The 115343-nt window shown below is 39.5% G+C and carries 93 protein-coding genes, 4 tRNA genes and 1 other RNA gene (1 of these 98 running past the window's edge); 47 read left to right on the top strand and 51 right to left on the bottom strand.

All coding sequences use genetic code 11. The features are described from left to right. Nucleotides 1-55: 55 nt before the first annotated feature. Together EAH57_RS08245 and EAH57_RS08240 are read left to right on the top strand one after the other, a co-directional pair. Nucleotides 56-1081, top strand: a complete 1026-nt coding sequence (locus EAH57_RS08245; protein ID WP_004670582.1) for a methionine ABC transporter ATP-binding protein — start codon at nucleotides 56-58, stop codon at nucleotides 1079-1081. Beyond that, on the top strand, nucleotides 1078-1773 hold the full coding sequence (locus EAH57_RS08240; protein ID WP_005197600.1) for a methionine ABC transporter permease: 696 nt from the start codon (nucleotides 1078-1080) through the stop codon (nucleotides 1771-1773). The genes EAH57_RS08245 and EAH57_RS08240 overlap by 4 nt, the downstream gene beginning before the upstream one ends. Nucleotides 1774-1831: 58 nt before the next feature. Here the strand turns inward: EAH57_RS08240 and EAH57_RS08235 are convergent, their stop codons facing one another. Together EAH57_RS08235 and EAH57_RS08230 are read right to left on the bottom strand one after the other, a co-directional pair. Beyond that, nucleotides 1832-2698 carry a histone deacetylase gene (locus tag EAH57_RS08235; protein WP_121929636.1) on the bottom strand — a complete coding sequence of 289 codons (867 nt, stop codon included), beginning with the start codon at nucleotides 2696-2698 and terminating at the stop codon, nucleotides 1832-1834. Continuing rightward, nucleotides 2692-3675, bottom strand: coding sequence for a hypothetical protein (locus EAH57_RS08230; RefSeq protein WP_121929635.1), 984 nt, complete (start codon nucleotides 3673-3675; stop codon nucleotides 2692-2694). Before EAH57_RS08230 ends, EAH57_RS08235 begins: the two co-directional genes overlap by 7 nt. A gap of 522 nt (nucleotides 3676-4197) precedes the next feature. On the opposite strand from EAH57_RS08230, the gene gloB reads away from it, so the two are divergent. From gloB to EAH57_RS08190, 8 genes are all read left to right on the top strand, one after another. After that, a complete protein-coding gene (gene gloB, locus EAH57_RS08225; RefSeq protein ID WP_121929634.1) occupies nucleotides 4198-4929 on the top strand; it encodes a hydroxyacylglutathione hydrolase in 732 nt (243 codons plus the stop codon). Between the two features lie 293 nt (nucleotides 4930-5222). Further along, on the top strand, nucleotides 5223-5429 hold the full coding sequence (locus EAH57_RS08220) for a hypothetical protein (RefSeq protein WP_004670577.1): 207 nt from the start codon (nucleotides 5223-5225) through the stop codon (nucleotides 5427-5429). 293 nt (nucleotides 5430-5722) lie between these two features. Then, a complete protein-coding gene (gene ahcY / locus EAH57_RS08215; RefSeq protein ID WP_121929633.1) occupies nucleotides 5723-7105 on the top strand; it encodes an adenosylhomocysteinase in 1383 nt (460 codons plus the stop codon). A gap of 151 nt (nucleotides 7106-7256) precedes the next feature. Further along, nucleotides 7257-8093: a methylenetetrahydrofolate reductase [NAD(P)H] gene (metF, locus tag EAH57_RS08210; RefSeq protein ID WP_121929632.1), complete on the top strand. Its 837-nt coding sequence runs from the start codon at nucleotides 7257-7259 to the stop codon at nucleotides 8091-8093. A gap of 22 nt (nucleotides 8094-8115) precedes the next feature. Beyond that, nucleotides 8116-8838, top strand: coding sequence for a 16S rRNA (uracil(1498)-N(3))-methyltransferase (locus tag EAH57_RS08205; RefSeq protein ID WP_121929631.1), 723 nt, complete (start codon nucleotides 8116-8118; stop codon nucleotides 8836-8838). 108 nt (nucleotides 8839-8946) lie between these two features. Further along, nucleotides 8947-11796, top strand: a complete 2850-nt coding sequence (locus EAH57_RS08200) for an EAL domain-containing protein (protein WP_121929630.1) — start codon at nucleotides 8947-8949, stop codon at nucleotides 11794-11796. A 219-nt stretch (nucleotides 11797-12015) separates the two neighbouring features. Continuing rightward, entirely contained in the window at nucleotides 12016-14286 is a 2271-nt protein-coding gene (locus EAH57_RS08195; RefSeq protein ID WP_005197614.1) for an NADP-dependent malic enzyme, read from the top strand. Between the two features lie 95 nt (nucleotides 14287-14381). Beyond that, nucleotides 14382-15608 carry a multifunctional CCA addition/repair protein gene (locus EAH57_RS08190; protein WP_121929629.1) on the top strand — a complete coding sequence of 409 codons (1227 nt, stop codon included), beginning with the start codon at nucleotides 14382-14384 and terminating at the stop codon, nucleotides 15606-15608. Between the two features lie 137 nt (nucleotides 15609-15745). Here the strand turns inward: EAH57_RS08190 and EAH57_RS08185 are convergent, their stop codons facing one another. The 3 genes from EAH57_RS08185 to rpsB form a co-directional block, all read right to left on the bottom strand. Next, nucleotides 15746-16372 carry an aminotransferase gene (locus EAH57_RS08185; RefSeq protein ID WP_121929628.1) on the bottom strand — a complete coding sequence of 209 codons (627 nt, stop codon included), beginning with the start codon at nucleotides 16370-16372 and terminating at the stop codon, nucleotides 15746-15748. 221 nt (nucleotides 16373-16593) lie between these two features. Further along, nucleotides 16594-17472, bottom strand: coding sequence for a translation elongation factor Ts (gene tsf / locus EAH57_RS08180; protein ID WP_121929627.1), 879 nt, complete (start codon nucleotides 17470-17472; stop codon nucleotides 16594-16596). Between the two features lie 138 nt (nucleotides 17473-17610). Next, complete coding sequence (gene rpsB, locus EAH57_RS08175) at nucleotides 17611-18363, bottom strand: 30S ribosomal protein S2 (protein ID WP_004670561.1); 753 nt, start codon at nucleotides 18361-18363, stop codon at nucleotides 17611-17613. A 227-nt stretch (nucleotides 18364-18590) separates the two neighbouring features. Between rpsB and map the strand changes: the two genes are divergently transcribed. From map to EAH57_RS08155, 4 genes are all read left to right on the top strand, one after another. Next, nucleotides 18591-19415, top strand: a complete 825-nt coding sequence (map, locus tag EAH57_RS08170; protein ID WP_121929626.1) for a type I methionyl aminopeptidase — start codon at nucleotides 18591-18593, stop codon at nucleotides 19413-19415. 207 nt (nucleotides 19416-19622) lie between these two features. Continuing rightward, on the top strand, nucleotides 19623-20717 hold the full coding sequence (locus tag EAH57_RS08165; protein WP_121929625.1) for an OmpW/AlkL family protein: 1095 nt from the start codon (nucleotides 19623-19625) through the stop codon (nucleotides 20715-20717). Between the two features lie 391 nt (nucleotides 20718-21108). Further along, on the top strand, nucleotides 21109-22455 hold the full coding sequence (locus tag EAH57_RS08160) for an MFS transporter (protein ID WP_121929624.1): 1347 nt from the start codon (nucleotides 21109-21111) through the stop codon (nucleotides 22453-22455). Nucleotides 22456-22542: 87 nt separating this feature from the next. Continuing rightward, nucleotides 22543-23754 carry an alginate export family protein gene (locus EAH57_RS08155; RefSeq protein WP_171407412.1) on the top strand — a complete coding sequence of 404 codons (1212 nt, stop codon included), beginning with the start codon at nucleotides 22543-22545 and terminating at the stop codon, nucleotides 23752-23754. A 223-nt stretch (nucleotides 23755-23977) separates the two neighbouring features. On the opposite strand, the gene EAH57_RS08150 is transcribed toward EAH57_RS08155, so the two are convergent. After that, a complete protein-coding gene (locus tag EAH57_RS08150; protein ID WP_121929622.1) occupies nucleotides 23978-25162 on the bottom strand; it encodes a trypsin-like peptidase domain-containing protein in 1185 nt (394 codons plus the stop codon). 189 nt (nucleotides 25163-25351) lie between these two features. On the opposite strand from EAH57_RS08150, the gene EAH57_RS08145 reads away from it, so the two are divergent. The 6 genes from EAH57_RS08145 to EAH57_RS08120 all read left to right on the top strand — a co-directional run bounded on the left by EAH57_RS08145 (nucleotide 25352) and on the right by EAH57_RS08120 (nucleotide 27825). Continuing rightward, the gene (locus tag EAH57_RS08145; RefSeq protein ID WP_121929621.1) at nucleotides 25352-26110 is read left to right on the top strand and encodes a Nif3-like dinuclear metal center hexameric protein; all 759 of its coding nucleotides are present in this window, start codon (nucleotides 25352-25354) and stop codon (nucleotides 26108-26110) included. A gap of 144 nt (nucleotides 26111-26254) precedes the next feature. Further along, nucleotides 26255-26881 (top strand): superoxide dismutase, encoded by a 627-nt coding sequence (locus EAH57_RS08140; protein ID WP_121929620.1) that lies wholly within the window; start codon nucleotides 26255-26257, stop codon nucleotides 26879-26881. Between the two features lie 148 nt (nucleotides 26882-27029). Continuing rightward, a tRNA-Asn gene (locus EAH57_RS08135) sits at nucleotides 27030-27105 on the top strand. A gap of 6 nt (nucleotides 27106-27111) precedes the next feature. After that, nucleotides 27112-27187, top strand: a tRNA-Asn gene (locus tag EAH57_RS08130). Nucleotides 27188-27245: 58 nt separating this feature from the next. Further along, a tRNA-Asn gene (locus EAH57_RS08125) sits at nucleotides 27246-27321 on the top strand. Nucleotides 27322-27384: 63 nt separating this feature from the next. Continuing rightward, the gene (locus EAH57_RS08120; RefSeq protein ID WP_121929619.1) at nucleotides 27385-27825 is read left to right on the top strand and encodes a DUF2726 domain-containing protein; all 441 of its coding nucleotides are present in this window, start codon (nucleotides 27385-27387) and stop codon (nucleotides 27823-27825) included. Nucleotides 27826-27845: 20 nt separating this feature from the next. On the opposite strand, the gene EAH57_RS08115 is transcribed toward EAH57_RS08120, so the two are convergent. The 5 genes from EAH57_RS08115 to glnA all read right to left on the bottom strand — a co-directional run bounded on the left by EAH57_RS08115 (nucleotide 27846) and on the right by glnA (nucleotide 32461). Further along, nucleotides 27846-28055 (bottom strand): hypothetical protein, encoded by a 210-nt coding sequence (locus tag EAH57_RS08115; RefSeq protein ID WP_121929618.1) that lies wholly within the window; start codon nucleotides 28053-28055, stop codon nucleotides 27846-27848. 96 nt (nucleotides 28056-28151) lie between these two features. Beyond that, entirely contained in the window at nucleotides 28152-29456 is a 1305-nt protein-coding gene (locus EAH57_RS08110) for an alpha/beta hydrolase family protein (protein ID WP_121929617.1), read from the bottom strand. A gap of 113 nt (nucleotides 29457-29569) precedes the next feature. After that, nucleotides 29570-30451 carry a 4-hydroxybenzoate octaprenyltransferase gene (ubiA, locus tag EAH57_RS08105; RefSeq protein WP_121929616.1) on the bottom strand — a complete coding sequence of 294 codons (882 nt, stop codon included), beginning with the start codon at nucleotides 30449-30451 and terminating at the stop codon, nucleotides 29570-29572. 14 nt (nucleotides 30452-30465) lie between these two features. After that, the gene (locus tag EAH57_RS08100) at nucleotides 30466-30957 is read right to left on the bottom strand and encodes a chorismate--pyruvate lyase family protein (protein ID WP_121929615.1); all 492 of its coding nucleotides are present in this window, start codon (nucleotides 30955-30957) and stop codon (nucleotides 30466-30468) included. 88 nt (nucleotides 30958-31045) lie between these two features. Continuing rightward, nucleotides 31046-32461 carry a type I glutamate--ammonia ligase gene (gene glnA / locus EAH57_RS08095; RefSeq protein WP_171063427.1) on the bottom strand — a complete coding sequence of 472 codons (1416 nt, stop codon included), beginning with the start codon at nucleotides 32459-32461 and terminating at the stop codon, nucleotides 31046-31048. Between the two features lie 1394 nt (nucleotides 32462-33855). Between glnA and EAH57_RS08085 the strand changes: the two genes are divergently transcribed. Then, complete coding sequence (locus EAH57_RS08085) at nucleotides 33856-34440, top strand: anthranilate synthase component II (RefSeq protein ID WP_121929613.1); 585 nt, start codon at nucleotides 33856-33858, stop codon at nucleotides 34438-34440. A 356-nt stretch (nucleotides 34441-34796) separates the two neighbouring features. After that, nucleotides 34797-36167 carry an L-cystine transporter gene (locus EAH57_RS08080; RefSeq protein ID WP_121929612.1) on the top strand — a complete coding sequence of 457 codons (1371 nt, stop codon included), beginning with the start codon at nucleotides 34797-34799 and terminating at the stop codon, nucleotides 36165-36167. Nucleotides 36168-36235: 68 nt separating this feature from the next. Here the strand turns inward: EAH57_RS08080 and EAH57_RS08075 are convergent, their stop codons facing one another. Next, nucleotides 36236-37036: an MOSC domain-containing protein gene (locus EAH57_RS08075; RefSeq protein WP_121929611.1), complete on the bottom strand. Its 801-nt coding sequence runs from the start codon at nucleotides 37034-37036 to the stop codon at nucleotides 36236-36238. A 271-nt stretch (nucleotides 37037-37307) separates the two neighbouring features. Here EAH57_RS08075 and trpD point away from each other — a divergent pair, with 271 nt between their 5' ends. The 6 genes from trpD to EAH57_RS08045 all read left to right on the top strand — a co-directional run bounded on the left by trpD (nucleotide 37308) and on the right by EAH57_RS08045 (nucleotide 41718). Continuing rightward, on the top strand, nucleotides 37308-38357 hold the full coding sequence (gene trpD, locus EAH57_RS08070; RefSeq protein WP_121929700.1) for an anthranilate phosphoribosyltransferase: 1050 nt from the start codon (nucleotides 37308-37310) through the stop codon (nucleotides 38355-38357). A 9-nt stretch (nucleotides 38358-38366) separates the two neighbouring features. Next, nucleotides 38367-39173, top strand: coding sequence for an indole-3-glycerol phosphate synthase TrpC (gene trpC / locus EAH57_RS08065; RefSeq protein WP_121929610.1), 807 nt, complete (start codon nucleotides 38367-38369; stop codon nucleotides 39171-39173). A 195-nt stretch (nucleotides 39174-39368) separates the two neighbouring features. Beyond that, a complete protein-coding gene (locus EAH57_RS08060; protein WP_121929609.1) occupies nucleotides 39369-39842 on the top strand; it encodes a GNAT family N-acetyltransferase in 474 nt (157 codons plus the stop codon). A gap of 161 nt (nucleotides 39843-40003) precedes the next feature. Continuing rightward, nucleotides 40004-40693, top strand: coding sequence for a Smr/MutS family protein (locus EAH57_RS08055; protein WP_121929608.1), 690 nt, complete (start codon nucleotides 40004-40006; stop codon nucleotides 40691-40693). A 90-nt stretch (nucleotides 40694-40783) separates the two neighbouring features. Further along, on the top strand, nucleotides 40784-41332 hold the full coding sequence (folE, locus tag EAH57_RS08050) for a GTP cyclohydrolase I FolE (RefSeq protein ID WP_171407423.1): 549 nt from the start codon (nucleotides 40784-40786) through the stop codon (nucleotides 41330-41332). 23 nt (nucleotides 41333-41355) lie between these two features. Further along, nucleotides 41356-41718 (top strand): cupin domain-containing protein, encoded by a 363-nt coding sequence (locus EAH57_RS08045; protein ID WP_121929606.1) that lies wholly within the window; start codon nucleotides 41356-41358, stop codon nucleotides 41716-41718. Between the two features lie 32 nt (nucleotides 41719-41750). Here the strand turns inward: EAH57_RS08045 and EAH57_RS08040 are convergent, their stop codons facing one another. The 4 genes from EAH57_RS08040 to hemE form a co-directional block, all read right to left on the bottom strand. Further along, entirely contained in the window at nucleotides 41751-43631 is a 1881-nt protein-coding gene (locus EAH57_RS08040; protein ID WP_121929605.1) for a DUF4105 domain-containing protein, read from the bottom strand. Between the two features lie 80 nt (nucleotides 43632-43711). After that, complete coding sequence (locus EAH57_RS08035) at nucleotides 43712-44182, bottom strand: DUF3015 family protein (protein ID WP_121929604.1); 471 nt, start codon at nucleotides 44180-44182, stop codon at nucleotides 43712-43714. 181 nt (nucleotides 44183-44363) lie between these two features. Next, nucleotides 44364-45158 carry a DUF817 family protein gene (locus EAH57_RS08030; protein ID WP_121929603.1) on the bottom strand — a complete coding sequence of 265 codons (795 nt, stop codon included), beginning with the start codon at nucleotides 45156-45158 and terminating at the stop codon, nucleotides 44364-44366. Between the two features lie 31 nt (nucleotides 45159-45189). After that, on the bottom strand, nucleotides 45190-46263 hold the full coding sequence (gene hemE, locus EAH57_RS08025; protein WP_121929602.1) for a uroporphyrinogen decarboxylase: 1074 nt from the start codon (nucleotides 46261-46263) through the stop codon (nucleotides 45190-45192). 195 nt (nucleotides 46264-46458) lie between these two features. Between hemE and EAH57_RS08020 the strand changes: the two genes are divergently transcribed. Next, the gene (locus EAH57_RS08020) at nucleotides 46459-47697 is read left to right on the top strand and encodes a L,D-transpeptidase family protein (protein WP_121929601.1); all 1239 of its coding nucleotides are present in this window, start codon (nucleotides 46459-46461) and stop codon (nucleotides 47695-47697) included. A gap of 63 nt (nucleotides 47698-47760) precedes the next feature. Here EAH57_RS08020 and EAH57_RS08015 read toward each other — a convergent pair whose 3' ends face one another. Beyond that, a complete protein-coding gene (locus EAH57_RS08015) occupies nucleotides 47761-49032 on the bottom strand; it encodes a GGDEF domain-containing protein (protein WP_121929600.1) in 1272 nt (423 codons plus the stop codon). Nucleotides 49033-49194: 162 nt separating this feature from the next. Between EAH57_RS08015 and pyrC the strand changes: the two genes are divergently transcribed. The 3 genes from pyrC (at nucleotide 49195) to EAH57_RS08000 (ending at nucleotide 50971) form a co-directional block, all read left to right on the top strand. Then, nucleotides 49195-50229, top strand: coding sequence for a dihydroorotase (gene pyrC / locus EAH57_RS08010; RefSeq protein ID WP_121929599.1), 1035 nt, complete (start codon nucleotides 49195-49197; stop codon nucleotides 50227-50229). After that, on the top strand, nucleotides 50214-50876 hold the full coding sequence (gene rnt / locus EAH57_RS08005) for a ribonuclease T (RefSeq protein ID WP_004670511.1): 663 nt from the start codon (nucleotides 50214-50216) through the stop codon (nucleotides 50874-50876). The genes pyrC and rnt overlap by 16 nt, the downstream gene beginning before the upstream one ends. 19 nt (nucleotides 50877-50895) lie before the next feature. Continuing rightward, nucleotides 50896-50971 (top strand) — tRNA-Glu (locus tag EAH57_RS08000). A 55-nt stretch (nucleotides 50972-51026) separates the two neighbouring features. Here the strand turns inward: EAH57_RS08000 and EAH57_RS07995 are convergent. The 7 genes from EAH57_RS07995 to EAH57_RS07965 all read right to left on the bottom strand — a co-directional run bounded on the left by EAH57_RS07995 (nucleotide 51027) and on the right by EAH57_RS07965 (nucleotide 61602). Then, nucleotides 51027-51572 (bottom strand): DUF2726 domain-containing protein, encoded by a 546-nt coding sequence (locus tag EAH57_RS07995; protein ID WP_121929598.1) that lies wholly within the window; start codon nucleotides 51570-51572, stop codon nucleotides 51027-51029. 91 nt (nucleotides 51573-51663) lie between these two features. After that, nucleotides 51664-52908, bottom strand: a complete 1245-nt coding sequence (locus EAH57_RS07990) for an NADH:flavin oxidoreductase/NADH oxidase family protein (RefSeq protein ID WP_121929699.1) — start codon at nucleotides 52906-52908, stop codon at nucleotides 51664-51666. Between the two features lie 113 nt (nucleotides 52909-53021). Further along, the gene (locus EAH57_RS07985) at nucleotides 53022-54614 is read right to left on the bottom strand and encodes an ABC transporter ATP-binding protein (protein ID WP_121929597.1); all 1593 of its coding nucleotides are present in this window, start codon (nucleotides 54612-54614) and stop codon (nucleotides 53022-53024) included. After that, on the bottom strand, nucleotides 54592-55602 hold the full coding sequence (locus tag EAH57_RS07980) for an ABC transporter permease (protein WP_121929596.1): 1011 nt from the start codon (nucleotides 55600-55602) through the stop codon (nucleotides 54592-54594). The genes EAH57_RS07985 and EAH57_RS07980 overlap by 23 nt, the downstream gene beginning before the upstream one ends. After that, a complete protein-coding gene (locus EAH57_RS07975; protein WP_121929595.1) occupies nucleotides 55602-56672 on the bottom strand; it encodes a microcin C ABC transporter permease YejB in 1071 nt (356 codons plus the stop codon). The genes EAH57_RS07980 and EAH57_RS07975 overlap by 1 nt, the downstream gene beginning before the upstream one ends. 53 nt (nucleotides 56673-56725) lie before the next feature. Further along, entirely contained in the window at nucleotides 56726-58546 is a 1821-nt protein-coding gene (locus EAH57_RS07970) for an extracellular solute-binding protein (RefSeq protein WP_121929594.1), read from the bottom strand. An 8-nt stretch (nucleotides 58547-58554) separates the two neighbouring features. Further along, complete coding sequence (locus tag EAH57_RS07965) at nucleotides 58555-61602, bottom strand: lytic transglycosylase (protein ID WP_121929593.1); 3048 nt, start codon at nucleotides 61600-61602, stop codon at nucleotides 58555-58557. Nucleotides 61603-61881: 279 nt separating this feature from the next. On the opposite strand from EAH57_RS07965, the gene dnaQ reads away from it, so the two are divergent. The 3 genes from dnaQ (at nucleotide 61882) to nudC (ending at nucleotide 65765) form a co-directional block, all read left to right on the top strand. Continuing rightward, the gene (gene dnaQ, locus EAH57_RS07960) at nucleotides 61882-63240 is read left to right on the top strand and encodes a DNA polymerase III subunit epsilon (RefSeq protein ID WP_121929698.1); all 1359 of its coding nucleotides are present in this window, start codon (nucleotides 61882-61884) and stop codon (nucleotides 63238-63240) included. A gap of 126 nt (nucleotides 63241-63366) precedes the next feature. Then, the gene (locus EAH57_RS07955; protein ID WP_121929592.1) at nucleotides 63367-65013 is read left to right on the top strand and encodes a chemotaxis protein; all 1647 of its coding nucleotides are present in this window, start codon (nucleotides 63367-63369) and stop codon (nucleotides 65011-65013) included. Continuing rightward, nucleotides 65013-65765: an NAD(+) diphosphatase gene (nudC, locus tag EAH57_RS07950; protein WP_121929591.1), complete on the top strand. Its 753-nt coding sequence runs from the start codon at nucleotides 65013-65015 to the stop codon at nucleotides 65763-65765. The genes EAH57_RS07955 and nudC overlap by 1 nt, the downstream gene beginning before the upstream one ends. A 16-nt stretch (nucleotides 65766-65781) precedes the next feature. Here the strand turns inward: nudC and EAH57_RS07945 are convergent, their stop codons facing one another. The 4 genes from EAH57_RS07945 to EAH57_RS07930 form a co-directional block, all read right to left on the bottom strand. Continuing rightward, nucleotides 65782-66654 (bottom strand): alpha/beta hydrolase, encoded by an 873-nt coding sequence (locus tag EAH57_RS07945; RefSeq protein ID WP_121929590.1) that lies wholly within the window; start codon nucleotides 66652-66654, stop codon nucleotides 65782-65784. A 3-nt stretch (nucleotides 66655-66657) separates the two neighbouring features. Further along, the gene (locus EAH57_RS07940) at nucleotides 66658-67347 is read right to left on the bottom strand and encodes a BON domain-containing protein (RefSeq protein ID WP_121929589.1); all 690 of its coding nucleotides are present in this window, start codon (nucleotides 67345-67347) and stop codon (nucleotides 66658-66660) included. Nucleotides 67348-67416: 69 nt separating this feature from the next. Further along, on the bottom strand, nucleotides 67417-67821 hold the full coding sequence (locus EAH57_RS07935) for a YraN family protein (protein ID WP_004670499.1): 405 nt from the start codon (nucleotides 67819-67821) through the stop codon (nucleotides 67417-67419). Nucleotides 67822-67833: 12 nt separating this feature from the next. Then, entirely contained in the window at nucleotides 67834-68766 is a 933-nt protein-coding gene (locus EAH57_RS07930) for a penicillin-binding protein activator (RefSeq protein WP_121929588.1), read from the bottom strand. Between the two features lie 16 nt (nucleotides 68767-68782). Here EAH57_RS07930 and rsmI point away from each other — a divergent pair, with 16 nt between their 5' ends. Next, nucleotides 68783-69619, top strand: coding sequence for a 16S rRNA (cytidine(1402)-2'-O)-methyltransferase (rsmI, locus tag EAH57_RS07925; RefSeq protein ID WP_121929587.1), 837 nt, complete (start codon nucleotides 68783-68785; stop codon nucleotides 69617-69619). Between the two features lie 92 nt (nucleotides 69620-69711). Here rsmI and EAH57_RS07920 read toward each other — a convergent pair whose 3' ends face one another. Continuing rightward, entirely contained in the window at nucleotides 69712-70602 is an 891-nt protein-coding gene (locus tag EAH57_RS07920) for a LysR family transcriptional regulator ArgP (protein WP_121929586.1), read from the bottom strand. A gap of 106 nt (nucleotides 70603-70708) precedes the next feature. Between EAH57_RS07920 and EAH57_RS07915 the strand changes: the two genes are divergently transcribed. Then, nucleotides 70709-71311, top strand: a complete 603-nt coding sequence (locus EAH57_RS07915) for a LysE/ArgO family amino acid transporter (protein ID WP_121929585.1) — start codon at nucleotides 70709-70711, stop codon at nucleotides 71309-71311. A 60-nt stretch (nucleotides 71312-71371) separates the two neighbouring features. Here EAH57_RS07915 and EAH57_RS07910 read toward each other — a convergent pair whose 3' ends face one another. Beyond that, entirely contained in the window at nucleotides 71372-72010 is a 639-nt protein-coding gene (locus tag EAH57_RS07910; protein WP_121929584.1) for a cation transporter, read from the bottom strand. Nucleotides 72011-72071: 61 nt separating this feature from the next. On the opposite strand from EAH57_RS07910, the gene EAH57_RS07905 reads away from it, so the two are divergent. Further along, nucleotides 72072-72512, top strand: coding sequence for a MerR family transcriptional regulator (locus EAH57_RS07905; RefSeq protein ID WP_121929583.1), 441 nt, complete (start codon nucleotides 72072-72074; stop codon nucleotides 72510-72512). A 104-nt stretch (nucleotides 72513-72616) separates the two neighbouring features. On the opposite strand, the gene EAH57_RS07900 is transcribed toward EAH57_RS07905, so the two are convergent. The 5 genes from EAH57_RS07900 to EAH57_RS07880 form a co-directional block, all read right to left on the bottom strand. Continuing rightward, nucleotides 72617-72868, bottom strand: a complete 252-nt coding sequence (locus EAH57_RS07900; protein WP_121929582.1) for a hypothetical protein — start codon at nucleotides 72866-72868, stop codon at nucleotides 72617-72619. Between the two features lie 173 nt (nucleotides 72869-73041). Beyond that, the gene (locus EAH57_RS07895; RefSeq protein WP_121929581.1) at nucleotides 73042-74274 is read right to left on the bottom strand and encodes an FAD-dependent monooxygenase; all 1233 of its coding nucleotides are present in this window, start codon (nucleotides 74272-74274) and stop codon (nucleotides 73042-73044) included. Next, nucleotides 74271-75482, bottom strand: a complete 1212-nt coding sequence (locus tag EAH57_RS07890) for an FAD-dependent oxidoreductase (protein WP_121929580.1) — start codon at nucleotides 75480-75482, stop codon at nucleotides 74271-74273. The genes EAH57_RS07895 and EAH57_RS07890 overlap by 4 nt, the downstream gene beginning before the upstream one ends. 186 nt (nucleotides 75483-75668) lie before the next feature. Beyond that, complete coding sequence (pepP, locus tag EAH57_RS07885) at nucleotides 75669-76988, bottom strand: Xaa-Pro aminopeptidase (protein ID WP_121929579.1); 1320 nt, start codon at nucleotides 76986-76988, stop codon at nucleotides 75669-75671. 69 nt (nucleotides 76989-77057) lie between these two features. Beyond that, nucleotides 77058-77690 carry a UPF0149 family protein gene (locus EAH57_RS07880; protein ID WP_121929578.1) on the bottom strand — a complete coding sequence of 211 codons (633 nt, stop codon included), beginning with the start codon at nucleotides 77688-77690 and terminating at the stop codon, nucleotides 77058-77060. A gap of 66 nt (nucleotides 77691-77756) precedes the next feature. Here EAH57_RS07880 and EAH57_RS07875 point away from each other — a divergent pair, with 66 nt between their 5' ends. The 3 genes from EAH57_RS07875 (at nucleotide 77757) to ssrS (ending at nucleotide 78873) form a co-directional block, all read left to right on the top strand. Then, nucleotides 77757-78311, top strand: coding sequence for a hypothetical protein (locus EAH57_RS07875; RefSeq protein ID WP_004670487.1), 555 nt, complete (start codon nucleotides 77757-77759; stop codon nucleotides 78309-78311). A 2-nt stretch (nucleotides 78312-78313) separates the two neighbouring features. Continuing rightward, nucleotides 78314-78601 (top strand): cell division protein ZapA, encoded by a 288-nt coding sequence (locus tag EAH57_RS07870; RefSeq protein ID WP_004670486.1) that lies wholly within the window; start codon nucleotides 78314-78316, stop codon nucleotides 78599-78601. Nucleotides 78602-78687: 86 nt separating this feature from the next. Next, nucleotides 78688-78873, top strand: a non-coding RNA gene (gene ssrS / locus EAH57_RS07865) — 6S RNA. A 43-nt stretch (nucleotides 78874-78916) separates the two neighbouring features. On the opposite strand, the gene EAH57_RS07860 is transcribed toward ssrS, so the two are convergent. From EAH57_RS07860 to EAH57_RS07845, 4 genes are all read right to left on the bottom strand, one after another. Continuing rightward, on the bottom strand, nucleotides 78917-79354 hold the full coding sequence (locus EAH57_RS07860; RefSeq protein WP_121929577.1) for an SMI1/KNR4 family protein: 438 nt from the start codon (nucleotides 79352-79354) through the stop codon (nucleotides 78917-78919). Between the two features lie 141 nt (nucleotides 79355-79495). Next, nucleotides 79496-80530: a DUF6670 family protein gene (locus tag EAH57_RS07855; RefSeq protein WP_121929576.1), complete on the bottom strand. Its 1035-nt coding sequence runs from the start codon at nucleotides 80528-80530 to the stop codon at nucleotides 79496-79498. Nucleotides 80531-81037: 507 nt separating this feature from the next. Continuing rightward, nucleotides 81038-82291 (bottom strand): putative solute-binding protein, encoded by a 1254-nt coding sequence (locus EAH57_RS07850; protein WP_121929575.1) that lies wholly within the window; start codon nucleotides 82289-82291, stop codon nucleotides 81038-81040. Nucleotides 82292-82451: 160 nt separating this feature from the next. Beyond that, entirely contained in the window at nucleotides 82452-84971 is a 2520-nt protein-coding gene (locus EAH57_RS07845) for a heavy metal translocating P-type ATPase (RefSeq protein ID WP_121929574.1), read from the bottom strand. A gap of 111 nt (nucleotides 84972-85082) precedes the next feature. On the opposite strand from EAH57_RS07845, the gene EAH57_RS07840 reads away from it, so the two are divergent. Next, nucleotides 85083-85469, top strand: coding sequence for a MerR family transcriptional regulator (locus EAH57_RS07840; RefSeq protein WP_005197715.1), 387 nt, complete (start codon nucleotides 85083-85085; stop codon nucleotides 85467-85469). A gap of 55 nt (nucleotides 85470-85524) precedes the next feature. Here EAH57_RS07840 and EAH57_RS07835 read toward each other — a convergent pair whose 3' ends face one another. From EAH57_RS07835 to EAH57_RS07800, 8 genes are all read right to left on the bottom strand, one after another. Then, a complete protein-coding gene (locus EAH57_RS07835; protein ID WP_005197717.1) occupies nucleotides 85525-85725 on the bottom strand; it encodes a hypothetical protein in 201 nt (66 codons plus the stop codon). Nucleotides 85726-85980: 255 nt separating this feature from the next. Further along, the gene (locus EAH57_RS07830; RefSeq protein WP_121929573.1) at nucleotides 85981-88113 is read right to left on the bottom strand and encodes a hypothetical protein; all 2133 of its coding nucleotides are present in this window, start codon (nucleotides 88111-88113) and stop codon (nucleotides 85981-85983) included. Then, a complete protein-coding gene (locus tag EAH57_RS07825) occupies nucleotides 88110-89249 on the bottom strand; it encodes a VWA domain-containing protein (protein WP_121929572.1) in 1140 nt (379 codons plus the stop codon). Before EAH57_RS07825 ends, EAH57_RS07830 begins: the two co-directional genes overlap by 4 nt. A gap of 299 nt (nucleotides 89250-89548) precedes the next feature. After that, the gene (locus EAH57_RS07820) at nucleotides 89549-92077 is read right to left on the bottom strand and encodes a DUF5682 family protein (RefSeq protein WP_121929571.1); all 2529 of its coding nucleotides are present in this window, start codon (nucleotides 92075-92077) and stop codon (nucleotides 89549-89551) included. A gap of 5 nt (nucleotides 92078-92082) precedes the next feature. After that, a complete protein-coding gene (locus tag EAH57_RS07815) occupies nucleotides 92083-93174 on the bottom strand; it encodes an ATP-binding protein (protein ID WP_121929570.1) in 1092 nt (363 codons plus the stop codon). A 264-nt stretch (nucleotides 93175-93438) separates the two neighbouring features. Beyond that, a complete protein-coding gene (locus EAH57_RS07810; RefSeq protein WP_121929569.1) occupies nucleotides 93439-97203 on the bottom strand; it encodes a DUF4132 domain-containing protein in 3765 nt (1254 codons plus the stop codon). 263 nt (nucleotides 97204-97466) lie between these two features. After that, entirely contained in the window at nucleotides 97467-98255 is a 789-nt protein-coding gene (gene tpgA, locus EAH57_RS07805) for a trimeric autotransporter adhesin/peptidogylcan-associated protein TpgA (RefSeq protein ID WP_121929568.1), read from the bottom strand. Nucleotides 98256-98325: 70 nt separating this feature from the next. Further along, nucleotides 98326-103428 (bottom strand): ESPR-type extended signal peptide-containing protein, encoded by a 5103-nt coding sequence (locus EAH57_RS07800; RefSeq protein ID WP_121929567.1) that lies wholly within the window; start codon nucleotides 103426-103428, stop codon nucleotides 98326-98328. A gap of 696 nt (nucleotides 103429-104124) precedes the next feature. Here EAH57_RS07800 and EAH57_RS07795 point away from each other — a divergent pair. From EAH57_RS07795 to EAH57_RS07775, 5 genes are all read left to right on the top strand, one after another. Then, nucleotides 104125-104712 (top strand): 5-formyltetrahydrofolate cyclo-ligase, encoded by a 588-nt coding sequence (locus EAH57_RS07795; RefSeq protein WP_121929566.1) that lies wholly within the window; start codon nucleotides 104125-104127, stop codon nucleotides 104710-104712. Between the two features lie 145 nt (nucleotides 104713-104857). Next, on the top strand, nucleotides 104858-107287 hold the full coding sequence (gene lon / locus EAH57_RS07790; RefSeq protein ID WP_121929565.1) for an endopeptidase La: 2430 nt from the start codon (nucleotides 104858-104860) through the stop codon (nucleotides 107285-107287). Between the two features lie 336 nt (nucleotides 107288-107623). Next, nucleotides 107624-108103, top strand: a complete 480-nt coding sequence (gene rlmH, locus EAH57_RS07785) for a 23S rRNA (pseudouridine(1915)-N(3))-methyltransferase RlmH (protein ID WP_005197738.1) — start codon at nucleotides 107624-107626, stop codon at nucleotides 108101-108103. 107 nt (nucleotides 108104-108210) lie between these two features. Beyond that, a complete protein-coding gene (locus tag EAH57_RS07780) occupies nucleotides 108211-108984 on the top strand; it encodes a DODA-type extradiol aromatic ring-opening family dioxygenase (RefSeq protein WP_121929564.1) in 774 nt (257 codons plus the stop codon). A 181-nt stretch (nucleotides 108985-109165) separates the two neighbouring features. Continuing rightward, nucleotides 109166-110272, top strand: a complete 1107-nt coding sequence (locus EAH57_RS07775; RefSeq protein ID WP_121929563.1) for an META and DUF4377 domain-containing protein — start codon at nucleotides 109166-109168, stop codon at nucleotides 110270-110272. Nucleotides 110273-110334: 62 nt separating this feature from the next. On the opposite strand, the gene gdhA is transcribed toward EAH57_RS07775, so the two are convergent. The 4 genes from gdhA to EAH57_RS07760 all read right to left on the bottom strand — a co-directional run. Next, on the bottom strand, nucleotides 110335-111681 hold the full coding sequence (gene gdhA, locus EAH57_RS07770) for an NADP-specific glutamate dehydrogenase (protein WP_121929562.1): 1347 nt from the start codon (nucleotides 111679-111681) through the stop codon (nucleotides 110335-110337). A gap of 610 nt (nucleotides 111682-112291) precedes the next feature. Next, nucleotides 112292-112453 (bottom strand): hypothetical protein, encoded by a 162-nt coding sequence (locus tag EAH57_RS15950; RefSeq protein ID WP_005197745.1) that lies wholly within the window; start codon nucleotides 112451-112453, stop codon nucleotides 112292-112294. Nucleotides 112454-112695: 242 nt separating this feature from the next. After that, nucleotides 112696-113466: a putative type VI secretion system effector gene (locus EAH57_RS07765; RefSeq protein WP_121929561.1), complete on the bottom strand. Its 771-nt coding sequence runs from the start codon at nucleotides 113464-113466 to the stop codon at nucleotides 112696-112698. Nucleotide 113467: 1 nt separating this feature from the next. Then, nucleotides 113468-115343: the 3' portion of a T6SS effector BTH_I2691 family protein gene (locus EAH57_RS07760; RefSeq protein WP_121929560.1), read on the bottom strand. The gene runs 878 nt beyond the window's last position; only the last 1876 of its 2754 coding nucleotides appear in the window; its start codon lies off the right edge, out of view; the stop codon is at nucleotides 113468-113470.

Below are 115343 nucleotides of genomic sequence, written 5' to 3'. Positions count from 1 at the left end.
CTACAAAACAGGCAAATGATTTTGCCTGTTTTCTTTTTAATTTAGTATTGACGATATGATCGAATTTAAAAATATTTCCAAACACTATCAGCTAAATGGTCAAACCATTAATGCGCTGGATCAAATCGATTTAGAGATCCCAGAAGGCAGTATCTTTGGCATTATTGGTTATAGTGGCGCAGGTAAAAGTACATTAATTCGTTTGATTAATTTGCTGGAACGCCCTTCTAAAGGGCAAGTGATTATTCATCAAAAAGATTTTACTGCGATGGATGCACGCACGCTTCGTAACGAACGTGCGAATATCGGCATGATTTTTCAGCACTTTAATTTATTACAGACTAAAACGGTGTCTGAAAATATTGAAATGCCGCTTAAATTGCTCGGTCATCGTAAAGCTGAACGAGAAAAGCGTTTAGCTGAACTGTTAGATTTCATTGATCTCAAACATAAAAAAGATGCCTACCCCGACGAACTTTCAGGTGGTCAAAAACAACGTGTGGGTATTGCTCGGGCCCTTGCTAATCATCCCAAAATTTTACTTTGTGATGAAGCAACCTCTGCTTTAGATCCGCAAACCACCAAATCTGTTTTAGCGTTGTTGAAGAAAATTAACCAAGAACAAAATATTACCATCGTGATGGTGACCCATGAGATGGATGTGATCGAATCAGTTTGCGATTACGTTGCTGTCATGGAAGCGGGTAAAGTAATTGAAACAGGTTCGACCTTAGAGATTTTCAGTCAACCACAGCATCCCACAACCAAAACCTTTATCCAAACTGTATTACAGCAACAACTGCCGATCAATATTCTCAATAATCTCGAACACAAGCACCATAACAGTATCTATAACCTACAATTCTTAGGTACATCAGCACAAGAAACCGTGATTCAGTCTGTGATTAAACAGTTTGATATTAGTTTAAATATTCTGTTTGCCAACATGACCGAGATTAACGGTACGGTGATTGGACAAATGTTTATACAACTGCTCGGTGACCCACGCATCATCCAAGAAGCAATCCAATTTCTAGAGCAACAAGGTGTCAAAGTTGAACCGTCTGGAGTAAGCCAATGAGAGACTTTATCGTACACTGGCTGACTGAAATCACTGCGCCTTTTTGGCAAAGTTCTTTGTCGATGGATCAATTTGTGACAGCCTTACAAGAAACCTTACAAATGGTATTCTTCTCACTGCTTTTTGGCTGTATTTGGGGCTTCATCCAAGGCATCACCTTAGTAGTGACACGTACAGGTGGTATCCTACAAAATCGAGCGATTTATTATTTCCTCAACCCAATCGTCAATGCGTTACGCTCAATTCCTTTCATTATCTTGCTAATCGCAGTTATTCCATTTACTAAATTCCTCGTTGGAACATCAATCGGAACGTGGGCAGCGATTGTTCCCCTCACCATTTATGTTGGTCCATATTTAGGTCGATTAATCGAAACCTCATTACTTGAAGTCAATGAAGGAATCATTGAATCTGCTCAAGCAATGGGCGCAACACCTTGGCAAATCGTTTTCAAATTTATTATTCCTGAAGCACGGAGTTCAGTTATTCTAAACTTAACCACGGGAACGATTAGCTTGATTGGTGCAACGGCAATGGCAGGTGCGGTCGGTGCAGGCGGAATTGGTGACTTGGCAATTTCTTATGGCTATCAACGTTTTGATAGTAGTGTTGTGATTCTGACCGTGATCGTGCTTTTATTGTTGGTTCAATTTGTGCAAACCTTTGGTGATTGGTTAGCAAAAATGCGTTAATCATTGAGTAACCAGCTTAAGGCTCTCAATATGAGGGCTTTTTTTACCTCAAGTATTTTTATGGAAAATAGATTTCAGTCGCAGCCTTAAATGTATTGACATGTAAAGGAACGAGATCAGCTAAGGGTTGATATCCGCCAGCCAAAACAAACAGCAATGGAATATTCATTTTCTTTGCCATTTCAAAGACCAAACGATCCCGTTCAAACAGTAATTCTGTCGTAAACCATTTTGAACCATAACGGTCATTTTGGTGACAATCCATACCCGCTTGATAAATAACTAAATCCGCGTCCCAGCGTGAAGCGTATTGAAATGCCTCTAAAACAGCCTCACGGTACAAATCAAAGTTGCCTTGCTTAGGATGAATATAACGAGTCAAACTGCGTTCACTCGCCTTACAACCGAAGCGAATACCAAAGATTCCAAAATTCACAAGGTTGGTCATTCGGTTCGCAAATACGGCTGTGCCATCGCCACCATGCTGATCGCAATCTAAAATAAAAATCCGTTTTTCAGGATGTTGTTTCGCAACCAAAGCCAAACCATTAAAGGTGCAGTAGGCAGCGCCCGACTCATAACTGGCGTGATGAAAACCTTGCGCAATATTTGCGGCAACCCCCTCTTTTAACGCAATTTTAGCGCCAAGCAGTTGCCCTGCTTGTATAGATAAAATTGCATCACGTAATTGTACTTTCCAAGGTTTAAAGCCTTGAATCGTCGCAAAACTAGATTGACCTGAAAGAAAAGCCTCCACATATTGAGGATTGTGTAATTTTTTAAGAATTTCAACATCAATCAAACCTGGATCAATCAACTCAACCATTTGATTGGTACGAAGCACATCCGCAACTGCGGTCAATTTTTCCATGCTATTGGTATGCGTTTGCGCATAATACCGTGGTGAATAACAAGCTTTTAGCATGGATGTCCTACAGAGATTTGACCTTGCGCGATTTCCATAAGCTGCCCCAGTTCAGTGATATCAGGTCTAAACAATCCGTTATCTACCTGTTGCTTAAAATGATAACCAAACGCACGGGCACGATTTTTAGGGGAAACAGCTAAAGTTGTTAATCTCAAAAACCAAAACCCATTGATCGCAGAAATCGGAATCACATGTCCTTTATAGTGTTTATTTTGATGCTTTTCTAATGGCTCAATTTCATAGTTTGCTGAAAAAAGGCTTCCTGCTGGTAAACGAACCCCATTCATCAATAATGAAACAAGGCTAATACAGGAGTGATTGTCCCCCATATTCATTTTTTCCATCATAATTGGTTGTTCATACTCATCAACAAAAATATTTATCTCGCCCTGTCTAAGCAACCGATGATGTGCGATTCGAAGAAAAAACTTTTCGGCCATTGGGCAAGAACCCACTTTGGGCTTTTCTGGCAAAGCATTACATTCAATCAAGCCGTTCTTGGCACTTTGAGGAAGAATAATATCAGCCAATAACTGACAAATCAGTACGCTTTCCTCCAGCTCGGCATATTGATGAATGCCTCTGAGCTTCGCTTGAAAATCGACTTGCTGCTGCAAGTTTTTCGCAAATAATTCCTGTGGACTCAAACGCACTAAGCATTGCTGGACATCTGAGTTTATATCTAGGTTCCGCCAACTCGTTAGTTCCAAACCATAGGAAGATGCTTGATTCAAAATACTTTTCAAAGCCTTAGTTTCATAATCTTCAAAAATACGAAAATCCTGAAAACCAAGCGCATCGCGAGGTTGCGAAACAAATTCTGCGATCACACGTGTTGCTTGGGTATATCCACAACCACGCCGTTCCGTTTGATGGCTAAAGTGCTCATTGAGCATTTCTGTAAGTTTGGCAGATAGAGGATATAAATATTTTCTAAAGATAACGACCACTTCATGATCGACCAAATCTGACATGATTCCCTCTCTGTCTTATTGTGATTTATTTCTGCTTTACGCTCGTTAAATTATATTTATTTACAATGACTTGTATTTTTCAATGCCATCTTAGCAAATGGCACATCCCCTTAGCCTAAATCAACACTCGACACTTAAACAGGATAAATCCTTTCATTTCAATTATATTGAATAGAGCTCTTTCATAATTATTCATACCCTCTTTGTATTTCTCTCACAGCAAGAAACAAAATCGATTTATGAAAACCGTCTAATATGCGATCTATTTAACACCATTAAATACAATATAAACCATTAACTTATATATCTTTTCTTTCATCTTCATGTAAAACACCCAGCTTGTCAATGATAAAAATCCACCCTGATTTAAGCTGTCAAAATTTGCCCAAAAAAGTCATATTTAGGCGATGTTCATCATCAGCAGTTTTGCACTGTTACGCATTTACACTTACACTAGGGGCTCTAAAAAGCATTTATCGACAGCTTCAAATAACCACATGACGAAAGGTTTAGGAATCGGCTATGCATTATAAAATTCATGTCATTGACGTAAAAAATGCCTTAAAAAACTATATCTGGTTATTGGAAGATACTCGCTCAAATGAAGTTATTGCGATCGACCCTACTGAAGCCAGTCTGGTCAGTGATTTCTGCGAACAACACCAATTACAACTCAAGCAAATTTGGCTTACTCATTGGCATCCAGACCATACCAATGGTGTAGCAGAGTTATCCGCAAACAATAATCTTCCCATATACGGTCCGCGTGACGAATTGAGTAAGATTGCTTTCATCTCAAATCCACTGCAACACAATGACCATTTCCATTTCAATGATTTAAAGATTGAAATCATTGCGACACCGGGACATACATTAGGTCATATCGTTTATTTTATTGAAGAAATTGATAGTCTATTCTGCGGTGATACCCTGTTTGCAATGGGTTGTGGACGTTTGTTCGAAGGTACAGCAGAACAAATGTATCATTCTTTAAATCGTCTAGCAGCGCTGCCAATCCAAACCAAAGTCTATTGTACCCATGAATATACGCTCGCAAATGCTGAGTTTGCGCTCACCATTGAACCGAACAATGTTGCCCTTCAAGAGCGTATAAAACAGGTCAAAGCATTAAGAGAATCTGATCAAATCACGCTACCTAGTAGCATTGGGTTGGAACTAGAAACCAATCCTTTCTTACGCACCGAGAGTGCCGAGGATTTTGCTCGAATCCGTAGCCTGAAAGATCAGTTTTAATCGATTCGATCAAATAAAAATAATTTCATTTTCCACATAGAACCAAACTTGAAAATGAAATTATTTTTTACATTTTTAATTAAATTATTTTTAAGCTTGAAAACACTTACTCAAATACACAAATATAATTTTAATAATTAAATACAATTACTTAAGCATAAACCCAATGAAATACTTAAAAATTACTCTATTTTTACATTATTTACATGTAGCAAAATAAATCTATGCAATCCCCCTTTAAAAAAATTTAAGCAACCCTTATTAATGAATACAGGTTCACAAGGAGTTCGGCTATGAAAAACAGAGTTGTTAAAGCAAAAAATTTATTGGCTTTTCGTATTTGGTTGGAAAAGTTAGGATATTCAGTTAAAAATCTGACAGATAATCGGGGTTTCACGTTTAGTTTTAAAAAAGAATATGGTTTAGTGACTTGTGATTTATCTGGAAATTCTTTAGCAATGCAGCTCGGTGAAGAATTCGAAGATCACTTGAAAGCGTAATGGTCAGTTTTAAAGTTTAGGGTTTCAAATGGATAAGAAACCCTAAAGCATCTATATAAATTTTTTAATCATATATTTGCCCCTATTTATTCCCTCATTTTCTCACCATCTCACACAAAATTTCATTGGAACTCAACCGATTTCCAAGTATGATAATGCCCTAGTCGAGGGATGCTGCGACAATTGATTGGCACTAAAAATCAATTTGCTAGGCTCGGCGTAAGAAGCAATGCTTCCAAGACAACGGCATCCGCGAACAAAACGATCCATACTATTTTTTCTAGGAGATCCTGATGAACGCGGTGAATGCTTCATTTACAGATTATAAAGTTGCCGATATTTCACTTGCTGACTACGGCCGTAAAGAAATCAAACTTGCTGAAGCTGAAATGCCAGCCTTGATTGGTTTGCGTAAGCGTTATGCTGCGGCTAAACCGCTTGCAGGCGCAAAAATCTTGGGTTGTATTCATATGACAATCCAAACTGCCGTTTTAATCGAAACTTTAATCGAGTTAGGCGCTGAAGTTCGTTGGACTTCATGTAACATTTTCTCTACTCAAGATCACGCTGCTGCTGCAATTGCTGCGCGCGGTATTCCTGTGTTCGCTTGGAAAGGTGAAACTGAAGAAGAATATGTTTGGTGTTTAGAGCAACAAATCAATGTCAATGGTCAGCCTTGGGCTGCCAACATGATCTTGGACGATGGCGGTGACTTAACTGCACTTGTTCATGAAAAATATCCTGCACTTTTAGAGGGTATTCACGGGATTACCGAAGAAACAACCACAGGTGTTCAACGTCTTTTAGAAATGTGGAAAGATGGTTCACTTAAAGTTCCAGCGATTAACGTGAATGACTCGATCACCAAGTCTAAAAACGATAATAAGTATGGCTGCCGTCATTCATTAAATGATGCAATCAAACGTGGTACCGACATGTTACTTTCTGGTCGTCGTGCCCTTGTGATTGGCTACGGTGACGTTGGTAAAGGTTCAGCGCAATCTTTACGTCAGGAAGGCATGATCGTTCGCGTTACTGAAGTTGATCCAATCTGTGCGATGCAAGCATGTATGGATGGTTACGAAATTGTTTCTCCATACAAAAATGGCGTACAAACAGGCAAAAAAGAAGACATTAACCACGATTTGCTCGCAAACACTGATCTCGTAGTGACCACAACGGGTAACTACCATGTGTGTGATTCTGCAATGCTTGATAGCTTAAAAGCAGGTGCAGTGGTTTGTAACATCGGTCACTTTGATACAGAAATCGACACCGCATATTTACGTGGTTATAAGTGGGTTGAAGTAAAACCACAAGTACACCAAGTATATCGTTCAGAAGATGAAAGTAACTATTTGATCCTTCTTTCTGAAGGTCGTTTGGTTAACCTCGGTAATGCAACTGGTCACCCATCACGCGTCATGGATGGTTCATTTGCAAACCAAGTATTAGGTCAAATGCATTTGTTCGCTGAAAAATTTGCAGATTTACCTGCTGATCAAAAGCAAGCTGCAATCCGTGTAGAAGTACTTCCGAAGAAATTAGATGAAGAAGTTGCTGCTGCCATGGTCCTTGGTTTTGGTGGTGTATTAACACAATTGACTCAAGTGCAAGCCGATTACTTAGGCGTTCCTGTTGAAGGTCCGTTCAAAGCTGACGCTTATAAATACTAAGTTTTAATACCTTCCTTCTCCCTAGCCCTCTCCCTTAGGGAGAAGGGATATTCATTACCCTGATGAGTATCAATGAGTCCTCTCCGTTCAGGACATGAGGAACGAAGTTCCGCAAGGGAGAAGTGAAAAGAAATAAAAAAAAGGATTTGAAATGACCAAACGTGTTCCTATTTCTTTTGAGTTTTTCCCACCAAAAACTGATGTAGGTGCGGAGAAACTACGTACTGTTCACCAAGAATTACAGCGATTGAATCCTGAGTTTTTCTCAATTACCTATGGTGCTGGTGGTTCTACACGCGAACGAACTTTAGCTGCAATTCATGATTTCAATGGCAGCGGCACACCTGTTGCGCCTCACCTATCTTGTATTGGTGATGATAAAGCACGTATTGCCGAGCTATTGGACTTATACAAGTCTCAAGGTATTGATCGCATCGTGGCATTACGCGGAGATTTACCTTCTGGTCAGGTTGGCCTAGGTGAGCTTCCATACGCACAGGACCTCGTGCGCTTTATCCGTGAATATTCTGGCGATCACTTTCATATCGAAGTTGCTGCTTATCCTGAAATGCATCCCCAAGCCGAAAGCTTTGACGTCGATATTCAACGTTTCGTTGAAAAAGTACACGCTGGTGCAAATGCAGGGATTACACAGTTCTTCTTTAATCCTGACGCTTATTTTTATTTCATGGAACGTTTGGATAAAGCGGGTGTGAATATCCCTGTTGCTCCGGGTATTATGCCGATTACCAATGCGAGTAACTTGATCCGCTTTGCTGATGGTACGGGCGCAGAAATTCCACGTTGGATTCGTAAGCAGCTTGCAGCTTATGGGGATGACAGTAAAAGTATCAAAGCATTCGGCCATGAAGTTATTGTGAAACTCTGCGAACGTTTAATCGCTGGTGGTGCACCATCACTTCACTTCTATTCAATGAATCAAACAGAGCCAACTCAACAACTGGTTGTTGATCTTGGTTTAAACTAATTTGTACGAGCCTGATCCAAGCATGAATCGTTTTTATATCGAAGCCGAACTAAATACTGGCAATACCATTGAATTAACGGAATCGGTATTTCATCACTGGGTACGGGTGCTTCGTGCAAAAGAACAAGAACAAGCCATCTTTTTCAATAGAAAAGGTGGTGAATACGTTGTAACACTGACTGAAATCAACAAGAAAAATGCATTTGTATCGATTGATCAATTTGATCCAGTCGATCGTACGCCGCCTTTTCAAATTGTTTTAGGCCAAGTCATGAGCAAAGGCGATCGCATGGATTATGCAATTCAAAAAGCGACTGAACTAGGTGTTACAACGATTCAACTTTTGACCAGCGAACGCTGCGAAATGCGACTCAAGTATGATCGCGATCAAAAGAAACTAGAGCATTGGCAATCTGTCGCCATCGCCGCATGTGAACAATGTGGCATGAATCGAGTTCCAGAGGTGTTAGCACCTATCGCATTAATCGATTGGGTCAAGTCAGCCCAACTCCCGCCATCTCGCTTTGTTTTAGCACCAAACAAAACTCAAGAAAATGTATTATTAGATGCTTCACCCGATTTAGCATTATTAATCGGTCCTGAAGGTGGTCTCAGTGAAACTGAAATCGAAACTGCAAATCAAAACTATTTTAAAAACTGGTGCATTGGAGATCGTGTCTTAAGAACAGAAACTGCTCCAGTTGTGGCTTTGTCTATCTTGAACTATCACTTTTCAATCAAATGATACATGTGGATTGCTTTCCATTGGGTTTAGCGTTAATTTAAATGCACTCAACTCTGCTTACAAAAATAAAAGCTGTAGGCATGAAAAATGAAAAGGATTATTCGTTGTATGTCTGGGGTTCAAAAGCAAGATTCACCGCCACCTATTTATACGGATTTGATCAATTGTTTTAGCCATATCCGTACTTTTGTGCTCAGTGTACTCTGTATTTGTCTTTTAGATTATGTGTTGTTTGGTCTTTTCTACTCTTTTAGTCCCAACATTTTCACTGTTTGGATCTGCATTACCCTAATTGTTTTTCTGCTTTTCTTTTTTCTATGTCGATTCTCTTTACAACACACCTCATCCCCACTTTTTTTAAAAAGAACCAACCATTTATTTCAAATAATATGTTTTTTTACAGGTTTATTGCTCGGCGCTAACTCTATCATTATTAATTATTATCTCATCAATGATGTACCCAACCTAACAAACTCACATATTTCAATCTTAACCGCCTTGCTCCTCACGACATCACATATCATTGCACTAACATTTTTAACCCAGCATATTCGATATTTTTTACTATTTTTTATTCCCAGTATTGTTCCACTGATTATTTCACAAATTCTATTTGGTGATCATCACCAGACGCTGTTCTATCTCGCATATTACTCAACTTTCTTTGCAACATTACTATGCGCACAAGCAACTTATAAAATCCATAAACGTCTTTCAGGCGTACTAGAAAAAAACAAACAACTGATGGATGTTTCTGAACGACACAATCAATGGACTGAAGAACTCTGCCAGCAGCTACAGCGAGAAATCAATAAATCCAAAGATATAGAAGCACAATTACAATTTAATAATCATTTATTAGAACAAAAAGTTCGTGATCGTACTTTTGATCTCACCCAAATGAATGAAAGCTTAGAAGAACACCGACAAAACCTTGCCTTTGCACATGAAACTGCGGGTATCCATCCTTGGGAATGGAATCTAGAAAATCAGACCATAGGAATAACCAACACACATAGTAAACCTGTTAAGCGCGACTCAGATAACCACTATGCGCTGTTGCACAAAATCACCCATCCTGATGATGTTGAACGTGTAAAAAACACCTTATACGGTCATTTATATGGACACATAGCACGATATGAAGAGACTTTTCGTATTAAGCGTCCAAATGGCGAATGGTCGTGGATACATGATGTTGGGCAAGTGATTCAAAGGGATCCTGTAAATCGAAAACCTTTACGTATGGTTGGTGTCTATCGAGATATCAATCAGGAACGTAAAGATCAAGAACGCTTGAAGCTTTCTGCCAGTGTTTTTGAACAAGCGTCTGAAGGTATATTTATTTTGGACGAACAGTTCAACTATGTTGAAGTTAATCCCAAATACGAACAAATGACAGGATTAGATAAGCAAGCTATTTTAAATAAACATTTGTTTGACATTACCAAGCAAAATAAACCGCATCATCAAAACTTCCAACTTTCGATACTCGACACATTAAGCGAAGAATATGAGTATGAAGGAGAGTTTCAAGAGACGTATCATTCAGGAAAGTCATGTTTCCTATGGATTCATATCAATGCCGTCAAAAATGAACAAGACCAAGTCATCAATTATATCGGCATTGTTTCGGATCAAACCGAACGTAAACATCAAGAGCAACGTTTATCTTATTTAACCAACTACGATACGCTAACAGACCTGCCGAATCGTTTTTATTATCAACAGCAGCTTCATCAGTATTTAATCAGTGACGCATCTATTCAGCACCTTGCTGTGATTCGTTTGAACATAGATCGTTTCCGCACCTTGAATGAATTGATTAGCAATCAAGCGGGCAATGAACTGTTAAAACAAGTTGCTCAACGCTTACGTGTTAGCAATATCGATGCCCTTTTAGTTGCACATTTGAGTGCAGATGATTTTGCCATTATTTATGAGATGTCACCATTACATCCGCCTATTCATCAACTGTGCAATAATATTGTTGAAAACTTTTGCCAACCTTTCTATATCTCTGACCAAGAGTATTTGGTCAGTATTTCTGTGGGTGTTGCAATGTTTCCAGAGCATGGGCGTCAAGTTGATAATTTAAATACCCATGCAGAACAGGCCCTCAACGAAGCAAAACGCTTGGGTGGGAACACCATTCGCTATTATTCAAATGAAAGAGCGAGTCTAACCGCCAAATATTCAGATTTAGAACTCGACTTAAGAAAAGCAATTCAAAACAACGAACTCGTCGTTTATTATCAGCCAAAGATTATCGCCCAAAATGATCAAATTGATGGCTTCGAAGCCCTCATCCGTTGGGAGCACCCAACCAAAGGGCTGATCATGCCTGACATATTCATTCCTTTAGCAGAAAGTACCAGCCTTATTTCTGATATTGGGCAATTTGTCCTGCATGAGGCAGCTAAGCAATTGCATATATGGCAGCAACTCGGCTTCGCAGATGTTCATATTGCAGTCAATATCGTGGTACAACAAATCTTACGTGGGCAACTACTTCATGATATTGATACTATCCTAGCTCAGTATTCAATTTCAGGGCAGAATCTTGAGTTAGAAATTACCGAGTCTGCTTTTCTAGAAAATACAGAAAGTGTAAAAGTCGTTTTACAAGCCCTCAAACAACGCCATATTTCAATAGCGCTTGATGATTTTGGCACAGGCTACTCTTCCCTTGCTTATTTAACCGAATACCCAATAGACACTCTGAAAATTGACCGTGCTTTTATCTCAAAAATCGGCGATGCAAAACAAGACGCGATAGTTAATGCCATGATTGCAATGGGTAAAACGATTGGCCTAAAAGTTGTGGCTGAAGGCGTTGAGACTGAGCAGCAAAGCGAATACCTGAAACGCCAAAACTGTGACATATTGCAGGGTTACTTATTTGCTAGACCATTAACAGCGATACATGCGACTGAATATTTACAACAGCATACCTAACTGTCAACCGCAAAAACTTCCATTTAAGGGTGGATTTTAAGCATTTTGGCAGTTTATTTTAAGCTCGTTATGAATTGTCAATAAGCATGTTCGTTCAGTGAAAATAAGCTTTTTTGACTGGGCGAAAGCATGAACTAGTGCTATATTCTTGTGCACTTATCTTAATATAGTAATTAGCCCCCTATATGGCTGATTATTATCGGAACAATCGAGACTCAGATGGACGATCAATCTTTAAAACAGGCCGCTTTGTATTACCATGAATTTCCTACTCCGGGAAAAATCAGTGTGACACCTAGCAAGCAGCTCGTTAACCAACGAGATCTAGCGCTTGCATATTCTCCTGGTGTTGCAGCTCCGTGTTTGGAAATCGAACGAGACCCTTCTACTGCTGCCAAATATACAGCACGTGGTAATCTGGTCGCCGTCGTGAGTAATGGTACAGCTGTACTGGGTTTAGGGAACATTGGTCCTTTAGCATCAAAACCTGTAATGGAAGGTAAAGGCGTACTTTTCAAAAAGTTCGCTGGTGTCGATGTATTTGATATCGAAATCGCAGAAAATGATCCAGACAAAATCGTCGATATCGTTGCAGCATTAGAGCCAACATTTGGTGGTATCAACTTAGAAGACATCAAAGCACCTGAATGCTTCTATATTGAGAAGAAGCTTCGTGAACGCATGAAGATTCCTGTGTTCCATGATGATCAACACGGTACTAGTATTATCGTAGGCTCTGCATTATTAAATGCTTTGCAAATTGTAAATAAGAAAATTGATGAAATCAAAATTGTAGCGTCTGGTGCAGGTGCTGCGGCATTGTCTTGCTTAGATTTACTTTGTGCTCTTGGTGTGAATAAAGCCAACATCACTGTTGCCGATTCTCGTGGTCTTCTCACCACTTCACGCGAAGGACTGGATGAATCGAAAAAGCGTTACGTACAAGACATCGCAGCAACACAATTGCATGAAGTCATTGCTGGTGCGGATATGTTCTTGGGTCTTTCGGCAGCAGGTATTTTAACCAAAGAAATGGTTAAAGAAATGGCTGAAAATCCGATTATCTTTGCACTAGCCAACCCTGATCCAGAAATCTTGCCTGAACATGCACATGAAGTACGTCCAGATGTCATTATGGCGACAGGTCGTTCGGACTATCCAAACCAAGTCAATAATGCCCTTTGCTTCCCATATATCTTCCGTGGCGCACTTGATGTCGGCGCAACCACCATTAATGAAGAAATGAAAATTGCATGTGTACATGCGATTGCACGTATGGCGCACGTAGAAGCTGATGCTGCTACTTATGGTGAAAAATCAGTATCATTTGGTCGTGATTACTTGATCCCTGGCCCACTTGATCAGCGCTTGATTTTAGAAATCGCACCTGCGGTTGCTAAAGCAGCAATGGATTCTGGTGTTGCAACACGTCCAATTGAGGATTTCTCTGCATATCGCCAAAGACTTTCTGAGTTCGTGTATAACTCTGCGTTCTTAATGAAACCAATTTTTGCTCAAGCGAAAACCGACCCTAAACGTATTGCATACGCTGAAGGTGAAGATGAGCGCGTATTACGTGCAGTACAAATCGCAGTTGATGAAGGTTTGGCTAAACCAATTTTAGTCGGTCGTACCACTGTAATTGAAGCAAATATCAAAAAATTAGGTCTACGTTTACAACATGGTGTAAACATCGAGATCGTTGATCAAGAAAAAAATCCTCAATATGAGGAATTTTGGAAAGATTACTATAAAACCATGCAGCGCAAAGGCGTGACGGTAGAGTATGCACAGCGTGAAACACGCCGTCGCTCGACCCTCATTGCTGCTTTATTGGTTAAATTTGGTCAAGCCGATGGTATGCTCTGTGGTACTTATGCAAGCTACGATATCCATTTAGATTTCGTTAAAAATGTCATTGGTTTAAAAGAAGGTCGCAGCACTTTCTTTACCCTAAATGCATTAATGCTTGAAGATCGTAACCTATTTATTGCTGACACTTATGTGAATACCAACCCAACGGCTGAACAGCTTGCTGAAATGACCATTTTAGCCGCGGAAGAAGTCCGTCGCTTTGGTATCACACCACGTGTTGCACTGCTTTCCCATTCAAGTTTTGGTAGTGATCAACTTGATTCTAGCGCTCAAAAAATGCGTGAAGTCTATCGCTTACTTACAGAGCAAGCGCCTGAACTAGAAGTTGAAGGTGAAATGCATGGAGACGCAGCACTTGACGAAAACATCCGTCACTTTGCTTTTCCAAATTCACGCTATAAAGGTTCAGCTAACTTATTGATCATGCCAAACCTAGACTCAGCAAATATTTCTTTTAACTTGTTGAAAGCAACATCTGGGAACAATGTGACGATTGGACCAATTTTATTGGGTGCAGCCAAACCAGTTCATATCCTCACCCCAACAGCAACAACCCGCCGTCTAATCAACATGACTGCATTGACTGTTGCTGAAATTCAACAAAGCGAAAACTAACTGCTATAAGCAAAGCTTTTCCTGAAAAGCTTTGCTTAGTGCTTGAGAAAACCTCTATTCTGTAGCATGATTGTGTGAAGAATAGAGGTTTTTTCATGCAAGTTTATTTAGTAGGCGGTGCTGTTCGAGATCATTTACTTGGGCATCCCTATCACGAAAAAGATTATGTTGTTGTTGGTGCAACGCCAGAGCAATTACTCGCCGAAGGTTATCAACCTGTTGGCAAAGACTTCCCTGTATTTCTACATCCCAAAACAAAAGAAGAATACGCACTCGCACGTACAGAACGTAAATCTGGGGTTGGTTATCATGGTTTCCAATGTTTTACAGATACTAGTGTTAAGTTAGAAGAAGATTTAATCCGCCGCGACCTTACCATCAATGCCATGGCAATGGATGAACAAGGCAAAGTTTATGACCCCTATGGCGGACAAAAAGATTTAGACCAAAAAATTCTGCGCCATGTTTCTGATGCTTTTACCGAAGATCCACTTCGCGTGCTTCGAGTTGCACGCTTTGCTGCACGATATGCAGCGTATGACTTTAAAATTGCGGATGAAACACTGCAACTCATGCAAGACATCGCTCAATCAGGCGAGTTAAATGCCCTTACTCCAGAACGCGTCTGGAAAGAAACCTCTCGGGCATTAATGGAAGATCACGCAGATGTATATTTTCAAATACTCAAAGACTGTGGTGCTTTAAAAATCTTATTTCCTGAACTCGATGCCCTGTTTGGTGTACCACAGCGCCCTGAATACCATCCTGAAATAGATTGTGGTATTCATACACTTATGGCACTTAAACAAGCATGTCAGGCCAATTATGCGCTAGATGTCCGCTTCGCTGTGCTTGTCCACGACTTAGGTAAAGCACTCACCCCTATTGATGAATTACCAAGACATAATATGCATGAAGAACGTGGTATACAGCCCGTAACTGATGTATGTGATCGCTTAAAGGTACCCACCTATCTTAAAAATTTAGCGCTCACCGTTTGCAAAGAACACTTGAAATGCCATCAAGTCAAAAATCTAAAACCAGGAACTTTATGGCGTTTGTTACAACGCTTAGATGTTCTACGTAGACCGGATAAAGCCAGAGCTTTTGTTCAAGCATGTGAATGCGATGCCAAAGGTCGTTTGGGTTTAGAACAGCGCCCATATCCTCAAGCACAATTTCTGCTAGATGCGATGGAAATCGTCAGACATATTCGAGCACAAGATTTACCTGAACATATTAAAGGCCCTGAAATTGGCGAAATGTTGATTCAATACCGTATTGAGGCATTAGCAAAATTTAAAGAGCAGCACGAAGAATAAACCCGTTTAACACGCCATCGTTGTGCGACCAAACAATTTAAAACTTATATTAGACCCTTTCATAACCCTGCATATTTCTCCTGTAGAGAAAATGTGGAACGATTGAAGTTCCGCAAGGGATTTATGAAAGAAGTCTATTATTTAGTCAACAATACCGGATCTTCAATGCTATAACCCGTTTCAAAAGGGATCCCAAGATATTTGACTGTCACAAGCACATTATTACTGTGAGGCACTTTATAGACTTTAGATATATTCAACCCTTGCTCGTAAGTGTCAGCTTTCTGCAATGTGCTCTTTAGGTGAAAGCTTTTAACCCGATATTGATAAGACCATTTATCAATAGATTTTTGTGGGTCATACCATGCTTTTGCTATACCTTTTTTATTGGTTAATATTTGAATGCGAACATTACTATTGTGTATAGCTTGAAGTGATATTAAACGCTTCTGAATTTTCGCAATTTCTATATCAAATTGCCTACTATCTTGATCATAATCAATTAATTTAGTTTTGGGATTGATATAGAGCGAACGAACTTGAATGAGTTTAGTCGGATTTGTACTATTTAATTGATAATAATAGAGTTTAGGTAAACGACCCCGACCATCTTCAAAATGTCGCATGAGATAAATCTTTTGGGCTTTTCGATCCAACCCTAAAACTTCTATCTGCTGTGGTCCGCCAACTGTTGCATAAACGGATAGAGGCAAGCATGACAAAAAAAATGCACCGAAAATAATTTTTAGTATAGGTTTAGACATATCCGACTCCAAAGCAATCTGTATACTTAAGCCCAATATATTGAGTTTTTAATGAAGATGGGGTTAATTTTTATCCGTTACACATTTATTTATAATAAGATCGAAAAAATCTTTTGTGACATGTTTTGGTATTGGTTTACCTAAAATGAATTTTTATTTCCAATAAAAAAACCCAGCCAAAAATGACTGGGCTTTTATAACTTTTACTTATCGAGCAAAAATTATTGAGCAGCAGCAGCTTGAGCAGCAGCAACTTCGTCAGCGAAGCTCATTTCAGCTTTCTTCTCAATGCCTTCGCCTACTTCGAAACGAACGAATTGAGCAACAACTGTACCAGTCGCTTTCAATACATCAGCAACTTTTTTGTCATTGTCGATTACATACATTTGACGATCAAGTGCAACTTCGTTCAAATATTTTTCAATTGAACCAGTTACCATTTTCTCAACGATGTTCGCAGGCTTACCAGATTCTAATGCTTTCGCTTCAGCAATTTCTTTCTCTTTAGCGATTAAGTCAGCAGAAACAGCTTCAGCATTTACAGCAACTGGATTGAATGCAGCTACGTGCATTGCAATGCCCTTACCTGTATCAGCATCACCAGTGTAAGAAACAACAACACCGATTTTTAAACCGTGTTTGTACACAGCCAAGTTTTCGCCTTCAACAATTTGAGCGCGACGAACTTGAATGTTTTCACCGATTTTTTGAACAAGCGCAACACGTGCTTCTTCTACTGTAACGCCGTCTTCAAGTTTAAGTTCAGCAATTTTTGCAGCATCAGTTTCGCCAGCAGCAAGTGCAGCAGCAGCAACTTTATCAGAGAAGTTTTTGAAGTTTTCGTCTTTAGCAACGAAGTCAGTCTGACAGTTAACTTCAACAAGAATCGCTTTGTTACCGTTTTGAATGATCGTGATCGCGCCATCAGCAGCAATATTACCTGCTTTTTTAGCAGCTTTTGCTTGACCTGATTTACGAAGGTTATCAATCGCAAGTTCGATGTCGCCGCCTGCTTCTGTTAATGCTTTTTTACATTCCATCATCGCAAGACCAGTACGGTCACGTAATTCTTTTACCATGCTCGCAGTAACTGCAGTCATGTTGATCTCCTAAAATCGGTAGAAAATAAATCTGTTCAACAAAAACGGCCCAAAGAAACTCTGGGCCGTTTGCAATCTCGACGCTTTAATTTGCCACCATTACATGTCGCAAAAATGACAAGCTTGCGTCAAAACGCATTAAGCCTCAGAAGCATCTTTAGCAGCGTCATCGCCTTTTGCTTGTGCATTTGCTTGTGATTGAGCATATTCTTTACCAGCAAGAATCGCATCAGCCATAGCAGAAGCATACAAAGTCACTGCACGGATCGCATCATCATTACCCGGAATAACGTAATCAACGTTGTCTGGGTTAGAGTTTGTATCAACGATACCGATTACAGGAATACCTAAGTTTTTCGCTTCTTTGATTGCAATCGCTTCGTGATCAACGTCGATTACAAATAATGCGTCAGGTAAACCACCCATGTTTTTAACGCCGCCTAAAGCACGTTCAAGCTTGTCCATCTCACGAGTACGTTCTAAAGCTTCACGTTTAGTAAGCTTAGCAAAAGTACCGTCTTGAGATTGAGTTTGAAGATCTTTTAAACGGTTGATAGATTGGCGAAGTGTTTTCCAGTTCGTCAACATACCACCTAACCAGCGGTGATCTACATATGGTTGACCAGCGCGTTGAGCTTGTTCACGGATGATGTTAGAAGCAGCTCGTTTTGTACCAACGAATAATACTTTGTTCTTTTTGCTCGCAAGGTTGTTTACAAAGTTCAATGCATCATTTAACGCAGGAACAGTGTGCTCAAGGTTGATGATGTGAATTTTGTTACGTGCGCCAAAAATGTATTGACGCATTTTTGGGTTCCAGAAACGAGTTTGGTGACCAAAGTGTGCGCCTGCTTGAAGAAGGTCGCGCATACCTACGTTGTAATCTGCCATTTTCTTTACCTTAAGATTTGGGTTAGGCCTCCATATATCCGCATTCTCCACCTATTGCTAGGCACCCAGAGTAATGTGACGATATATGTGCGGATTTTGTACGACTATTTTACCATACAGTTTCGTAATACCTCCCATTAAGAAAGATAGTCACGAAAAGCAATTGATAAAATAGGCGGCTATTTATACCATAGTCACTTGCGAATTACCAAAAGTTTTTAGAGATCATGAATACAACTTATACAGCTCCTCGCCGATTAATCAAAACTCCCGATGAAATTGAAAAAATGCGTGTTGCAGGGAAACTGGCAGCTGAAGTTTTAGACATGATTAAGCCTTATATTAAGGCAGGTGTGAGTACACTAGAACTCGACACAATTTGTCATGATCACATTGTCAACGCTCAGCAAGCCATTCCTGCTTGTTTGGGTTACGGCGCAGCACCAGGGCGTCCTGCTTTCCAACATACAATCTGTACATCGGTTAACCATGTCGTATGTCACGGTATTCCATCCGAAGCTAAAACGCTTAAAAATGGTGATATTCTAAATATTGATGTGACTGTGATTAAAGATGGCTATCACGGCGATACCAATATGATGTATGTCGTCGGTGGAGAGACTTCTATTCTTGCAAATCGCCTTTGTAAAGTTGCACAAGAAGCGATGTATCGTGGTATGGCAACGGTTAAGGACGGTTCATATCTTGGCGATGTCGGTCATGCAATTCAACAATACGTTGAATCTGAACGCTTCAGTGTCGTTCGTGAATATTGCGGTCATGGTATCGGCAATGTCTTCCATGATGAACCACAAGTGTTGCACTATGGTCAAAAAGGTACAGGCATGCGCCTTGAAGCTGGCATGACCTTTACGATCGAACCAATGGTCAATGCAGGCGTTTGGCAAACCAAATTATTAGGTGATAAATGGACGGTTGTAACCAAAGACCATAAATTATCTGCTCAATATGAACATACGATTTTAGTCACCCAAACAGGGATTGAGGTGTTAACTGCACGCCCTGAAGAAGATTTATCTCGTTTTATGTAATTGATTATCCATCTTTAAACACCTATCTAAAAAGCTACTTCGGTAGCTTTTTTTACATCCATAATCTCTTCATCAATTTATCTAAATAAAACAAAATATTTCATAAGCACAACAATTATAAAATCCAACTAAACACACTTTTCATAAAAAAGAGTTATGTTGGGCGCAAGAAAAATCCTTACAAACTTTTGGACATGGAGTCCCCCAATGATGAAAAAGTCATTTACTTTCTTAATAACAGGGCTTTGCACCCTACCCACGCTTGCTTTTGCAGACTCGCCCTATTTTAGTCTTAAAGATGGTGATGGATTTAAACGCTTCTCTGTTTCTGTAGGTGCTTTATATGTAAAGCCAACAGGTAAAGCTCAGCCTATACAAGTTAATACTGCTATTGAAAATGGAGAACAGAGCAAAGTTGGAGATGTTTCAATCAAAACAGTTAAGGAGAGTATGTCTAAAGACATGGACCCTAATTTATCCACGTTTTTCATTGATTTTTTAGATGGTTTAGGGAGAGAAACTTTACCTGGTGCATTAAGTGGTAATGCTGATATCTATGGTTTAAATGAATGGAATAATCCTGGTACTGGGTTGGAAGCAGATGATGTACTGACTCTAGGAATTATGACTAATTACTTTTTTACAGATAATGTCTCATTTGAAGTTAAAGCAGGTATTCCTCCTAAAGTTGATATTCAGGGTAAAGGAAAAATTTATGCCCCCCTAACTGCCTCTGCTCACCCTTCTATCGATCTTCCAATTATTGGGGGAATTGACTTACCCTCGATTGATTTAGAAAAGCAAATCTTCATTACAGACTTAGAAGCACATGGTACAGCAGCAACTGCAAGAGCTTGGACACCTGCTTTCGAATTCCAATACCATTTTGGAAAAACGGGTATAAATAAATTTAGACCTTATGTTGGCTTAGGCTTAATGTATGCTTATTTTAATGAACTCAAACTCAATCCTGCAATTGAACAAGATTTAATTAATGCAGGACATATGATTGTCAATCTAAAAGATGGCAAAGCAGGTGCTGCTTTAGATGGTAAAATAAGTTCTGGAAACCCTAAAGTTAAACTTGATGCTTCTGATGCATTCGCACCAGTTGCAACAGCTGGCTTTACCTATGATTTTAATGATCGCTGGTTTGGTGTTGGTTCTATTTCTTATGCACATCTTACTGGGGAGGCAACAATCACGGTTAATGATGAGGCCCATGGCGAACTTATTCGGGCCAAAACAGATATCGAAATTAATCCAATTTTAGGTTATGCGGGTATCGGCTACCGCTTCTAATTTTTATTTTTTTCTAAAGCAGCTTCGGCTGCTTTTTTTATTTTCGCCACCTTTTAAACCACTGTGCATAGAATTTGCGCACCAATTACAAACAATCTACCCATGATTGTCTAACCAAATTTTTTAAATCAATACTGAATAATTCAGCCCCTATCTTTCAAAAATGACATATAACCTGAATGTAAACAAAAATACTTTTTTGCAATGAACATCTTAATTTATTCATTTGGTTAATTATTTTTTATGGCATGACCCTTGCATTATAACTAACATAGTGGATCAAAGATGATTCACAAAAAGTTTGTAGGCGGCCAACGATGTCCGTTCTGTTCGCTTTGCTTATGCAGATATTCTGCTTCGCAAAAAATTACGTTCAGTTCAGGAGAAGTTTATGTCTTCAAAAATGAATTTAGATGCAAAAAAAGCCACTGAAATAAAATTATTTAGCTTTTCTACTCCTGCGATGCGCGCTTTCCATATGACATGGCTGGCATTCTTTGTCACGTTCTTCGCATGGTTTGCCTGTGCGCCGTTGATGCCTGTTATTGCTGGTGAGTTTCAATTAACCAAATCTCAAATTGCCAATATCAATATTGCTGCTGTGGCAATTACCATTCTAATTCGTCTTATTGTTGGTCCATTGTGCGATAAATATGGTCCACGTAAAACTTATACAGCCCTACTCTTACTGGGTAGTATTCCTGTCTTCGGCGTTGCCGCAGCAAATACCTATGAATCCTTTCTATTCTTTCGCCTATTAATTGGGGCGATTGGTGCAAGCTTCGTTATTACTCAATACCATACCAGTGTCATGTTTGCACCGAATGTTGTCGGTACGGCAAATGCAGCTGCAGCGGGTTGGGGAAATGCAGGTGGTGGTGCAACCCAAGCGATCATGCCATTACTTTTAGGTGCTATCGTTATGTTTGGCGTTGAGCAAGCAATGGGCTGGCGTATCGCATTACTGGTACCTGGGATCATGATGGTGATCGTCGGTGTTCTCTACTGGAAACTCACTCAAGATAGCCCACAAGGTAACTTTAAGGAATTACGCGAGCAAGGTATAGAAGCAGGCAATATTAAAAAAGGTGGTACTGCGATTCTTATGCAAGCCGCTCGTAACTATCGTGTTTGGGTGTTGTTTACGGCATATGCTGCATGTTTTGGTATCGAAATCTTCATTCATAATATTGCAGCGATGTACTATGTTGACCATTTTAATATGGGCTTAAAAGAAGCTGGACTGACAGCAGGCATCTTCGGTCTATTGGCATTATTTGCGCGTGCATTGGGCGGTATTGTTTCTGACAAAGTGGCTATGAACAAAGGTTTAGATGGTCGTACACGAATTTTATTCTTACTGATCTTAGGTGAAGGTCTATTCCTGATCGTTTTCTCACAAATGAATACCGTCATGCTTGCCGTACTCGCTATGACAGTGTTTGCACTATTTACACACATGGCCTGTGGTGCAACCTATGCATTGGTTCCATTTATCGATCGTGATGCACTCGGTGGTGTAGCAGGCATCATTGGCGCAGGTGGAAATGTCGGCGCAGTTGCCGCTGGTTTCTTACTAAAAGGTCTACTCGATATCCAAACTTGTCTCATGATTCTAGGCTGTCTCGTGACTGTTGCTGCCTTTAGTGTAGTGCTGATACGTTTCTCAGTCGAACACAAGGAAAAAGAAAAAGAACTGTTTGAACAAGCACTACTTGAACGTAACGCTGCGACTTAATTCAACGCTCAATTGAGAGGGATGTCATCGTCTACCTCCCTCTTTATAACCTCTCACATTCAAATCTTTTATTTTAGGGGAAATATGATGAAAATCATTTCAATGTCATTACTCACGCTTAGCTGTTTTACCGCATTCAACGCATCTGCAAATAATGATTTTATCGATAACACTAAGTTCACGCTTGATAGCCGCCTTCGTTTTGAAATGGTCGACCAAGATAATCCTTTAAAAAAAGCGGAAGCAGCCACCCTACGTATCCGCCCTGCACTGCAAACAGGCACATGGCAAGGTTTAAGTTTATTTGCTCAAGGTGAAGCAAACATTGAACTCAACGACCATTTCAATAGCACACGTAATAACGAGACCAAATACAGTAGCGTTCCCGATCCAGAAAACCTAGACATCAATCAATTATATTTAAATTACAGCAACCCTAAATTCGATGCTCGCCTAGGTCGCCAAGTCATTAATTTAGATAATCAACGTTTTATTGGCTCTGTCGGTTGGCGTCAAAATGAACAAAGCTATGATGCAGTCAGTCTAAATCTAAAACCAACTCAATCTTTGCAGGTGTACTATGCCTATATTGATCAGGTAAATACGATTTTTGGAAGTGAAGATCCCAAGCCAATTGCATTGATCGCACAAGACGGGGAACAAGATAGTCAAATTCATTTGGCACAAATCAAATATAACTACAGCCCACAACTCAATGCTGTGCTGTATGGTTATTTTATTGATTTTGAAAATCTAAATGCTTGGTCAAACCAAACCTATGGCCTACGCCTAACGGGTAAGCAAAATAACTTCCGCTATGCCGCCGAATACGCCAAACAACAAGATTATGCAGATCAACCTATAACATATGATGCTGATTATTATGCTGTTGAACTCGGTTATCAAATATCAGGAAAATCCCCGATTGGTGAAGTCGCTGTTGGTTATGAAGTGTTAAGCAGCGATAACGGTAAAATTGCATTTCAAACACCATTGGCAACAAAACATAAGTTTAATGGTTGGACGGATATGTTTTTAAATACGCCCGTCAACGGTTTGCGTGATGTCTATATTAGCTCGAGTTTTAATATATTCAGCAAGGGTAGACTGATGACCGAATTACATCATTATCGTAGCGATGAAAAAGGATTAGATTATGGACAAGAGTTTGGACTTTCTTATGCGCAAGCACTGCCAATCAAAGGCTTATCAGGATTAGCTAAACTTTCTCATTATCAAGCTGAAGATTTTGGTGTCAATACTGAAAAACTTTGGTTACAACTGGATTATAAATACTAAAACTTTATTTCTAATGACAATTCATCTACTTAACTTTGTTTGAATGAAATCATAGAAAAACTGTCATTAAATTTTCAAATTTGGATGATTTAATAAAAAATAAAAAAGTCATAAAAGTGCAAAAGCTTGTTGATCGAGTGGATCAACAAGCTTTTTTATTAAACAAAATAAAAGACTGTTCTAAAACAGTCTTTTATCGTACTACGACAAAGTCGAAATAAGCCTATTGCTGACCTTTCGGTAACGGAATGTATTGGGATTGGACATTTTGTTGGATTTTTCGCTCCCCAACTTTGACTTCCAATTGTTGTTGTTTCCCATCACGCTCTACCACCACTGCAATCGAACTTTCTGGCGCCTGTAGAGCGACATAGTTAATCAAATGTGATGCAGAAGAAATTTGTTCATTATTGACTTGAACAATTTTATCTCCACGTTTAACGCCTGCGAGATCAGCTGGGCCACCACGTAACACATCAGCAACTAAGACACCGCTTGGTTTTGCTGTTAATACATCTTCATCCAAATTATTTGGAATTAAACTGATGCCTAACCAACCACGTACCACACGACCATCTTTCAAAATAGAATTTAAAACTTGCTGGCACACTTTTGCAGGTATCGCAAAACCGATACCAAGCGATCCGCCAGATTGAGAGAAAATAGCCGTGTTCACACCAATCAGATTACCTGCAACATCAATTAAAGCTCCACCAGAGTTGCCTGGGTTAATCGCAGCATCCGTCTGAATGAAATCTTCGTAAGTGTTAATCCCTAAATCAGAACGACCAGTCGCAGAAATAATCCCTTGTGTAACAGTTTGGCCGACACCAAATGGGTTACCAATCGCGAGTACAACATCACCCACTTCATTACCACTGAGTTTAAATGGTAAAACAGGGAGTTTATCCAACTCGATTTTGATTACAGCCAAATCTGTATCAGGGTCTGTACCGATCACTTTTGCTTCAGCACGACGACCATCATATAATGCGACAACAATATGTTCTGCCTGAGCAATAACATGATTGTTCGTCAAAATATAACCATCTGCACGAACGATCACCCCCGAACCTAAACTATTTTCATTTTTAGGTTGTTGAGGAATTTGATTGCCAAAAAACTCGCGGAAAACAGGGTCATTCAATAAAGGATGATTAGGCTGTTTTATTTTTTGCGTGGTAAAAATATTCACGACTGCAGGAGCAGCAACTTTTACAGCAGCATTATAAGAAACCACCCCACCCATACGATTTGTATCAACTAAGGGCTCAACCTTTTCTGCTGGCATTTTGACACCATCAGACGCCACAGTCGGTTTCGGCTGATGTGATTTCTGCCAAGCCAGAAAACTAAATATAACGACAATGAGTAATACCCAAGGTAACCATGTAAATGCACGGCGCACGTCTATTATCCTCTAGGCGAAATGATGTTATGAATAAGTTAATTCGTTGAAGAACAGGAAATTTCCATCATTGTAATGTAAATTATTTAAAAGCAACGCAAAAGTTAATTTTTTTTTGTCTAGCTTTAGTTACCTTAGAAAATATGTTTCTATTGACCACAGTAAAATGTAAATCATTTGAGGAATCGCATGGCAAATTTGTATGACATTGTGCAATGGTGTAATCAGACTTTAAAATCAAACGAGTTCAAAGATTATGCACCGAATGGCTTACAGATCGAAGGTAAGAGCGAAGTCAATAAAATAGTATGCGCTGTAACCGCATCAGAAACTGCCATAGATGCAGCAATCGCCCAACAAGCAGATGCATTACTGGTACATCATGGTTATTTTTGGAAAGGTGAAGCTTACCCTATTACAGGCATGCGCGGTAATCGAATCAAAAAACTCATTCAAAATAACATTTCCTTGATCGCCTATCACTTGCCTTTAGATGCTCATCCTGATCTTGGAAATAATGCCGCAATTGCTGAGTTAATCGATTTACAAAATTTAGAAGCCTTAGACCCAGCAGAAAAACATCCGATTGGTAATATTGCTTATCTAAGCAACCCAATGAGTCCAGCAGAATTCAAAGCCAAGTTACAAGGCATTTTTGACTTTGATATCATCCATTTACCGTGTGATAAAACTACAATTCAAAAAGTAGGCTTCTGTACAGGTGGGGCTCAGGACTACATAAATAAGGCAGCACAACAAAACTGTGATGTTTATATTTCTGGTGAAGTTAGTGAACGTACTTTTTATGAAGCCAAAGAGCTTGGTGTTCATTATTTCGCTTGTGGTCACCATGCGACAGAGCGCTACGGCGTACAACGTTTAGCAAAAGCGATTGCGCATCAGTTCGATATAGAAACTGAATATTTTGAATTGAACAACCCAATTTAGTGACATTGAAATTTCCGATTTTATTTATTGTTTTTAATTCAGTCTTTATTGTATACGGTTGTTTAAAAGGCTGCCCCATTCGCTTTAGAATCATTTACAATAGAGCCACTTAATGTAAAACCCAGCAATAGCAAGGATTGAAACATGACAACCATTACTTTACCTGCGCTTCCATATGGCTATGATGATTTAGCGCCGCATATCACGCGTGAAACTTTAGAATATCATCACGATAAGCACCATAATACTTATGTTGTTAACTTGAACAACTTGATCAAAGGGACTGACCTTGAAGGTAAAACTTTAGAGGAAATCATCAAAGCGTCTGCTGGTGATGCTTCTAAAGCTGGTATCTTCAATAACGCTGCTCAAGTATGGAACCACACGTTCTACTGGAACAGCATGAAACCAAATGGCGGTGGTAAACCAACTGGCGCGATTGCAGCTAAAATTGAAGAAGCTTTTGGTAGCTACGAGAAGTTTGTAGAAGAATTTACTGCTGCTGCAACAACTCAATTTGGTTCAGGTTGGGCGTGGTTAGTTGCTGATGAAGTAAACGGTAAATTATCTATTACTAAAACAGCCAATGCAGATACTCCACTTGCTCACGGTCAAATTGCAGTATTAACAATCGACGTTTGGGAGCATGCTTACTACATCGACTTCCGTAACCTACGTCCAAAATACATCGCTACTTTCTTAGAAAGCTTAGTGAACTGGGACTATGCAAATGCAAAACTTGCTGGTCAACCGGCAGGTGTTGAGAAATAATTTTTTATTTCTTACATAAAAAACTGCCCACATTGGGCAGTTTTTTTATCTCTAGAATCCTAAAAGAATATTTATCAAGCAAACGATTCATTTTATTTACTATTCTTATTGACGCATGAATATTTCATGCCTAAAATGCGCATCAGATTCTCCAATAGCTCAGTCGGTAGAGCGACGGACTGTTAATCCGCAGGTCCCTGGTTCGAGCCCAGGTTGGAGAGCCAAGCTAATCTCCCATAGCTCAGTCGGTAGAGCGACGGACTGTTAATCCGCAGGTCCCTGGTTCGAGCCCAGGTGGGAGAGCCAAGTTTTTATTGGCTCGCTTGACCGTTAGTACCGATATGCATAGAATGCATATCTAGATTCTCCCATAGCTCAGTCGGTAGAGCGACGGACTGTTAATCCGCAGGTCCCTGGTTCGAGCCCAGGTGGGAGAGCCAAGATTCTAAAAACCCACTCATATTTATATGCAGTGGGTTTTTTATTAGCACTTTGATAAGAATATGTCTGAATCAACACAACTCATCTTTTTGCTGATTGGCTGTATAAGCACAGTACTACTACTGATCAGTTACCTGCGCCCTTTTTTTCTAAAACAAAATTATTTTGCCCGTCCAGTCATTACTGCATTCGAATCACAAATGTTCTCTAGGCTTCAACAAGCATTCCCTCACTACAATATACTGGCGCAAGTAGCCTTTAGCGCACTGATTACCAGTAAGCACTATAAGATTCGCAACCGCTTCAATCGTAAGGTTACTGATTTTGTGGTTTTAGACAAAGAAATGAAAGTTGTGGCGATTATTGAACTTGATGATCCAAGTCATATTGGAAAAGAATTAGAAGACCAGAAACGCGATCAAATGTTACTAGAGGCTGGATATCAAGTACAACGATATACTCAAATCCCATCTATAAAGCAGTTACAGATGGATATTCGATAAACTGACAATATCAAAAGTTATCACTCAGCTTTTTCTTCTTCGTGTCCGACATTTTTTTGTTGTTCAAATTTTTTAGCCATTTCTGCTCTTTGCTGATCATATTCTTTCTTGGTTTTTGCATCACTTTTGGCCGCTAAAAAAGCCATTCCTATGATAAAAATTGGAATCAATAATCCCAATCCCATTAATACCCAAGGTACAGATTTCTTCTCAACCGCATTTTGACTCATAGCCGATCCAAAAAATTAACATTTTAAAGTGGCGACACTATAACAAAAAAGAGCCTCTTTATAGAGGCTCTTTTAGGGTTAAAAAAGTTTTAGAGTTTAGAACTTACCTGTACAGTGAGGACTTTGGCTTGCATCTTGCTGCGCGTCGGTCAGTACAACACCTGTATTCGCCGACATATTTGTTTGAATAAACTTATATGCCTGAGCATTTTTACAAACAATTGCTTGCGTATGACTAGCACCATCAACACCTAAAAACTCCACCTTAGTGCCTAAGGCTTTTAATCCATTTTGCAAAGCGTTTGTCACATCATAAGGAACAGCCATATCTAACTTACCCTGAATAATCATGACAGGTGTATTAATTTTCTTGGTGCCAGGTTGATTATCTGTCAGAAATTTTTTCACTGTCGGATTCTCTTGGAAATTACCAGCTAGACCAGGATAGTCTGAAACAGTTTTAGTCGTATCTTTACTAATAAAATCACGGATGTCAGCCGCAAATTTATTATGTAGATCATCCAAGCAAACGCCATTTTCACCAGTTGTACCTTCAGCAAATTCAGCAATTGCTCGTGAACGCTCTTGGAAAATTTCCCGATAATTAAACTTAGGATCATAAGCGGTAATACCAACACCCGTATATGCAGCATATGCAAGCAACTCTGCATATACTTCAACTGCCGTACCGACTGGAATAAGCCCAGCTTGTTCTTGTTTTAGAATATTTGCAATTGCTTGTGGAGCAACAACAGAGATGATGTAACCAAGACTAGATGCCGGCGCCCCAGCAACAGCCCCCTTATAATTCACATCATTATTTGCATATTCAGCCGTACCCAATGAAGCATGCCCACCTTGTGACTGACCAATTGACATCCATTGTCCATTCAGTTTACTTCCATAATGATCTTTTGCCGCTTTTACCGCTGCAATCGCGGACTTAGCTTCACTACCCAAGTTTAGGTATGGATGAATTCCTGGTGTACCCAATCCTTCATAATCTGGTGCAATCACCACATAACCTGCTGCCAACAAAGTATCCGCAAGGATTCTAAAACGTGGATTCACAGTATTATTACTTGGCGCGCAACTATCTCCCACCCCAACTGTACCATGCTCCCATACGACGATACGATATCCATCAATAGGTTGAGCGACCTTAGGGAACATCACCATTGCTGTTGCTTTTGCTGTTTTTCCCTGAACATTCGCCATGTTGTAAGTCATTACTTTAATTGTTGAAGCATTGTCCACTTTATCTTTTGAATAAGTACTTTCTGAAAGATAAGTTTTATCTGGATTCACTCCAGAATAACTATCATTATCATCATTACATGCTGATAAAAATAATGCAGAAATAGAGAACGTCATTGCCAAAGCAATATTAGACCGTTTCATAAAAATATCCTTTTAGTCCTTGTTTTATTTTGTGTGCATGAAACTACATGCGACCTTATTAAGACATAAAAAAAGTGCCCTGCATAGGACACTTTTCAACTAATAAGTCATTTTTAAATCATGAATTCTAAAAAGATTCCCATAAAAATGATCATACCAACCCAGCGATTGTGACGGAATGCCCAAAAACAAATCTGCGGATCCCGATCTTTAGTTTTAACTGCTTGATAAATAAAATCAGCAGCAACAACCAATAATGCAGCCAGTCCAAATGGAATTAAAAGATCTTCCAAATAAAGTGCACTACCGATCAAACCCAAACTTAACAGTTGCAATGATCCTATAATTTGTATATCAAATCGACCAAATAAAATTGCGGTAGATTTCACACCAATTTTCAAATCATATTCACGATCTGTAATTGCATATTGAGTATCATAAGCCACTGTCCAAGCCAAATTTCCGAAATATAAAAGCCAGCAAATTAAATCAGGTGTCTGTCCAACTGCGGTATAAGCCATTGGAATCGACCAAGAAAATGCAGCACCCAAGAATACCTGAGGTAAATGGGTATAGCGCTTCATAAAAGGATAGATGAAAGCGAGAAATAACGCTCCAAATGACCAATAAAAGGTTTCAATCGGCAAGAAAAATAAAAGACAGGCACTTGCTGCCACCAGCCCCAAAAATACAAACACGGCTTCCCGCGCTCGAATCACCCCAGTTGCAAGAGGACGAGCTTTGGTACGTTCAACATGTGCATCCACTTTACGATCTGCAAAATCATTGATCGCGCAACCTGCAGCTCGCATAAAGAGCACACCAAGTGTCATCACCAACAATATTTTAAAATCAGGGATGCCTTTGGATGCGATCCATAATGCCCACATGGTTGGCCAGAACACCAACTCTGTACCAATCGGCTTATCAAAACGACACAAATAATAATATGCCGCTAAACGCTGTCGCCATGTTGTTTGTTGCACTGTTTCCATGTTGCCCCTTAGAGTCAATGCTGTCGAATAAACTGTTCAAATGCAGGCAAGAATGTTTCCTGTACAATAAATTTGCAACCATGCCACGTATAGCAACTTTGCCGCGTCCAGCCATCCGCGAGATGAATTACGCGGCGTTCACAGGCTGGATTAGTTCGCTGAAATAAAAACCAACCAATTGGTTTATTTCTAATATGTTTAAATAATCGTGCTTTTTTTTGTAAGCTTAAAATTGGAAAAATACTTTTTGCTTTCACCCAAGCCTGCTGTTCTGAGCCATATAAGTAAGTTTCTCGAACCCATGAAATATGCGTATGTGGCATTCTCATCCACTGACTATCGGCAAATAATAAGCGTTGATACTGTTCTTTAATTCGTTCAACACGAAACTCTCCTGCGCCAAGGTCAGTGAGCTGTTGAGTGAGTGAACCCGATGCATACAACCATTTTTTTAATTCAGGTGGAATATCCCTGCCCTTTATTCTACTTGGTTGTAAATTACGCATGCTCGGCTCACTAAAAACATCGCAATTAGTTTACATGAATTTTTCAATAAAAAAGCCCGCCGAAGCGAGCTTTTTGAATCGGAATGTATTACAAGCTGTAGTACATATCGAATTCAACTGGGTGAGTTGTCGTGTTAAGACGACGAACATCATCAGTTTTAAGTTCGATGTATGCATCAAGCATTTCTTTAGTGAATACACCACCTTTCAACAAGAACTCATGATCCGCTTCAAGTGCTTCAATCGCCATATCTAAGCTGTGCGCCACAGTTGGGATTTTCGCTTCTTCTTCAGGAGGAAGATCATATAAGTTCTTATCAGCAGCTTCACCTGGGTGAATTTTGTTTTGGATGCCGTCAATACCAGCCATCAACAATGCTGCAAAACCTAAGTACGGGTTCATCATTGGATCAGGGAAACGTGCTTCGATACGCTTACCTTTAGGGTTAGAAACGTATGGAATACGAATAGAAGCTGAACGGTTACGTGCTGAGTAAGCAAGCATAATCGGCGCTTCGTAATGTGGAACTAAACGCTTATACGAGTTTGTAGAAGGGTTAGTAATCGCATTTAATGCACGAGCGTGTTTAATTACACCGCCAATGAAGAATAATGCCATTTCAGACAAACCAGCATATTCATCACCAGCAAACAAGTTCTTGCCATCTTTAGCGATCGACATGTGAACGTGCATACCAGAACCGTTATCACCAACCATTGGTTTAGGCATGAATGTAGCAGTTTTGCCATATTGATGAGCAACGTTCCAAACTGCATATTTGAATTGTTGAACTTCGTCCGCTTTACGAACAAGTGTATTGAAGCTCACACCAATTTCTAACTGGCAAGATGCAACTTCGTGATGATGTACTTCTACACGACCTGGACCCATGATGTCTTCGATACGTGCACACATTTCAGCACGCATATCTTGATGAGAGTCAACAGGAGGAACTGGGAAGTAACCACCTTTCACACGTGGACGGTGACCAGAGTTACCCGCTTCAAAGTCTTTACCAGTAGACCAAGCAGCTTCTTCAGCGATCAATGTATGGCGAGCGCCAGACATGTCGATATCCCATTTAACTTCGTCAAAAACGAAGAATTCTGGTTCTGGACCAAAGAATGCAGTATCACCGATACCTGTAGATTTTAAATACTCTTCAGCACGACGAGCAATCGAACGTGGATCACGCTCGTAACCTTGACCAGTAGATGGTTCGATTACGTCACAAGTCACAACAACTGTTGGCTCAGCAAAGAACGGGTCAAGAAAACCAGTTTCAGCGTCTGGACGTAAGATCATGTCAGATGCTTCAATGCCTTTCCAGCCAGCGATTGAAGAACCATCAAACATTTTACCGTCTTCAAATGTATCTTCATCAATCGTATCAGCTGGGTAAGTTACGTGTTGTTCTTTACCTTTGGTATCAGTAAAGCGAAAATCGACCCATTTTGCGCCGCTTTCTTTGATGAGTTGAAGGACCTTGTTCGCCATGCTCATTTGCTCCAATGAATTTTTATGCACTCGTTAAGTGCGTGTTAGTTGTTGGTGTATAAATAGCAATTATCATACCAACAATTTAAAAGCGTACCTAAAACATTGAAATTCTTTGCAGAAAAAATGATTTAAGCTCCATGTTCAATATCTATATATCTTGCCCACTATTTGCAAATGCACCATATTTAAACATTTCCATTTTAACGCATCCCCAAAATAGACAATGCGATCCAAAATGGTGCATAAATACATATCAAAGAACTAATGTAGTGCCAATTACGCCATTCTTTAGCATAAACTGAGTTTTTATATCATTCTTTTCAACTTGATTCCATTCAATTCATTTAGACTTTCGATTCACTTGTCATTTATTTTTTCAAACCTTTCAATTATAAAAATTTATTGGTCTTTTTAAACACAATTTTGGTTGATCACTTTATCTATGTAAAATCATCTGCTCTCGAAATATTCACCTATTGATCATTTGTTTTTGTTACGATTATTTCCTACTCTCTGTATCGCAATCCTCTTTCATACGCATGGATATTGAATCGTATCAATTTATAAATAGATTCATCGAAATAAAAAGCACAATAAAGTGAAAAATTTCATAAAGTTATAATCATGCTTATAATGATTGAGAAGAAGCATATGATTGCGCCCCCTGTCTTATATGATTGTATGGGTGCTCAACCTTTTCACTAAATATGTTTAAATGCTTGCCCAATAACTCATTGCTCTGATTGCAGATGTTAGCTCATCGAGATCTAAGGCTAACCTAGAATGCTTTTTTTTTAAATTACTCACAATTTAATACAGATCAATACGCAAATCAGCTAAAGACTCTTTTTCACTTTCAGTCATAAATCTCACCCATTAAAAAACCCACCCTCTAAAAGAGAGTGGGTTTCACCTTGATTCTTGTTTTGCGCTGAATTAAGGTTATTGTTGTTTACTTTTTATTAAAGTAAGTCTCAAATATAAATAAAAGTGTTAACTGCGTCAACAAAATATGAAATGTTTTTAATAATTTTTTAAAGTACAACTACACAATGAAATATTTATCTCGCTGTTTCTTGAGCTTTACAGGATGTTTTGTCGATAAAATGCATCACTTGGTCGGTTCTTTTTAAACTGAATGTAAAACGCTTGTATCTGGTTGATAAAAGCCCCTCACACTTGAGTTCACGGCCGTCTAAATACCATTTTAGCGACTACCCCGATTCATACGCGAATGAAGTGGTCACAAGGGAATCAAAATCTGATACATTAGCCGCTTAAATAAAGCGGCTTTTTCTATTTATATATAGTCAGTTTTATTAAAGTGAGTAACAATGTGAGTAACAAACAAGACCACATGTTAAAACCTCAAATATAATCAATAGGTTGAATCTAAAATGCTTCTAATGATTGACAATTATGACTCATTTACTTACAACATCGTTCAATACTTTGGCGAGTTGAATCAAGAAGTAAAAGTTGTTCGTAATGATCAAGTCACATTAGAGGATATTCAGCGATGGCAGCCGAAATATCTGGTGATCGGTCCTGGTCCATGCTCTCCAAGCGAAGCAGGAATTTCTATTCCTGCAATCAATCACTTTGCAGGGAAAATTCCTTTACTCGGTGTCTGTTTAGGTCATCAAGCCATTGGACAGGCCTTTGGCGGAAATATTATTCGTGCGAAAACAGTCATGCACGGGCGCTTATCCGACATGCATCATAGTGATAAAGGTATTTTCAGTGATTTGCCTTCGCCTTTTGCTGCCACACGTTATCACTCTCTCGTGATTGAGCAAGAAACGCTTCCTGATTGTTTAGAAGTCACGTGCTGGACCAATCAAACAGATGGCACCATTGAAGAAATCATGGGTGTAAAACATAAAACACTGCCAGTTGAAGGTGTTCAGTTCCATCCTGAGTCTATTTTGAGCCAACATGGTCATCAGATTTTCAAAAACTTCCTCGATATTTACGCTTAAACAGATATTTAGTTTTAGATTTATCGCTGTAACAGCCTATTTAAATGAATGGGCTGTTTTTATTTTGAACATATAAAAAGTATATACAACCTATACATACAGGCATAAATTCCGGTTTTAAAATTAATCAGAAAAGTTTCACACTTAAACAATTCATTATTTTTCAATAATTAATACACTTTTCATATTTTTGAAAAACAAACCTTTCCATAAATTCAAAGTTAAATCGGCTGCTTTTTCATTTTTTAGATTAAGCATAGTGATAGGAATGATTAAGGTTATCAACAATCGGGTGCTAAAATCCCAAGTCATTTTTTTAGCACACTTCGCCTGAAGCAAAGATCAGGATACTTATTGTGAATACATTAGTTTTATTGAATATTCTTGTTTTTATCCTGCTGCTAGCAGGATTGTTTTTCACCTATCGACATGACTGGAGTCTGGCCAAAAAAGTACTGATCGGTATGGTGGTTGGTATTTTCTTCGGTTTAGCACTCAAAACCATTTATGGTGATGGTCAAATTCTGGAAGATTCGGTCGCATGGTTTAACATTGTCGGTAATGGTTATGTTCAACTATTACAAATGGTGATCATGCCACTCATTTTTATTTCAATTTTAAGTGCCGTGATCAAATTACACCAAACCACCTCTCTCGGAAAAATCAGTGTATTGGTGATTGGGATTTTATTAGCAACCACGGCAATTGCTGCTTTCGTTGGTGCAAGTATTACCAATTTATTTGGTCTAACAGCAGAAGGCTTAGTTCAAGGCGCACAAGAAACCGCACGTTTAGCCGCAATAGAAAGTCAATATGTGGGCCAAGTTGCAGACTTAGATGTACCCAAATTATTGCTTTCATTATTCCCACAAAATCCTTTTGCTGACTTAACAGGGATTCGTCCGACTGCAATTATTAGTGTCGTCATATTTTCTGCTTTTCTAGGTGTTGCTGCACTTAAACTCATGGAAAAAGATACTGTGAATGGCGAGCGAATCCGTCATGGAATCGAAGCGCTACAAGCACTTGTGATTAGTCTCGTTCGTTTGGTTATGCAATTTACCCCTTATGGTGTGCTTGCGTTGATGACCAAAATGGTCGCTACTGCAAATTTGGCGGACATTATCAAATTAGGTGAATTTGTAATTGCATCTTATTTGGGTCTGGCGATTATGTTAATCGTACATGCGCTTATATTGCTATTTGTACGCGTCAACCCTATCGATTTCTTTAAAAAAGCATTTCCTGTTTTAAGCTTTGCCTTTATTAGTCGTTCAAGTGCAGCCAGTATTCCTCTGAATATTGAAACCCAAACTAAGCAACTCGGTGTACCTGAAGGTATTGCCAGCTTTTCTGCATCGTTTGGTGCAACGATTGGACAAAATGGTTGTGCTGGTTTATATCCTGCAATGCTTGCGGTAATGGTCGCACCAACTGTCGGCATCAATCCCCTTGATCCGCTGTGGATTGCACAACTGATTGTCATCGTTACACTTAGCTCGATCGGCGTGGCTGGTGTTGGTGGTGGCGCTACCTTTGCAGCGCTGATTGTTTTGCCAATCATGGGCTTACCAATCACTCTTGTTGCTTTACTGATCTCAATCGAACCACTGATTGATATGGGACGTACTGCCTTGAATGTGAATGGCTCTATGACTGCTGGTACAGCAACCAGCCAAATATTGGGCGTCAGAACACCCGTAGATGATCAGCCTCAACAAACCTAGAAATGAAAATGCCAATCGACACCAATCGATTGGCATTTTTTTGAGCCGATTTATTAAAATTTAAGCAGCTACACCGCTTTTAAAATGTGGACCTCTTGCCCAAGTACAATCGTACCCTCACCTCGATGCAGGGCATTTTGTCCCATCATGACACCATTGCTTTGTTTTCGATAAGCCAACATCGCCTGCATCACTTCTGGCTGCTTTTGACTGGTTTTTAAATCAATGGTTGGAATTACACATCGCGAACATTGTTTTACAAGATCAAATACAATCTCACCAATTTGAATCTGCCGCCATTGATCCTCAGCAAATGCATCACATCCTGAAATCACAATATTCGGTCTAAATCGCTGAACATCCAGTGGATAACCGACTTTTTCAGCAAGAAACTCAACAGATGCCTCACTTATAATAAGAAAAGGAAAACCATCAGCAAAACCGACTCGATCACCAAGCTCTGCATATTCCAAATCAACTTGGCGAACCGTCTCTTGCGGCATATACACTAGTTGCACATCTCGCCCCAATTTTTGACTTAACCAAGCATTCACTGGATGATCAATACGATTTCCAACAAGTTGGTCTTGCCACACCGTCACCAAACGCTCATCTTTTTGTCCTTGCGCTTCAATCATACTCAGTTCGATCTGTTCAGCTTGATAATCAAAACACACACTTTCAGATGAAATAGACATCCCAATTTGCCCCATTTCAGCAACTTGCCGCTGAGTCACAAAACGACCATTATTATCAACGATCATCCATCGGCGATCCCACTTTGGTCCAAAGGCATCAATTTCCATTTCAATGCATTTATTGCCTCGACATGATTTCACTGGATAATAGAAAAGTTGACTGACACGCATGTTAAAATTCTCATAAAGACAAATTGAATAGTTCAGTAAAAAACTGTATAGACCAAAAACAGCATAATAGTTGAAAATTATAGCAATATGTCTAAATTTAAGGTAATGCGTAGTTTTTAATGAAAGCCTATAAAATCTGCATTATTTTCTGATAACATAACTCGCTCGCTTTTAGATTATGTATCAGACCGAAGTCATACCAAACCAATTGCGATCAACCCCTATTCAATTCTTAAACTTTTAATCAATCATAATGCTGTAACTCATGACTATGAATATCCAACAGGCACTCAATCACATTACTAAAAATATTCATCTGACCCAGTCGCAAATGGAAAATGTCATGCGCAGTATCATGCAAGGTGAAGCAACTGATGCTCAAATCGGCGCACTAATGATGGGTTTGCGTATGAAGGGTGAGAGTATTGATGAAATCACTGCTGCAGCACGGATCATGCGTGAGTTCGCCATTAAAATTGATGTTAGTGATATTCCACACCTCGTTGATATCGTCGGAACTGGCGGTGACGGTCAGAACTTATTTAATGTCTCAACAGCATCTAGTTTTGTAGTTGCAGCAGCTGGTGCGACCATTGCTAAACATGGAAATCGTGGTGTTTCGAGTAAGTCTGGCTCATCTGATGTGCTCGAACAAATGGGCATCCAGCTTGATTTGGACATGCAACAAACTGAACGTTGTATCCGTGAAATGGGCGTGGGTTTTCTGTTTGCACCCAATCACCATAAAGCAATGAAATATGCAGTTGCGCCTCGTCGTGAACTAGGTATTCGTAGTATTTTTAATTTACTTGGACCTTTAACCAACCCTGCTGGCGTAAATCGTTTTGTGATTGGGGTATTTTCAGATGAGCTTTGCCGACCAATCGCAGAAGTTTTAAAACAGCTTGGCGCTGTGCATGTATTGGTCGTTCATTCAAAAGATGGTTTAGATGAAATTAGTCTCGCAGCACCAACTGCTGTTGCCGAATTGAAAGATGGCGAAATTACTGAATGGACACTGACACCAGATGAAGTCGGTATTCCCTCTCAAACACTGACAGGTTTAGTGGTAAACAGTTCTGAAGAAAGCTTAAAGCTGATCAAAGATGCTTTAGGTCGTAATAAATCTGAAATTGGTGAAAAAGCCGCAAATATGATTGCACTGAACGCTGCCGCTGGGATTTATGTTGCAGGACTCACTAAAACCTATAAACAAGCAGTTGAACTGGCACAAGATATTCTTTACGGCGGTCAAGCCCTAGAAAAAATGAGTATCTTGGCTGAATTCACCAAGACATTGAAACAATATCAAGCAGACTAAGGATTTCTCATGATCGATATTCAAAATACCATTCTCGGTAAAATTGTTGACCGCAAACATGAGGAACTTGCTGCACGTTTAAAACAACGTAGTTTGCATGATGTTGAGCAATGGGCAAAAGAAGCAACTCCTGTTCGTGGTTTTGCCAAGGCTTTACAGCATAAACGCCCTGCTGTAATTGCTGAAATTAAGAAAGCCTCTCCATCAAAAGGCATCATTCGTGCAAACTTCAATCCTGCTGAAATTGCACAACAATATGAACAAGCGGGTGCGGCCTGCCTATCGGTTCTAACCGATGTAGATTTCTTCCAAGGTGCAGATGAAAATATCGCAATCGCACGTAATCATTGTGCCTTGCCTGCATTACGTAAGGATTTCTTGGTTGATCCGTATAATGTCGTTGAAGCCCGTGCGTTACAAGCGGATTGTATTTTATTGATCGTGGCATGTTTATCTGATCAACAGCTTGAAGAAATGTCTAAGACTGCATTTGAGCATCAGCTTGATGTCTTAGTTGAAGTACATGATGAATATGAACTTGAACGCGCATTAAGGCTTTCTGAGCAATGTATTTTAGGCGTGAATAACCGTAATCTTAAAACTTTTGATGTGGATTTAGAAACCTCATTACGTTTAAAGAAATTGCTGCCGGCTTCTCGTGTATTGGTCACTGAGAGCGGTATCGCCACGCCTGCTGATGTAGAGATGATGCAAGCTAATGATATTCATACTTTCCTTGTTGGTGAAAGCTTTATGAAACAGCCTCGTCCTGATCAAGCATTTGCTGAATTATTTGGCGAGCCTGAGCAAATCTGAACATATTAAGGTTCATGGCGAATTTTTGCCCTGAACCTTAAACATTACACAACGCAATGAATAGTAGTAAATGTAAATACTCATAATAATTAATATTTAACATCAAGTGATGACCCAAATAAATAATAAGCTATCTTTTATTTCTGACACCTCATAATACCTTTTAAACCCAACACCTTTAGGTAGGAGAAAATTTTGAGTATCTATTTTGACCGTTTGAGCCATATTGACATCAAAGATCTTATTGAAATAAATACTAATGAACGCGTACTTAAACAAATGCCTTTAGCACAAGATATTGTTTTTGACCACCAACAATGCATTGCTTGGGTGAATGCTAAAGAAAAGCATTGGGATGAATATGGTTATGGTATTTGGGCATTTTTGCTTGGCGATAATTTTGTTGGTTGGGGTGGACTACAGTCTGAGAATGGTGATGCAGATTTAGCTTTAGTTTTGCACCCGCGACATTGGGGGCTAGGCAAGCAAATTTTCAAAAAAATTGTTAATATAGCCTTTAATGAATATAAATTTAATTCCATCACGATTTTACTCCCACCTACAAGAAATAAACTAAAAGCGATTTATTTATTGGGGTTCAAATTTGATGGTGAGGTCACAATAGATAATGAAATTTTTATCCGATATAGATTATATAAACCTAGCTAAATAAAGTAAGCTATATACGATTAAATCGACATTTCAACTTGGATTTTTCATTTTCTCTCAAATGCAATACTAGCCCTCATGAATGCAATTCAGTTCAAATCTCATCAGATTCAGACTATAATTTTGCACCTATCTCCTATCTGGCATATTTAACTGAAATTATGAGCAAACATGATTCACCGCTTTCTAAAGATCAGTTTAATTTACTGAAGCAATTTAAAAAGCAGATCTCTCAGCCACAGGCCAGCAAGATCGTACAACAAGCTGAATCGAAAAAGGCTCAAGCCGTTGCTGAAGAATTAGAAGACACTGAGCTTTTTAAAAAAGCACTACAAGGTGTAAAACCGATCGCCAATGACAATATTGCTGATGTTAAACCTGCTCGTCGCAAAAAAGTAGATGCACAAACTTTAGCAAAACGCGCTGCGGCTGAAGGCTCAACTGAACATGAGTTAGCAGAAATCTCTGATACCCAAGCCATCTTAAACCCTGTCGCAAGCCAAGCCACGCTCAGCTATCGCATCGCCACTTTGCAGCACAAGGTTTTTGAAGACCTCAAAGCAGGTAAAATTCGCTGGTTTGAAGCGGTCGATTTACACGGCTGTACAGTTGAACAAGCACGCGCTGCGGTATTACAAATTATCCAAATGGCAAAAGATGAAAATCAAAATGTCATTAAAATTGTACACGGCAAAGGCCCAGAAGCGATTTTAAAAACCTATGTCAATGGATGGCTCAGACAGCATCGTGATGTGCTCGCTTTTGTCAGTGCACCAGAGACCCAAGGCGGTACTGGCGCGGTTCTTGTGCTGCTTAAACGTGCAGAAAAGAACCCAAAGTACAAACAATAATCGGCATTTGGTTCAAAATTAATTTTTTTAATCGTTTTCTGATACAATTCCCGTTTTGTTCAACCCACCTAAGTGAACATTTATATGTCTATGCAGCAATCGTACGCAAACATCTTAACTGCCGTTGGTGAAGATTTAACTCGCCCTGGCTTACAAGATACCCCTATGCGTGCGGCTAAAGCTTTTTCTTTTTTAACCTCTGGTTATAGTAAAACGCTTGAAGAAGTGACCAATAATGCGGTTTTCCCTTCCGATAACTATGAAATGGTGTTGGTGAAGAACATCGAGTTTTACTCGCTTTGTGAACACCACCTACTTCCCTTTTATGGTCGTGTACATATCGCTTATTTACCTGAAGGTCAGGTGTTAGGTTTATCAAAATTTGCACGTATTACTGAAATGTTCGCACGTCGTTTACAAATTCAGGAAAACTTGACCCAGCAAATCGCAGAAGCCGTGGCTGAAGTTACTCAAGCGCGTGGCGTAGCTGTGGTCATCGACTCAGCACATATGTGTATGATGATGCGTGGTGTTGGCAAACAAGAATCAACTACTCGTACCGTCTCTTTCGTGGGTGAGTTTAAAACTGATAAAGATGCGCGTCGTGAGTTTTTGAGTGCAGTTCCTGAAAGTTATTAATAACCGATTTGAGCATGAATAACATGTCATCTATTTACTTAGCGGGTCATGGTGATTTAACACCGAATCAAGCCAGTGTTGACTACCCTCGCCCTGATCGCTTAGTTAAAGGTAATCCTGAACGTCTGACCTACAGCCTATATGAACATACAGATATGAGCTGTGGCATTTGGGAATGTGAAGTGGGTGCTTGGAACATTCAATTTGCAGACAATAAACAAGAATTTTTTCAGGTTATTGAAGGTGTGGTACGCATTCATGATGCAAAAAACCACTCTTTTATTGAGGTGACTGCTGGCAATGCGGGAATTATTCCTCCTGCATTTATTGGTACATTTGAAGTGATTGAGGCGGTTAAAAAATATTATGTCATAGTTGAAGTGTGATTATTTAGAACCACACTCATCCAATTAAACCTTTAGAAAAAACGAACATACCCCAACCCTACTTTCGTCCAGTCCTTACGATCTTGCTGTTCATATTGCCAATTCAAACGCAGCGCATTATTCGCATTCAAACTATACTGAACATGTGTCCCTACTCTCAGATTCCATTGACTTTGATGCTGCCAGTAAGGCAACTCAACTTGTAGCAAACTGTTCCACTGATCAGACCATTGATTCATACAACCCAACGTTGGTCCTACTCCGACACGCCAACCGTTGTCTAGCGCGCTTCCAGCTTGCAGATGCCCTTGCAATTGCGCATAACAGAGATGCTGACGATCATAATCCGCCAAACTATATCCCGCCTGCATATTCAGATTCATAACACCATGTTGCTGATCTTCACTAAACTGCCCTTTTGCGACTGCCTCTTGCTTCCAACCTAAATTAAATCCCCATGTGAGTGGCGCTTTAAATGGCTGAATCGGGTTATAAGAATTCACAGCCAATAGATCTAAGTGTTCAAGTTTTAATTTGTCATCACGATATTGCAATGCACCATTTAAAAAGAGCAACTGTGTTCCTAATCGATAGCCACCAGATGGATCTATTAAATCGTGATAGGCTTGTCGATGCCCTAACTCAACGAACTTTTGTCCTTGTACCTCACCAACATTCATAGAAAAATTGCGTGCATCATGCCCTTCAACAGGTTGAATTTTTGGACGTTCAGGTTCTTGGCGTTGTTTATCGATCTGGATTTGACTGCGCTTAGCAAGTAATTGTCGCAAATGAACTTGTGCGACATCACCATCGGCTTTATGGCTAATATATTGCAAATATAAATCATCGTATGCCATTTCTAAGATTTTAGCCTGATCTTGCGCACTATATGATGCCAAGACAGCGGAGACTTGTTCAATCGGTGAAAAAGCGACTTGATGAGCAACTTTGGCTAAAGCTGTACCGTGTTGTTTTGCTTGAGCCAGCAATTGTGTTTCTAAAGCTGGGCGATAGATTACCTCTTTGACCAATTGTTGCTGATCGACCGCTTTTAATGTTTCGATCGGAATAGCAGCATAATTAAATTGAGCCTTTAAGTTTAAATTTGGACGAACCAAATCAATTAACCCCAGCAAGCGATACGCACAATTATCGCTGACAAAATAGTAAGGAAAGCTCACATGCTGCATTTCCCAAATATGCTCAACCAAGAAACGCGTTTCTTCAGCGGTTAAATTCAGCTCATATTCCCACAAATCACGACTTTCAAAGTCACCGTACTCTTTTACTTTTCGATAATACGGCATCAAAGAATATTCACCAGGATATTGTCCTGTTAAACCTTTCCATGCATAAGACCAGTTATCTTGATTATTTATCGTTGCAGCATAATTCACTGCATAAGAAACTAAGTTTAATTCTTTTTGATCTTTTGGGTCTAAACGCAATAATGTATGTCCAAACATTGAGCTTGGATTGCCCATAAAATCGGTTGCGTAAATCAATGTCGCTTTATAAGGATTAATCTGATTAATCCATTCTTCAAATTCAGGACAATTCACCGCTGGTAGATGTTTAACATCAATATTTAACTGCTGCATTAACCAACGACTGCGTGCAGGAAATTTACATCGAATAGACTGATTATCTGCTGACTCTAGAAATAATGCTTTTATATCTGCTTCTAATTCTTTATTTAAATTGGTTTTACCTTGTTCTGCATAAAAGTAACCTTGATAGTCAACTTCACTTTTTCCAGATGAGTCTGCATACATTAAACGTTGCCAAGTAATCTGTTGATCTAATTTTTTTTGTTCGGCAAGTTGCAGGTAGTTTTGAATATTTGGCTCAATTGCAGCATGTGCAATATGAGATAAAAAGGCAGTAATCGCAAAAGTTAAAAATTTCATTCAGCAACAAATATTAAAATAATAAGAAAATAAGTATAAGAAAACCCTGTCACGAGGACAGGGTTTCATCATGCAACAAATTAAACGTATGCTTTTAATACGTCATCATTTGCCATCACATTTTGTAAAGAATCTAAAACTTGAAGAGAGTGTTGATTTTTACTTGAATAAATCTCAGCGAAGTTTGCTTTAGATACTGCAAAGAAGCGCGCCTTGTCTTCTGATTTAATTTGCATGAGTTCAGCAAGTACATTTAAGCTTTCGCCTTGACCTACTGCCATATCACGCGCTAAAGACTCAGCATTTTCATTGGTAAATGTCACAACTTGTGCAGTAACAGTTCCACCTTGACGGCAACCTAAAGTACCAAAAGTAATACCTAGTAATTGGTTAGTAAAAATACCATTGGTGGTCGCAGCAAGAATTTTAGGTCCAACACCTTTTTTACCAGCCCATACCTGTGTACCGACACCGCAACCAACATCATTATCAGCCATTGCCATGGTTGAACCAGCAGCGAGTAATGCAGCTAATGCAATTTTTTTTAACATAAGAAAGTCTCCAGTATCAATTATTCTTCAATATTTGTTATTGCTATCGTGCCGTGAAAGTCACACACACAAAATAAAATAGCGAGGTTCAACTTTTTTAGCAAATGAAATTTGAAATATCGCTGAAATATTTATACAGATCCGTTTATAAATAAATTGATTAAATTAAAGAGACTCCTATTTAATTTAATCGCCAAGTTCCATTTTTGCCTCTAGTCCCTAAGATTTTAAGTACCAATACCAGACTTAACAGGAGCAATAAATACCAAGAACCAAGTTTTCCCCAACCGACCATATGCCAATTATTGACCTGACTCGGATAAAGCCAAATTTTATAAAAAGTACTGATATTTTCCGCAATCCATATGAGAAATGCGAGCAACAGTAAAACAGGTAACATCGGGATTTTAAACCGATGCTGATCCAATTGGAAATACAATTTGGTTTTCCAAAAAATCAACACACTCCAAATAAACAGCCCCATACGAATATCTGGAATAAAAAATTTGCTCATAAAATTAAAATACGACAACACAGCCAATAACAGCATATTGCCGAAAGTGGGTAGGTTCTCAAAAGAAACTTGATATAATCGCAATGATCGAGCAAAAAAACTGCCTACAGCCGAATACATAAAACCAGCAAATAAAGGCACTGTTAATAATTTTAAAATAGCAGGTTGCGGATATTGCCAAGAGGCAATGGCAGGATGAGTTAGAAAAACTTCCATTCCCATTGCCATGATATGAAACAAAGCAATGACTTTGGCTTCTTCCCATGATTCGAGCTTTAAATACAACAAGCAAACCTGAATCACTAAGGCATAAAACAACAGATAGTCATAGCGAAAGAAGCCATAATATTCATGGCTACCCATCGGGGCGGTTAATGCAAATGCAATTAAAAGCAATATACCGAATAAAGCAGCCGAAACTGCCTTAGTCAAAAAACTGAGTACCAATCCAATTAACTGCACAAAATCCGCCCTTCAAATGCGTTTAAAAATATCAGCCTAAATATTTGTGGCTGTATTCATGTACAGTATCAACAAAGATTTTAGGTTTTGCAGGGTCAACCCATTGGGTAATGCCATGACCTAAGTTTGCAACATAACCTGTTTTTTCACCATTAGCATATGCATCGTCAAGCATTGCTTTCACTGCTTTTTCAATCGACGCTGCCGAACCATAAAGTACAGCTGGGTCCAAGTTTCCTTGTAAAGCGGCACGACCAGCAACCACATCACGCGCTGTATAAAGCGGTGTGGTCCAATCTAAACCAACTGCGTCGGCACCAGTCGTGAGGATGGTTTCTAACCATTGCCCACCACCTTTAGTAAACACGATAATTGGAATACGGCGTCCGTCTTTCTCACGTTGCAGCCCAGCAATGATTTTAGTCATGTAATTCATCGAGAACTCGACATACTCACGGTGAGCAAGCGCACCACCCCAACTGTCAAAGATCTGAATCGCTTGTGCACCCGCATCAATTTGCGCATTGAGATAATCAATGACTGAATCGGCAAGATGATCAAGTAAAGCATGTAACACTTCTGGCTGGGCATACATCATTTGCTTAAGGAAACGAAACTCTTTGCTCGAACCACCCTCAACCATATAGGTTGCTAAAGTCCAAGGGCTACCTGAAAATCCAATCAGAGGAACTTGCCCATTTAATGCTGATCGAATCGTAGAGACTGCATTCATCACATAAGCGAGATCAGATTTTGCATTTAATTTCGGTAGATTTGCGACATCCTGTTCAGTACGCACGGTTTTATGAAACTTTGGACCTTCTCCAGTTTCAAAATACAGTCCCAAACCTAAAGCATCAGGCACAGTGAGAATATCTGAAAATAAAATCGCAGCATCAAGCTCATAACGACGCAAAGGCTGTAGAGTCACCTCGCAAGCAAATTCTGCATTTTTACATAAGGAAAGGAAATCTCCTGCTTGCCCCCGAGTTTCACGATATTCTGGTAAATAACGCCCTGCTTGACGCATCATCCATACTGGCGTGGTGTCTACAGGTTCACGTAACAAAGCTCGTAAAAAACGATCATTTTTCAACGTTGTCATTACCAATCTCTAAATTTTTTCAGGTGGCAAGCATGATAGCAAAAATCGTCCCAGATATATAATGCTATGCGGTACATGACTTTAACTGACGAAAAAAACGCTTGATCACAAAATTGCTACTGCAAGCTTGATCATTTTCTGTAATACTTGCAAAGTCTTATATTCCTAAATGAATAATTCTTAAGGTTGAATTACATGTTTGTTCGCTCATTACTCGCTATGAGTTTAAGTTGTATTCTTGCTAATGTTGCTTTTGCTGCGCCAACAACTGAGCAAGCATTAAATCCCCAAAAGATTTCTGCAGTCCAAGATCCGATTGATCCTTTGGCAATTGATTATGCAGCGCCAAGTAGTAGTGCTGCTGTGTCTGCTGCATCTGAACCTCAGCTTAGCCGAAACCCAGCAGCAGATGTTGCTCAAAAAATAGAAAATACACCAGAAACTGCAGTAACAGCAGCTCCAACTCGTGAAGCGACATTGGATGCAGCAACAACTGTATCAAAAACGCCATCACAAGCTCCAGAAGTTCCTGCCTCTTGGACTATGGATGCCATTAACTCTGCTGAATGGTATGAAGATATGCCACGACGCCAATTGCCTGCTTATGCACGTGCACATGTGATGTTAAACAATGCACATGCTTCACCAGGTGCAATTGACGGCGCAAATGGTCAAAACACATTAAAAGCAATTGCGTCATTTCAACAAATGAACGGTTTAACACCAACGGGTCAACTCACCAAAGAAACGTGGGATGCATTGGTTGCCAAACAAACTAAACCTGCATATGTTGAATACACCATTACAGAAGCGGACTTAAAAGGCCCTTATGTTGACTCAATTCCTTCAGATTATGCTCACCAAGCGAAAATGAAAGGGTTGCATTACACTCGCGTAACAGAAATGTTAGGTGAAAAGTTTCACATGGATGAACGATTCCTTAGACAGCTAAACCCTAAAGCAAACTTTAATAAAGTGGGCGAAAAAATCGTTGTTGCAAATGTGCGCAATGATTTACCTGAAGATATCCATTTGATTGTGGCACATAAAGGTGCAAAACAACTTTATCTATTCAACAGCCGTAACCAAATGATTGCGTCATTTCCTGCAACAATTGGCAGTACAAGTACGCCTTCTCCGACGGGTACTTACAAAGTAACAGGTGTTGCGAAAAACCCTTGGTACAGCTATTCGCCATCGAACTTTGTACAAGGAAAAAATCTTAAGCCATTATCACTTCCACCGGGTCCGAATGGTCCTGTAGGTAATATCTGGATTGGTTTAAGCAAAAAATCATTTGGTATTCACGGCACACCAAACCCATCACTTATTTCCAAGACTGCATCACACGGTTGTATCCGTTTGACCAACTGGGATGCCAATGATTTGGGTAATAAAGTACGTTCTGGTGTAACGGTAAGATTCTTAGAGTAATTCAAGTCGTTTGAATAAAATAAAACCGAATATCATTCATTTGATCTTCGGTTTTTTTAATTGTTAAGATTTTTCTTCGATATTTGGTAATGGTTGATAATAAATCTGATTGCGCCCTAATTGTTTGGCGCGATACAACGCTTTATCAGCAGTATGGATTAACACTTCTTGGCTAATTTTTGGATTTCCATTAAATACCGTGATCCCTAAACTGATGGTGACATGATTTGAAACTAAAGACTTTTCATGCGGAATCATCTGTCGCTCGATGGCACGATATATATTCGTCGCAACTGCATAAGCACCTTGCGCAGACGTTTGCGGTAAAAGCACTACGAACTCCTCTCCTCCATAACGTGCAACAAAGTCCATATGTCTAATTGAACCTTTTATGGTTCTAGCGATTTCAGAAATCACTTGATCACCCATCTGATGACCGTAAAAATCATTATAATTTTTAAAATAATCAATATCGATAAACAATACAGATAAAGATGTCTGCTCTTGACACGCTAAGTCATAATAATAAGAACACATCTCTTCAAAAGTACGTCGATTTGAAACATTGGTAAGTTCATCATGCTGACTCAGATGCAATAACTCAGATGCTTGTAAACGTAGAATTTTCTCATCTATTTCTGAGATTTTAGACTTTAAAAATATTCGTCGCTCTTTAGAGTTGAGCATTACACTAATCGAAAAACCAAGTAATATACTGCCGATCAAGGTTCGCCCGATCATGAGGAAATCACAAGGAATTTTAAAAAAATACAGAAATAGTAAAATCATGATGGCAGCAAGCGTACCGATTACCAACATATGTAGTGGTTTAATACCACTTAGAATAAAACCCAACATATATAAGAAAGCAATCAGGACCATTGCTTGATTTTGAAGAACAACATTTGAAACGCTCATCATCAGTAATGAGGTCAGAAAAATTGTGTAAAAAACAATGGTGCAGGATGCTGGGTAAAATAACGCATTCAATTTTCTAAAGCGTGCAAACACCCAAAATAGAAACAGTGATATGCCAACCACGATTAAACTCAAAATGCTATAGATGAAATCTGAGACAAAATCTGCACTTTCACGAATCACGATAAAGTTAGAAGGCAAAATCAACAACACAAAAATCGCATAGGTGATCACACCTTGACCAAAAAATTGGATCGCATTTACGCGTGTTCGGTCAATATTAAACCGCCAAAACTCATTTTCTAATTTATCGGGTAAAGCTTGATGGGTTTTTTTTGACTTAAAATGCTGGACAACGAGCTGCTCCAGTGCTTCTTTAGACCTCCTTAACCGCTCAAGATCATATTGATTTTCCATCCTTTTTACTCTTCTTATAATACGGTATTTTTGTGCTGGATAAAAATAACACAAATCCACATCTCGTCGTGCACTTTAGTTAGCCACTTATCCGTAATTGTAGTTACCATTTTCACACTTTATGCATTATTATTTGTATTATTTTTAAGTTTGAAGTACACCTTGAATACTCTTACACTTTTACAACCAGATGATTGGCACGCACACCTACGTGATGGTTTAGCTTTAAAACGCACAGTACCAGATTTAGCAAAACAATTTGCCCGCGCGATTTGTATGCCAAATCTTGTTCCACCAGTCAAAACTGTAGAAGAAGCTTTAGCGTATCGCGAGCGTATTCTTGCCCATGTTCCAGAAGGGCTTAATTTTGACCCTCGTATGGTGCTTTATTTTACCGATTACACTTCACCTGATGAAGTTCGTAAAATCAAAGAATCAGAACATGTAAATGCCATCAAACTTTACCCTGCTGGCGCAACAACAAACTCTGATAACGGTGTAAGTGATATTCGTAAAGTATATGCAGTGATTGAGCAACTTGAAGAACATCAAGTACCTCTATTACTTCATGGCGAAGTCACGCATAATCATGTTGATATTTTTGACCGTGAAAAAAGATTTCTAGACGAGGTGCTTTCACCTTTACTGAGACAATTCCCAAAATTAAAAGTGGTGTTAGAACATATTACCACCAGTGATGCAGCGAATTTTGTCGTTGAACAAGATCGTAATGTTGCCGCCACGATTACACCTCAACATTTATTATTTAATCGTAATGATATGTTGGTAGGTGGTGTTAAACCGCATTTCTATTGCTTGCCGATTTTAAAACGTCAAACACATCAAACGACTTTGTTAGAAGTTGCCACTAGTGGTAGCCCTAAATTTTTCTTAGGTACGGACAGCGCACCGCATGCCCAAGATGCCAAAGAAAATGCATGTGGCTGTGCAGGTTGTTATAGTGCGCCATCAGCAATTGAACTATATGCACAAGCATTTGATCAAGTCGGAAAATTAGAGCGTCTTGAGGGCTTTGCCAGCCATTTTGGGGCTGATTTTTATGGATTACCACGTAATACCACGACGATCACCTTAGTCAAAGAAGAACACACCGTTCCTGAGTCGCTTGATTATCTTGCTGACCAGAAAATCATTCCACTTCATGCAGGTAAAACACTGCAATGGAGAAAAGTGTGACACAAGAAAATAAAGCTCCCGTCATAGGGCAACGCTTTCGCGGTTTCTTGCCTGTTGTTGTTGATGTTGAGACAGCAGGTTTTAACTGTCAGACCGATGCGCTACTTGAGATTGCATGCATTCCGATTGTCTATGATGAACAAGGGCAGTTTGTACCCGGCCCATCTTTTCAAGCGCATATTAATCCTTTTGAAGGTGCTAATCTTGATCGCCGTTCATTAGATTTCATTGGTATTGACCCTTTCAACCCAATGCGTGTAGCGATGGCTGAAGATGAGCGTAGTGCTTTACGTCGTATTTTCAAATCACTCACTGAAGTACGTAAAGCACAACATTGTACGCATGCCGTATTGGTTGGTCACAATGCGCACTTTGATTTGGGTTTCTTGCAAGCTGCTATTGCACGTACTGGCACTAAAAATCAGAATCCGTTTCATAGCTTCTCAGTATTTGATACCGTTACGCTCAGCGCTGTGATGTTTGGTCAAACCGTCCTCGCAAGAGCATGTATTCAGGCTGGAATCGAGTTTGATGGTAAAGAAGCGCACTCTGCTTTATACGATACACAGAAGACTGCTGAACTGTTTTGCTATATTTTGAACAAACTGTCTCCTCATCTTCTTGACAGTTTGGTGACAGAACCCTAATATACACCCACCTCAAGAAGTCCCTATCGTCTAGAGGCCTAGGACATCGCCCTTTCACGGCGGTAACCGGGGTTCGAATCCCCGTAGGGACGCCAAATTCAAAAAAGCCACTGCATCTTTTAAGTCAGTGGCTTTTTTATTGCTTACAGATTAAATTCCTTTTTTTTCGGTTGACTCTGTTTCAATTACAAATGCATCAGAGACAAAATCAGTTTTAGCTAATGTAATAGGCGTAGCTATCGATACACTGCTCAAACCGACCCCAAAATCCTTTTTTACTTGATCAAGATCAGGTGTTCTTTGATAACGAATAAGCCGATAACCAGCTTCAGCAATCAAAGCATCTCGTTCAGCATCTTTTGCTTCTTTCCCTTTATGCGATGAGTCATCAAGCTCTACGATTGCCACAACATTAAACTTTTTATCTAATACAACAAAATCAGCGACCTTACGGTTAAATAAGTTTCGTGTTGCATATCCTTTAGCAGTCATAAATGCGCTGAACGCGACCTGAGCAAGAACAATGTGTTCTGGTAATGCCTCTTTAAGTCTCAAAAATGTTGGTTGTTCATTCATGGAGATGATCCGTCGACCTTTTATAGGATTACGTTCTCCTTTTTTATTCCCTTTATTTACATTTGCGAAAACAAATACAAAAATTGCGCATACAATTATCAGAATAATGATCCAAATCATAAATATCCCCCTTAAAAAGGGATATTCTAAATGAAGATCAAATTATTTATACATCAAAATTAAAAAGGACTCCGAAGAGCCCTTAAAAATATTATGCTGATTTTCGAGAGTTTACCCGCCCTTTCACCACCGCTTTGATATTTCCTTTTGCATAATTCAAAAATACCAACAATGGTGATAATTTAGGATTTGGTTTTTTACCTTGTCCAATCGCTTTGAACTGTGCCGCATACCAAATAATTTCCATGATTGCCATTTTATCGACAAAAGGAATACCTGTTTTGATTTGGTTTACCGCATAACGGACATCATACCCCGCAATCAAACGATCGGTTAAATCTGTTTCAACAGCCAATGGACGAGCAATACCAATAAAATCACATGCGCCACTTTCAAGCGCAGCATTCATACCTGCAACTGTACGGAAGCCACCTGTCACCATTAATTTACAAGAAACATGCTGACGGATTTTTTCAGAGAAATCTAAGAAATATGCTTCACGCGCTATCGTACTTGCCTTACGAGAACTCGCTTTAGCACCTGCCATTGCAGGCGCTTCATAAGTACCACCAGAGATTTCAATAATATCAATACCAGCAGCATCTATAGCCTTAAATACCGTAATCACATCTTCTTCAGTAATCCCACCACGTTGGAAGTCCGCAGAGTTGAGCTTTACAGAAATGATAAAGTTATCAGAGGTTGCTGCACGGACAGCCTTATATGCTTCAACCAAGAAACGCATACGATTTTCAACCGAACCACCCCACTCATCGGTACGTTGGTTGGTCAGTGGTGATAAAAACTGGCTAATGAGATAACCATGTGCACCATGTAACTGCACGCCTTCAAAGCCCGCTTTCTCGCAAATCGCAGCAGCTGTGGCAAAGCGCTGAATAATATCTAAAATTTCTTCATGCTTGAGTTCACGTGGTGTACCAAACATGGTGGCGAGCATTGGGCTAAATGGAACAGCAGAAGGCGCAACTGTTTCTTTATTCAAACCTTTAGGGCACTGACGACCTGGGTGAGACAATTGAATCAACTGCACCATTCCGTATTTTTTACCAACCGCAGCCCATTGTTGTAATCTTGCCAAATCACGTTCAGTTTCAATTGCAACGACACCTGGCTCATTCTTAGCGCCAATGTTAACCATTACATTTCCCGTAATGGCACAGCCTAAACCACCTTTCGCCCATGCGTCATATAAGCCAATATGTAAATCATTAGGTTGCCCTTCATAATTGGCCAAAGCTTCACTCATCGCACCCTTAATGATGCGGTTTTTAAAAGTGGTATTACGAATCGTGATACTGTCTGCAATCTGACTCATGGTCATCCTCTGATATAAAAATTAGAGCAATTACTCTAATTTAATCTATTTTTTATGCTGTCAAGCAATCTTCCTACAAATTGACAATATCATATGTCAATTTAATTGCAATACTAGTACTGACTCGCAGCAATCAACTGACGGGTATATTCAGTTTGAGGTTGTGAAAAAAGTAACTCAGTAGATTGATATTCCATAACTTTTGCATGACGCAATACCATCACTTTTTGACACAATGCTTTGACGACTTGCAAGTCATGACTAATAAAAATATAGCTGATCTGCTCCTGCTGTTGTAATCGTCTAAGCAATTTCACGATTGCACGTTGTGTGGTGCGATCTAAGGCTGAAGTTGGTTCATCCAAAATCATAAGTTTAGGTTGTAAAACCAATGCGCGGGCCAATGCGACACGTTGCCGTTGTCCTCCTGACAATTCGTGTGGATAACGATTTTTAAAATCAATGGGCAGTTCAACTTTCTCAAGCGTTTGTTCAATCTGTTGCTCTACAACCGCTTGATTCAGCTCTTTGAGCGCCAATCCCTCACCAACGATCTGTCCAATCGTCATTCGAGGATTTAAGCTACTAAATGGATCTTGAAACACAATCTGAAAATCGGTTCGTAAAGGGCGTAATCTTTTTTCATTGAGTTGATTTAAATCTTTTCCTAAGAAAACGATCCTGCCGTCACTGTCTATCAAACGTGTAATTGCCAATGCTAAGGTCGATTTACCCGAACCACTTTCCCCCACGATACCTAAAGACTCACCCTGTGCCAGCGCCAAATCCAGTGGTTCAACCGCAATAAAATAATCTTTAATTCGGTTTAATAAGCCTTGTTTAATCGGGAACTTAACTGCGAGTTGCTTTAATTCCAGAATAATTTGCTGCTCAGTAGAAGGTAGTGCCTCACCAAAGTCATGATCAAGCAAATGCTGCGTATACGCCGCTTCTGGTCGAGCAAAAATTGTAGTGACTGCTCCCTGCTCCTCAACCCGCCCTTTATTCATTACAACCACATCATCCGTATAGCGCTTGACCAGATTCAAATCATGACTGATCAAAATCATCGCCATATTGCGTTGCTGCTGTAGCTGTTTAAGCAAATTCAAAATTTGTGTTTGTAGGGTAACGTCTAAAGCAGTTGTCGGTTCATCTGCTATTAAAATATCGGGCTCTAGCGCCAAAGCCATCGCAATCATCACCCGTTGACGTTGTCCACCTGACAACTCATGTGGATAGCGTCTTAATTTCTGTTCAGGCTCAGCTATTCCAACGTCATTTAATAGAGCAATGACTTTTTCTCTTACTTTAGTTTGCGACCATCCTTGCAATAACAAACTTTCTCCAATGATTTTTTCTACCCGATGCAAAGGGTTCAAAGCGGTCATCGGTTCTTGGAAAATCATGGCAATTTTCTGTCCGCGAATTTGTCGTAAAGCTAGCGTATCTAAAGCCAATAGATTTTGATCACTGAACCATGCTTGCCCTTGTGTTTTTAAATGGCTTGGCAATAAACCTAATAAAGCTAAGCTACTCACTGATTTGCCTGAACCACTCTCCCCTACAATAGCTAAAGTTGCTCCAGCTTTTAGACTAAACGTGAGTTGGTCAACCAAGACCTGTCCTGCTGCGGTGGAAACAGAAAGCTGTTGAACATTTAAAAGATCATGATCGATAGGTTTATTGTCTTGGATCGAATGCATCACGTGTTGCCTCCCCAATATAAATTAATAATGACAACACAATTGCAAGCGTAAAAAAGCCAGACAATGCCAACCAAGGGGCATTCAGGTTATTTTTACCCTGTAAGAGTAATTCACCCAACGAAGCAGCGTCTGGAGGTAAACCATAACCTAAAAAATCTAAAGCAGTTAATGCCGTAATATTCGCAGTCAACATAAATGGGAGTTGCGATAAACTCGAACTCATGGCATTGGGTAAAATATGTCGAAAAATAATGGTCCGATCCGTGACGCCAAGTGCTCTTGCTGCACGAACATAATCAAAGTTTCGTGCTCGGAGAAATTCGGCGCGTACCAACCCGACTAAAGCCGTCCAGCCAAATAACAACATAATCAAAAAAAGCCAATATACATTGGGGGTAAACATACTGACGAGGATCATCACCATAAATAACATTGGCAAACCACCCCAAACCTCAAGAATACGTTGCCCAAGTAAGTCAATCCAGCCGCCATAATAACCCTGAACCGCACCCACAATAATTCCTAGAATCGCTGCACAAATAGTTAAAGCAAAACCAAATAGTAAAGACACCCGTAGACCGTAGAGTACTCGCGCCAATACATCCCGTCCTTGATCATCCGTCCCCAACCAGTTTTGTGCAGTCGGCTTAGAGGGTACAGGTACAGTTAAATCAAGGTTTGGTGTCTGAAATGAAAAAGGAACGATGGGCGAAAGCATCCAGCCATGAGACGAAATTAACTCACGTACCACAGGATCTTGATAATCTGTTGCTGTTTCAAAAACACCACCATACGTGGTTTCTGGATAATCTTTAAAGACAGGAAAATAAAAACTGTCTTGATACTTCACGATTAAAGGCTTGTCATTGGCGATAAACTCAGCCGCCAATGACAAAATAAAAATAATCATAAAAAGAACAAAACAGCGAAAACCAAGTTTATTTTTCTTAAAACGATCTAATCGTGCTTGCATTACAGGTGACATTATTTCACTCCTCGCGCATCAAAGTTAATACGAGGATCAATCACCTGATACAGTACATCACTGACTAAACGTAGAATCAGTCCAAGTAAAGTGAATAAGAACAATGTACCAAAAATCACAGGATAATCACGCTGAACAATTGCTTCAAAGCCGAGCAGCCCAAGTCCATCAAGATTAAAAATAATCTCAATAAATAAATTACCAACGAAAAAGATTCCAACCAATGCTTCAGGCAATCCAGCAATCACAATCAACATGGCGTTACGAAAGACATGACCATACAACACGCGATTTTCAGTCAGTCCTTTAGAACGTGCCGCAAGTACATATTGTTTGTTTAATTCTTCCATGAAGGAGTATTTAGTCAGGTAGGTTAAACCAGCAAAACCACCCAGCACGATACTCAACAATGGCAAACTCATATGCCAAAAATAATCTTTAATTTTGTCGAGCATACTGAGTTGGGAAAAATTCTCTGATACCAAACCTTGTAGTGGGAACCATTGGAAATAGCTGCCACCTGCAAAAAATACGATCAATAACACGGCAAAGACAAAAGAAGGAACAGCGTAGCCTACTGCCAATAATAACGATGTAGATTTATCAAAAATCAAGCCATGCTGTTTGGCCTTACGTATTCCCAATGGAATAGATACCAAATAAATTAACAGCGTACTCCATAAACCCAGCGAAATAGTGACTGGCATTTTTTCATAAAGTAATTGGGTAACAGGTTTATCTTTAAAAAAACTGGTACCAAAATCAAATGTTAAATATCCTTTGAGCATAAGCCAAAAACGCTCTGGTGCTGATTTGTCAAAGCCATACTGCGCCTTGATTTGCTCCACCATGTCCGCACTCAGCCCTCTAGCGCCCTGATATTGAGTCTGGGAACTTTGTTGTGCTGTTTCTCCTCCAGACACCCCTACACCTTGGAAATTTTGCGCTTGCTGAATCGCTTGCTCAACTGGTCCGCCCGGCGCAATTTGAATCACTGCAAAATTAATCAACAAAATAAAAAACAGAGTTGGAATAATCAGGAGTAGCCGTTTTAATATATATGTTCCCATCAATCTTATCCCTATTATTGTCCAGACTGATTATTTTTTCCGCAAATATTGACTTACTTTCTTTGCTCTTCAGCATCTACCCACCAATAATCAACACCAATCGATAGTTTTGGTTTTTGCTTTGGTTGTTGGTACATATCCCAATAAGCCAACCATGTTTCGGGCTTTCCATACGTTGGAATATGATAGTAGCCTGCGCGCAATAACCGATCTAATACCCGTGTATACAGTACCACTTGTTCACGACTCTCAGCAGCAATAATTTTTTGGATCACTTGATCGATGGCTGGGTTTTTAATACCCGCGAAATTATAGTTTCCTTCTTCATCAGCGGCCTTAGTTCCCCAGAATTGTGCTTGCTCTTTACCAGGAGAAATCGATTGAGGTAGCCGCATGGTGGTCATATCAAAATCACTGCGTCGCATTCTCTCGATATACTGCGGCACATCTACATGCCGAATATTGACTGTAATGCCCAGACGCTTCAAATTACGAACAAAAGGCATTAATGTCCGTTGCAGACCATCTTGGTGAATTAAAAGTTCAATTTCAATCGGCTTACCCTGACGATCAAGTAAGCGACCATTTTTGACTATATAACCTGCATCTTGCAAGATTTGGCGAGCAGACAATAAATTTTGTCGATTGAAACCGCTGGCATCCGAAGCTGGAAATTTCCAATCCGCCAAGACACCTTTTTGCATCAATGGATTTAATTTAGATAAGTACGGATCGATTACTGACATTTCTGCTGCAGATGGTCGACCAACTGCAGCTAATTCACTGTTAGCAAAGTAACTTTGTAAACGTTGATATTGTCCATAAAACAGGGCTTTATTTTGCCACTCAAAATCATAGGCATAGCTCAGTGCTTTACGTAAATAAATATCATCGAATGGTTTTCGTCTGGTGTTAAATACAAAGCTCTGAAAATCTAAGGGCCTCGCTAAATTCACTTTATATTTTTTGACCAAGCCATCTCGAACTGCAGGAAATTTATATTCAGTAACCCAACGGCGTGAAATGTTTTCTTCCTGCAAGGTAAATTGCCCAGATTTAAATCCTTCAAAGGTCACATCCAAATTACGATAGTACACATATCTGAGCCGATCAAAGTTATAACGACCTCGATTGACAGGTAAATCCTTCGCCCAATAATTTGGATTACGTTTATAAGTGATACTTCGACCTGCATCAATCCGATCAATCAAATACGGCCCTGAACCTAAAATTGGCTGCATCGTCACACGGGTAAAATCTCTATTTTGCCATTCTTGCTTGGAATAGATCGGTAAGCTTGCGACGATTAATGGCATTTCGGCATTATCATCAGATTTAAAAGTAAATTTGACTTGGTATTTTGACAACACCTCAGTCTTTTCTAAATCTGATAGATACATTTTCAAGCCAGGGTTGGCTTTTTGTTGATAGGTATCAAAGGTAAACTTGACATCCACAGCGGTCAATTCATCGCCATTACTAAACCGCGCTTTGGGATTCAGATAAAAAACAACAAATTTAGGCTTATGTGGATCATAAGTCGCTTTTTCTGCAAGCAACGGATACATGACATTTGGTTCATCTAACGAAGAATCCATCAAGGTATCAAATAAATAGTTCACACCATCGGTTGAGCTGCCTTTGCCATTCATGCTGTTTAAGTTGTCAAATGTTCCATTGCTGGATTGACTAAGCACGCCGCCTTTTGGTGCTTGTGCATTTGCATAAGGCATAACCTGTAAATGCGAGTATTGAGGACTCGCATGTACAGCCAAGAAAGGTGTGGTTTGTTGAGCAGCCAAACTGAATTGACTACTCAATCCCAAACCAAATAAAAGGATGAGAGTTTGTGCTCTTCCATGAGACCAATTCATATATATCCTTATAAATTTGGTACTTTAATAACATCACCAATACGGAGTTGAGTGTTTGGTGTCAAATCATTCATTTCCGCGAGAGCATTAGTTTGCATACCATATCGACTGGCTAAACCAATCAAAGTATCTCCTCGTTTAACCTTATATTCAGTCACGGTTTTAGGAATCAAAATGGTTTGACCACGTTGTAAACCTGCATTGGCACGTAATTGATTTAAATCAGCAAGTTCACGACCAGACAGACCTAATCGGCTTGCAATACTATTTAACGACTCACCTGCTTTAACGGTGTATTGTTCTGTATTTGCAGTATTTCGGTTTGCTGGTGCGTTACTTGCTCTGCTAACTTCTGGTTGAGCTGGTGTTTCTGCCTTAGCCACTTCGCCAGTTAATTTTAAACGTTGACCGATACGCACACCCGAAGTTGGTTGCAAGCCATTCAAGTCCGCCAGATAGCTCACTTGCAAGTTGTATCGACCTGCAATCGCATTCAAACTATCGCCAGACTGAACCACATACTGATCAGGTGTCGTTGAACCAGCTGGAATTTTTAAACTTTGACCCAAACGCACACCGCTATTTGACTTCAAATTATTCAGCTCAGCTAATTCACTCAATGTCATTTTTGACTTAGCAGCAATACTGGATAATGTATCGCCACGTTGCACGGTATAATTTTCAGTCTTATAGCTGGTTGATGCAGTTACATTTTCATATTTAACGGTATTTTTAGGCTCAGCAACTTCTTGCAAAGGGACATTGATTTTTTGCCCGACCAACAAACTACTACTTGCAGTTAGACCAGAGGTTAGATCAGCAAGTTCTTGATTGGATAATGCATAACGATCAGCAATCAATTTTAAATATTCGCCACGTTTAACCGTATAAGATGTGGTGGCAACTTTTTGTGTGGCGGCAACTTTTGTTTCAGTCGCGCGGGCTGTTTGTTGCGGAGCACGCGTATTATTTTTTGGTTCTTTGAGCGTCAATCGTTGACCAACAAACAAACCATCTGTCACCGACAAATTATTGTAATCAGCCAATTGCTTAAGCGTTAAATCAAAACGAGCCGCTAAGGTGGTTAGGCTATCACCCGATTGTACAACATAGCTCTCAGGTTTAGCTTCAGTTGCTTTTACAGCTTCGGCTTGAGGCTTCGCATCATATAAATATAAACTTGTACCTACAAATAAAGTCCCTGCTGGATCAACTTGGTTCCATTTGGCAATATCACGCCAATTCACACCATTTTTTTGGGCAATCACAGCTAAAGTATCACCCGGCATAACCACATAGGTACTACGCTTGCCTTTTGGTGCAACCACGACAACATCATTGTCAGTGCTGATATAAGGCTTACCCTGATTACGTTTGGCATCATCACTATTGGCAGTCGCTTTGTCTTCAACCAAGTTCTTCGGATAAGCAAAACCTTTACTGACTTCTTGGCCTTTTTCGTCGGAGACCGATTGGCTAGTCTGAATCGCAGTTAACTTAATCTTGCCATCAAATGGATCTACGATTTCAGTGCCTTTGGGTGCAATCGCTTTGATCTCAGCAACAACCTGATCCTTTTCAGCTTGTGTAGCTTGAGGTTCTAATACCTGTGTAGCAGACTTCGGCTCACCTTCGATTTTCATCGCTGCAACAATTTGCTCACGCTCTTGATTTGAAATTGGCGGCTCTATATTTACAGGCTTTACATTTGCCGCTGGAGTGATGGCAACAGGAATACGTGGCGCACTTGGCACATTCGCTGATGCAGCAAAAGATGCTAAAGCATCTGATCCACGTGGGGTATTTACCTTAACATTGGTCGTGGTTGGAGCTGACGTTGGTTTCGAGGTATTACTGGTGGTCAACGGCGCTGTTGTCTTCGGTGTTGGGCTATTTGTCTGTGCCGGAGTGGTTGTAGTTCGAATTGTGGTCGAAGCCCCTGATGAATTGTTCATCACAGGCGGTGGTGTTTTACTTGCCCAAAAACCACCTGAACCAGCTTTATTAGAACGCAATCTTGCATCAATTGAAGGGCTTAGATCCGCTGGAATTAAGATTCGCAATGGACTCATCGGATCCATCGTCTCACCACGATGTGCAGGGTTTAAGGCATATAACTCTGAACGACTTAGCCCAGTAATGGATGATATCTCATTCAATGATAAAGGTGCAGCTAATTTAACTTCACGAAAGTGAGGTCGATTGGCAATCGGTGGTAACGCGACTCCGAAAGCATTTGGATTTTTAATAATTTGTGCGACTGCCAAGAAACGAGGTACATAATTCATGGTTTCTTGTGGAAGTTTTAAAGACCAGTAATCCGTTGGCAAACCTGCGGCTTTATTACGGTTAATCGCTTGTTGAATACGTCCTGGCCCAGCATTATAAGCGGCTAAAGCCAATTCCCATGAACCAAACTGATTATATAAACTTCCTAAAAACTCATAGGCAGCACGTGTAGATTCCACAACATCGCGGCGACCATCATATAGGCTGGTTTGTTGTAAACCATAGATACGTCCCGTACTTGGAATAAACTGCCACAAGCCTGCTGCCGCAGCACTACTGGTTGCTGCTGGATCATAGGAGCTTTCAATCACAGGCAATAATGCGAGTTCAGTTGGCATGCCACGACGTTCTGCTTCTTTCACAGTGTGATATAAATATCGGCTGGCACGTGCGCTTAGACGATCTAGATAAGGCTGACGAGAAATAAACCAACCACGTTGTGCTTCAATTCGAGAGTCCCGACGGTTCAAATCCATCTTGAAACCTACGGTCATTCGTTTCCACACATCACCGTGTTTCAACACCAGTAGACGATCACCTTCTACTGCTCGCATGTCCGTCGCAGAAAGTAAATCTTCAAGTGAATCTAAACTACTTGCGTCTAAATAACCCGAGCCAAGTTGCTTAGAAGATGAAGCCTTATTTGATTGAGGTGTTGAGGAACATCCCGTTGTAATTCCCAACGCAGCCAGAGCAGAAGTAAGTACAGTAATTTTGAATAATGATGTTGCAGATGTTTGCCACACCAATGTGTTCGATTTATACATAAAATCTTCCAGTCCACTTACGCTAGTTTATTACTTTGAATTGCCATTGTAGTAAAGCATGTCACTTAGACAAGGCAATAATTTAACGTGATTTGCATGGAAATGTTACAAGAAATTAAAAAAGATGAGTTTTGTAACGCTCTCAAGCAAAATTTGGCTTTACAATGCAAGTTCTCATATGGGAATGCTAATATTCTCTATCCACTGGAATGTCTATTCATGCGTAGTTGCATGAGAAACACTTCAAGCTTTTATCCGTTTTATTGTTCAGGTTCAAATATGTCACAGACAATCACGCTTTATGTTGATGGCGCATGTAAAGGTAACCCAGGTCTCGGGGGTTGGGGGGCATACATCATTACCGAACAAGGTGAACATAAACTCTATGGTGGCGAGCCTGAAACTACAAATAATCGAATGGAGCTTCAAGCAGCCATTGAAGGCGTTTCTTTTTGTCCAATAGATGCTCATCTTATTATTTGGACAGACTCTAACTATGTCAAACAAGGCATTACCGAGTGGATTCATGGTTGGAAAAAGAAAAACTGGAAAGACGTAAAAAACCCAGATTTGTGGAAAAAATTAGATGCAGTTTGTGCCAATCGTGATATCGAATGGAACTGGATCAAAGGTCATGCTGGGCATGAAGGCAATGAAATGGCCGACCAGTTAGCCAATCAAGGTGCTGAACAAATTGCTCAACAACTGAAATCACCCACACAGGCTAACGCTGATATAAAAAAGCCTGAAGCTGATTGGCTCTTAAATGATCCTTTTGGATTAGATCTAGAAGCTAATACAGATGAGATGATTGAAGCGTCAGAGCCTGAAGAAATTATAGACAATGGAGAGGAAACTGAAGTATCTAGTGAGGTTGTGATGGATGCCCCATCCACAAATCAGCACCCGCACATTGTGATTACTGAAGCGAAAGTACATCTGCAAGGCCCTCGTCAGCTAATTCTCGATACGGAAACCACAGGTTTTTATTTTCAAGATGGTGACCGCATTATCGAAGTGGGCGCGATTGAAATGATCAATCGCAAACTCACAGGCAGCTCGATTCACATCTATATCAACCCAGAAAAACCTGTCGGTGATTCTGAAAATGTGCATGGTATTAGCGATGACTTTTTAAAAGACAAACCTAAATATGCAGAAATTGCCGATACACTATTTGCCTTTTTAAAAGGCGCTGAAATTATCGCGCACAACGCCGCATTCGATATGAACTTCTTGAATATGGAGTTTAAACGTGTTGGCTTACCTTTACTCTCTGAAGTTTGTGAAGTCACCGATACCTTAGCACTAGCGAAAAACAAACATCCTGGACAAAAGAACTCTTTGGATGCACTCGTAAGACGCTATGAAATTCCTGCACGTGACCGTACTTTCCACGGCGCATTACTCGATGCTGAAATTTTAGCAGATGTCTATCTTGCGATGACCGGTGGACAAGTCGCATTTGATATGGACACGCTCACTCAAGCAGAACAAGATGAAAAGAAAATAACCCGTCAAAGTGTTCAAGTTGACTTAGTCATTATCAAACCATCAGAACATGAGTTAAATGAACATGAGACATGGGTCAAACAATATGAAGAAAAACATGGAGAAGCTTGCCTTTTCGCCAAATAATTTTTTTGATCGAGGTTGGTTTTTATATTTTAAGTGCTCAAAGTTAAGTTATATTAACTGTCAGTGATTTAGACCTCCTGAAAAGGAGGTACATGGATATAACAACTCAGGAAAGGTGTAGGTCATATGTCTTACCAAACCTCGATTCATTTCGACCCAACGGCATTATTAATAATAAAAAATGAGATCGATAATTCGATTAAATTGGTAGAAACTGCAGTAAATACGCTTGCCGAAGAACAGGCCCTACCGTTTGGGATTGATGACGCGCTCAATCAATTTGAACAATGTACGCAAGTACTTGCTTTGATTGATATGCCACATTTGTCACAAATTACTCAATATTCTACCGAGCTTATGCGTAAAATCATGGCTCAACCTGAACAAATCAAAATCAGTGATGTCGTTGCGCTTAGTGAAGGAACAACGATGTTGAGACGTTATATTGAGTTTATCTGTCTTCGCGAAGTCAAAGTTCCACAATTTTTACTGGATACACTCAATCGTTTAGAGCTCGCTCTGGGCAAACCGATGACCAAAGAAGGTCAAACAATCCAACCCTTACTTGGATTTATCACACCGAGCTTCAACCTTCCTAAAGCACCAAGCTTAGAACAATCGCAATACATTCATCAGCTTTATAAGCTATGTTTAAATAAACTGATTAAACAAGTCGAAACACCATTAGATTTGCAAGGAATTAAACTGGTTGGCGTTTATCTAGCTGGCTTAGCTTCCAACCTTCCAAGTCAACAATACTGGCAATTGGTGAATGTTGGCTTAGGTCTCATTGATGAACTTTCGATTACAGAAGCTCGTCTGCGCACCCTGATTCAAATCGAAACCAATATTGGAAAGTTTTTAGCTGCCCCTCCTGCGTTTCAAAGTAACCTCGCAGATCTTGCAGATATTCTATCTATTTGCATCAGCCAAGAAGACAATGTTTCTCAGCATATCAGAGAACAACTCAATATTGGTGATGAGCTATTGAGTGATACACAGCTACAGGTTTTAAGTCGTCATTTATACGGCCCTGACTATGAAACCATTCACACCATCAGCCAATTGATGACGGATGAAATGGCTCAAATTCGCAATGAAATTGAGTACAATCACCAAAATATGTCAAATGAAAAAACCCAAGAGATTCAGCTAAAATTAAATCAGCTTTCTAATGTATTCAAGGTGCTGAATTTAAATGAGGCAGCAAGAGAGTTAACACAACAAGCTGAAAAATTAAGCCAATCCAACACTCTAACGGATGCGACTTCAGTTCAGCAGTTGATGAATAGTATTTTAGCATCCATGAATTCAATTGGAATTTTGGAGCGTAATTACACATCTAGCCGTCTACAGTTACGCGTCAATAATATGCATATCTCTTTAGACCGTTTGGATGAAGCACATAAAGCCTTGTTGACTGAAACAAAATCACTCGTGGAAACATTGACGCAAACTTTAAGCCTATATATTCAAGACCCAACTGCACACAGTTTAGAAGCATTGCCTAAATACTTAAAAGAGCTCTCTGGTGCTGCCCAATTCTTAGGTAGCTCAGCGCAACAAACGGCGCTCTTAGGTGCAGCACATTTTGCAGAAAATCGTTTAGCACAAAACCTAGTGTTCGATGCGGAACAAATTAACTGTATTCTAAATGTCGTTGCAGGTTTAGATTTACTGGTCGATAACCTAAGAAACAAACAACCTGTATTGCAATCTATGTTCGATGTGGCATTATCAAATAGTCAGCAATTACAAACTTTAGCAGCCTAATGTCTCAACTATCACTTGCGTATATTTTTCAACATCAAAAACTTTTAGTAGATGAAAACTTCCAACTACCCAAGGTTGAAAAATTAGCAAGTGACTTGCCGATACATCACAATGATCGTGTCATTGCACGCGATCTTTTTGAAGGTGAGTCTATTCCCGAAGGATATCAACTTATTCCTATTCGGGAACTAATCCAAAGCTGGTCTACCACAGACTTTTTGCAAGCAAGTCGTGCCGTTCAGCTACTCGAGTGGCGACGTAATCACAAATTCTGTAGTCATTGTGGGCATCCAACCGATATTCATACCAAAGAATATGCAATGGTTTGCCCTGCTTGTGCATATCACCAGTATCCACGTGTACAACCTTGTATCATTACGATTATTACCAAAGGTCATGATGAAGTGTTACTAGCTAAATCAGCGCATAACAAGAGCAATATGTATGGGTTAATTGCTGGATTTGTTGAAGTTGGTGAAACCTTAGAAGAGGCGGTACAGCGAGAAACTTTAGAAGAAGTGGGTTTAAAACTTAAAAATATTCGCTATATGTCGAGCCAACCTTGGCCATTCCCAAGTAATCTCATGATTGCTTTTCATGCGGAATACGATTCTGGCGAAATCGAATTACAGCTTGAGGAGATCAGTGATGCTCAATTCTTTAAATTTGATCAGTTACCAGAAATTCCGTTCAAAGGCAGTATTGCGCATGCAATGATTATGCAAATGATCGAGAATAAAAAAGCATCCTAGTGATGCTTTTTTATTTTTAAGGCTCTAAGGCTTCTTCCATAAAATGTAAAATCGTCCGCTTCGTTTTAAAATAATGACTCATCAAACTTGCCAACGTCGCCAAAATCGTAACATGCCCCGTCTTCGGGATCACCGCGATATGACTATGATTACCCTTTTCTCTTAAAGCATTATCAAGCTTATAACTATTTTCTTTACCAACTAACTGATCTTGTTCAGCCATTAGCAAATAATGTTTAATCTGATTTGGCTCAATAAAATAGCAAGGCATGACTTGTTGATAGGGAATATTTAGATTAAAAGCATGTTCCGATAAAGGATCACCAACATAATCAAAATGATAAGGCCCTGCCAAGCCAATAATCGCTTTGATTTTATCTTTATATTTAAAACTTTGTGCTTGGGCTGAATACACCACCGACATGACATTAAAAGCACCAGCCGAATGTCCCATCAAAATAATATTGTCAGTCGAAATATCCAGCTTGCTTTGATTCTGATTTAAATAATGAATAGCTTGAGCAATATCATCAATAAATGTTGGAAAAATATGTTCAGGTGCAAGATGATAATTAATCACGGCAACATCATAACCTTCCCGCGCGAATGTTTCTCCAATAAATAGATAATCTCGTTTATTGCCATGCTGCCACGAACCACCATGTACAAATACAATCAAAGGTCGCTGTTTTTTAGGATTTTTGGTGCGATATAAATCTAGACGCTGTCTTGCCTTTAACCCGTACGCGAGATGCTCTTCTTTTTCAAAAGTATCTTTAGGCGTCAAATAGTTAATTGAATAACTTGCAAAATCATACAGGCGAAATTCTTGATAAAAGTTTTTCGCCCGTATCACGTTTTGTTGCACTTGTTGAATAATTTGTTTCATAAATTAAGGATTAACTGGCGTAATAGTCACAGATTCCTGATCAGGATCAATGGCAACTGGTGTTTCAACTAAAGACTGTGTTGATGCTGAACCCATCATCGGCGTTGCAGCTCCTGAAGATTGATCGATATTATCAACCAAGGTAACTATTCTACTTACATTCCCGACTTTTTGTAAAACATCATCTAAATCTCTGATTTCAGCAGTATTCAAACGTCCCATCACATACAGCACACCATTTTCAGTATGTACAAGAACTTTACTGTCAGAAACAACCGGGGCTCTCATCAGTAAACCACGTGTATTTGCAGTCACCGTTGAATCTTGCATAATCGTGCTATAAGCGACTTTATCACCGACAGTGATATAGTTATGCACCGCTTTGACATCCGTCATTGCACGTACATTGTCTTCAGCCAATTGTTTCAAATAAGGATCAGGCACTTGTCCTGTCAATAAAACATTACTGTGGAAGCTTTCAATGTTGATACGTGCCTGTTTAAAGCGATTGTCTAGCTTATACAAATTGACATTTGCAGTACGTTTAATTGAAGAATCAATAAAAACCTGCCCTAGACTACGCTCACCACTGCTTGTTCCAACAGGTGCCGTTCCCGTTCCACCAGAAATAAAGCTTGCACATCCAGATAAACTTGCAGCACAAAGCAGCGTAATCGATAAAGGTTTTAACACTTGGCCAGACTCCCTATTCACACATTTTCTCAATCTTCCACATTTATCTTCAGACCATTTTTGCCACGATTAATCTAAAATAAATGCATGTTCAATCCATTGCTGATCATACTGCAATTTTGAAAAATCTGGTTGTACTGTTTTTGCAATTTTCTGTGGAAAATCAAAACAAATCACATCAAAACGACAATCAAAGTCTCCATAACTTGGATATCTTTGTAAAAAGAACTGAGCAGTCTTAATAATCTTACGTCGCTGTGCGTTTGAAATCACTTCGAAAGCTTGTGCATAACTCCCAGCCGATCTTGCTTTTACTTCAACAAAAACAAGCTCTTTTCCACGTTTTACAATTAAGTCAATTTCTCCAAAACGTGAATGATAATTTTGATTTACACATTGATAACCATGTGAACGGAGCAATGACATCGCGGTTTGTTCTGCCCATTGCCCCAATAAATTTGACTGTTGTTTCATCATTCAGTGATCTTATTTTAAAATATGAATCCCATTTTTTTGTTGTTCATAACAAAATGGCTGTCTGTTAATCATGCCAGCTTTAACATCGATTGCACCAGTACGCCCTACAAAGGAAAATTGTTTATCCGGGCTAGATAAAAACTGCTGACTGATCGTCCATGCATCTCCACCAAAGGCAAGAAGTCTTTGAAATGCCATGTTTTCAGGTTGCTCTTTATAGGCTTCAATTAAATCAGCCCACTGCCCGTTGTATAAAGCAGGTGTATCACAAAAACGCAATCCGTTTGGTATATGCTTGCCCTGCTCAATGCTGAGTGGTGTCGCATAAATATTTTGTTTGGGTAATGAACCTAATTGCTCCATCCATTGATGATCACCAAGCAGTAGTAATCCTGTTTTTTTTGCTAATTTTTTCGGCAGCTCATTGATAACTTCGATCTCAGATCTAGATTCAGACATCAGTGCCATCATAAGCAATTCAGTAGCAGATTCTGTTCCCGCTTGACGTAAGATCAATAGTTTGTTGATTTGATCTTTTTCAAGCAATTTGTTTAAAGCCACTGCATCATGTTGTTTGGCTAAGCTAAATTGCCAGACATTGTCCGCTTGCGTATTGACGTCATTTAAGCTTAGAACTGGAATTTTCGGCTTCAACTTCATCACAGTTTCAATTTCAGATCGTGCCAATGGGCCAACCACCAACCGCGTCTTCTTATTCACTTTTGTTTTAAAAATCTGTTCGATGCTACTTTTTGCTGAATCAACAAAAATAATTTTTTCTTTACTGCCCGATGCTGTATAAGCACTCAAGTAACCTCGTTTGATGCTGTCACCAGCTCGCGCCATTGCACCAGATTCAGGTAGAATCACCAACACGTCCGCATAAGCAGGGCTAATCAATGCTGCCAAACTGAGTAGCAGCCAATATTTTTTTAAATACATTATGGAGTTACCTTTTATGAGTGCTCAATTATTTGTTGTAGCAACCCCGATTGGGCACTTGGATGATATGACTTTCCGTGCAATCGATATTTTAAAATCCGTCTCGGTGGTTGCAGCAGAAGATACTCGTCAATCTGCTCAGTTATTCAAGCACTATAATATCGCAACTCCGCTTACGGCGTGTCATGATCACAACGAAAGTAACAAAATTGATCAACTTCTCCAAAAAATGTTAAAAGGCGAATCAGTTGCTTTAATCAGTGATGCTGGCACGCCCCTTATTAGTGATCCCGGTTTTAAATTGGTTCGTGCTGCGCAAGCACACGGTATTCGCGTTATTCCTGTACCAGGTGCATGTGCGGCTATTGCTGCTTTAAGTGCAGTTGGTTTACCAAGTGATCGTTTTAGTTTTGAAGGGTTTTTACCATCAAAGGCATCGCAACGCATCAGCCAACTCGAAAAACTTAAAAATGAAACGCAAACCTTGATTTTCTATGAAGCGCCGCATCGAATTTTAGACAGTATTAAAAATATGGCTCAGGTCTTTGGTGAAGATCGACCCGTTGGTTTTGCACGAGAAATTACCAAAACCTTTGAAACCATCAAAAAAATGACCCTCAAAGAATTGGTCAGTTTTATTGAAAATGATCACAACCAACAAAAAGGCGAAATTGTCGTTGTTGTTGGTGGAGCATTAGAAGTTAAAGACATGGAGCAAGAAAAATTAGACGAGTTACTCAAGCGTTTATTGCAAGATCTCTCAGTTAAAGCTGCATCACAATTGGCTGCGGATTTAACAGGGATTAAAAAGAAAGTTGCTTATCAACGTGCTTTGGAGTTGACCCAAGCTTAGTTATGTCAATTCATGCAAGGTAATGAACACTGCATAGCATTACCTTGCATCCCACATACAACATCATAGATTTCATAGAAAATCCCGAACAACTATATCAATAATTTTTTAGCTGCCTGAACAATCGTTTCGGTCAAGATATCAAGTTGTCTAGACTGCCGTTTCCAGTGGTGCCAATATAAAGGTATGTCGAGTTGAGCTTCTGGCATGATCTCTACAAATGCACCACTGCTTAATAAAGATTGAACCTGAATTTCAGGTGCCATTCCAAAGCCTAAACCGAGTTGAATTGCTTTCACAAATGCATCTGTTGAAGGTATAAAATGATAAGGATAACTTTGCATTGGCAATCCGAAACACTTTAATAGCATCTCTGAGTGCATCAGATCTTTATGGTTAAAAATCACCGCGGGCGCTTTTCTTAAGCTTTCCCTATTCACTCCCTGTCGAAACCAATACGCAGCAAAATCTGCAGAAGCCAACATTTTATAACGCATTTTGCCTAATGGCTGAGCCAAGCAACCTGACATGACCTGCTCTTCCGCAGAGATACAGGCATTGACCTGTCCTGTTTCTAATAACGTGTGCGTATGCGACTGGTCGTCAATTTTTAATTCTAATACGATTTTTTCTTTAAACAGTGTGGGCTGAATACTTGGCAAAAGCCAAGTTGCTAATGAGTCTGCATTTGAAGCCAACGCAATCTTATAAAATTCGGAGTCAGATGTTTTCCCCATCAAACCTTGTAAAAGATTTTGTTCCATGAGCCGCGTATGACGTAAATGCTGCAATAAGGTTTTCCCAGCTTTGGTGAGCACACTTGGTCGGCCACGGATAATTAAAATCTGACCTAAATATTTCTCTAAGGCCTGTACACGTAACGAGACGGCGGAAGGCGTAATATATAATTGCTCGCCAGCAGCATCAAAACTTCCTGCTTCTGCAACTGCAAGAAAGGCTTCACATTGCTTACTATCTAACATAGACAAACCTAAATTATTTTTAGCCAAACCTAAATATTCTTAATTTTACTTATTTTGTATTTAAAAGTCAGATAATTCTCACATCTGATTTTTTCGTTTTATTGTTATGCTCTCTCTTAGCGTTTTTATGAAAGGTTTTGGTATTGGCAGCGGCCTCATTGTTGCAATTGGCGCTCAAAATGCATTTGTCCTCAAACAAGGGCTCAAGCAACAATACGTATTCTGGTTGTGCTTACTTTGCGCACTCTCTGATTCCATCTTAATTGCACTTGGTGTTTTGGGTTTTGCTGAATTGATGAAGGCATCACCGCTGTTAATTACAGTCGCCAAATATTTAGGTGCGACTTTCTTATTGGTTTACGGCGCTAAAGCCTTTTATGGCGCATTTAAATCCACCCAAAGTATGCAACTTGATAGTAACCATCAACAGACTTTGACTCAGGTACTCTTAACGGGTTTCGCCTTTACTTGGTTAAATCCACATGTTTACGTAGATACCATCGTGCTTATTGGATCAGTGGCGACTCAATTTGAAGACAAAATCAGTTTTGCGCTCGGGAGTATTGTGGCTTCATGGATTTTCTTTTTTAGTTTAGGGTATGGCTCAAGGCTCTTAAAACCGCTATTTAGCAATCCAAAAGCTTGGAAAGTTTTAGATTTTCTGATCGGCTGTATGATGTGGAGTATTGCAGCATCACTACTGCTCTAATTCATTTCGAAGTAAAAAAGTATCATGTCGATATGATACTTTTTTGCTGACTAAATTGATTTATACATTATGACCCATCACCACTTTTGACTGTTTTCTTTCTCGAAGCGACTGTTTAATCACAGAATATCCAGAAGATACACCCAAATAGGCAATAATAAATGCCACGATTAAATCAGGAAACATCGTTCCAGTTCCAAATACCCCAACTGCGGCAATAATAATCGCTAAATTCGCAATCGCATCATTACGGCTACAAAGCCAAACTGAACGCATATTGGCATCACCTTCACGGAATGCATAAAGCATCAAAGCGACACTTACATTTACAATCAATGCAAGCATACCAATTACGCCCATCAACATCGGCTCAGGAACAACACCCAGCCACCATGACCAAAGCACTTTAGCGATTACAAACAGCCCAAATGCTGCCATGGTAATCCCTTTAAGTAATGCCGCAGTTGCTCTCCAATACAAGCTCATAGAGAGCACGGCCAAAGAGATTGCGTAGTTTACAGCATCACCAGCGAAATCCAGCGCATCTGCCCATAAAGCAACTGAACGTGCATGAGAACCACCAATAATTTCCACAAAGAACATCAATGCATTTAGCAATAAAGCGATCCACAATGCTTTTCTAAACTTTGGACTAATGATTTGCGTTGAAGGAGCTGTATTACACCCACATCCTGCCATGACTTTTCTCACACTATGTTTTATAGTAATTTAAAACCCTTGAGTAACTCCAGAGTCAAGCATGGTAAATTTTACAATTGGACAATTAGCAAAAAAGTCAGGCGTATCTGTAGATACACTTCGTTATTATGAAAAAATTGGGCTTTTAGAAAAAGTACAACGCACCTCAGGAAATTATCGTTATTATTCTGAACAGATACTTTCGGATTTGTTTTTCGTTAAACATTGCCGAGAGCTCGGAATCACCATACAGGATATTCAAAAGTTAAAAGATTTAGCAAAAAGTCCAAATCAAACATGTAAAGAAGTCGATCAACTCATTGATCAATACCTTGCAGAGGTTTCCCAAAAAATTAAGAATCTAGAACATCTAAAGCAAGATTTAACCCATCTCAAACAGCAATGTTCACAGCATCGCACCATTGAACAATGTGGGATTTTAAAAGAATTAAATCATCCCCTTGAGTGTGAACATGAATCGCATCAACACAAGAAAGCATAATATCTATTGAAATCCCTCCCAACCTCCCTTTCTGAAAGGGAGGAGTCCCACTGTAATTGGGATTGGGTGCACTGTGTGAACCACAGCACAAGGGAGATAAAAACTTAATCTTCGTGTTCGTCTGGTGGAACTTCAACAATTCGCCCGCCACGTGCCAAAAATGCAGCAACTTCATCTTCTAATGCTTGACGTTGTTTTTGCTTAGCAGTCACGGTTAAGCTTTCTGCTTCGGCAAGATCAATATCATTGGCAGCAGAAGATTCTTCGCTATCTGCACCATTTTCGGCAGCTTTTGCCTCATCATCGTCAACAGCAGAGTCTTCTGTGTTTTCGTCGTAATCATTCATTTCCGTCATATTACTCTCCCCACAATGACTGATCTTTCATCATCGTTATTTGGTCATCAGAACTTGGTGAAATTTAACAAGCTCTCATCATTTCGCAAAGCACAATATTTGTTAAATCGTGTTTTTTTCGACCAAATTCACTCTGATTTATAAATGATTGTTTAAAAAATATCTACTATTTTTTAGCAAGCATATCGCGTTGCTTGTAAGGTCTTTAAACCATTCGCTTGCTGCATAAAACGATCTTTAAACCAATCGAATTGTTCGACCTGTTTTAAACCAAAGTTTCTCGCCCACACGAACGGAAATAACTCAGAACTTTCCAACCAACCAATCGCAGACATGCTGTGCATCATGGCGTCGTTCTGCCCTTTACGTTGGTGTTCGTAACGTAACAAAGTCTGCTCATTTGCCCACACACCACGTTTTAGATCGTGCAGCAAAACATCACAAAGCACCGCTGCATCTAAGCAACCAATATTGACACCTTGCCCAGCTAAAGGATGAATCACATGTGCTGCATCCCCAATCAATGCCAAGCCTGATTTAATGTAGCGCTGTGCAGCGCGAGCTTTGAGTGGAAACTGCGCGCGTGAACGTACTTCAACCACTTCACCAAGCATTTGTAAACTTTCTCGAGTCAGCAATTGCATAAACTCTTGGTCAGAGAATGCTGAATATTCATCGGCATAATCATCAGGCAAAGTCCACACAATCGACTGCCAATAGCCATTTTCTTGGGCATCAAGACTTGCCATTGGTAAATAAGCCAGAGGCCCAGTCGGCAAGAAAATTTGACGTGCCACATAGTGATTGGGTTGTGTTGTTTTAATCGCACAACTGATCGCAGCTTGTTGATAGTCCAGTACATCTAAATCGATATAAGCCTGTTCACGCACAAATGAGTTCGCACCATCTGCGCCAATTAATAATTTGGTTTTAAGCGTAGTCCCATCAGCCAATTCAATCGACCAACCTTGCGGAATTTGCTCGATCCGAATCACTTTAACTTGGGTACGGTAGTCTTTGAGTTGCTGTAGCATCTTTCGTTGAATCGCAACATTCAGGACACTTGGCTCCACCATCGAACCTAAAGCTTGATCAGGTTGTGGTGGTTGCTCAGATGCATGTCCAAAATTGATTTCACCATAGCCATTTTTATTCCAGACTTGCATGCCTGAATATGGCATTTGACGTGCTAAATCATCCCACACATTAACCGTTTTCAGTAAATGAATAGTGGCTTGACTGAGTGCTAGTACCCGAGGATTCATCACCGCAAGTGTTTTTTCTTGATCAAGTACTGGCGCAGCGTCCAATACTGTGGCTTGCACGCCTCCTTGCGCCAATAGCAAAGCTGTTAAGCCACCAACCAAGCCACCTCCGACAATGACCACATCTAAAATTTCACTCATGCTTTCAGCCCCATTGCATAATTGGCAACCAACGGCTTAATTCCCGGAATCACGTCAAAGGCAACCAATCCTGTATTACGTATTAATTTTAAAATTGGATTTTGATTGCTAAAACCACGCACCACGGAATCACAGAACTTAATCACACGTTGCTGATCTTTTAAACGCGCTTGTTCATAAGCGAGTAAATTATCTGGCTGACCAATATCATCAGACTTCGCCAATTGTTCCATTAAGAAGCGAACTAAGACATCAGCATCACGTAAACACAAGTTAAAACCTTGTCCTGCAACAGGATGAATGGTATGTGCCGCATTGCCCATCAACACCACTCGTCCAACAGCTTGTTTATGCGCTAAGACTTGTGACAATGGGTAGCAGAAACGTTTCCCAGTTTTTTCAAACTTCCCAGCACGATCACCATAGGTGTGTTGCAAGGTATCAAGGAAATATTGAGCATTTTCCTCACCTAAAAATGGCTGTTCTGTGCCCTTTTTCACAGGAAACACCACAGAACGGCGGTATTCACCTGGTAAAGGTAAGAGTGCCAACGGTCCTAACGCACTAAACCGTTCAAAACCGACTTGTTGATGTGGTTTAGAGGTTTGTACGGTGGTGACAATCGCAACTTGATCATAATCATGTTCATCCACCCCCACACCAATCGCTTGACGACAGAATGAATCACGACCATCCGCAGCAATCACTAATTTTGATTTCAATGAATGGATATATTCGCCGTTTCGCATGGCTTCAATGTGTACATGATCTGCATCTTGGATCAAGGAAGTGACTTGCACACCATCAATCAATTCAATCAATGGGTGTTGACGGACTTGAGTCAACAATACTCGACCAAGCCAAGCGTTCTCAATCACTTGTCCAAAGCTTTCTACTTTTTCTTGTTCTGCAACTAAGCGTGCCTTACCAAAGCTGCCCTGTTCAGTGATATGGACTTGAAGAATTGGCGTTGCATGTTGTTGCAAGGCATCCCACAAACCTAGTTTTTGGTAAATCTGCACACTACGGCGTGACAATGCAGTATTTCTTGCATCAAAACTAGAATGATAAGGCGCAAGGTTTTCGTCATCGTAATTTGGATATTTCACAGCTTCTAATAGCTTTACCTCGATATTAGATTTTGCCAACATTAAGGCTAGGCTGAGTCCAACCATACCCCCACCGACAATGATGACTTGTTGCTGCATAATATTATTCCTTATCAGTTTTTCATGATTTGACGTTTCGGGACTATCTTACTCTAACTCAACTCAGGAAGGGAATTTGTACTTTGTTTGGTCTGTGTTTTTATAAATGATCTTCAAAAGTTGTTTTGTATATCCAAGAAAACAAAGAGGCTTATCAATTGATAAGCCTCTTTGATAAATATCAAACTAATGACCCGCCATCAAGCTTTCAATATCCTCAACGGTTTTCACCACATTTTTGGTTAGAACCAATGGTCCATTTTCCGTCACGACAATATCGTCTTCGATACGAATACCGATACCGCGCCACTTGGCATCAACCGTTTCATCATCTGGTGCAACATATAAGCCCGGCTCAACTGTGACCACCATACCTGCTTCATAAGCACGCCAGTCTTCGCCTGTTTTGTAGGCACCTACATCATGCACATCCATACCGAGCCAATGACCTGTCCCATGCATGAAGAATTGACGGAAAGCTTCGCTTTCAACCAACTCATCTACATCACCATTGAGTAGACCAAGATCAACCAAACCTTGAGTTAAAATCTTTACAGCGACTTCATGCGGATATTTATAATTATTGCCAATACGGGTGGCATCGATTGCAGCAAGCTGGGCATCTAAAACAATATTGTAAAGTGCTTTTTGCTCTCGACTAAATTTACCATTTACAGGGAATGTACGGGTAATGTCTGAGGCATAGCATTCATACTCACAAGCCGCATCAATTAAAACCAGATCACCATTTTTTAACGGCTTATTATTTTCAACGTAATGCAAAATACAGGCATTTTCACCGCCACCCACAATGCTATTGTACGCAGGCATACAACCATTTTTTCCAAAGATATAATTCAGTTCCGCTTCGAGTGCGTATTCCATCATCTCAGGTTTAACCGTTTGCATGGCACGGGTATGGGCTTCTGCGCTGATATTCGATGCGATCTGCATCAGCTCAATTTCCTGCGCTGATTTTTTCAGACGCATTTCATCCACAATACGATCAAGTTGGATCATTTCAGCAGGTGCAGTACCGCCGCGACGCTGTTGTGCATCAGCTTTCTGAATCCATTGGCTTACTTTCGCATCAAATTCAGCATTTTGCCCCATACGATAGTAAAGACGCTGTTTATTTAACAACTTCTCGATAATTTCTTCATCTAATAAATCAATTGCATAAGCTTCATCTGCATCATAGATTTCAATTGCACCGTCGACTCCAGCACGATAGCCATTCCAGATTTCCATTTCACGGTTCCGTTCACGACAGAACAGGCTATAGCTATATTCTTCACCTTCTTCAAAGGTTTCAATAATGGCAACTGCTTCTGGCTCTGCAAATCCAGTGAGATAATAAAAACTACTGTCTGCACGATATTTATAATCAGCATCACGATTACGATACATTTCTGCTCGGGTCGCAATCACGGCAATGCTATTACTGCCCATTTTCTCAGCGAGAAGATCGCGGCGTTGTTTAAAATCTGCTTGATTGAGTTTCATATCGCCCTACTGATGAAGATGAAGGATTGTAAGTATCTTTAATGATAAAGTTTCAAGGCAGCGCCCGAGTTAACTCGGACGATGTGGGGTAAACATTTCAACGACTGTTTGCGGATCAACTGCGGTATCTTGGTTTCTGCTTTTCGCATGAAAGTTTTGTAACAAAGAACTTTCAGCCACAGGCGTTTTTGTACGACCGATAGATAAACTGACAGGAATTAGACGCACGAATTCATACAGTTCCAGATAACTTTCTTCACCTTCTTCATCATTATCTGAATCTTCAAACTCAACGGCTGCAACTTCTTGTAAATGTTCAATCAGCTCTTGTTCATCTCCACGAATACGACCGCAAGCTAAACCAAAACCTAATACGACCCCTGCACACCAATCTGCTAATGCAGTAACACGCTCTTCGAGCACATGGGTATCATCTGGCAACATTGGTAAATAATCCAGTTCATCATCAGATAAGGCATGCGATACGTCATCTGCCTCATCAGTCAAACTTTGTAATGCTTCAGCGGTTAAAGCAGGTACATTTAAGGTGTTTAAGATTTGTGACCATTCATCAGTTGTCGGCGCTTGTGTCACACAAACTATACCTGTTAGTAATCCATGTAACTCACTTGGGCTTGAAATCTCTTCAATCCCTTGAAAATGAGCATTCCATTCGTTCCAACCTGAAATATCGTCTTGCATTCGTTTATCCAACCTCTATACTGCTGTATATATTACCTTTGATTGCAACTCTGTGCGACCTTCGTTATGTTAGAACAATTACAGCGTCTACAAGCGCATATTGGCGTATTAAAAACACGCCTACGCCATATAGAGCGAGAAAACACATCGCTTACTGAAGCTAAACAATTAGCTGCAACTGAACATCATGCACAAATTGTGCAGAAGAATAGCATCATCACGCAAAAACAGGATGAAGTTGATAACTTAACTGAACAACTGACTCAGTTACAAGATCAATTTAAACAACTGAATAATGATGCAACAACTTTAGCTGAACGCTATAGCCGTTTAGAGAAAAGTACCACTGATTTAAAAAACCGCTTCCAAGAAATCTTGGCGGAGCGTAATGATTTGCGCGTAATGAAAGAAAAGTTACAAGCGCAACAACGTAATAATCAGCAAGAAATCCAAGATCTACAACAAGATCGTGACCGCTTATTACAAAAAAATGAATTAGCGAAGGCTAAAGTTGAAGCAATTATTCAACGTCTCGCAATTTTAGGCACAGCACAAGATCAACATGCACAAGAAATTCAGCAGCTTGCTCACCCGATTGCTGAAACTCACGAGGAATCTTAATCATGAGTGAACCTATCGTTGTTGAACTACGTTTAATTGAACAGACTTTTCGCTTAAATACGACTGAAGATAAGCGTGAAGAGTTAGAACGCGCTGCTGAATTGCTCAATCAAAAATTTCATGACATGCGTCGAAGTGCGCCACGTGTAGAACACAATAAGTTAGTCATTATGGTTGCACTACAAATGGCTCAGGAAGTATTTGCTTTAAATAAATCTTTACAGCAATACGCACACTGTGAACATCTACTCCAAACGATTTTGGAAGATGTAGAGCAAACTGTTCAATAAACATGGTGATTGCACAAAGCCTCATCAATTAGTAAGTATCTTTACATGCAAACATTGTCATCAGGTCAAGATCAGTTATACTAAGTCTATCTCTAGGATGTTCGCCAGCGGGTCCGATTCCCCTGAGCCGATATCATCACTTTAGGATGGTGTTCTGTATATTTAGAGTGTATGTCTGCCCCGTGCAGAAAACCCAGCAAGTATGCGGCGCCCTCCACCTTGAACTTTAGGGTTCAAGGGTAACGACATGCAGCGGCATCTCTGGAGTGTTTTATATTTTTCTAAATATCCCTCTGCACCACAGTTTTTCTCTTATCATATTTCATCACTATCAATCAGATATTGTTGTAAAAACCCTGTGAATGAATCTGCAACTTTTCTCATAGGCGTACTTGCTACTTGATATACAACACCATCAGACCCTATTTGATCTAGTTGCACTGCATATCCCCAACACCACACTAAATAATCTGAAAATACAAAACAGTTAGGATATAAAAGCTTATCTGAATCACTATTTGTTGAAATACTTTCCACTGATCTAAATTCAGCTAGCGATAAAAATGTAAAATAGTTATCATCCATATCTCGGTTAGCTATACCATTAAACTCTAAGAAGTACGCTCTTAAAATTGGTGATAATTTAACTTGATACTTATATCCAAAAGCCAAAACTTCTTGCCATGTTGCAGGCCTATTCAAGCCTATCTTCTGTTTTTGTAGTTTATTTTTGAGTTCAAGAATAATACTCATGATCTACCTTATAAAAGAATATCTCTCATAAGATAAATCATTTCTGCAACTTTTATGATCAATTCTTTAGACATTAGGCTTATGATTAAATTAGTATCTGTTGATATTTCATTAATGCTTGCTGAGGTTGCATGATTTAGATTACTTTGTCCGCGTATCAAGATATTCAATATAACCTATACCTTCTACTGCTTGACCTCGAAATGTACCTTTATATTGATAACTTCCTGCATAACCACCAGCCATACCATACTTAAAATCGCCATTTGCTACACCATCAATACAAATTAAAAGCTTTCCTTTTTCATCATTAACACTCCATGAAAAAGTTCTAGGCAAACGCATCGATAAACCATTAGGTGTTATAGAACGTTGTGATTCAAACTCATGAACTTCTAATTTAAAATCTTCAGAATGTATACTTCCATGATCATCAATCGCACGAATATACACACGGCGTTGTAAGACAAGATTCAATGGACCAAGTACTTCAACTAAAAGAACCTGAGTTTTCTCATCGATATTTAAAATATGATACGTAAAATAGTTCATATGCAAGTTGATATCTATTGCACGTGCATATTCATAGGTACACAAACCTTCGACATGGGTCTCCTTGCCTTGATATTCGAGATAACCTTCATATTGGCAGAGTAAAGCCCAATGATTATATAAACCGAAAGTTAACTCAGCAAAGTTTGCAACTTTATCCGTTGCAGTGATTTTCAAATCAAAATTAAATTCATGCCCTTCACGATAAACATGAAAATTAGGATAAGTGCCTTCTAACACTAAATCTCGACCAAAACATAAAGATGAACCATTACTTACTAAAGCACAGTCATTTTTGATACTATAGCCCTTAAAATAGTCTTTTGTTCCTATAGCTGTACCAATTAATACATTTGCTGTATCAATACTTGAAGTTTTAATTAAATGTTCATTTCGAAAAATTTTAACTCGAGGTTGCCCAACCACAGTCAAAAGGTTCAAAAAATTAAAGGGCTCAGGGAGATTAGGAATCATCACACCATAGTGAACACAAGTATATTTTCCTTGAGGTGTATGCGTTTCCGTTTCGACATCAAAAGGCCGACCATTTCTTTTTCCTGAATAGTCAATCATCTCATGCAATGGTTTTGGAGCAATAATTTGTTTTGGGAATAATCGTGACATTTTCAGAACCTCTATTAAACTCTACTCAATATTTCAGCTACCCCCTCCCATATATCTTTATGTCTAACATGCTTTGTAGTACAAATTTGACCAAAAATAAAACGAATTAAAGGGTTAACATCATCTTGAATTTATCAAGATATTTTAAGTATGAGAGAAAGAGCTATAAAAAAATTGACCGAAGAGGAAGACAAATTGATGTCAAAAATGTCAAATTAATAAACTGGCTAATCTCTTATTTTACTTGAATTTATCATAGCGATTGACGAATCTGGTTTGAACATTGGATGGCTTAGTCTTGCTATAATTTCATGCTTTAAAAGAATGGTGTAATCTCTAAACCACTTAAATAAAATGCCATAAAACTCTCCTCAGAAAGCTTTATGGCATATCCCAACATTTACATTACTGTTAATCGTATGAGCTAACTGCTCGCGAATAAAATTTTATATATAAATAATCTCTACTCTTTTCGCAGAATTTTAGGCATTTGTCTGACTATAAAAATCACTCATCCTTCAATGCACATTCATAATGCGTCGGCTGCTGCGAACAACGGACTTGTTTCAGTAACTTCATCATGTCTTTATCGTAATAACCTTCTTTGGTCATTTGAATACGTGCTTCTCGCATCAGTCGCATATAGCCAGGTTTTTCACTTTCATAAATATCCATCCAGTATTTTTCAGGAATATCTTTTTCAATTTTATCTACAAAATCAAATGCAGGCTGCAACTGTTTAGAGATGATTTCTCGTGCAATCGGTCCCATTCCCGCTGGGAATTTATTGCGATGCATGATCAAAGTACCTGTAACCTGTACAACAGGAAAACGAATAATCCCACCTGCAATTTTTCCTGATTTATCCGTCATGCCCTTATGTAATTCTAGAGGATCAAACAAAATCGCAGGGCCAGCCATGATTTCGACTTCTCTATTGTTGAACTTAGGTCCTACCGTTGCTAAATCCACTGAAATGGCTTGTGCTCCGACATTTTGAGCCAACTTCTTTTGCGTTGGATCAAATGAGAATACTGCGATTTTTCGTCCAGCGGCTTTTGCAAGTGTATTAATATTTCGATCACTCACCATGATATAAGCAGCACCAAGCGGTACAACGCCCACGACTTCATAATCATGATTAATCATTTTGTCATCAAATTTAGGATGTGCTAATAATTGAATCACTGAGGTCAGTTGCTTGTAGTTTTGTAATGCACCAATCGCATCAATACTACCTACAAACGGATTAAATTGTCTTGCTCTTAAATTACTAATCCCTGCACCATCACAACGTTTGCTGCGAAAGTCCTCCGTTAGTACCCCCTCATTAGTATAGACTTTGAGCGTCACCATGGTCGATGCATTTTGTTTTAATTTTGGATAGTCCAGATCAATCTTGAGCTGTAAATTGGAAGGTCGAGTAATATTCATATTGACCCCATATTGTTTAGCAATGCGTACAATACGAGGTAATTCACTGATATAACTGGTGGCTTGTTGAAATGCTTCACCATGTTCCCCATTCGGTGAATACACACATAAAGTCACTTGTTTGGGAATCTGCTTCCAAATCTTTGGATCATTGAGCAAAGTTTTGATTTTATTCTGCGAATGCTGAGACAAAGTGAGATCAAGTTTCTCGGCTGGCGCAGCGTATAAGCTAGATGAGATCAACAATGAAGCTGCCAATGTAGATGCAAGCGAGAATGATCGGATCCAGTTGTTGTATTGCAGTTTTTTTTGTTGTTGCACAAACATCTTTTCACTCCTGTGAATTATCATTTCACACTAAGCAAATCACACGCAAATAAAATTGACCCAATGACTTTAGCTTTGGGCAGAATAGTCATATTAGCCCATAAAACGCTGTCTAGCTCTAAAACCAGACAGCGGACTAACAACAATGAAAAGAGAAAGCTTAAGAGCGGTTTAAGCGCAATGCATTCACCACAACAGACAATGAACTCAGCGACATCGCCACTGCTGCAAACATTGGTGTAAGTAATAACCCAGTCAATGGGAAGAATATTCCTGCTGCTACAGGTACACCCAATCCATTATAAGCAAAAGAGAATGCAAGATTCTGCTTCATGTTTCTTACACCAAGTTTTGCCATATGCAGCGCTTGACCAATCCCTTGCATATCACCTTTGACTAAGGTGACTTGTGCCGTTTGTTTAGCGATATCAGTGCCTGTACCCATTGCAATCCCAACATTAGCCTGTGCAAGCGCAGGTGCATCATTAATTCCATCCCCTGCCATTGCGACGATCTTGCCTTGCGCTTGCGCCAGTTTGACGATCTCAAGTTTTTGCTTCGGATCAAGATTGCCATGAACTTGCTTGATTCCTAAAGCATCAGCGACCATTTTTGCATTTTTCTCATGATCACCTGTCGCCATAATCACTTCAACGCCATCTGCATGGAGTTGATCAATCACAGCTTTGGCATTTTGTTTAATCGCATCATGAATCGAAACATAAGCAATTAGTTCTTGTTCTGACATCAGAAAGCTAATCACATCGCCCTGCGACCGTTTTTGGTCTAGCGTTTTGCTTAAGTCTTCACTGAGTGTTAAATCAAGCTGCTCAACCAATTTCTGACTGCCAATATATAGTGTTTTGCCATTAATATTGCCTTTAACACCGAAACCTGTCACATCTTCAAAATCAGCCACATTGAGCAACTGATTTGCTTCCACCAATTTAGTCAAAGTGTGTGCAATGGGGTGACTGGAATATTGCTCAATCGAAGCAATCCATCGTTCAATTTGTGCCTGAGTATAAGTCGTCGATAATGGCTGAATTTCTTTTAAACTAGGTTTACCTTCAGTCAGTGTGCCTGTTTTATCAATAATCAGGGTGTTTACTTTGCTTAATGCTTCAATCGCTTCAGCATCTTTGAATAGCACCCCTTTTTGGGCTGCGCGACCTGTGGTTGCCATCACTGACATTGGCGTTGCCAGGCCTAAAGCACATGGACAGGCAATAATTAAAACGGCTACCGCACACATCAAAGCCAAATCAAACTGTGCTTGACCAAAAACCATCCATGCAATGAAGGTCAAAACACTGATCGTGAGTACCGCAATCACAAAATATTTCGCCACGACATCTGCAATACGTTGTAATGGTGCTTTGGAACGTTGTGCATCCGCTACAGTCTGAATCATTTTGGCTAAAGTGGTATTGGTTCCGACAGCAGTCGTTTGAATACGAATAGAACCTTGCTGATTAATCGTTCCACCAATGACTTGATCATCTTTTTGTTTTTTCACAGGCACAGGTTCACCTGTCATCATCGACTCATCGACATAGGTGTTTCCATCAACCACAACACCATCTAAAGGGATTTGCTCACCCGATGAGATTTGCAAAATATCGCCCTGTTTGACCATGGCAATATCAACATCCGCAACTTGATCGTGCTGCACCAATTTAGCTTTGGCAGGTTGTAAACGTAACAGTGCTTTTAATGAATTGGCCGTTTGGGAACGTGCTTTTAGCTCAAGAACCTGCCCCAGCAAACTCAAAGACACAATCATACAGGCTGCTTCAAAATATACAGCGACACCATGCCCTGTTTTGGCTTCAACAGGAATAACTGATGGAAAGACTGTTGCAACCACACTATAAATAAATGCCGCGAACACACCGACACCGATCAAACTCCACATATTGAGATGACCAGTTTTGTAGGAGATTAAGCAACGCTGTAAAATCGGATAACCTGCCCATAACACCACAGGTAAACTGAGCACCAACTCAATCCATGGCTGAATATGTGGTGAGATAAAAGCGTGAATATGTGAGCCCATCGCTAAGATCATTACCAATAAACTTAAAGGCAAAGTTGTCCAAAAACGCCGACTAAAATCAACCAGTTCAGGATTTGGTCCTTCATCTAAAGTCGGTTGCATCGGCTCAAGCGCCATACCGCAAATCGGACAAGTACCCGGCCCTTTTTGCACAATCTCTGGATCCATTGGACAGGTATAATCCATATCCATTGCCCCTTCGGGTACTGGGCGTTGCTCCACAGGGACTAAATAAAACGCTGGATCATGTTTAAATTTCTCTAAGCAAGATGGGTTACAGAAATAGTAAGTTTTCCCTTCATGTTCCGTTTTTAAATCAGTCGTGGTCTTGACTGACATGCCACAGACTGGATCGATCTCGGTTTGGCCATCGGCGGCTACATGGTGTTGATGGCTTTGTCCTCCACCGCAACAGGATGATTTTTTTACTTGTTCTTTAATAGGTTGTGATTCAGTTTTAGAATCACAACATGAACTTTTCTTTGGTTCATTAGGTTTAGGTACACAACAAGATGAAGCCTTGACGGATTCATTTACTTGCGCTGTTTTAGCATCGTCACTAGCATTTTTTTTAACTTGCTTGTCTTTTGAACAGCATGATGAAGTCTCATGTTGAGTCATGGTTCGACCTATCTTTTATTACTCGATAAGTGTAGGATAAAGTCTGTACCTAGGTACAGAGTCAAGCACTTTTGAGAATGATTTTTAAATGCATGATTTTAGGAGCATAGCGTGGACCTTACTATCGGTAAATTAGCAAAGGCATGTGATATCAATGTCGAAACGATTCGTTATTATCAACGGATTGGTTTAATGCGCGTGCCCGAAACCAAGCAAAGCTATCGTTATTATCATCAACAAGATTTGGAGACATTGAGTTTCATCCAAAAAGCCAAAGATGCAGGCTTACAACTCAATGAAATTAAAGAATTATTGACCTTAAATTTAGACGATCGTATCCAAGTCCGTCAGGTCATCGAGCAACGTTTAAGCAAGATTGATGAGAGAATTCAGGAGTTACAAGGCCTCAAACAACGTCTTGCAACTTGGTTAGATGACTGTAAAAGTACTGAAAATGATTGCTGTCCGATATTGGTAGAACTTAAGAAATCAAATTAAATATTTAATAGGATAAATATCTAGATACAAGCATAAGATACATATTATTTATCCATTAGAAAAAAGACCAAACAACATTTTCATCTTGTTGTTTTAATACGAAACTGGTCTGTTGATCATCTTCTACAACAATATGCTGATTTGAAATCATTTTTACTTTAAGCAACGTGTCATTTTCATACACTAAATCATGTTTGCCCTCTTTCGTTAAGACAAGAGTTTGATCTAGGACGATTAGATTTCTCGATTCCAACATAGCTTTCCCCTTCGAAATTGCTCTACAAATCTTGCGTATTACGATCAAGCCAACAGCCATTTATATTGCAAAAGTGTTTTTAAATAATTTGCGATAAACAACATAGTGCCATTCATAAAAGTGACATCTCGACCTGTTCGTTCTTGCTGTACATTTTAGATCATTTCTCGACCAACCACACAAATATTGTCTAACAGTTCACATAAATTCATATTTATGCAAAAGAATACATAAAGGTAAATTGCAAAAGCTCAATCATTCTGTATTTAACTGTATGGGAAGATTAATTTGCATCCTTAGTGTTAAATCACAGATATAAACTAGCCGTAAAATTAAATCTGTATTCAATCGTGTGATAGCGAGAATCAAGTCGATTTGTTTAGCTAATAAACTCAACCCTGCGTCCTGAGCCAGTTGGCTATGCCGCTGTAACGTTTCCATCTGTGAAGTACTCAATTGCAAACGCCCTGAACAAGCAAGACTGAGTAATACTTCTAAAATCGGTTCACATACCTTTTGGCTCAAACTGATTTGGGTAGAAGCAAATTTTGCTTGCTGTTTTTTCTTTGCCATTAATTGTTCAATACGTCCAATCAGACTTTCTTTTAAGGTCTTTTTTGGTTCAGTCAATTGATCAAAATCTAGATGAAACAGTCGAGTTTTCTCATTTTGAGTGATCAGTAAACTGATTGGTGATAAAACCAGTTGATGTCCCTGTATTCGAGCATGAGCAAAGATCGATGAAACTTGAATCATTTGGCCACAAACACGTTCAAGCTGACGAATTTTATCTAATTCCTGCGTTTTCCAGTCCAGACGTAAATGAATCACAGAACCTTGCTGATCATAGACATTCCACCATAGACATTGTTCGATTTCATCCACTTGCGGTGCATCATAACGGGAAATATTTAATAAAATCTTGTTATCAATCCCCTCTACAGTTTGCATTTGTTGTTGCCAATGCTGTTGTACGGTCTGCCAATGATTAAAACCCATCTGTTGATATAGGCCAAAATCTTCAATCTTGCTTAGGCTATTTAATGGTAATGCGCGACTTTGCCCCGATGCTGATAGCCGTCCATCTTCACCAAAACGTGGTTGTTGCAAACATACGGTTTTCTGCATCAGTTGTTGAGCAGTCAGCATCCAGATACTATGCTGTGACCACACATTATAACGATTAAAATTCGGGTCATTATTTTCTGCCCGTGCCACCGTGACTTCAAAAGTCTTAGCGTTTTCTAATTCAGAAAAATACAGCGTCAGTCCTCTTGCGCCACCTTGAGTACGCCACCAACGCGCACCTAGAGGAAGTAATTCCAAATCAGACTGTTGTTCATCGACTTGGTATTGCTGGCGGATTTTCCCTCTTAGGGAAAGTAATTGTTCGCCTTGAGCCTGTTGTAATTGATAGAGATAAGCACGCATTTGCGCTAGATACAGTAAAGTGTCTTGCTCAGAACTATGCTCATCCCGTTGCAATAAACGGCTGACTTGACCACTGAGTTGTCTCAACATGGCTGCCAATCGTGGTAAGGCTTCGCTACGTGCTGACATATTGAGTAAATGCAATTGTCGAGCTGTACTATCATTGACATGCGACAAACCAAATTCTAATAATTGATTTAAATCATCTTGTAATTCAACAATAAACTGGCGCTCACTTTCGCTTAAAATTACTGGGTTTTCGACCTCACTGAGCTGCAATGCTGCCCATGATTTACCTTGTAATCTTTGAACTTCACTCAGCGCAGCTAAATGGTAAGCAGGTTGATCTTTTTCCAGATTGGATAACATGCCTGCAAAACCTGTACCTGCTATATAGCTGATATCCTCATTGACACTCGCAATGCGAATCTTTAAACGATAGTCATCTTCAAACAATTCAGTTTGTTGTTTTTGCTCTGTTTGCTGTTCTTGTTGCCAAAGTCGAGCATATTTAATGGCTTTTTGGGCTTGTGCCCTGCCTATTTTTTTAGCGATGTGGTCAAGGTCTATTGACAGGATTTCATCTAGTGGATTGATTTTTATCTGTTCATTTATATTATTTTCAGGTTGATTTGTATGAGTAGAAATCTGATTTTCTTGAGCCTGATCATTGGATTCAACTTTGGACTGACAATGCATTTGAAACCATAATACGGCTGCCACAATATGTTTACACGCACCTGTGGCAGGACAAGAACACACCGCATTGACCAGACCTGTGGCAGATAAACAAACTTGTTGTCCGTCACTTTCAATGCTGACTTGACCAGCTTGCTCAGTACGTAACACTACCTTTTCTGCTTCAATATCCTTTAATGCACGGCGCACTAACCCTGCATTGGCATAAGTCGCAAGACTGTCTTGATCATAAGCTAAATATTGCTGTTGCCAACTCATTGCATCACCTCTGCCATCCATTCAGCAAAATGTTCAGGCGTTAAAGCTGCCACCGACATGCCTCGTTCATTGAGTTTTTGTGCCATTTGAATATCGTAGACAGGATTTGCCTGTTCATCTAACGCTGCCAAACCTAGCAATTTCACTTGTTGGCTATGCAATCTACTCACTGCATTGAGTAAATGTGCCACCGACCCGCCTTCCTCAAAATCACTGATCAAGGTAAAAATGGTGCGATGGGGTTGGGTAATTAAACGTTCACAATAATTGACTGCTTTAGCAATATCAGTGCCACCACCCAACTGTACCGTCAGCAACACTTCAACAGGGTCGGATGCCATGTGGGATAAATCGACAATATTGGTATCGAACAGCACCAAATGCACTTTGACCGCAGGCAAACTGGCTAGGATACTGGCACAAATGGCACTGTACATGACGGAGTTCATCATCGAGCCACTTTGGTCGACACAGAGCACCACTGTCCATGGTAAATGGCGTTGTACTCGTGCATTAAAGAAAGGTTGCTGAATAATCAGCTTATTCATATCCTGATTATAATGTTTTAGATTTTCCCGAATGGTTCTGCGCCAATCAAAATTTTGGCTATTGGCTATCAGAGAACGACGAAAACGGTTCCGGCGACCATGAATGGCATTGATAAAATTCGGTTTTAATCGAGCCACAATCTGCTCAACTACGGTTTTTATAATGTCACGCACAGCATCTCGTGTTTGTGCATTCATACGACCACGCATGGTCAGCAAGGCTTTTGCCAATTGTGGTGTCGGTTCTAAACTGCGTAAACTTTGTGGGTCTTTGAGCAAGGCGTCCAGTTGATAGCGTTCAACAGCTTGGGTTTGTACTCGTTCAAAAGTACTCTGCGGAAAGAGTTTACGAGCATTATTGAGCCAATTAATTGCAGTTAATTGCGAATCATCCAGTGAGCCATGACGAGACTCACCTGCAAGCTGCCCACGTCGTTCATATTCACGGTTATATAAATAGTCTAATGTTCGCTCTAGGCGCAATTGATCCGTATCAAGTTGAACCTGATTCAGCGCACGATCACTATAACGTCCTAAAATTAAACGCCAACGTGCAGAAAGGTCTTGATTTATTTTATTCTCGTCCAATTTTTAAATCCTGTACTAAAATTACTGATATGTTCTCAATCAATAAAAACTTCATCAAAACCATTAATATTTGAGTCTAAATTTCCATTTATTATCGTGAAAGGCGGCATGGATGCCGCCTCGTTGGACTGCGGTAGCAAGGACGTACCGTCAGTCCAACAAAGGGGTTTTGTTACTTTTGCCCAGTCAAAAGTAAGGCAGATGCCTATACAAAAATCATCTGCTTATTCCTAATTAATGGGGCATTGATCACCCAATTTTCAGGCAAATAAATTTTAATTTAACTCTGAAGATTGATATTATCCTATCCATTTCATCAAACTCTGTTCAACCAGAAACTGCTGTAGCTGCTGATTTAACTGCACCCCTTGCAACATTTCAGCTTGAGAAACCTCACTGCTATATTGGGAAATTTCCAAGCTCGAAACACCATTCAATTGCGCCACCTGTTCTGCAAAATTCGCTGTCTCTTTCGGTTTAAAATGCGTAAAAGCTTGGCGTAAATCAGGCAAGATCGCGACAAAGGCTGCATCATCCCATTGATCTAACAATTGATTGAGTAACTGTGCCATCATTGGATAACGCAATAATAATTCTGGTGCGCTTTGCATCATGCCAGCGAGATAAGCCACTGCATATTCAGGACTTGCTCCCATACCGAAATGTTGCTGAACCGATTGCTGCAATTCATGTTCAGATAAATTTCCATCAATAAACCGCAACGCATCTACTGCACCTGCCAACAAATCAAGCTGCTGCCAGTCGGCATGTAATCGCTGTAAAGTTTGATAAAACTGGGCTAATAAATCTGTTTCTGCACCACTGCTTTTCACACCAATAATCCGTTGAATTTGCTTCGCCAAACTCCGCAATTGCAACAGTTGATTTAAAATCTGTTGCTGCTGATCTTCAGGTGGTGTTGCCAATTGGGAAAGTAAAAACAAGGCTGTTGGAATAACGTTTCTTAATAAAGCCTTGAGTTCAGGTTGTTGCTGAAAAGCCAGAAAATCTTTACCTGTCCATAAATTCAGCAATTTTTGCCCACATTGAATCACTGAATCTAAATCGGGGTCATTGGGTAAATATTGTTCAACTTCGGCAAATAAAATGGGGATTTGTTTTTGTAATCCCATCAATGCTGCACGAATTAAAAGCTGTACGGCAAGATGTGAAGATCGTCCTTGCCCTGACTGAGAGAAAGACGCTTTCAGTTGCAATAATCTCTGTATTGCAATGCTATTTAAATCATTGCCTAATTCTGATAATTCAATCAGTTGTGCTTCAACATACGGTGTCCACGCATAATCCCATTCTTCAAATAACAAATGTAAACGTCCACCGCCTAAAAAATCAGGTCCACTGACAGGCTTGGCAAAACCGACTTGTAAAAAATCGAGTAAATGTAAAAAACGACTACGCAAACGATGTTTCGCATTCCGAAACACATCCAGTTTTGTTCGTTTGGTCGTGGTTTCGTCCAGTTTAAAACGATGAACTTTTGCCAATTCATAGACCTGCGCCAGCAAAGGCGGTGTCTGTGTCGATTGCACCACCTGCCCTAGACTTGCCCCGCTGAGAATCTGCCGCAGCAATTGCTGAAATGCCTGTTGCCCATCATCAAGACTGCCTTTGACAAAGCTGCTTTGACAGGCATCGATCAAATCAAAACGACCAATCAGGTGATGCCCCCTTAAAGCCGCCAAACCCATCGCCTGTTCAGTGGCATTCTTCACCGTAATAAAACTACTGTCTAAAATCTGTTGCTCTCGAAGTTGCTTGGAAAAATCAGACAATAACTCAACGGTTAAGGCTTGCCTTTGTTCAATTTCATTTTGCGAATCATCAATAAGCTGTTGCCAACAATGTTGATAAAATGCAGGTGATGGCATTCCCGACGCATAACCATTTAAAGCATCGAGACGATCAAAACTATATCGAATCAACCAAGATTGATCCTCTGTATCCGCGGATTTTAATTTTTTTATTTTCCTTGGTTTTTCATTGATTGTTGATTTTTCCGTTAATAACTGTGCAGCTAATTCTTCAATCAATGCCAAGGTATGAAAACCGCCTGTGACCACACAAATCTTGCCATTTTTCTGCGCATTGCACTCTAAAATACTGTGCAACATACATTGTTCACGAATCAAGGAAGCATCAGCCTCTAACACACTGTCCTCGTAATCCAATCTTGACATGGCGCACCAGACCAACACCTCATGGAAAAAGGCTTGCCAGTCCTGCATCTGCTGTTTGGGTTTTAACTCAAATAAATGATCCCAGAGTTCATCATGGTTACGGCAATGCAGTTTATGCGCCAATGCCTGTAAATATTGGCTATGCGCTAAATAACGTTCCTGTAGTAAACTCCGTGATTGCCATGTTTGTTCTGCAACATTTTGCTGTTCATGCACCACCTGACTTGTCCAAGCCAAATCAATAAATTCAACATTGGCATTAATTTTCGGTGCGTAACGTAACGCTACCCATTCAGGCGAATAATCACAGAATGGAAAATAGGCAGTGCGGGTTTGTTTTTGTTCACCTATATCCTCTTTTTTAGCATCAGCTTTTTGTTCAATAATTTCTGTTTGACACAATACAGCTAAGGGTGGCCGACTATCGATATGCTGCAAATCTGCAATCAAACGATTAAATGAGCGTGGTGCTTCAATCAAAATATGCTGAGGCTGTAATTGTTGCAATGCCTGTAAGGTGGCATAGGCACAGGCAGGACTATGATGGCGAATGGGTAAAAAATAAATCCCCATTTCTGCCAAAGCTGCTTGCTGTTGTAAGGCGTTTTGTAACCGTATTGGAATCGTCATATTGATTACTGCCAAAATGCCTTCCCTGCATCAAAAAAAGCCTTCCATGTTGCATCCTGTTTGGCACGTTCACGCGCGACATTGTCCATATAGAAACGCATCCGCTTAGCATCATCAGTATTATCTTTTAACACCACACCAATCAACTGACGAGCAATCGCCGCCCCATTTAACGATTTATCACCGAGATAATAGCCCTCCAAAGCAGCTGCATAAGCAATATTCACTGCTTCCGCTGTAGACATCACGGCATCTGGGGTTTTGATCGAAGTACCATCTTTAGTTGTGCCTTGACGTAATTCCTGAAAAACCGTGACCAATAAATCAATCACCGAATCAGACATCTGAATCTGATCAGATAAATCGCCTAGCTCTTGTTTCAACTGAGTTAGTACAAGCTCACGTTCAAAAATAGGGTCAGCAATCGGTCGCACAGTTTCAAAATTAAAACGACGTTTCAATGCTGATGACATCTCATGCACGCCACGATCACGCAAGTTTGCTGTAGCAATAATATTAAAGCCTGCTTTGGCATACACTCGCCCCTGCTGACCCAGTTCTGGAATCATCATGGTCTTTTCAGACATCAACGAAACCAGTACGTCCTGAATTTCAGGTGGACAACGGGTGATTTCTTCAAAACGGATAATCTTGCCTTGTTGCATTGCTTGGTAAATAGGTGATGCAACCAAAGACTTTTCATTTGGGCCTTCCGCTAGTAGCAAGGCATAATTCCACGAATATTTTAAATGGTCTTCGGTCGTCCCCGCTGTACCTTGTATGGTTAAACCTGAATTATCACTAATCGCAGCCGCCAATAATTCAGACAGCATGGATTTTGCTGTACCCGGTTCACCGACTAACATTAAGCCTTGTTTACCCAATAAAGTCACAATGGCACGATCAACCAAAGCATCATCACCATAGAATTTACGGCTAATTCCAAGTTTGTCATCACCTAAAATAAATTGGCGCACCGCTTTGGGTGAACGCAACCAGCCTTGTGGTTTTGGGGCATTGTCCTGCTCAGTCAAAATTGCCAATTCCTCGGCAAAACGTTGTTCAGCACTTTGTTTAATGATGTTTTGTTGGGTCATATATTTACCATTTCTTCTTAAAATCTTGATCAGATTTCCCTAAATCTACTATAAAAGTCTTTAATCCCAGTGTCAGCTATCGTGGAGGCGGCATGGATGCCGCCCGTTGGACAGGGGTTACAGGGATGTACCCTCTGTCCGACAAAGGATTTTTGTTACTTTTCATCCTTGAAAAGTAAAATAAATATTCTGCAATGAGATAAGTACACAGCAAGACTCCGTTATAAATATCTATTTATCCACTAGATTATTTAAAAAAAGTTCCTACCAAGGTGTTTTCTTCTGCCATTCAGGATCAAACCCCGAACAAGCATCTGCCACTTTTAAATAATCCGCATAGGTTTCAGCCAATAATACAGGCGGAACATCTGCCAAGCTCATACTACTCTCACGCCATGACCGCACATTCTTTTTCTCAAAACTCAAGTCGTATAACACGGCTGCAAGATTTTCCTCAGGCACATAACTGCCACTGAAACGAATCACGGCCGATAAACCAATTTGGCTAAATGGCTTAAAGTAACTATCAAATGAACCACCATCTTCAATCGACGCACGTTGATAACCGAGCTTGGTGATCACCCCACGTAAAGTAAAGGTATCCGTCAACCAACCTTTCCGATCTTCAATGATTTCAGCATGTGCTTCAAAAACAGGAAGCTGGTGTGTCATCTGCTCAAATAGGAACTTCACTTTATAATCTTTAAAATGTGCTTGCCATGCTTCTGCATCTTCAGCGCTGATCAAAACACCATGTGCAACTTTGATTTGGCTATCTTGTGCTAATTCAATTTCATCATCTTCAAGATTTAATAAACTGCCGTCATCACTAGGACGGAAACTTTGTAAAATAGTACCTTCTGAAGAAAGCTCCAACCAAACTAAACGTTGAATCAAACGTTTCATAATTGGATGTGCAAATAGGTATTCTTGCCAATCCGTACTGCTCCAAACTCGCTCACTGCACATCGCTTCATATAAACGTTGTGTTTGTAGATCAATCACTTGTTTAAATTCTTTCTTACTACTGCTGAATAATGATTTGGCTTCTTTAATTAAGCTTTCATCATCACCTTGTCTTGCAGCAGGCAAGGCTTTAATCATTTTTCCATCTTCGTTTTTAAGTACGAACTTATCTTTATCATCTACATATGCAGTTAAGACTCGAGAACCATACTCTAAACTCAGCACACCTGTATCATCTAAGCTTGCGGTTGGAATCGTTCGATCAGCCAATTCATCACTACTCCACTCATTGCGCTCTGCGATTTGTTCAACCAATTGTTTCGCTAGATTCTGAACAGATGCAGTGCGGTAACGACGTGACAAACTCAGCAATAATTGAATGATCAATGGATCATCACTGATTGAGAAACTACTCAACATGGCTTCGATTTGTGCACGACGTTGGTAATGTTGCTTCATATAATCTTGCAGCAATTTCACTGCAACACTACCTTGCGTTTTAAAGGTCAACGCCAACATGCCTTTGCTTTTTATCGCAGAGCCTAGATAAATCGCCAAACGTTCACGTTTAATTTCTTCAACCACTTCTTCCAGTGTGATGTGCTCATAATGCCCGTAATATTCAGGATATCTGTGTCCATAATCCTTCCAATAACGATGATATTGCTGTAACCGACTCGGTGCTTCTTTGGTCGCAAAATCCATTGCTTCTTCCAAACTTGAGTTACGGGTATCTTGATGAATAAAGCTTTGTAATAAATATAATGCCAATGTCTGTTGACTCTTTTCATTCAACAAACCAACATAACGTTGCAGCAAGGCATTCGGAATCGGATCTTTGAGTTTATCGGCTAAAATCACCCACCATTGAATAATTTTAGCATCGACTACGGTGCCATCCTGCCATTGCACTTGTGGTAAATAACTCAAATCAAACCATGCAAAGCTACTGAGGATTTTGCCTTTTAAACCTTTCTCAGCATCCTTAAGTAAAGCTTCAGCTGAAAGATAGACACTAATGTCCTCACCTAATTCCTCTAAAGCTGTCAAAATTGCAGCGATAACAATTTCTTTTTTCTCTTTTTTCAATAAATCATAAAGCGCTGACACTGCAGTTGGATGTTGTAAACGAGCTAGCCATTCTATTGCTGTAATACGAATTTCTTGTTTACCATTTTCTAAAGCTTCAATCGCTCTTAAGTGAATATCAGGTAATTTTCTCAATACTTCCTGAGCATCAAAACGTAAACGCTTGCTATCACCTAATGCAAATTCGAGTAAGCGAGGAATAAACTGTTTTGGAACTTGTGGGAAACGCTTTAGCACTCCAATTGCAAGTAAAGGATCTAAACCACTATAACTATTACCTCTATTTGCTATTAATCCGAATGCTTCTGAAATAAAATCTAAGTGCTCTACAAAAAAAGGAATAACATTTTTATCTTCAGTAACATAGCTACTCAATGTTTCATAGTAATTCGTTTCTAAATAATTTACTGCAATAATACGGTCTGGTCTTGTAAAACCTGCGTTACGCATTAGTAATTCTAGTTGGCGTAACTCTAAATTCTCATAATTTTTAGGTAATAAGCTCTTGAATAATTCATCCCAGTTAATCCAACCACGTTCATTATAAGCTAATCTCAAAGCATGCTCTAAGCTATATTCAACTAAGTTCTTTAGCTTATTTTGGTAGGTAATTATGTTGTAGTTATAACCATGCATTCGTGTTTTTTTCTCACCATTAATCGCAGCAAATAATTGCTGACTGACTTGCTCAATTTTCAGTTTTTGTAAATCTTTATAATTGCTTTGTGCCCACGTACTTTTATAACTTGCGGTTTGATTATCTTCAATTTCCTGTTCAGCTCGTTGCTTGGCTTTTTCCAATAACGCCTGATAATTTTCGATAATGACAGGAATAAAGCTTTCAGGAATCTGCTGCGTTTCAATCTCGGTTATCTCGGATAGCGCATAATCCATGTCAACCACTTGTTCCAATGTCTCAAGACGTTGTAAAGCAGATAGAATATTGACCTGTACTGATTTTAACTTTTCACTTTCTGCTGCTTGTTGCAGGATTTCTCGATTTTGCTCACCTAAACGTGCTAACAAATCCGCTGCAAAGCTACGCTGTTTACTCTCGCCATTAACGAGGAAATACTGTAAATGTTGCTGGCTTTCAGCCTCATCGAGATGGGAAAGTAACACAGTGGCTTGTTCACGAACATTCTTACTCGAACTTAATGCAAGAATAATAATCAGCTCGGTTTGTAGTTGCAGTAACTCCTGATGTTGAGCAATAAATTCGAGGAAAATCCCCTGAGCCGTGGCAGATAATTTTGGCAGAACGGCTCTAATCAGTTGTAGGTGCTCTGTGAAAAAAACAACGCTATCTGAAAATTTAAAAAGTACATTAAGTTGATCATGGTGATAACTATTTACATCACCACGTTCAAATAAAGTCGCGATAAAATCCTCAGTATTATTTTCAGATTCAGATAAATAGAGTTGTTTTAATTCAGCAATTGTCCAAGTCTGACGGTGTGATTTTTTCTGTCGATCATCAAAATGTTGATGATTAAAACTCGTCACCAATCCATCTACCAAAATATAGCTAAACCATACAGGTGTATTCTTTGAAAGCTGTGGATAATTTCGTTGTTGAGTAGCTGCTTCTAAAAACTTACCATAACGAATCGTTTGTTCACGACTTAACTTTGAAAAAATATTGATATATAGCTTATAGCGCGCATTCTGTGATGCTTTACATAGTTTTTCTTGGGCTTTGGTCAATTCAGACGACGGCCAAAACCACCCATAAGTTCCCGGACTACCCAGTAAAGCACACACCTTATCCGTCGCTTGCTGTTGTAAGGTCAGTAATACCTCAGGATTTTGCCCATTGACGATATAATTTAAGACCTGATTAGCCAATGAAGCATTTACTTCCACTAATGGTTCTACAATGGTGCTAAGTAATGCTAAAGTTTCGGAGTCTATTGTATTTTGACCTTGTAGATTGATGAACTGATTTACTCTATTCTTAATACTTTCAAACATTGAATTGCCTCTTATTTTCCCCAGTTTTAAACTTAATATTTGATTTTTAATTTTAAAAATCATGATTACTTTTTTCTAATTCCAAGATTTTACAATAATACATAGCAACCCACTGAGTATATTTTTGATGGCTTCATTATATGAATTTGAAAATCAAAAGCATCCCGAAAATTGGGTCAGTACGACAGTTATTGTCGTACACATTATTTTTAGGACATAAAAAAATGGCTACTTTAAAGTAGCCATTTTTCATTAAAGATCAATTACCAACTTACGTTTACACGTCTGTTTGGTGCCAAACAACCAACGAGTTGTGTGTTGGCTTTGTTGCCCGCGCATTGCTGATATAAATCAGTTTGGCTATTGGCTTGAATTTGAATGCGACTCGCATCAACACCTTCATTCACCAATAACTTTGCAACGGTATTGGCACGTTGTGCCGACAATTGGTGGTTATAGGCAAATTTACCAAGCGGATCTGCAAATCCAGCTACAATAATAGGGCTGTTGGATGGATTCTGTTTGATACGTTGTGCAATTGCAGCAACTGTATTAGAACCTTGTTGAATAGCATTAGCATTTGAACGATCAAATGCAAAGAAGACACTACCTGAGCGTGCAGTATTTACATTGGCATCACTTGATACCAGATTGTTTGCACCCCAAGCCATTAAGCCTTCGCATGCTTCACCTTTCCAAGTTAAACGCTCTGACAAATTGTCTTTATCAAAGTCGACACGGAGTTGGCAACGCAAGTAATCCTGACTATTTGGCTGGCGAATATCTAAAACATAATTCCAAGTTTTCACAAAGAATAAACCTTCACTAAATTGAGGATTTCCCAATAAATGACGGATTTGGTCTTTGGTTAAACCTGTATCTAAACGTGCAACATTATCATATTCATAACGTTTCACTTGTTTTAAATAGCTTTTTTCAACTACTGGAAATTTGATTTCATCTTGTTGTACAACAACCTGTTCTTCTGCAAATGCAGAAAAAGCAAAACTAGATGCAACCCCTAAAACCAATGCTTTTATCATATTTTTCATATTCAAACTCACTTTATCTATTGGTGATGAGGAGAACCCAAGCCTTTAGGTTCTCCCTAACAACTATTCCTTAGTCAATTACGCCACTGATACCGATACGTACACTTGGATCACCTTGTGATGCAGCAGCTACACCACCCGTAATAGACCAACGCCCATTGTCAGCAGTCTTACGTAAAGTTACGCCGACTGCATTTTCGCCACCATGATATGAAGCACCAGCCGCATAGGTATATTTACCAGCAATATATGGCGCTGCTTCTAAAGCCATTGCCGCTGCAATACCTGCATTTGCTCTTTTCTCAACATTATCAATACGTTGATTTGTTGAATAGAAGGCTTGCTCAAGACGATTACTTACATTGTCAATTTTACTATCCAATGCTTGATCAGCCTTGTTCAATGCATCAATTGCACCACCAACATTATTATGTGTTGTATCACCTACTGTGTAAGTTGGATTGGTAAAGCTATTGGTAATATTGTCATAACCTGCTCCGCCACCTAAGAATTCAACCACTTTGTTATTCGTAGCATTAAGCTGAGAACCGTTCACGGCATCTTTAGAGGTTGCACTAATCGTTCCATCTTTAACACCAGTCACGACACGATCACCATCCTTACCAGCAACATTTACTGTAGTACCACCAGTATCTTTACCAACTGTGATTTCACCATTTGGTGTTTGTTGCTGAACTAGACCAGATTTACCATCATTAATGTTGTTGATATTGGTTTGGATGTTTGAAATATCACTTGTGTTTTGGTTCACTTGTTCTTGAACATTCCACAATTGACCGCCATTTACAGCATTCTTAGAGTTTTGCTCAACTTTGCCATCTTTTACATTGGTAATCGTAGTGCCATCAGCGCCGCCTAAAGTGATCTTATCTTTCGATGCATCATCATATTTAACAGCATTATTGGCAAGCTCATTAACATTGTTGTTCACATTGCTAATCGCACTGTCTAACTGACCTTTATTTACCGCATCAGTTGCATTTGTACCCGCAGCCACATTGGTAATTTGTTTATTGCCAGCATCAATTCCTTGTGTTGTTACACTTGGACCACCAGCGATAATTAAACCTGTGTTATTCAACACAACGGTATTATTACCAATGCTAACTCCTGCGTTGTTTAAAACAGTATCACCAGCTTTAATAGAATCGACCGTCAAATCTTTTGCAGTTGATACTTCATAGTTATCAGAACCATCTGCATTTTTTGATTTGTTAACAACAATATTTTCGCCATTCGATACTGTTGTTTTAGATGTGGTTGCAGCCGAACCAATAGCTTTATCTAAAGCATCTAAAGCATCACCAACATTCGACTGAGTACTTTGTGCAACATTATAAGTTGGACCTGTAATTGTGCCATCGGCATTCACTTTCGCACCGCCACCAAGGCTATTCACAAGTGATGTTTGTGTGGTTACAACTTGATTTTCAACCACCTTCAATTGTTCTTCAGTAGCAGCTCTACCTTGGGTAGCAAAATCACTACCATTCAAGTCTTTATTACTTAAACCTGTAATCGTATTCGTTGATTTATCAACAACAACACTACCTACCTGAAGCTGATTGGTCGTCACACTGGTCAAACTCAAGTCTTGGCTTAATGCAAATGCGACATTATTGCCTGTCTTCGTTGCCGTAAGGTTCGTATCTGCTGGGTCAACTACACCAATATCAACCGCGTCACCTGCTTTGATTGCGCCACTGTTTGAGCCATTGGTTTGTAGGTTGAAACCACCTTTTAATGTGGTGATGTCATTGCCTTGATTAGTCACAGTAGTGTTCAGTGTACTGATGTCACCTGTGTTCTTCGCAATGTTGCTGGTGTTTTCATCAACCTTTTGATTGGTTGTAAACAATTGACTGCCATTCACCGCATCAGTTGAAGTTGCTGACACATCACCTGCTTTCACATTGGTCAGTGTCGTACCACCTGCACCCGCTAAAGTCACTTTGTCTTTAACTGCTGCATCGTCGTATTTCACTACTGCATTGTCATTTTCTGCTTGCTGCGCTGCCAATGCATCTAATTGACCTTTGTTCACCGCATCTTTAGTGTTTGTACCTGCTTCAACGCCACTGATTTGGTTCGTTGTCTTGTCTATCACTACATTGCCAACAGTTACTTTGTCTGCTGTCACACCAGCGTTGTTGATTACAGTGTTACCCGTAGTCACGCTAGTCAAGCTCAAGTCTTGGCTTAATGCAAACGCGACATTATTGCCTGTCTTCGTTGCAGTTAAGTTGGTGTCTGCTGGATCAACCACACCGATATCAACCGTATCACCCGCTTTGATCGCACTACTGTTTGAACCATTGGTTTGTAGGTTGAAACCACCTTTCAAAGTCGTGATGTCACCAGTATTAGTCGCAATATTATTGGTATTGGTGGTGATGTTCGCTGTGTTGGTTGCAATGTCTGTGGTGTTTTGAGCAACGTTGTTATTGGTCGTTGTTAATTGACCAAAGTTAACTGCGTCATTCGGTGCACTGCCATCTGCAACATTAGTAATTACTTTACTGCCAGCATCAATGCCTGCTGTTGTAACGCTTGGCCCACCTGTGATCACTAAGCCATTCGTATCTAACTTACTGTTGCCTGCTGTTACGCTATCAACGGTTAAGTCTTTTGATGTTGCAACCGTGATGTCGTTACCACTACGAGTTATCTCGATGTTATCGCCATCAATGAATTGAACTGTATCACTCGATGCTACTGCACTCGCTGTATCACCATTTGCTTGGAGCTTGAACGTTTGACCTTGCAAGTTACTAATATCACTCGTGTTAGTCGCAATGTTGTTGGTATTGGTGGTGATGTTCGCTGTATTGGTTGCAATGTCTGTGGTGTTTTGAGTAACGTTGTTATTGGTCGTTGTTAATTGACCAAAGTTAACTGCGTCATTCGGTGCACTACCATCTGCAACATTGGTGATTACTTTACTGCCAGCATCAATGCCTGCTGTTGTAACGCTTGGTCCACCTGTGATCACTAAGCCATTCGTGTCTAACTTGCTGTTGCCTGTTGTTACGCTATCAACTGTAATGTCAGAAGCTAAACTTAGTTGTACGCCATCTGCTGTCGTTTCACTATTAACGTTACTATCACCTTTGACATTGATCGTCTCACCTAGGGCATAGTTATTGTTTGTTGTGCCATCACCAAAGTTAATGCCTTTTTGTGCTTCAGTCAGTGCCGTATCTGCTGTGCTTTGTGCTGCATTAGCTGAAGTCTGGGCATTATTAGCATTAGTTAATGCCGTATTTGCTGAGGTTTGCGCATTATTAGCATTGGTTAATGCCGTATTTGCTGTGTTCTGTGCTGCCGTAACATTGTTATTCGTTGTCGTTAATTGACCAAAGTTAACTGCATCGCTTGCAACAGTACCAGCAGCTAAATTCGTAATTTTCTGGTTATTTAAATTTGCACCGCCATTTAAATTACTTGCACCTGCTACACTCAATGTGCCACCAGTGGCAAGATTACCTGCGGTTACAGTTCCAGTAAATGTAGGCGCATCTGCGATTTGAATATCAAGCGTATTACCAGTAATGACTGTTTTAACATTTGCATTTGAGCCTGCACCTATTAAACCACCAGTGATATTTAAAGATGATCCAAGTTTATTGGATGAAGTACCAGTATTGCCACTAAATGTGATTGCTTTATTAACAGCAGTGTCTAAGCCCGATAATGCCGCACCTACATTATTCACATTACCTGTTTTAGTACCAGCTGCAGGATCCGTTGTAACATTATACGTTGGCGCTGTATAAGCGTTCGTGGCTGAATTATATGCTGCCCCACCACCCAATGCTGTCGCTAAACGACTATGTGTATCATCATAAGCCTTATCTAATTGTGCAACATTCACTGCATCTGTAAGTGCCGCACCGTCAGCAACATTCTGAATACGTCGTGTAGCACTAGTTGTACCAACCGAAACCACACCATTTGTTGTAGAAGCGGCTACATTAGTTAAGAAAGAATTACCAGACTGTGCAGTTGTTGTCGAACCTGCACCTAATGCAACAGAATTATTTACGCTAACATTAGCGTCTTTACCAATCGCTACACTATTTACAGCCGATCCTGTTACTTTAGCAGAATTACCTAAAGCAACTCCAGCCAGAGTACCTGCTGCAGTATTTGCATCACTGCCGATAGCAATACCACCATTCGTGCTAGTAAATCCATTTTGATCAGCAGTTGCGCCATTACCTAAAGCCACGCCATAAGCATAACTTGTTGAATCAGCGCCTATAGCAATCGCATTAACATCGCTAGAACCACCAAAACCACTTTTTGCATTTCGACCAATTGAAATACTATCTACAGTAGTAGAAAGAGATGCATCACCTATTGAAATACTACTCTTTCCATCAGAGGTAGCAATATTTCCTACTGCAATACTATTATCCCCTTTAGCATAACTTTGGCGACCAACTGCAATAGCTGTATTACCTGTTGCTTGGTTGGCTGTACCAATTGCAACAGCAGATGTAGAATTTGATAAATTCCCTATACCTACTGCTACACCATATGCATCGGCATTATTACCTTGCCCAACTGCAACACCATAGAAATCTCCTGTAGATGCATTACCAGTACCAATCGCCAAACCACCACCAGCGGCAGTTGAATTTCGATTACCAATAGCTGTTCCTGCACTTCTATAACCAGTTTCTCCTGATGGATAGGTAACTGGATCAGTTCCGCCTCTACGATCTCCAATCTGTTGGCTAGTCGTGTTAGTTGCCCCAACAATACTTCCACATCCAATTGCTACACTTTGAATAGTATTAGCTCCAGTAATAGAAGCCTGTGGTTGAGAAAATCCCCCTACATTACATTGAGCATTTGTTGGAGATATAGCTGTATTACTACTTCCAGCACCTCCCCCTACATTACCACCACCCGTTCCGCTTTCTGCAAAGGTGAATGTAGGAGTTAAAAATGTAAAAATAGCTAGCGATAATACTTTGTAGTTGAAGTACTTAACCGATGATTTTTCAAGATATTCCGCTTGTTGCCTTAATGAAACATCTCGAACAACACTTCCACTATTTTTTGTTTTTCCTTTTGCTAATTCTGAGACCGCTACCCAAACGCCTAAAGACGCATTCCAAACAACTTTATAAACTTTGTTCATATTTTTTTCCTAGACGTAAATTAAATCGTTAAAACATGTTTACTTATGTGTACATACCCGTCTATCAGGTAAATAAATGTAATTTAATGTTCAATAAAATAACTTTTTTATATGCCAAGTAAATCACAATATTTTTATTATTATGCATTTCAAATCACAGACTACAATTCAATATAATGTTTTGCTTTTATTCCAAAAATTTAAATTAAAACAATAATTAATATTAAACAAAAATAAATAAAAATAACACTTATCAACTAATCTCCAAACCATAAGTCGCAAAAAGTGCATATACATGACAATAATTGACAATGTCTGACTTTTAATATTCAAAAAAAATTGTATCAAAAAATAAAAAAAGTCAGCATAAATGCTGACTTTTTAATGAATCCATTGTTCTAACTGTCAGTTAATATTGAGTTAAAACATTAACTAATCAATTTTAAGTAAAAAATTTCACAATACTTATTAAGCTTGGATTAATTTACTGTTTAGTAAACCACTTTATTTCGATGAAAAATTATAGACTTACATTATTATTACTCAAGCTATCAACCACTTTTTGATACCTAAAATTATCATCATTCGATATAGATGTAGAAGAAATAAAGCTTTGCTATTTTTTAATTAGGTATTAAACCGACAACCCTATAAATCAAGTATGATCCCTCTATCAAAACCATTTTTTAAAGCTTTATGAGCAACACATTAAACGCATTAAGAAAACAACTCCGTTTAAAAAGAAAACGCCTTTCTCGTTACGAACAAAAAAAAGCAGAACATCGAGTTTTGATCCAACTGAGACATACAGTTCAATTTAAAACAGCGACAAAAATTGGTTTGTATTTACATGCATTTGGGGAAATACAAACCCAAAAACTGTTAGAACTCTGTTTCCAACAGAAGAAACAAGTTTACCTGCCGATGATCTGCAATATGAATCAGACACTTGTGTGGGTAAAAATTAGCGCAAACCAATATTTCAACAAACGTTTTTCACACCACTCACTAGGGATGAAAGAGCCGATGGCAAGTCGAGGCAAACATGTTTCAGCATTAGATTTACTGATTATGCCCTTACTGGCTTGTGATCATCATGGCACTCGAATTGGTATGGGTGGAGGTTTTTACGACCGTACACTTGCAACAGCCAAACATCATCCATATCGCTTAGGACTCGCTCACTCTTTTCAATATATTGATGAGCAACTATTACGGCAAAAATGGGATCAACCGCTTGATGGACTGCTCACGCCAAAGCAACAGTACCGTTTTAGCCGTTGAATCTATGAAATTTAGTATATTTCGCCTGAATTCCGACTAATTTAGTTATTTTTTAATATTTTCTCAGATAAAACCCTTGTAATTTTTAAAATGCACATCACTATAAAAAGCATGGCAACACCGTTGTCACTCATTAGGAGTGCTCATGTCCGAATTTATTATGAATGATGAAACTATCTTAGAGCCGCAAGTTCCGAGTGTATTACCACTTTTAGCATTACGTGATGTCGTGGTATATCCACACATGCAAATTGCGCTATTCGTGGGTCGTGAAAAATCGATCAATGCAGTGGACGTAGCTCGTAACGGTGATAATTTAGTATTTGTAGTTGCGCAAAAAGATTCGCTTACAGAAGAAATTGATCACGATAACCTGTATCAATATGGAACTGTAGCTAAAATCGTACAAGTCGTGAATCATGAAAATGATGAAAACTGCATTAAAGTACTAATTGAAGGCCTACACCGTTCAAAACTAGAACAGATTATTGACGGTGAAGAATACTTAACCGCTGAACATCATTTAAGCCCGATGACTGTTGCATTGGATCAAGAGACCCAAGAGACTCGCTTGAATGAATTACGTACTCTTTTTGCTCAATATGCTGAAGCAAAATTACGTAATGCACGCGAACTCGTTGCAGCTGCCAACAAAATCGAAGACTTATTACAATTGATGTTCTTCGTTGCAACACGTGTGCCTTTGAACATTGAAGTAAAGCAAAAGTTTTTAGAGCACGATGAGTTCGAAGAACATTTGCAAGAGTTAATGAGTTATTTGACCAATCAATCTGCTGAACAGCAAATTGAGCAGACACTGCACGACAGCGTAAAGCGTCAGATGGAAAAAAATCAACGCGAATACTTTCTCAATGAAAAAATGAAAGTTATTCAGCGTGAGCTTTCCGATATGAATGGCGGTGCTGAAGATGATGTAGCTGAGATTGAAAAGCGTCTTGCTGAAGAAGATTTGCCTGAACATGTACGCAAAAAAGCCGAAGCAGAGTTTCGTAAACTCAAAGCCATGCAACCTGCTTCTAGCGAAGCCGCTGTAGTCCGTAACTATCTAGAAGTGATTTTAGATACGCCATGGAATAAAGCCAGCAAAGTCAGCATTAACTTAAGTAAAGCACAAGAAACACTAGATGCAGATCACTACGGCTTAGATGACGTGAAAGATCGTATTGTTGAATATCTAGCGGTTCAATCTCGTGTGAAAAAACTTAAAGGCCCGATTCTTTGTTTAGTTGGTCCTCCTGGTGTAGGTAAAACTTCACTTGGTGAATCAGTTGCTAAAGCAACAGGTCGTGAATTTGTCCGTATGGCACTCGGTGGCGTACGTGATGAAGCGGAAATCCGTGGTCATCGTCGTACTTATATTGGTGCGATGCCAGGTAAAATTGTGCAATCTTTAACAAAAGTTGGTGTGAAGAACCCATTGTTCCTACTCGACGAAATCGACAAGATGGCACAAGACTACCGTGGTGACCCTGCTTCTGCGTTACTAGAGGTGCTTGATCCATCTCAGAACAATAAGTTCAATGATCACTACTTAGACCTTGATCTTGACCTCTCAGAAGTGATGTTCATCTGTACTGCAAACAGTATGAATATTCCAGAAGCGTTATTAGATCGTATGGAAGTGATTCGTCTACCGGGTTATACCGAAGATGAAAAAGTGAATATTGCTCAACGTTACCTTGTTCCAAAAGCCATTAAGAACAATGGTCTGCGAGCAAAAGAACTGACTGTGCATGAAGAAGCGATTCGTGACATCGTACAACGTTATACTCGTGAAGCGGGTGTGCGTAGTTTGGAACGTGAAGTATCTAAAATTGCACGTAAAGTCGTGAAAGAAGCGGTGAGTAAGAAATCGAAAAACTTACAGCTTGATGTCACCTCTGCAAATCTTCCAGATTTCTTAGGTCCGCATAAGTTTGACTTTGGTATTGCTGAAGATGAAGCTCAAATAGGTCGTGTAAACGGCTTAGCATGGACTTCTGTAGGCGGAGAATTATTGACGATTGAAGTTGCTGCAGTGAAAGGTAAAGGTAAATTCATTACCACTGGTTCACTCGGTGATGTCATGAAAGAGTCTATTACTGCTGCGATGACTGTAGTCCGCACGCGTGCTGATGAACTTGGAATCGAAGCTTCTCGTTTTGAAGAAACAGATGTCCACGTTCACTTACCAGAAGGTGCGACTCCGAAAGATGGTCCATCTGCTGGTTTGGCACTGACGACTGCACTGGTATCTGCATTTACAGGTATCACGATCCGTCCAGATATTGCCATGACAGGTGAAACAAGTCTTGGTGGTCGTGCGATGCGTATCGGTGGCTTGAAAGAAAAACTTCTTGCTGCACACCGTGGTGGAGTTAAATTGGTATTTATCCCACAAGATAACGTACGTGATTTGGCGGAGATACCAGAAAATGTTAAAGAAGGTTTAGAAATCAAAGCAGTGAAAAGCATTGATGAAATTCTTCCTTTAGCATTGACGGACACACCAAAACCTTTGGCTAAAACACCTATTGTTAAACCAGTAGAAGATACCAAGGCTGCGCGACACTAATCTGTGGATGTGTAAAAAGAGAGCTTCGGCTCTCTTTTTTGTTACATAATTTTTTATTACAAAATCAGGTTGAAAAACGACCAATATCTTGCATAATGAAATAGAGTCGATAAAAACAAAAGCTAAACTTGACTTGTGAACTCATTTTTTAGCGTCATCTGAACTCCAGACGGATGACGCTTTGATCGCAGCTCATACGCATTTTGAGCTGCGTTTTTTATGTTGTGGAATAAAGCACCACCCTGCATAGATCTTAAGAACAATAAATCTATTCGAGTCTACATGAATCCGTCTCAGCGTTTATAATGCGCTCATATTATTTACACGTATTGTCTTATGAAAATTCGTATCGTGACGATTGGCCAAAAAATGCCTGCATGGGTGCTGACTGGGTTTGAAGACTATTTCAAACGTATTCAACCTTTTGTACAAACCCAAGTGATTGAGCTGCCGATGGCGAAGCGTGGAAAAAATGATTCAGAAGCTGACATCCTAAAATACTGCCAAATCGAGGGTGAAAGTATTCTCAATGCAGTCAAAGCAAATGAAACACTGATCGCCTTAGAAGTGGGTGGACGTGAACTGAGTACCGAGAAACTTGCGGATACCATGCAGCAATGGATGCTGGAGGGCAACGATATTGTACTTGCCATAGGTGGTCCTGATGGACTATCCGATGCAGTGCGCAAAGCTGCTGCTTGGCACTGGTCATTATCTAAACTGACCATGCCTCACCCCCTCGTCCGTGTGTTACTCATCGAACAACTCTATCGGGCCATGAGCATCAATCATAATCATCCATACCATCGAGCCTAATTTAAGAGATTGTTCTGATTCTAGAACAAACTGTTAAGCTTTAAGCGCTGTTCTTTTTTAGCGTAATTTGTCACGATACTCATGTATTTCTAGTCAGGTGCTTCATTATGAATTTGCAAACTTTACCAGGGTTATTTATCTCTCATGGTTCGCCAATGCTTGCACTTGACCCAGAACAAGTTGGACCTGCCTTATATCGTTTGCGTACAAATTTGCCCAAACCACAGGCAATTATCGTCATGTCTGCCCATTGGGAAAGCCAAGCGCTTGAAGTCAGCACCTCAATCCGACCACAAACATGGCACGACTTCCGTGGATTTCCGCAGCCGCTCTATGAAATTCGCTATCCTGCTTCGGGTGCACCGGAACTAGCAGAAAAAATACTCACGTTATTTGCTGAAGCAGAAATTTCTGCGCATGCCAACAGTACTCGTCCGCGTGATCATGGCGTATGGATGCCTTTATTGCACATGTATCCTGAAGCCGATATTCCCGTGATCGAAATTTCACTTCCTATGCATATGAATGCCAATGAAATTTATAACATCGGACAAATTCTTGCGCCTTTGCGAGAACAACAAATTTTGCTCATCGGCTCAGGCAGTATTACCCACAACCTTGCGGAGCTTTCTTGGCATACTGATACCAATGTACCGATATGGGCAAGTACCTTCCGTAATGCGGTCGTCAACAAGCTTACGCATCAAAACTATGATGCTGTTTTGGATTGGCCATCATTACCCTATGTTCAACGTAATCATCCGACACTTGAACATTTTGCACCGCTGTTCTTTGCAATGGGTACAGGTCATCGTTTTAATATCGTGCATAGTAGTTTTTCAATGGGTTCATTAGGAATGGATATCTACCGTTTCGACTGAATAATATTCTCGGTGCTAAAAAAAGACCAATAAATGAGCACCAAACCTTTAAAAATCCTATACTTTTATCTTAAATTACAAATCAATACATTTAACGAACTTAATACCTAAACTGGCTGCATGCTCTTTTTTTAAGAATCCTTTAAGCTTATGGCTGCTATATTATATATGTTCTTTGAATATGAAAATCAAATATTTAATTCTTGCCTTACTCCCTTTTTCTTTAATGGCATGTCAAACAGTACAAAACGTTGCTGATCATGTAACGACCGAAATCAATGCGACTGCCGCGAAAAATCTCACGGATTATCGTTGGACTTATCAAGCATCTACAGCATCAAAACCATTGGTTTTAAACTTTAATGACAACCAACAACTTTCGATTCAAACGGGTTGTAATGGTCAAGGTGGTACGTGGAAAGTTGAAGGCAATACTATTGTCACTTCAGCACTTGTATCGACCATGATGGCGTGTGCTGATGACTTAATGAAACAAGAACATTTGTCTGCTGAGATTTTCAGCGATAAGAAAGTACCGTTCCAAATCAGCACAACAAATGCGCAAGCAATCTTGACTGTGACTGATAGCAAAGGTCAAAAACACGTATTTACGGGTGCTAAAGTGACTGATAACAATGTACTAACGAACTACACATGGTCTTATCAACCAACGAATAGCAAGAGACCAATCGTATTAAGTTTCTTGGCAAATAATCGTTTATCTGTTGATACAGGCTGTAATCGTCAAAATACCTCTTGGAAAGTTGAGAATGATGTAATCGCTACAGGCGATATGGCTTCTACACTTATGGCGTGTGAACCTGCGCTTATGAAACAAGAGCAATTCGCTGGTGACCTTTTACAAAAACGTCAAATTCCATTTGAAGTGAATGCAAGCAACCTTGACCAACCAACACTCGTGATTACTGATGCAAAAGGTCAGAAATATAGCTTCGTTGGTAAAATGACACCTGAAGCAAAATACCAAACAGAACCTAAAACTGTTTTCATGGAAATCTCACCTGAAACTAAGTCATGTGTAGGTGTAGCGCCGCAGACTTGTATGCAAGTTCGTGAAATTAAATATGATGACAAAGGTATAAAAACTTACGCAGATAAAGACTGGTCACTTTACTACGGCCAAATCGAAGGTTTTGAACACAATCCAAACCAACGCGTCATTGTTCGTGTGAAACGTTTTGAAATTAAAAACCCAGCGGCTGACCAATCTAGCCTAGCTGACGTATTAGACATGGTTATTGAACAAGAAATTGTTAAAAAACCTTAATAAGTTGCTGTAAATAAAAAATCCGATGTTTTTGCATCGGATTTTTTATGTTCAGCAAAATATTAATAGATACCTTGAGCCAAAATTGCATCTGCAACTTTCACAAATCCAGCAATATTTGCACCATCCACATAATTCACTGTACCGTCTTCTTTAGTCCCGTATTTTAAACAATTCGCATGAATATCTTTCATAATCGCATGTAAACGCTCATCTACTTCCCCATGCATCCAACCGAGGCGCAAAGCATTCTGTGACATTTCAAGCCCAGAAGTCGCAACACCACCTGCATTTGAAGCCTTACCTGGTGCGTAAAGTATTTTTGCGGTAATGAATTTTGCTACAGCATCTAATGTACACGGCATATTGGCACCTTCAGCGACACAGATCACACCATTTGCAAGCAATAACTCCGCGTCCTGTTCGCCTAACTCATTTTGAGTCGCACAAGGCAAAGCAATATCAGCCGGAATATGCCAAGGTGTCTTGCCTTCAAAATACTCAAAGCCATGTTTTGAAGCAAACTCAGAAATACGCCCACGCTTAATATTTTTAAGCTCCATCACTTCGGCAAGCAACTCATCAGTAAAACCATTTTTTAAGTAAACTGTGCCATTCGAGTCTGAAAGACTGACCACTTTTGCACCCAAGAACATGGCTTTTTCTGCTGCAAATTGAGCAACGTTTCCTGAACCTGAGATTGAAACTGTTTTGTCAGTAAAATTTTCACCGCGCGTTTTGAGCATTTCCTCAGCAAAATACACTGCACCGTATCCCGTCGCTTCAGGACGCATTAGACTTCCGCCAAAGGAAACCCCTTTTCCTGTAAACACACAAGCTGTATCGTTACTTAGCTTTTTCATCATACCAGCCATAAAGCCAACTTCTCGGCCACCAACACCAATATCACCTGCGGGGATATCGGTATTCGGACCTAAATGACGATATAGCTCTAACATTAACGCTTGGCAAAAACGCATGATTTCCGCTTCAGACTTTCCTTTTGGATCAAAGTCTGAGCCACCCTTTCCTCCACCCATGGGTAAGGTGGTTAATGCATTTTTAAAAGTTTGTTCAAAACCCAAGAATTTTAGAATTGATAAATTCACTGATGGATGAAAACGCATCCCGCCTTTATATGGTCCGATAGCTGAATTGTATTGAATACGGAAAGCACGGTTAACATGTGTTTGCCCTTGATCATCCATCCAAGATACTCGGAACTGAATCGCTCGTTCAGGCTCAACTAGACGCTCTAATAAGCCATATTGAGAATATTTTGAATTTTTTTCAATGAATGGCCACAAGCTCAACATTACTTCTTCAACAGCTTGTAAAAATTCAGGTTGATCAGGATCTCTAGCTTTCACATAAGCCAGAAAGTCATTTAAGCTATCGTATTTCAACATTCACCCCCGAGTCAGTGATTTATTTTGGTGCTAGAAATGCACCAAAATAGAATATCTCACACAACAAACATAGATTACTATTCAACTTTTATACGACTTTCAATCAAATTCCAATTAAACCTTAAAAATCATATAGATAAATTTATATATATTCGTTATTTTTATAGTAAATATCGATAAAATAAACACTTTTTCAATTATTCTCGCCATTGCTACCGCTTAGTCTTAACAAGCATTTTCTTTTATTGCACCAAAGAGAACAAGATAAGCATTGTTTTGGAGCAAGAACACCTAATGATCTATGCTCTTTCTATCTCGCTTGCTGCTTTCCCAATCATTTTTATTCTAAAATTATAAATACTATCGATGCTTAACTTTACGATATCAAAAAGAAGAAGGAAAATTAAAACTAATAAAACATGAATGCTTATACTGAAACTAAGTAAATATAGCATCCTAAAATTGATCAGAAATCTATTTAAATTAATCACTTATTCATGATTAAAGTTATATAAAATCAACCTTGTAAATAATATAGGAAACTAAATAAATTAGTTTCCTATAAATTTGAATTTAGCCGATTAGATTCTTACAAGCATAAAAATAATGATTATTTCTGTTGCCCATTATTTTCGCTAGGTTGCTTTGGAGTTGGCTGTTTTTGGTCTTGTTGTGCTGGAGGTTTAGCATTTGGCTCAGACTGTTGTTGTTGACCAGGTGATTGATTTTGCTGATTAGGTTGTTGTTTAGAGTTATCTTGGTTCTGAGACATGAGTGTCTCTCCTTTATAATGATGTGTAGATAATTATCTAGCACTCATCCACCATAAGCGCTTAATTCAAATATTGATATCAATAAGATGTGTCCAGTTGTAAGCATCATAAAATATATTTTTTTAGAATGCTTAATAATCTAATAAATAAAGAGTTTATTAAAAGCACATGTATATAAGGTTACAATTCACTTATTTTAATCCTACCACCTTATTATTTATTAGATGTGCTTCTACATTTTTTATAGCTTATCAAAATAATCTTCTGGATATGGATCTTTTCCTTTTAAATTTTTACGATATTCCATAACACTTACATGTAAACCATCTCTATCAAGTAAGTTTTTTTTATAAAAATCTTGATCTTTAGGATTTTCAAAACCTAATGTTTCAAAAATATTTTCAGACAACTTAGATAGTGAAATTAATGAGTTCCCAATAGTAATGTATCCAAACACTACAATAAAACTAAGTATAAAAAGCATCCCCCCCCCAATTCCTATAAAACTCATATATTCATTAATATTGAACTCCCTATCATCAATAATAACAAGAACATTAAAAATTATAAAAAAGAATACAGAGAAAAATAAAAAGAATAAGAAACCTGCTTTTATAGTACTTTTATATAGTTTTTTTAATGAACGTCCCATTTCATACATCATATACAGCAATCCTGTTTTAGGATCTAAAGTCGCATAAACTAAATGCCGCCCTTGTTCTTTTTCTTCGCTGATGACGAATATTAAAGAATCATTTGTTTGAAACTTTACAGTAGTAAACTGTCCAATCACTCTAATGTCATCAATCTCGCCCGTAAAAGTTTTAGCCTCTCTTCCTTTTGCTGCCATCATCATAATCGGAGCATTGGTTACCAAGGTGCTGCTTGCTGTTAAGGCACCAATCGCAGCAGTACCTGCTGCTTGTGTTTTAAGATTCTTTAAGGAATGTACATGGGAGTCTTCAGTCTTTAAATTTCGTATCTTGCCTTGAATTACACGCATTTTATCCATTTTAAATACTCACAATTGCTTTACCAAAAGTTTCTTCCTCATCTTCAAGAGACTTATACTTGTTTGAGTCAATACCAAATACCGATTTTTTACACCATTTTTGCAGTTCATCTTCTGTGTAGTAGTAATTTCTCAAAACAATTTCTAAAACAGTTAAACCCAAACCCAGCCAGTTAAAGATTGATGCACCACGAATCACATTCATAAGAAGCAATCTATTAATCACAATATTCTTCCCTGCGATTTCTGTCATTTTAGATTTTAAAATAGGTAGTTGAATTAATATTCCCATACCGACTACTAACATCCCTATAGAGGGGACTAACTTAAGTATGAGCAATGCCATTAACCAACCATTTCGATCACCCAGATATTCTTTACCTAACGCCGTTGTATCTACAATAAAACTAAACGTGGCACCTGCAATAGCAAACCCCGCGCCATATAACCTTATTTTATTGGCTTTCTCTTGGAAACTTAATGCATCCATACCGCCACCAGCAATATCTAAGACAACTGCTGTAGATGCTAATAAGCCTGCTGTTACTTTAAAGCCATTTTCCCAGTTCTTATCTCCAACAAAGTTATTGGTTTGTGTCCCGAGATTAATGAGTTCAAACAAAGCAACAATACCAGAAATCCTGATAGAAACACTTTGTGGAGATTTGCTTAGAATATCTTGAATCTTTTGTGTTGCTGTGTTTTGCCCAGCGTTTTTCCAACGTTTTTGGATCTCAGTCGCATTCAGTTGACTACCCGCATTTGTCATTTTTAAGTCTATGTTATACAGCAATGACCATTTTGGCACTTTATCGGTTAACAGAGAACTATGCGCATAAGCAATAAAAGAAACCCTCGAAAGTTTCTTTGAAATCAAAGGATTGGCATTATATTGCAGACTCCACTTGGCGACGCTGCGTGTAATCTCAGAAATCCAAGGCAAAGTCCGTGCTGGATTATACCACTTCAACTCATTGATTTTATTTGTTGGGTCAGCAAGCCATTGTTCCCATAACTGATCTGCACTGACAAACGCAGCAATCAATCCTTTTAAATTTGTTTGTGTTTGATCCCATGTTAAGGACGTGATCTCAGGACTTTTCGTATTATATTCATCTATCAAACTTTTTTGATTATAGGTCACAGCCCGCATATATAAATTATCGTCAGAGATTTTATCCACCCCTAACCATTTTTCCATCAATGCTTGGCCTTCATCGCAGCCTGTCATGCCATTCATGACTGATAGTGCTTTTATATGAAATAATGCACCATCACCTTTTAGAACGGTTTGATCGTATATATAAAAGGCATTTAACAACTGCTTTGATTGCAGCCATTTCAAATGATCACTTGCATAAGCTTGGGCCAGTTTACGTGCGTCATCAGTTAATGCTTTAACTTTGGTATCGAAAGCATTTTTTTCAGTCCAATTAATTTTTGTCGAATACTTCGTTTCCCAATCCAATGTCGCTTGGGCTTTGGATTGACTAATAATCTTATTTCTTTCTTGCTTTTGTCCCGCTGCATATTTTTTATTGTGCTGTTGTAAAAATTTTTCTTTTTCTTCTGGAGATGCCTTATCCCAAATTTCGTTGACTTTACGTTGGTATTCTCTGTTATCCATCGAACCGAAGCGAGGGATTTTATCTTGCGCAAATATTAATTTAGTGCTCAAATCAACTTGCAAATTATTGGTACTCAATCTCTGATTAATGAGTTTATTTTCTACAATGATTTTAATACTATCAATCAGCTGAGATGATTGAAGGCGATGCTCATTTGTAATTTCATTATCTTTTTCTGCAATAAACTTGGTAAGTTTTTCAAATCGTCCATTTCTACTATCATTTAATTTAAGCGTAATTCCAATTGGA

The sequence above is a fragment of the Acinetobacter sp. 2JN-4 genome, from assembly GCF_003687745.1.
Taxonomy (GTDB): domain Bacteria; phylum Pseudomonadota; class Gammaproteobacteria; order Pseudomonadales; family Moraxellaceae; genus Acinetobacter; species Acinetobacter halotolerans.
Note: the sequence above shows the minus strand (reverse complement) of the source record. Positions and strands in the feature narration are given on the sequence as shown.

What these genes read in the sequence shown, in the direction of transcription:
- EAH57_RS07855 (WP_121929576.1), bottom strand. Translation starts at nt 80,530, where the DNA reads ATGTCACGATTATTCCCAAAACAAATTATTGCTCCAAAACCATTGCAT.
- EAH57_RS07915 (WP_121929585.1), top strand. Translation starts at nt 70,709, where the DNA reads ATGCTCTCTCTTAGCGTTTTTATGAAAGGTTTTGGTATTGGCAGCGGC.
- glnA (WP_171063427.1), bottom strand. Translation starts at nt 32,461, where the DNA reads ATGAGCATGGCGAACAAGGTCCTTCAACTCATCAAAGAAAGCGGCGCA.
- pepP (WP_121929579.1), bottom strand. Translation starts at nt 76,988, where the DNA reads ATGAAACTCAATCAAGCAGATTTTAAACAACGCCGCGATCTTCTCGCT.
- EAH57_RS07860 (WP_121929577.1), bottom strand. Translation starts at nt 79,354, where the DNA reads ATGAGTATTATTCTTGAACTCAAAAATAAACTACAAAAACAGAAGATA.
- EAH57_RS08115 (WP_121929618.1), bottom strand. Translation starts at nt 28,055, where the DNA reads ATGAGTCAAAATGCGGTTGAGAAGAAATCTGTACCTTGGGTATTAATG.
- tpgA (WP_121929568.1), bottom strand. Translation starts at nt 98,255, where the DNA reads ATGAAAAATATGATAAAAGCATTGGTTTTAGGGGTTGCATCTAGTTTT.
- EAH57_RS07975 (WP_121929595.1), bottom strand. Translation starts at nt 56,672, where the DNA reads ATGGGAACATATATATTAAAACGGCTACTCCTGATTATTCCAACTCTG.
- EAH57_RS07910 (WP_121929584.1), bottom strand. Translation starts at nt 72,010, where the DNA reads ATGGCAGGATGTGGGTGTAATACAGCTCCTTCAACGCAAATCATTAGT.
- EAH57_RS08035 (WP_121929604.1), bottom strand. Translation starts at nt 44,182, where the DNA reads ATGTTAAAAAAAATTGCATTAGCTGCATTACTCGCTGCTGGTTCAACC.
- EAH57_RS08235 (WP_121929636.1), bottom strand. Translation starts at nt 2,698, where the DNA reads ATGCTAAAAGCTTGTTATTCACCACGGTATTATGCGCAAACGCATACC.
- EAH57_RS08145 (WP_121929621.1), top strand. Translation starts at nt 25,352, where the DNA reads ATGGCAAATTTGTATGACATTGTGCAATGGTGTAATCAGACTTTAAAA.
- hemE (WP_121929602.1), bottom strand. Translation starts at nt 46,263, where the DNA reads ATGACAACGTTGAAAAATGATCGTTTTTTACGAGCTTTGTTACGTGAA.
- rnt (WP_004670511.1), top strand. Translation starts at nt 50,214, where the DNA reads ATGGAGAAAAGTGTGACACAAGAAAATAAAGCTCCCGTCATAGGGCAA.
- EAH57_RS07965 (WP_121929593.1), bottom strand. Translation starts at nt 61,602, where the DNA reads ATGTATAAATCGAACACATTGGTGTGGCAAACATCTGCAACATCATTA.
- EAH57_RS07765 (WP_121929561.1), bottom strand. Translation starts at nt 113,466, where the DNA reads ATGGATAAAATGCGTGTAATTCAAGGCAAGATACGAAATTTAAAGACT.
- EAH57_RS08045 (WP_121929606.1), top strand. Translation starts at nt 41,356, where the DNA reads ATGTCATCTATTTACTTAGCGGGTCATGGTGATTTAACACCGAATCAA.
- rlmH (WP_005197738.1), top strand. Translation starts at nt 107,624, where the DNA reads ATGAAAATTCGTATCGTGACGATTGGCCAAAAAATGCCTGCATGGGTG.
- ubiA (WP_121929616.1), bottom strand. Translation starts at nt 30,451, where the DNA reads ATGGAAACAGTGCAACAAACAACATGGCGACAGCGTTTAGCGGCATAT.
- EAH57_RS08205 (WP_121929631.1), top strand. Translation starts at nt 8,116, where the DNA reads ATGAATCGTTTTTATATCGAAGCCGAACTAAATACTGGCAATACCATT.
- EAH57_RS07955 (WP_121929592.1), top strand. Translation starts at nt 63,367, where the DNA reads ATGTCTTACCAAACCTCGATTCATTTCGACCCAACGGCATTATTAATA.
- EAH57_RS07820 (WP_121929571.1), bottom strand. Translation starts at nt 92,077, where the DNA reads ATGACGATTCCAATACGGTTACAAAACGCCTTACAACAGCAAGCAGCT.
- EAH57_RS07945 (WP_121929590.1), bottom strand. Translation starts at nt 66,654, where the DNA reads ATGAAACAAATTATTCAACAAGTGCAACAAAACGTGATACGGGCGAAA.
- trpD (WP_121929700.1), top strand. Translation starts at nt 37,308, where the DNA reads ATGAATATCCAACAGGCACTCAATCACATTACTAAAAATATTCATCTG.
- EAH57_RS07995 (WP_121929598.1), bottom strand. Translation starts at nt 51,572, where the DNA reads ATGATTTGGATCATTATTCTGATAATTGTATGCGCAATTTTTGTATTT.
- EAH57_RS07875 (WP_004670487.1), top strand. Translation starts at nt 77,757, where the DNA reads ATGTTAGAACAATTACAGCGTCTACAAGCGCATATTGGCGTATTAAAA.
- EAH57_RS07935 (WP_004670499.1), bottom strand. Translation starts at nt 67,821, where the DNA reads ATGAAACAACAGTCAAATTTATTGGGGCAATGGGCAGAACAAACCGCG.
- EAH57_RS07810 (WP_121929569.1), bottom strand. Translation starts at nt 97,203, where the DNA reads ATGTTTGAAAGTATTAAGAATAGAGTAAATCAGTTCATCAATCTACAA.
- EAH57_RS07795 (WP_121929566.1), top strand. Translation starts at nt 104,125, where the DNA reads ATGAGCAACACATTAAACGCATTAAGAAAACAACTCCGTTTAAAAAGA.
- EAH57_RS07980 (WP_121929596.1), bottom strand. Translation starts at nt 55,602, where the DNA reads ATGTCACCTGTAATGCAAGCACGATTAGATCGTTTTAAGAAAAATAAA.
- EAH57_RS07900 (WP_121929582.1), bottom strand. Translation starts at nt 72,868, where the DNA reads ATGACGGAAATGAATGATTACGACGAAAACACAGAAGACTCTGCTGTT.
- EAH57_RS08190 (WP_121929629.1), top strand. Translation starts at nt 14,382, where the DNA reads ATGCAAGTTTATTTAGTAGGCGGTGCTGTTCGAGATCATTTACTTGGG.
- EAH57_RS07930 (WP_121929588.1), bottom strand. Translation starts at nt 68,766, where the DNA reads ATGTATTTAAAAAAATATTGGCTGCTACTCAGTTTGGCAGCATTGATT.
- EAH57_RS08020 (WP_121929601.1), top strand. Translation starts at nt 46,459, where the DNA reads ATGTTTGTTCGCTCATTACTCGCTATGAGTTTAAGTTGTATTCTTGCT.
- EAH57_RS07850 (WP_121929575.1), bottom strand. Translation starts at nt 82,291, where the DNA reads ATGTTTGTGCAACAACAAAAAAAACTGCAATACAACAACTGGATCCGA.
- EAH57_RS07990 (WP_121929699.1), bottom strand. Translation starts at nt 52,908, where the DNA reads ATGAGTCAGATTGCAGACAGTATCACGATTCGTAATACCACTTTTAAA.
- EAH57_RS07830 (WP_121929573.1), bottom strand. Translation starts at nt 88,113, where the DNA reads ATGAGTTGGCAACAGCAATATTTAGCTTATGATCAAGACAGTCTTGCG.
- EAH57_RS07845 (WP_121929574.1), bottom strand. Translation starts at nt 84,971, where the DNA reads ATGACTCAACATGAGACTTCATCATGCTGTTCAAAAGACAAGCAAGTT.
- EAH57_RS07920 (WP_121929586.1), bottom strand. Translation starts at nt 70,602, where the DNA reads ATGTTAGATAGTAAGCAATGTGAAGCCTTTCTTGCAGTTGCAGAAGCA.
- EAH57_RS08200 (WP_121929630.1), top strand. Translation starts at nt 8,947, where the DNA reads ATGTCTGGGGTTCAAAAGCAAGATTCACCGCCACCTATTTATACGGAT.
- dnaQ (WP_121929698.1), top strand. Translation starts at nt 61,882, where the DNA reads ATGTCACAGACAATCACGCTTTATGTTGATGGCGCATGTAAAGGTAAC.
- EAH57_RS08165 (WP_121929625.1), top strand. Translation starts at nt 19,623, where the DNA reads ATGATGAAAAAGTCATTTACTTTCTTAATAACAGGGCTTTGCACCCTA.
- rsmI (WP_121929587.1), top strand. Translation starts at nt 68,783, where the DNA reads ATGAGTGCTCAATTATTTGTTGTAGCAACCCCGATTGGGCACTTGGAT.
- ahcY (WP_121929633.1), top strand. Translation starts at nt 5,723, where the DNA reads ATGAACGCGGTGAATGCTTCATTTACAGATTATAAAGTTGCCGATATT.
- metF (WP_121929632.1), top strand. Translation starts at nt 7,257, where the DNA reads ATGACCAAACGTGTTCCTATTTCTTTTGAGTTTTTCCCACCAAAAACT.
- EAH57_RS08110 (WP_121929617.1), bottom strand. Translation starts at nt 29,456, where the DNA reads ATGAAACGGTCTAATATTGCTTTGGCAATGACGTTCTCTATTTCTGCA.
- EAH57_RS08185 (WP_121929628.1), bottom strand. Translation starts at nt 16,372, where the DNA reads ATGTCTAAACCTATACTAAAAATTATTTTCGGTGCATTTTTTTTGTCA.
- EAH57_RS07870 (WP_004670486.1), top strand. Translation starts at nt 78,314, where the DNA reads ATGAGTGAACCTATCGTTGTTGAACTACGTTTAATTGAACAGACTTTT.
- EAH57_RS08220 (WP_004670577.1), top strand. Translation starts at nt 5,223, where the DNA reads ATGAAAAACAGAGTTGTTAAAGCAAAAAATTTATTGGCTTTTCGTATT.
- map (WP_121929626.1), top strand. Translation starts at nt 18,591, where the DNA reads ATGAATACAACTTATACAGCTCCTCGCCGATTAATCAAAACTCCCGAT.
- tsf (WP_121929627.1), bottom strand. Translation starts at nt 17,472, where the DNA reads ATGACTGCAGTTACTGCGAGCATGGTAAAAGAATTACGTGACCGTACT.
- EAH57_RS08140 (WP_121929620.1), top strand. Translation starts at nt 26,255, where the DNA reads ATGACAACCATTACTTTACCTGCGCTTCCATATGGCTATGATGATTTA.
- gdhA (WP_121929562.1), bottom strand. Translation starts at nt 111,681, where the DNA reads ATGTTGAAATACGATAGCTTAAATGACTTTCTGGCTTATGTGAAAGCT.
- EAH57_RS08085 (WP_121929613.1), top strand. Translation starts at nt 33,856, where the DNA reads ATGCTTCTAATGATTGACAATTATGACTCATTTACTTACAACATCGTT.
- EAH57_RS08100 (WP_121929615.1), bottom strand. Translation starts at nt 30,957, where the DNA reads ATGCGTAATTTACAACCAAGTAGAATAAAGGGCAGGGATATTCCACCT.
- EAH57_RS07780 (WP_121929564.1), top strand. Translation starts at nt 108,211, where the DNA reads ATGAATTTGCAAACTTTACCAGGGTTATTTATCTCTCATGGTTCGCCA.
- EAH57_RS07905 (WP_121929583.1), top strand. Translation starts at nt 72,072, where the DNA reads ATGGTAAATTTTACAATTGGACAATTAGCAAAAAAGTCAGGCGTATCT.
- EAH57_RS07800 (WP_121929567.1), bottom strand. Translation starts at nt 103,428, where the DNA reads ATGAACAAAGTTTATAAAGTTGTTTGGAATGCGTCTTTAGGCGTTTGG.
- EAH57_RS08015 (WP_121929600.1), bottom strand. Translation starts at nt 49,032, where the DNA reads ATGGAAAATCAATATGATCTTGAGCGGTTAAGGAGGTCTAAAGAAGCA.
- EAH57_RS08055 (WP_121929608.1), top strand. Translation starts at nt 40,004, where the DNA reads ATGAGCAAACATGATTCACCGCTTTCTAAAGATCAGTTTAATTTACTG.
- folE (WP_171407423.1), top strand. Translation starts at nt 40,784, where the DNA reads ATGCAGCAATCGTACGCAAACATCTTAACTGCCGTTGGTGAAGATTTA.
- EAH57_RS08075 (WP_121929611.1), bottom strand. Translation starts at nt 37,036, where the DNA reads ATGCGTGTCAGTCAACTTTTCTATTATCCAGTGAAATCATGTCGAGGC.
- EAH57_RS08240 (WP_005197600.1), top strand. Translation starts at nt 1,078, where the DNA reads ATGAGAGACTTTATCGTACACTGGCTGACTGAAATCACTGCGCCTTTT.
- EAH57_RS07890 (WP_121929580.1), bottom strand. Translation starts at nt 75,482, where the DNA reads ATGCAGCAACAAGTCATCATTGTCGGTGGGGGTATGGTTGGACTCAGC.
- rpsB (WP_004670561.1), bottom strand. Translation starts at nt 18,363, where the DNA reads ATGGCAGATTACAACGTAGGTATGCGCGACCTTCTTCAAGCAGGCGCA.
- EAH57_RS07985 (WP_121929597.1), bottom strand. Translation starts at nt 54,614, where the DNA reads ATGCATTCGATCCAAGACAATAAACCTATCGATCATGATCTTTTAAAT.
- EAH57_RS07815 (WP_121929570.1), bottom strand. Translation starts at nt 93,174, where the DNA reads ATGACCCAACAAAACATCATTAAACAAAGTGCTGAACAACGTTTTGCC.
- EAH57_RS15950 (WP_005197745.1), bottom strand. Translation starts at nt 112,453, where the DNA reads ATGTCTCAGAACCAAGATAACTCTAAACAACAACCTAATCAGCAAAAT.
- trpC (WP_121929610.1), top strand. Translation starts at nt 38,367, where the DNA reads ATGATCGATATTCAAAATACCATTCTCGGTAAAATTGTTGACCGCAAA.
- EAH57_RS08155 (WP_171407412.1), top strand. Translation starts at nt 22,543, where the DNA reads ATGAAAATCATTTCAATGTCATTACTCACGCTTAGCTGTTTTACCGCA.
- EAH57_RS08230 (WP_121929635.1), bottom strand. Translation starts at nt 3,675, where the DNA reads ATGTCAGATTTGGTCGATCATGAAGTGGTCGTTATCTTTAGAAAATAT.
- EAH57_RS08195 (WP_005197614.1), top strand. Translation starts at nt 12,016, where the DNA reads ATGGACGATCAATCTTTAAAACAGGCCGCTTTGTATTACCATGAATTT.
- lon (WP_121929565.1), top strand. Translation starts at nt 104,858, where the DNA reads ATGTCCGAATTTATTATGAATGATGAAACTATCTTAGAGCCGCAAGTT.
- EAH57_RS08120 (WP_121929619.1), top strand. Translation starts at nt 27,385, where the DNA reads ATGTCTGAATCAACACAACTCATCTTTTTGCTGATTGGCTGTATAAGC.
- EAH57_RS08245 (WP_004670582.1), top strand. Translation starts at nt 56, where the DNA reads ATGATCGAATTTAAAAATATTTCCAAACACTATCAGCTAAATGGTCAA.
- EAH57_RS07895 (WP_121929581.1), bottom strand. Translation starts at nt 74,274, where the DNA reads ATGAGTGAAATTTTAGATGTGGTCATTGTCGGAGGTGGCTTGGTTGGT.
- nudC (WP_121929591.1), top strand. Translation starts at nt 65,013, where the DNA reads ATGTCTCAACTATCACTTGCGTATATTTTTCAACATCAAAAACTTTTA.
- EAH57_RS08160 (WP_121929624.1), top strand. Translation starts at nt 21,109, where the DNA reads ATGTCTTCAAAAATGAATTTAGATGCAAAAAAAGCCACTGAAATAAAA.
- EAH57_RS08040 (WP_121929605.1), bottom strand. Translation starts at nt 43,631, where the DNA reads ATGAAATTTTTAACTTTTGCGATTACTGCCTTTTTATCTCATATTGCA.
- EAH57_RS07775 (WP_121929563.1), top strand. Translation starts at nt 109,166, where the DNA reads ATGAAAATCAAATATTTAATTCTTGCCTTACTCCCTTTTTCTTTAATG.
- EAH57_RS07880 (WP_121929578.1), bottom strand. Translation starts at nt 77,690, where the DNA reads ATGCAAGACGATATTTCAGGTTGGAACGAATGGAATGCTCATTTTCAA.
- EAH57_RS07835 (WP_005197717.1), bottom strand. Translation starts at nt 85,725, where the DNA reads ATGTTGGAATCGAGAAATCTAATCGTCCTAGATCAAACTCTTGTCTTA.
- EAH57_RS07970 (WP_121929594.1), bottom strand. Translation starts at nt 58,546, where the DNA reads ATGAATTGGTCTCATGGAAGAGCACAAACTCTCATCCTTTTATTTGGT.
- gloB (WP_121929634.1), top strand. Translation starts at nt 4,198, where the DNA reads ATGCATTATAAAATTCATGTCATTGACGTAAAAAATGCCTTAAAAAAC.